Here is a 111667-nt window from a genome sequence, read left to right as displayed (position 1 = left end):
CGGACCATCAGGTACTGCACCGGCTCGTCCAGCGGCTGCCGGCCGCAGAGCTCGGCGAGCTCTGCCACCAGCTCGGCCGCCCGGCCGAGGCCGAGGTCGGCGAGGATCCGGTGCCGGCGCACCTCCTCCCGCTGGGCCTCCAGCCGGGTGGCCGGGCCGCCGCGGTCGGGCAGGTCGGCGAGCACGGGGCCGCGCCAGAGCGCCAACGCGGCCCGCAGCTGCTCGGCGGCGGGCCCGTGGTCACCCTCCTCCAGCGCCCGGCGACCCTCCCCGGCCAGCCGCTGGAACTCGCCGAGGTCGGTCCGCGGCTCGGTCAGCCAGTAGCCGGCCGGCCCGGAGCCGACCTGGTCGCGGCCGATGGTCCGGCGGAGCCGGCCGACCAGGGTCTGCAGCGCGGCCGACGCGTCCTGCGGCGGCTCGGTGTCCCAGACCTCGTCCACCAGCAGGTCGGCCGCCACCGGCCGTCCCTGCCGCAGGACCAGCGCCGCGAGCAGCGCCCGCAGCCGGGCTCCGCCGAGCGGGACCGGCGTGCCGTCGTCGTGGTGGGCCGTGGTGGTGCCGAGGATGCCGTAGTGCACCCGCCCATTCTGGTCGATGGGCGCGGCCGGCACGCACAATTGTCCGGGCTCCCGCCGGGCCGCGGAACCCTGCGCGGGGCGCCGGACGTTCACCCGGGACGGCTTGTCCGGCGACCGGCCGGCCCGGCATGATCGGTCCCTGCCCTCTCCCCCAGACCCCGGAGCACCCACTCATGACCTTCGCCGCAACGCAGCGCTCGCGCAGCGAGGACCGCCGGATCAGTCCGGTGTTCTGGGTGCTCCTCGCGATACTGGGCACGTCCGGCTGGGCGGTCTACTCGGGGTACGGCAACGCCCGGTTCGGGGTCTTCCTGTTCGTGGTGGCCGGCTGGATGGTCTCGCTCTGCCTCCACGAGTATGCACACGCCCGCACCGCGCTGCACGGCGGCGACCTCACCGTCGGCGCCAAGGGCTACCTGACGCTCAACCCGCTCAAGTACGCCAACATCCTGCTCAGCTTCGTGCTGCCGATCGTCTTCGTGATCCTCGGCGGCATCGGCCTGCCCGGCGGCTCGGTCTGGATCGAGCGGCACCGGATCCAGGGGCGGCTCAAGCACAGCCTGATCTCGGCGGCCGGCCCGCTGGTGAACGTGGTCTGCGCGGCGCTGCTGCTGGTCCCGGTCGGCGCGGGCTGGCTGGACGACCCGGCCACCCCGGTCGAGTGGCACGGCATGCAGCTGCCGTACTCGCCGCTCGCCTGCGCCTTCGCCTTCCTCGGCCTGCTCCAGCTGAGCGCGGCGCTGCTGAACCTGCTGCCGGTGCCCGGCCTGGACGGCTACGGCATCGTCGAGCCGTGGCTGTCGTACCGGACCCGGCGGGCGGTCGAGCCGTTCGCGCCGTACGGGATGCTGGCGGTGTTCGCGCTGCTCTGGCAGCCCGAGGTGAACCGCTTCTTCTTCGACGCCGTGTACGGGCTGATGCACCTGTTCGGCGTGAGCGACGACAACTTCGCGGCCCTCGGCCACGACCTGTTCCGCTTCTGGCAGGACTAGGCACGGCCCTCGGGCCGGTCGGGCCGCCTGTCGAGCCGGGCTCAGCCCTGCTCGGCGGCGGCCTTCGCCAGTTTGGCGCGGCGCAGGTTCATCCAGACCACGTTGCTGGCGATACCGGCGAGCGGGAGCCAGACCAGCCCCCAGTAGTTGTCCTTCACCACGGAGACCACCGCGGCGGCCAGCGCGAGGACGACGACGATCGCGGCGAAGAGGGACGTGCGGGGCATGGTGGCTGGCTCCTAGCGCGGGCTGACGGTCGGCCCCCATTGTCGCCGACCTCACCTCCGGAACGGCTCCAGGGGTGAGGTCGGCGGACGGCGCGTCGCCGGTCCGGCCCGTCCCGGTGCCCGGCGCGGGCCGGACCGGTCTCAGACGTCGGTGATCCGCAGGCCCGCGTGGGCCTTGTAGCGGCGGTTGACCGAGATCAGGTTGGCCACCAGCGACTCCACCTGGTGGGCGTTGCGCAGCCGGCCCGCGAAGATCCCGCGCATCCCCGGGATCCGCCCGGCCAGTGCCTGCACCACGTCGGTGGCGGCGCGCTCCTCGCCCAGCACCATCACGTCGGTGTCGATCCGCTCGATCGACTCGTCCTGGAGCAGCACCGCCGAGAGGTGGTGGAAGGCGGCGGTGACGCGGGAGTCCGGCAGCAGCGCGGCGGCCTGCTGGGCGGCGCTGCCCTCCTCCGGCACCAGCGCGTACGCGCCCTGCTTGTCGAAGCCGAGCGGGTTGACGCAGTCCACCACGATCTTGCCGGCCAGCTCCTCGCGCAGGGCGGTGAGGGTGGCGGCGTGCCCCTCCCAGGGCACCGCGACGATCACGATGTCGCTCTCGCGCGCGGTGGTGGCGTTGTCGGCGCCGCGCACGCCGAGGCCGAGTTCGGCCGCCGAGGCCTCGGCGCGCGCCGCGTCGCGGGAGCCGATGATCACCTGCTGGCCCGCCTTGGCCAGCCGGAGGGCCAGCCCCCGTCCCTGGTCGCCGGTGCCGCCGAGGACGCCCACCACCAGCTGCGAGACGTCGGGCAGCTCGTGGGCCGGGTTTGTCGCTGAATCGAGGGAAGTCATGGGCCGATCCTGCCAAACCGCGGGTCGGCCACGACATTCTGTGGCCCATGGACGCGGTGAGAGTTTCGGCACTCCGTGAGCGGCTCGCCGGCACCGGCTGGCTGGAGGCGGCCGGCGGCTTCGCCGGATCGCTGCGCCACGCGGTCGACCGGCGGGGCTCCGCCGGGCTGCTGCTGGTCGGCACCGAGGCGTACGAGCCCTGGCACCTGGCCGCCCACCTCGCGGACGAGGCCGCCTGGTCGGACGTCCCCCGGCTGGCACCCACCCTGCTGCGGCACCGGGTGCCGGCCCGGGCCCCGGCCCACCTGGCGCACGACCTGCACCGGCTCGCCGCGGCGGGGCGCGGGTCGACGGTGCTGGTGGTGGCTCCGGCGGCGGCCGGGGAGCAGTTGCTGGAGCGGGTGCAGGACGCCCGGCACGGCGGGGCCACCGTGCTCGCCCTGGACGGCGCCGCCGGGCCGACCGAGCTGGCGGCCCTGGCGCACGAGCGGCTCGCGGTCGGCACCGCCGAGGAGGAGCCTTTCGACCTCGCCCAGCACCTGGTCGGCGCGGCCGCCGGGCACTCCCCGGCGCGCCGCTCGGCGCTCGCCCGGCTGGCCGACCTGGCCGGCCGGCTCACGGCGGGGCCGACCGTCGGCCGCTGGTAGCCGGGCAGCCACTTGGAAAGTAAGTGACACTCACCGGCTTGGGTTATTACACTGTTCCTCGGTCCGGGTGTCCGGGCCGTCCAACGGGAGGGGTGGCGGTGCTGGAGATCACGTCGGAGAACGTCGTCCGGAGCTGGGTCGACGGATGGATCGCCTCGCGGGCCGCCGCGCCGGCCGTCGTCGAGCCGTGGGGCTACACCGTCGACGTCGGCCTCGCCGGCCACGTGACGCGGCACGTGTTCGACGCCGTCGGCGGCGCCGTGCGGGAGGAGGACGTCCGCAAGGTCGCCGGCGCCGTCCGCGCCGGGGGAACGTGGCTCAAGATCTTCGCGGACCCGGCCGTCACCTCGCCCTGGCTCGGCCCGCAGTGGTGGATCGACGACGAGCCCGGCTACCTGATGACCGCCGCGCTCGCCCCGGCGCCCGCCCACCGGCTCACAGCCCCGGACGGCTACCGGATGCGCACCTGGTCCCGCGGCGGCGTGGTCCGCACCCTGGTCACCGCGGCGGACGGCGCGCTGGCGGCCCGCGGCCAGATCGCCCCGACCGGCGCCACCGCCGTCGTCGACCAGATCGAGACCGCGCCGGAGCACCGGCGCCGGGGCCTCGGCAGCCTGGTCGTCCGGGCGCTGGCCACGGCGGCGCACGAGCAGGGCGCCCGGACCGGCGTGCTGGCCGGCACCCCGGACGGGCACGCGCTCTACACCGCGCTCGGCTGGCGGGTGCTCGCCCCGCTGACCAGCGCCAAGTACCAGGGCGAGCAGTCCGGCTGACGGGCGCTCGGGGGCGGGGCCCGGCTGACGGGCGCTCGGGGGCGGGGCCCGTCGGACCGTCAGCTCCCCTTGGCGTGGGGCCGTACCGCTACTCGGTGCCGTCGTCCGCCGCCGGCCGGTCGCTCCAGCGCGGGTCGTTCTTCCACTCGCGGTTGCGCTCGTCGGCGATCTCCAGCGCGTGCGCGGCCTCCTCGCGGCTGGCGTACGGCCCGAGCCGGTCCTTGGCCGGGCACTCGGGGCCCTCCTCCACCTTGGCGTGCTTGATGCAGTAGAACCATTCGCCCGGCTTGCCGGTGGGCTTGCGGTGGAACCCGAGGGGCATGGCGGTCTCCCGTCCGTGAGGTGCGTCGCACCGACCGGCCGAACCGATCGGTCGTACCGATCATTCCCCGGAGCGGGGCCGCTCGCACACCACCGGGCGGGGCGGGACCCGGCGGATAGACTCGCGGCCATGGCTCTCGTACCCGGCACCCAGTCCCCCACCCGCAAGGTCCCCGCGCACATCGCTCGCCCCGAGTACGTCGGACGACCCGCGCCGGCGCCGTACACCGGGCCCGAGGTGCAGACCGCCGAGACCGTCGAGAAGATGCGGATCGCGGGCGGGATCGCCGCCCGGGCGATGGAGGAGGCCGCCAAGCTGATCGCGCCGGGCGTCACCACCGACGCCCTGGACGCCGTCGCCCACGAGTACATGTGCGACCACGGCGCCTACCCGTCCGACCTCGGCTACCGCGGCTTCCCGAAGTCGATCTGCACCTCGATCAACGAGGTGATCTGTCACGGCATCCCGGACTCGACCGTCCTCCAGGACGGCGACATCGTCAACATCGACGCCACCGCGTACATCCACGGGGTGCACGGCGACCTCAACGCCACCTACCTCTGCGGCGACGTGGACGAGGAGTCCGCGCTGCTGGTCGAGCGGACCCGCGAGGCGCTGAACCGGGCGATCAAGGCGGTCAAGCCCGGCCGCCAGATCAACGTGATCGGCCGCGTGATCGAGTCCTACGCCAAGCGCTTCGACTACGGCGTGGTGCGGGACTTCACCGGGCACGGCATCAACACGTCGTTCCACTCCGGCCTGATCGTCCCGCACTACGACAGCGAGCGGGCGACCGAGGTGATCAAGCCCGGGATGACCTTCACCATCGAGCCGATGCTGACCCTGGGCACCTACGACTACGAGATCTGGGCCGACGGCTGGACGGTCGTCACCAAGGACCGCAAGCGCACCGCCCAGTTCGAGCACACCCTCGTCGTCACGGCGGACGGCGCGGAGATCCTCACCCTGCCGTAGCCGACCGGCGGGCGGCGGTGGCCCGAAGACGAAGAGGCCCGGGCGGGAGCGCCCGGGCCTTCTCGTTCCAGTCCGTGGGTCCGTGCGTCCCTGCGTGCAGGACCTGGCGGACGGTCAGCCGATCAGCCACTGCTCCTCGGCCACCGCGCCCACCTCGGTGCAGGCGTCGGTGAGCACGTCCAGTACCCGTAGCGGGTCCGGCAGCGGCTGGTCGGGCCCGCGCAGCCAGCGGACCGCGGAGCCGTCCGGCAGCGCGGCCGGCGGCAGCAGGGTGTACGAGCCGCGGCAGTGCCAGCGCAGCCCGGGGTGCTCGGACATCGTGTCCGGGGTGGAGTCCAGGGCGCTCGGCCACCACTCGTCCTCGTCCACCGGGGTGCCCCGGGTGGCGGTGAAGAAGAGGTAGCGGTCCTCGCCGACGGCCGCGACCGGGCCCTCGACGCCCAGCGCGGTCAGCCGCTCCAGCGCCAGCCGGCCCGCCTCCGCGGGCACGTCCAGCACATCGTGAACGCGGCCGGTCGCGGTGACGAAGTTGGCCTGCGGGTCCCGGGAGAGCCAGCGGGCGACCTGCTCGGCGTCGGTGGTCGCCTGGGTCTGCCAGGCGAAGGAGACCGGGTGCTGGGCCGGCGCCGGACAGGCGACCCGGTCGCAGGAACACCTGTGGCCGGCCGGATGTGCGGCCGGTGCCAGCGGGAAGCCTGCGCGTACGGCGCCCAGCAGCTGATCCAGTCGGGCTGCGGGGCTGTCCGCGTCGGCCGACCGGGCCCGCTGACGATCACGCCTCTGCCACCAGGTCGTCCACCTGCCGCCGGCTTCCATCGGGCCCCTTCCGCGCATTGCCGTGCCTGGTGTGACACAGCATTCGACGTACCACTCCGACGCAACGCGCGGCGCCCCCCGCTGCTTCCCGGGGCGGTGCTCGGCCCTGCTGTCCGCGCCCTGCCGGCCGGAGCCGGGGTTGCCGGACGGCCGACGCCCGGGTCACGGTACGGAGTCGCGGCAGCACGCAGGCGGCGGCTCGGCGGCCCGACGGGCACACCGACGTGCGCCTCGCCCGGCCCGTACGGGGCCCGCTGACCCGGGTGAACCCCGAGGGCGTACAGGAAGGATAAGGGTGCGCGGGGCCTTCGGATGACCGGGGGCGGTGCCTCTCCGGTCACACTCCCGGCACGCCCGCGTCACAAGGCCTCCCCCGGACCGCACAGGGCCTCCCCGGACCGCCTCGCACGACCGTTCGCCCGGGCGGGGTGAGACCCTGGTGGGGTGAAGAGCACGGACACCGAATTCGTCGGCGGCCCCCTCGACGGCCGGATCATCCCGATCCCCCTGGGGCCGATGTACGGCGTGCCCAAGACCTACAAGGTGCCGGTCCCCGCGCACGGGGACACTCCCGCGCGCACACTGGTGTACGTCCGGGCCAAGCAGCTGGACGGCGTCCGCTGGTTCTGGCGCTACGAGTACGACGAGGCGGCCACCGCCCGCGCCTCCGGGTGACGGCCGCCGCTCCCCCCGGGAGGACGGCCATGGCGAGGACCGCACGCCACCAGCAGTCCAGGAACCGGTCCGCGGCGGCGGCGCACCGCAACCGGCAGGCGGCCGCCGTCACCGGCGCTCTGCTCGTGGTGGTCACCCTCTACAGCGCGGTGATCGGCCCGAACGGCTGGCTCTGGTTCGGCTGGGCGGTGCTGCTGCTCGCGTGCGCGGCGCTGTTCGCCGTCCGCGACTGAGCCGTGCGCGACCGAGCAGCCGCACCGTCCGCCGCCCGGCCGCTCTCACCCCCGGCCGGGTCCGGCAGGTCCCCCCTGGACCGTCACTCATCCTCGGCGAGGATCAGGTACAGCTTCTTGCGGGCCTCGTTCAGCACCGCCAGGCCCTTGGCGCGCTGCGCCTCCGTGCCCGTCGTCATGACCTGCCGGATCGCGTGGTCGACGGCGCCGAGCGCCTGACCGACCTCCTGCACGGCCTCCCAGTCGACCTCCCGGCCGGCCTCCGCCCACGGCTCCGCGGGGCCCGCGTCGGCCTCGGCCCGGCCCGCCTCGGTGAGCGAGACCAGCCGCTTGCCGCCGACCTCCTCGGCCGTGATCAGGCCCTCCTCCTCCAGCAGCTGGAGGTTGGGGTAGATCGAGCCGGGGCTCGGCCGCCAGGCCCCGCCCGTCCGCTCGGCGATCTCGGCGATCATCTCGTACCCGTGCATCGGCCGCTCCTTGAGCAGCGCCAGCAGCGAGGCGCGCACGTCGCCGCGCCGGGCCCGCCCACCGCGCCGGCCGCGCGGACCGTGGCCGCGCCCGCCGTGCCCGCGGAAGCCGGGACCGAACGGCCCGCCCATCGGGCGCCCCGGCCCGAACGGCGGCGGCCCGAAGGGGCCGAACGCCCCCCGGCCCTCGAAGCCCTCGCCGGGCATGCCCACGAACTCCGGACCCGGGCCGCGGCGTCGGCCGCGCGGGCCCTCCTCACGAAATCGTCCTGAGCGCATGGCGCTCACCTCCGTTGTGTCTCCGGTCGTCGACCGGCACCCGCCGGCCGACCTGTCGTCGATCGAGACTTCTTCGCGCGCCGGACAGTCGCCCGGACAGTCGCCCGGACAGTCGAGTAACTGTCTCGATAACTCGACGATATATCGGTGACTGTCGCTCGTCAACGGTTTCCGACACAGCCGCCCGACAACCCGGCGCACGGGCGGCCGGCCGCTACGGTGGCGGGCATGGCCGGTGAACGAGATCTAGCGACGCTGTTGCGCGGGATGCGCCCGCTGCTCAACCCGGGGCGGTACGTCTACTGCTCGCTCCCGGCGAAGGTGCCCGCCGGGATGCGGCCGGTGGTGACGGTCGCCGAGCCCGAGGGCGTGACGGTGGTGGTGGCGCAGGAGGAGGCCGACTCGCTCGGCCTGCGCTACGAGTACGTGGCCGCCTGGATCACCCTGCAGATCCATTCCGCACTGGAGGCTGTCGGCCTGACCGCCGCCGTGGCGGGCCGGCTGGCCGAGGTCGGGATCAGCTGCAACGTGGTGGCCGGCTTCCACCACGACCACCTGTTCGTCGCCGCCGAGGACGCCGAGCCGGCCGTCCGGGCGCTGGAGGAACTCTCGGCCTCGTCCGGCTGAGCCGCTCCCGGCCGGGCCGATTCGGGCCGTGCCGGTTCGGGCCGTGCCGATTCCGGGCGGGCCGATTCCGGGCGGGCGGGGGCGACGTCAGCCCGCGGGCGCGCTCCGAGTGGCCGGTCCCGGGGGCCGATCCGACACTGGGAAGGGCTGAGCGCCCACCCGGTCGGTCAGCCCCACACCGGAAGGGAGACGGCCACCATGGCCATCTGCGTCACCTGCGGCAACGACTACTGGCTCGCCTTCGAGATCAAGACGATCACCGGCGACACCTACACCTTCGACAGCTTCGAGTGCGCGATGGAGAAGCTGGCGCCCCGCTGCGAGCAGTGCCAGGTCCGGATCGTGGGCCACGGCGTGGAGGTGGCCGGCCGGTTCTTCTGCTGCGCCAACTGCGCCCGCGTCAACGGCGGCCTCGGCGACCAGATCCGCGACGCGGTCGGCGCACACCCGTCCTGACGGGCAGTCGGGGGGGGGAAGGGGGCGGAAGAGTCGGCCTGTACGCCGGGTTCTGTCTCCCGGGCTGCTTGCGCGGCCCGGGGAGGCGGCCATCCATCTAGGGCTGCCGTTGCCGACAGCCTCGTGCGGTCTACCCGCGGACTCGGGCGAGCAGCCCTCGGACATCCGCGCACGGCGCCCGAGGGCACCGATCTTGACCTTGCTCCAGGTGGGGTTTACCGAGCCGGCCGGGTCACCCCGGTCGCTGGTGGTCTCTTACACCACCGTTTCACCCTTACCCGCTGCCGAAGCGGCGGGCGGTCTGTTTTCTGTGGCACTGTCCCGCGGGTCACCCCGGGTGGGCGTTACCCACCACCCTGCTCTGTGGAGCCCGGACGTTCCTCGGCGGGTCTGGGACCCGTCGCGACCGCCCGGCCGGCTCTTCCGCCGTAGTGGTCATGGTAGCCGCTCGGGCGGCGCCTCCCGCACGCCGGGCCGGACGGCGGGCGGCTCACCGCCGAGCCGGGCGGCCACCCGGGCCGCGGTGCCGGTCGCCCAGGCGGTCGTGGTGACCAGGCCCAGGACGAGGATGGCGGCGCCGAGGCCCGTCACGATCCACCAGCCCGCGTGGCTGGCCGGGGCGAAGCCGGTGAGCACCGGGCCGATCACGGCCGAGGTGACCACGGTGCCGATCACCGCGACGCCCAGCGACTGGCCGACCTGCCGGCTGGTCGAGGCGACCGCCGCCGCCACGCCCGCCTGGGCGCGCGGCATGCCGGAGACGGCGGCGTTGGTGATCGGCGCGTTGACCATGCCGAAGCCCAACCCGAAGAGCGCGTAGGCGACCAGCAGCAGGGCCGCCGGGGAGTCCGCCGCGAGCCTGGTGAGCAGCAGGCCGCTCGCCGCGAGCCCCAGGCCGGCCGCGACCAGCGGGCCGCGCGGGCCCCGGCTGCCGACGATCCGGCCGGAGACCGGGGCGCAGACCAGCATCATCCCGGCCATCGGCAGCGTCCACAGGCCCGCCTCGACCGGGCTGTAGCGGCGGACGTCCTGAAGGTAGATGGTGTTGAGGAAGAGGAAGCCGCCGAGCGCGGCGAAGGCGCAGACCGCGGTCACGGTGGCGCCGGTGAACGGCGCGCTGCGAAAGAACCGCGGATCGACCAGCGGCTCGGCGACCCGCCGCTCCCAGAGCGGGAAGGCGACCAGCGCGGCCAGGGCGGCGGCGGCCAGGCCGATGATCAGCGGGGACGTCCAGCCGTGCTCCGGGCCCTCGATGATCGCGGCGGTGCCGCAACCCAGCAGAACGATCATCAGCAGCTGACCGACCGGGTCGAGCCGGCGGGCCCGGGGCGCGCGCGACTCGGGCACGTAACGGGCGGTCAGCAGGCAGGCGGCCAGGCCGACCGGGACGTTGATCAGGAAGATCGACGGCCAGCCGGCCCCGTCCACCAGGAACCCGCCGAGCAGCGGGCCGAGGGCCATCGAGATGCCCACCACGCCGCCCCAGACACCGATCGCCTGGGCCCGCTCGCGCGGTTCGGTGAAGGTGTTGGTGATGATCGACATCGCCACCGGGTTGAGCATCGAGCCGCCGACGGCCTGCACCGCGCGGAACACCACCAGCCACTCCAGGCTCGGCGCCATGCTGCAGAGCAGCGAGCCGAGCACGAAGAGCAGCAGGCCGGTCTGGAACACCCGGCGCCGCCCGAAGCGGTCGGCCACCGAGCCGAACAGCATCAGCAGCGAGGCCAGCACCAGGGTGTAGGCGTCGATGACCCACTGCAGACCGGAGGCCTGGGCGCCCAGGTCCTTCTGGATCTCCGGGAGCGCGATGTTCACCACGGTGTTGTCGAGGCCGACGATGAACAGGCTCAGGCAGCAGATCGCCAGGATCAGCAGCCTCCGGCGCCGGCCGGGGGCCGGAGCCGCGGAGGCGGGGGCGGGGGCGGCGGCGGACGCCGCGGAGGCGGGGGCGGACACGTTCCGATCCTGCCATGCGGGCCCTTCCGGGCCGGTGCCGAACCGACCGTCCGGGTGGCGAGGCCACTGCGGAGCGCCACCGGGTGTCCGGAGCGGCGGGGCTCGGCCGGGGCGCGGGGTGTAAGGAGTCGTAGCGTGAGGAGCCTGGTATCGGTACGGCGAAGGGGGCTGGGCGGATGGGTGCGGTGAAGGCGGCGGGGGCCGTGGTGGCCGGAGTACTGGCGGGGACGGGGGTGCTGCACACGGTCTGGGCGGTGTCCCCGTGGCCGCTGCGGACGCCGGAGGAGCTGGCGGACGCGGTGGTAGGCACGGGCGACGGGATGCCGCCGGCGGCGGCGTGCCTCGCGGTGGCCGGGGCGCTGGGGGCGGCCGCGTACCTGGTGGGGGCGGAGGCCGGGGTGCTCCCGGCGGCGGGGCCGGCGCGGGTGCGGCGGGCCGGGGTGTGGACCGTCTCGGCGGTGATGCTGGCACGCGGTGCGGGCGGGCTGCTGGTGTCCGGCCTCGGGTTGGGCGGGTCGTCGGCGCGGTTCCGGCGGCTCGACGTCCGCTACTACTCGCCGCTCTGCCTCGCCCTCGGCGCCGGGGCCGGGGCGGTGGCGGTGGCGGGCGCGAGTTACCGGGAGCGGGACGCGCTTGCGTAGGGTGGCGGGGATCGCGTCCGACACAAAATGTTGAGGAGTCCGCTGTGCTGGTGCTGTTGCCGCCCTCGGAGGGCAAGGCCGCGTCCGGGGACGGCGTGCCGGTCGCGCTGGACGGGCTCTCGCTGCCCGGGCTGACGGCGGCGCGGGCGCAGGTGCTGGAGACGCTGGTCGCCCTCTGCCGGGGCGACGAGGACACCGCCGCCGAGGTGCTCGGCCTGAGCCCCGGCCTGCGCGGCGAGATCGCCCGCAACGCGGGCCTGCCGACGGCCGGCGCGTTCCCCGCCGGCGAGGTGTACACCGGGGTGCTGTTCGACAACCTCGGCCTGGCCACCCTGGACGAGGCCGCGTTCGACCGGGCCGGGCGTTCGCTGCTGGTCTTCTCCGGGCTCTGGGGCGCGGTGCGGATCGGCGACCGGATTCCGCCGTACCGCTGCTCGATGGGCGTGAAACTCCCCGGCCTGGGGGCGCTCGGGGCGTTCTGGCGGGGCGCGATGGCGTCCGTGCTGCCGGAGGCGGCGGACGGGCTGGTGCTGGACCTGCGCAGCTCGGCCTACGCGGCGGCGTGGAAGCCCGCCGGCGAGCTGGTGTCCCGGACGGCGACCGTCCGGGTGCTGCAGGAGCGCGACGGCCGGCGCACGGTGGTGAGCCACTTCAACAAGGCGACCAAGGGCCGGCTGGTGCGCGACCTGCTGGTGGCCGGCGCCGAGCCGAAGACGCCGGGCGAGCTGGTGGACGCACTGCTGGAGCTGGGCCACCGGGTGGAGGTCGTGGCCGAGGGCACGGCCCGCAAGCCGTGGCAGCTGGACGTGGTGGTCACCGAGGTGCACTGACCGGCCCGGACGGCAGCACGCGACGAACGGCAGCGCACGACGAACGGCCGCGCACGGTGGCAGGTGGCGGGCGGGCCCCGGCCCGGAGCCCGCCGCCGTGGTCAGCGCAGGTGCCCGGTGTCGTTGAGCAGCCGCACGGAGGCGTTGCCGTCCGCGTAGTACTGGACGGCGCAGAGCGAGGCGGCCGACAGCTCCATCCGGTACATCGAGTCCGGCGGGGCGCCGAGCGCCAGCCGGACCAGCGTCTTGATCGGGCTGACGTGCGAGACCACCAGCACGGTCTTGCCGGGGTAGCGGGCGAGGATCTTGTCGCGGGCGACCCCGGCCCGGTGGGTGAGGGTGGTGAAGCTCTCCGAGCTACCGGTCGGCTTGGCCTTCGGCGAGGCGAGCCAGGCGTTGAGGTCGTCCGGGTGGCGCTCCTGCACCTCGGCGAAGGTCAGCCCCTCCCAGGCGCCGAAGTCGACCTCGCGCAGCCCGTCCTCGTAGCGGACCTCCAGGCCGAGGCGCGCCGCGACGGTCTCCGCGGTCTCCCGGGTGCGGCGCATCGGGGAGCTGACCACGGCCTGGACGGAGCCGGCCGCGGCCAGCGCCGCGGCGGCGCGCTCGGCCTGCCAGCGGCCCTTCTCGGAGAGCGCGGGGTCGCTGCCGCCGCTGCCGGAGAACCGCTTCTCCGGGGTCAGCGGGGTCTCGCCGTGCCGGAGCAGGACGAAGGTGGTCGGCGTGCCGAGGTCCGCGGGGCCGGCCCAGCCGGCCTTCGGGACGGCCTTCTCCAGCGGGGGCTCCACGGGCTGCGCCGCCGAGCCGGCGCCCCGCGGCGCGGCCGTCGCCCCGGCGAGCGGACGGGGCTCCCACGCGCGGCCGGCCTTGCCCGCGTCCATCGCCTCGTTGGCGAGCCGGTCGGCGTCCTTGTTCCGCTCGCGCGGGATCCAGGTGTACTCGACCTGGCCGCGCGGCAGGACGGTGCGCGCCTCGGCGGCGAGCGGCTGCATGTCCGGGTGCTTGATCTTCCAGCGCCCGGACATCTGCTCCACCACCAGCTTGGAGTCCATCCGGACGTCCACCGAGGCGTCCGGGTCGATCTCCCGGGCCGCCTTCAGGCCGGCGATCAGGCCCTTGTACTCGGCCACGTTGTTGGTGGCGTGGCCGATGAACTCCGCGGCCTGGGCGATGATCTGGCCGGTGTCGCCGTCCCGGACCACCGCGCCGTAACCGGCCGGCCCCGGGTTGCCCCGGGAGCCGCCGTCGGCCTCGACGATGAGCCTGCGCCCGGCCACGGGATCAGACGCCCGAGTCGGCGGTGCGGACCAGGATCCGCGAGCAGTTCTCGCAGCGGACGACCTTGTCGGCCGGCTCGGCCTTGATGGCGTTCAGCTCGGTGATGGAGAACTCGGTGCGGCAGCCCTCGCAGCGGCGCTGGTAGAGGCGGGCCGCGCCGACGCCGCCCTGCTGCTCGCGCAGCTTGCTGTAGGTCTTCAGCAGGTCGGCCGGGATGACGGCGGCCACGGTCTCGCGGTCGCGCTTGACCTTCTCGGCCTCGGCGTCGATCTCGGCGAAGGCGGCGTCGCGGCGGCCCTCGGCCTCGGTCAGCACGACGGTGGAGTGCTCCAGGCGGGCGCTCAGCTCGGTGACCCGGGTCTGGGCGGTCTCCAGCCGCTCCATGATCTCCAGCACGACCTCCTCCAGGTCCCCCTGGCGCTTGGCCAGCGAGCCGATCTCGTGCTGGAGGTTCTCCAGGTCCTTCGGCGAGGTGATCGCACCGGAGTCCAGGCGCTGCTGGTTGCGGGCGGCCCGGGCGCGGACCTGCTCGACGTCCTGCTCGGCCTTGGTCAGCTCGCGGGCAGTGTCGCCCTGCTGGGCCTGGGCGGCGACGACCAGGTCCTTGAGGGCGGTGTGGTCGGCGGTGGCCTTGTCGATCTCGGCGTGCTCGGGCAGGCTACGACGCCGGTGGGCCAGCTGGTCGAGCTTCGAGTCGATGGCCTGGAGGTCGAGCAGGCGGATCTGGTCGGCGGGCGCGGCGTTCAAGCGGAGAGCTCCTGTGAATCGGGTCAGGCGGTGAAGGACATGGGGGCGTGCGCGGTCCACGGGTCGGTGACCCGGTGGGAGACCTTGGTCTCCACGGCCCAGCCGCGCTTCTCGGCGGCACCGTGCAATGCCCGCTCGGCCAGGGCGAGCCAGGGCCACTCGGTGGCCCAGTGCGCGGCGTCGAGCAGGGCGACCGGAGCCGCCTCGGCAGCCTCGGACGCCGGGTGGTGGCGCAGGTCGGCGGTCAGGTAGGCGTCGACGCCGGCCGCCCGGACCTCGGCGAAGAGGCTGTCACCGGAGCCGCCGCAGACCGCGACCCGGCTGATCAGCCGGTTCGGGTCGCCGGAGACGCGCACCCCGGCGGCGGTGGCCGGCAGGCCCTTGGCGACCTGCGCGGCGAAGACGGAGAGGGTGAGCGGGGGCTCCAGCAGGCCGACCCGCCCGCCACCGCGCCGGCCCAGCGGGTCCGTCGGGTCCGGCACCAGCGGACCGGTGACGCGAACGCCGACGGCCTCGGCCAGCGCATCCGAGACGCCCGGGTCGGCGTGGTCGGCGTTGGTGTGTGCGACGTGCAGGGCGATGCCGTTGCTGATCAGCGTGTGCACCACCCGGCCCTTGAAGGTGGTCGCGGCGACGCTGGTGGTGCCGCGCAGGTAGAGGGGGTGGTGGGTGACGACGAGATCGGCCCCCCACTCCACGGCCTCGTCGACGACCGCCTGCACGGGGTCGACGGCGAAGAGCACGCGGCGGACCTCGGCCCGGGGGTCGCCGCAGACCAGGCCGACGGCGTCCCAGGACTCCGCCCACTGGGGCGGGTAGACCTCTTCGAGTGCGGTGATGACGTCGGACAGATTCGGCACCTGTCGAGACTACCGTGCGCGCAGGGGCGCCCGGGCCGCCCGGGCGGCTGCGCGGCGGCCGGGGCGGCCCGGACGGGAGCCCTGACGGCGCGGGCGGGTGGGTGCGCGGGGCGGCGGGTGGTGCGGGTCGGCGGTGTGGGGGACGGGGCGCACAGGTGCGCGTCAATCCTGCGGTGAGCGGCGTTCGGGTGCCGCCGGGCCGCCCCCCGCGCGCCGGTCCGAGCCGGTGTGCGAGCCGTCCGGGCGCCCCAGCCGCCGGGGTGCGCGGGTGCCGGCGCGCACACCGATCGGTTCGCACGAATTCGAAATCGCGCGCAGATCACCCTTACGAGTGAAGTGACTCGCCACGCGTTGAGGCCGTGCCGAAACCGAAAGTAACTTCACTTCCGCGAACGGGAGTTGCCCCGACCGGGGGGTCGGAAGGGCGCTCCGCCGAAGGAGAGCACCGGCTCGGACCGGCTCCGCGGCGGACGCGGCCGGGGCGGCGCTTCCGTACTTCCGAGAAACCGATCAGGCCGTGGCCGTACGCCCGGGTGCCGGAGCAGCGTGTACCCGGGCGGCGGCGGCAGAGACGAAGGGATGTGAGAGCGGATGGGGGCAGGCACATCGCTTCGGACGGCCGGGGGAACAGGATCGGCGGACCACGCGCCGCGTGCGGTCGGCGCGTGGCCGGAGGTGGCGCGGTCGGCCCTGGCCGGCGCCAGGAGCCGGGGAGGCGGCGGGGACTGGGACGTCACCGTCGACGGCTTCTGGTGCACGGCCAGGCCGGCCGAGGGGGAACTGGCCGGGGAGGGCTGGAAGATCCACGTCAGCACGGCGTCCGCGGTGGGGGGCGCGGTGCTGGCCGCCGTCGTCGAGACGCTGGCCGACGACCCGTGCACGTTCAAGTTCGCGGCCGGACAGGAGCAGCTGCACGAACTCAACTCGCGCAACAGCGAACGGGGCTCGGCCGGGAAGTTCATCACCGTCTACCCGGCGGGCGAGGAGCAGTTCCGGCGGCTGGCCGCCGCCCTGCACCTGGCGACCGACGGCCTGCCCGGCCCGGTGATCCTCTCCGACCGCCCGTACCGGCCCGGCAGCCTGGTGCACTACCGGTACGGCGCATTCGCGGCGCGCACCGAGCTCGGCAACGACGGCGGGTACCGCTCGATGCTGCGCGGGCCGGCCGGTGAGCGGGTGGAGGACGTGCGCGGGGCTTCGTACCGGTGCCCGCCGTGGGCGCGCGATCCCCTGCGCGAGCCGGCGGGTCCGGCGGGTCCGGCGGGTCCGGCGAGGGTCTCGGACGACGGGGCCGCGCCGGGACCCGGTGGCGGTACGGCCGGCGGTACGGGTGCCGGTGGCGACAGCGGTACCGCCCGGCCGGGCGCCGGGGCCGCCGGCGGGCGGTCCGTGACCGGCCACCGCCCCGGAGCGGCCAGGCCCACCGCCGCCCGGCGCGGCGCCGGCGGAGTACTGCTCGCCGGGCGCTACGTGATCACCGGCGCGATCCGGCACAGCGCCAAGGGCGGCGTCTTTCTGGGCCGGGACACCGACGGCGGCGCGGAGGTCGTGGTCAAGCAGGCCCGCGCGCACATCGAGGTGGACCGCGCGGGCACCGACGCCCGCGCCGCCCTGCGGCACGAGGCCGCCCTGCTGGCCAGGCTGGAGGGGCAGGGGCTGGCGCCGCATCCGGTCGAACTGGTCGAGCAGGACGACTCCCTCTTCCTTGTGCAGGAACGAATCGCCGGTCAGCCGCTGGGCAGCTGGGTCGCCGCCCGGCTGCGCCGCGACGGCAGCCCCGACGTCGACTGGGCCGAGGCCGGGCCGATGGCACAGATGCTGCTCGACCTGCTGGAACGCGTCCACGAGCTGGGTCTGGTGCTGCGCGACCTCTCCCCCGGGAACGTCCTGGTGCAGCCGGACGGCTCGCTGCGGCTGGTCGACCTTGAGCTGGCCGCCGAGGCCGGCCGCCGGACCGGCTCGGCCGGCACCGCCGGGTACCGGGCCCCCGAGCAGGGGCCCGGCCGGCTGGCCCTGGTCGGTACGGCCACCGTCGGCACGGCAGCCGGATCGGGTGGGCGCGGCCGGGTCGGCCGGGTCGCGGACGGTCGGGTCGCGGACGGCCTGTACGTGGCCGAGCCGGCGGCCGACCTGTACGCGCTCGGCGGGCTGTTCTTCCTGCTCGCCACCGGCCACGACCCGCTGCTGCCCGAGGACCTGCCACACGCCCGCCCGGTCGCCGACCGGCTCGGCCGCTGGCTCGCCCTCGCCGCCCGCTCCGGCGACACCGCGCGGCGGCTGGCACCGGTGGTGCTGGGGCTGCGGGCGGAGGAGCCGGAGCTGCGGTGGAACCTGAACCGGGTGCGGGAGGCCCTGGCGGGGGCGGCTTGCGGCGACGCCCCCGTCGCGGCGGCCGGGGCCGCGGGCACGGATGCCGTGGCCGGGGCACTGACCGCTGCGGACGAGGCACCGGGGGCTGCGGACGAGGGGCAGCCGGTCGCGGATGCGGGGCGGGGTGCGGTCGGCGCGGAGGCGGCGAACCGCACCTGGGCGGATGCCGTGTCGGCCGGCCCCGCGCCCGTGGGCGTCGCGGCCGTCCTCGACCGCGTCCTGCACGACGGGCTCCGGCACCTCACCGTGACCGCCACCCCGCTGCGGCGCGACCGGCTCTGGCCCGCCGTCCCGGCCGGGCAGCAGTCCGACCCCTGCAATGTGCAGCACGGCGCCGCCGGCGTCCTGGCCGTACTCGCCCGGGCCGCGTCCACCGGCGGCCTGCCCGCCGACGTCCGGGAGGGGGCCCGGCGAACCGCCCGGACGGCCGTCGACTGGATCGAGCGCCGCTGCGCCGCCGAGCCGGTCGTCCTGCCCGGGCTGCACTTCGGACGCTCGGGCGCCGCCTGGGCGCTGCTCGACGCCGCCGGGGCACTGGGCGACCGCGCCCTCGCCGGGCGCGCCGCCGAACTGGCCCGCCGGATAGCCGTCGAGTGGCCCAACCCGGACGTCTGCCACGGCGCAGCGGGCGCCGGCTTCCTCCAACTGCGATTCGCCGCAGAGGACTTGGGCGAGGGGTCGGCGCAGGCCTTCCTGGACCGCGCGGTCCGCTGCGGGCAGGGTCTGCTGGCCGCCGGCCGGAGCACCGCCCACGGCACGGTCTGGCCGGTGCCGGAGGACTTCGACTCGGCGCTCGCCGGGATCGCCCACCTCGGGTTCGCCCACGGGGTCGCGGGGGTCGGCGCGTTCCTGCTGACCGCCGCCGAGTCCACCGGCGACCGGGCGCTGCTGGCCGGCGCCGCCGAGGCCGGGCGCACGCTCGCCGCCACGGTGCGGTGGGAGGACACGCCTGGCCGTGGGGACGGGCCCGACCGCGGAGGCGCGTACGACGAAGCCGGCGGCGGGTCCGCGGGGGCGTGGTGGCCGCAGGGTGCGGACGACCCGGAGCACATCCGGCCGGCCCACTGGTGCAGCGGGGCGTCGGGCGTGGGCACCTTCCTGCTGCGGCTCTGGCAGGTGACCGGCGATGCCACCGCGCACCGGCTCGCCGTCGCCGCCGGGCGGGCGGTGCTGGCCGGGCGCTGGCACTGCGGCACCGGCGCCTGCCACGGGCTGGCGGGCAACGGCGAGTACCTGCTGGACCTGGCCGAGGCCACCGGAGATGCGGAATTCCGCACGGGTGCCGCGGAGTTGGCACACCTGATCGCGGCCAGGTCGGCGCTGCGCGCCGGCCTGCTGGTCCTGCCCGACGAGACCGGCACCGGCTGCGCCGCCGCGTACGGCACCGGGACGGCGGGCCCGCTCGCCTTCCTGCTCCGGCTCCGGCACGGCGGCCCCCGGCTCTGGGTGGACCCGGTGCCGGCGCACCCCGCGCAGCGTCCCGCCGCCGGGGGGACGCCCGGACCGGACGATGCGCCGCACGGCGCCGCCGAGGCGCCGCGCCGGCCGGGCGAATCCCGGCCCCGGACCGGCGGGGTGAGGACGACATGAACGTGGTCATCCGCGCCGCGACGCAGGCCCTGCGCCGGATCGGCTTCACCTTCGCGGCCGACGGCAGCCACGCCGCCTGCCTGGCCTCCGCGGCCGACGGCGGCTGGTACGCGGAGAGTTGGCAGCTGCCCGCGAGCGGCCCCGCCGTCCCGACCGCGCTGGCGCTGCCCGGCACCCGGTCCGAGAACCTCCGCTCCCAACTGGTCGCGCTCTCCGACGGCTCGGTGCTGGTCTGCCGGAACGACGGCGAGCGGCACGAGCTGGTGAAGCTCACCGCGGCCCCGCCCGGCGCCGAACCGGCCACCCGGGAAACCCCGTTGGCCACTCTCCGGTGCCCCGGTCTGCGACTTCTGCCGCTCCCGGCCGACGCCGCGGCCGGCCCCGGTGCACCGGTCGCCGTCGCGCTGGGCAGCGACACCCGGCCGGCCACCACCGCCTGGCTGGTCCACGGCGACGGGCGCGAGCCCCGGCAGGTCGCCGAGATCCCGGGGCTGCACGGCGGCGGCATCTGGCTCGACCGCACCGGCGCACTGCTGGCGCTGGACCGGGTGGCCGACGGCATCGTCCGCAGCGTCGTCCTGGACCTGCGCAGCGGCGCGGTCACCCCGTTGCTGGAGATCGGCGAGCGCAGCAACGACCGGCTGGCGCTGTTCGACCCCGACAGCCGCTTCGCGATGGTGCGCAGCGACGCCCCCGGCAGCGACCGGCTCGGCTGGGGCGTACTGGGCGGCGGTGAGCCGCTGCGGTTCCCCGAACGCCTGCACGTGGCGGGCATGTTCCTGCGGCCGGTGGCGCTGCGGTCGGCCGCGGACGGGGTCCGCGTCGCGATCCAGATCGACCACGGCGCCGGCTCCTCGCTCGCGCTCTGGCGGCCCACCCTCGGACGCCTCGACCCGCTGCCGGTACCGCCCGGCCGGCTCGGCGCGGTCGCGCACTGGTCGGAGGCGGCGCTGCGGATGCCGTACTCCGCCCCGGACCATCCGGCAGCCCTGGCCGGCCTGGACGTGGACGCGCTGCTGGCGCACGGACCGGCCGCCCCCGAGTCCGGACCGGCCCCGCTGCCCCTGCAGTTGGCCCCGCTCGGCTCCGGCCTGCCCGGCCCCTGGCGGGACACCGTCCTGCCCTGGCAGCCCGGCGGCGCGCGCACCTCCCGTACCGCGCCGCCCGGTTGGCAGCTCGACGGCTCCACCCAGCCCGGGGACGGCGGCCGCTGGCACCCGGCGCAGAGCCTCGAACTTGCGGGACCGGCAGGCCCGTTGGAGGCCGTGGTGTACGGCGGCGAGAGCTGGCTGAGCAGCCCGCACCTGGTCCTCGCCCTGCACGGCGGCCCGGCGGACGCCTGGCGGCTGGAGTTCGACCCCGCCCTGCAGCGGATGGCGGCCGAGGGTCTCGCTGTCGTCGCGCCGAACCAACGGGGCTCCACCGGCTACGGGGTGGCGCACGCGATGGCCATCCGGGGCTCCTGGGGCGGGCCGGACCTCGACGACGTCCTGTACCTGCTGGAGGGCATCGCGGGCCAGCGCGCGGCGCTCGGCCTGGAGCCGCCCGCCCTGTTCGGCGTCAGCTACGGCGCGTTCCTCGCGCTGCTGGCGGCCGCGCACGCACCGACCGAGCACGTCGCCCGCTGCGCGGTGGTCGCACCGTTCCTGTCCGGCGCCCGGCTGCTGGCCGAAGCAGCCGCCCCGGTACGGGCGTTGACCACCCGACTGGGCGGCGGCGAGCCGATCGCCGACGCCCGCGGACCGCGCGACGTGCTGCAGCTCGCGCACCGGTTGAGCGCGCCGCTGCTGGTGGTGCACGGGGACCGGGACGAGGTCGTCCCGGTGAGCCAGTCCCGTTCGCTGCGGCACGAGTTGCTGCGGATCGGCCGCACCGAGGGCGCGGACTTCCGGTACGTGGAGGCGGCCGGCTCCGGGCACGAGGTGCTGGCGGAGGACGGTGCCGCCGTGCTCCACGAGCTGCTGGCGGCTTTCCTGCGCACCGGCCGGCCGGGGTAGCGGTCGGCCGGGCACCGGTCGGCCCGGGCACCGGTCGGCCGGGTGGCGACCGGACGGGGTGGCGACCGGACGCGTCCTGCTGCCGGACGGCGGCGCCGGCGCGCTCGCCCGGCACGGCGACCTCCAGGCGCTGTCCCCGCTCCACCGCGAACCGGCCGGCCACTGGCTGGGGCCGGTCTGCCGCGGCATCGGCATCGGCCATTATCACGCCGGACCGCTCCCCGGGCGCCCGTCGCGATCTCGATAGGATCTTGTCCACCCGTGCGGTTATGGTGGCCGGGGCACGGGCCGTGATCACCGGCTCCGGCGCGGCCCATGCGGCCGATCGCACCGGTCACGCGGTCACGCCGGCCGCACCGGCCATGCCGGACACGTCGTTCACGCGCACGCTCGCGCCCGTGGTGCCAGCCAGGCGCCGAAGCATCCGCACCCTCCCACGGAAGACGATCTTGATGTCCGACACCCTCACCGACACCACCGGACCCGCGGCCAACGGGACCGACGCCGACGAGATCACGGCCGAGGACACCGCGTCGCACGGCCGCCACCGCGGCCGTTCCGCCGTCGACGACAGGCCCGAGGCCGACCCGCACGGCCGGCACCGCGCCGCCGCCGCGCAGAACTGACCCCGGCGAAACGTCACGCCAAGGGCCCGCCGGCAACCCCGGCGGGCCCTTCCGTTCGCCGAGCGCCGAGGAGGCCCGGCCGCGACGGCCCGGCCACCGGCCGGGCGCCTCAGTCCAGCGTGACGACCGTCCGCAGCGCCTCGCCGCTGCGCATCTGCGCGACGGCCTCGTTGACGTCCGCCAGGCCGACCCGGTGGGTGACCATCCCGGCGAGGTCGATCCGCCCGGCCCGCCACAGGTCCACCACCAGCGCGACGGTGCGCGGCACCGGCGCCCCGCCGTACAGCGAGGGCAGCAGGCGCTTCTCGTTGAAGAACAGCTCGCCCATGCTGAACTGCGCGAGGTCGTCCCGCGCCCCGGCGCCGATCACCACCACCGCGCCACCGCGCCGCGCCGCGTCGTACCCGGCCCGGACGGTGGCCGCCCGGCCGACCGCCTCGAAGACGTAGTCGAACCCGCCGCCCGGCAGGCCCTTCGCGAAGCCCTTCAGCTCCTCGGGGGCGAGCGCGTCGGTGGCCCCGAAGGCCAGCGCCCGCTCGCGCCGCGAGGCGACCGGGTCCACCACCGCGATCCGGCCGGCCCCGCAGACCCGCGCGCCCTGCACGGTCGCGACGCCCACGCCGCCGGCGCCGATCACCGCGACCGAGGCGCCCGGCTCGACCCGCGCGGTGTGGACGGCGGCGCCGATGCCGGTGGTCACCCCGCAACCGATCAGGGCGGCCGGCTCGTAGGGCAGGTCGGCGGGGACCTTGATCACGGCGTCGCGTTCGACCACCACCTCCTCGGCGAACGCGCCCGTGCCGTAGAAGCCGGAGGCCTCGACCGGGCCGCCCGCGCCGTCCTCGTCGAAGCGGAAGCCCGGCGCGCCGAGCCGGCGCAGGCTGGTCACGCAGAGGTGCCCGCGGCCGCGCTCGCAGTGTGCGCAGCTGCCGCAGGGGGCCATCCAGCAGAGCGCCACCCGGTCGCCGACCGCGACGCCGGTCACGCCCTCGCCGACCTCGACGACGTCCCCGGCGCCCTCGTGCCCGGGCACGAACGGCGCGGGCTGCGGCAGGACGCCGCTCATCGCCGAGAGGTCCGAGTGGCAGAGGCTGGCCGCCCGCAGGCGGACCCGCACCTTTCCGGGGCCGAAGCCCACCGCCGTGACGTCGTCGCGGACGTCGAGCGTGTCCTGGCCGGTCTTGTGCAGGATGGCTGCGCGCATGGGGCTGCTCCCGTCCCCTCGGATCGGTGGGTCGGGGCCGATTCTGGCACGACGCGCCCGCGCGGAGTAGAACACGTTCCACCCGCAAGCGGGGCGCCCCACGCCTCGGCGGGACCCGGCACAGGTGGGCAGGTCGGCGGCGGTGCAGGTCAGCGGCGGCGCACCGCGGGCCGGGCCCGGGCCCGGGGGCGACGGTGGGCCGTACCGTCGAGTAGGGTCCGACGGCGAACAGCCGCACCGATCACCCCCGGCAAGGAGCCCCGCATGTCCGACCTCCTGGAGACCGCCCACCCCGGGGCCGACGTGCTGGCGGCGTTCGAGGGCGCGACCGGCTTCATGCCCGTCGACGAGGGCCTCGCGCTGTACGCCGCCGCCGTGACGGCCGCACGGCGCACCGGGCTGCCGGTGCTGGAGATCGGCACGTACTGCGGACGGTCGGCGATCCTGCTGGCCGGGGCGGCCCGGGAGACGGGGACGGTGGCGCTCACCGTCGACCACCACCGCGGCTCCGAGGAGCAGCAGCCCGGCTGGGAGTACCACGACCCGGAGCTCGTGGACCCGGAGGTGGGCCTGATGGACACGCTCCCCCGGTTCCGCCGCGCGCTGCACGCGGCCGGTCTGGAGGAGCACGTGGTCGCGCTGGTGGGCCGCTCGCCGCAGATCGCCGCGCTCTGGGGCGGCCGGCTCGGCCTGGTCTTCATCGACGGCGGCCACACCGACGAGCACGCCACCGGCGACTACGAGGGCTGGGTGCCGCACCTGGCGCCCGAGGGCCTGCTGGTGGTGCACGACGTCTTCCCCGACCCGGCGGACGGCGGCCAGGCGCCCTACCGGGTCTACCTGCGGGCGCTCGCCGAGGGCTTCGAGGAGATCTCGGTGACCGGTTCGCTGCGCGTGCTGCGCCGCACCGCCGGCTGACCGCACCGACGCCCGCCCGCGCCCTGCCCGCCCGGGCCCCCGCACTCCCGCCGTACCCCCCGGTAGATCCGCGGACCGCCCCCACAGGCGATCACGGATGCTCTAACGTCGTGCCGGGGCTGTCGGGCGGGGGTTCGAACGATACGGTGTCCGCGCGGCCGTTCGGCCGGAGCGGCGGGCGACCGGGCAGCCACCAGGACCGGCCGCACGGGCACGCGGCGACACGACACCAGGCAGAGCATCCGGCGGACGGTGGGGGCCAGCGCAATGACCGACCAGCAGAACACCGCTCCGGCGGTCTGGGACCCCACCGCGCGCGGCGGCGCCGGCGGCTGGGTCCGCGGTCCGCAGCAGCAGCCTGCCGCCGCGGCCGCGCCGAACCCCGCCGGACCCCCGGCGCCGCCCGCCGGAGCCCCCCAGCCGCCGCAGGCACAGCCGCCCCAGGCCCCGCAGCCGCTCCACTCACCGATGGCCCGGCCGCCCGCGCCGGGCGGCGTCGGCGACCAGGGCCCGCCGCTCGGCGCGCGCCCGTACCTGTCCGCGGCCCCCGGCCACGACGCCCCGACCGCAGCGGCCTTCCCGGCGTCCGCCCCGCCGCAGGCCGCCCCGCACGGCGGGGGCTTCCCCGACCACGCGGCCCCGCAGAGCCAGGGCCCGTACCCGGGCGCCCCGCAGCCACCGGCCGGCGCCCCCGGCTATCCGGCGGCCCCGCCCCAGGCGCCGCAGGGCGCCCCGTACCCGCCGCAGGGTCACCCCCAGCAGCCGCCGTACCCGCAGCCCTACGACACCGCGCCCTACGGCTCCCAGCCCTACGGACAGGCCTACGGGCAGCCGGACTACGCCACCGGCTACGAGGACCTGGACGACGAGGACCGCCCCGGCAACAAGCGCGCACCGCTGCTGCTCGCCTTCGCCGTGCTGTTCGTGCTGGCGCTCGGCGGCGGCATCCTCTGGGCGGTGAAGGACAAGGACTCCTCGTCCGACCAGGCCGCCCCGGCCCCGTCCGCCACCGCCGCCAACCCGGCCGGCTCCGGCAGCCCGCAGCCCGCCCCGGTGCCCACCGACGCGGCCGGCGCGCCGAGCCCGACCGCCGGCGACACCGCCTCCCCCGGCGCGTCCGCCAGCCCGACGGCCGGCGCGCCCGGCCCCAACGCCCAGAGCCAGGCGAAGGCGCTGGACGAGCTGCTGACCCAGGGCGAGAGCGCGAAGGCGCCGATCGGCAACGCGGTCGCCAAGGTGAACAGCTGCCCCGCCAAGGCGGACATCGACAGTTCCGCGCAGGTCTTCGACAGCGGGGCCAAGCAGCGCGACCAGCTGCTCACCAAGCTCGCCGCACTGTCCGTCACCGACCTGCCGGGCGGCGCGGAGGCGGTGGCCACGCTGAAGTCGGCCTGGCAGCTGTCGGCCGACATCGACCGCGCGTACGCGAGCTGGGCGCGCGCGGTGTCGGCCCAGGGCTGCTCCGGCACCGCCCCGAACACCGCCGACAAGAAGCGCGCCGACGAGCTCAACCCACAGGCCACGCAGGCGAAGAAGGACTTCGTGGCGAAGTGGAAGCCGATCGCCGACACCTATGGCCTGACCACGCGCACCCAGGACAGGATCTGAAACACCCGTGACCCGCACCACCCCCGGCACGCCCGACGACAACGACCGGCCCCGCCGCTCCCTCCTGCTGCGCACCACCACCGTGGTGGGCGTCGTGGTGCCGCTCTGCCTGGCCGGCTGGCTGGGCTGGCAGGCCGTCGGCGGCCACGACCGGGCGGACGGCACGGCACCTGCCGGCGCGGCCGGCACCCCCGGCGGGGCGGGCGGGCCGGGGACGGCCACGGACGGCGCCGGCGCCACCGGGGCCGGCACGGCGGCGCCCCCGCCGAGCTCTCCCGCGGCGGGCACCGCCACCGCGCCCGCAGAGGCCGCCCCCAGCAGCCCCGGCGCCCCGTCCGGCACCCCGTCCGCCGGAACGGGAACCCCGGCGACCGGCACCCCGGCGACCGGCGCTCCGGCGGCCCCCGGCACGTTCTCGGCCACGGCGCTCACCGGCCGGACCGTCCTGCTCGACCCCGGCCACAATCCCGGCAACTTCTCCCACACCACCGAGATCAACCGCCAGGTCGACATCGGCAACGCCCGCAAGGAGTGCGACACCACCGGCACCTCCACCAACGCCGGGTACACCGAGGCCGAGTTCACGCTGGACGTGGTCCGCCGGGCCCGGGCGATCCTCAGCGCCCGCGGCGCCACCGTGGTGCTGGTCCAGGACGGCGACCGGCCGTGGGGCCCGTGCATCGACGAGCGCGCCAGGGCCGGGAACGAGGCGCACGCCGACGCGGCGGTCTCCGTACACGGGGACGGCGGTCCGGCCGGCGGCACCGGCTTCCACGTGATCATGCCCGCCAAGGTGGTCGCGGGGAAGGCGGACACCTCGGCGATCGTCTCGCCCTCGCACCGGCTCGGCCTGCTGCTGCGCGACGGCTTCCGCTCGGCCACGGGCGAGCCGTACGCCGACTACACGGCCAGTCAGGGCCTCGACACCCGCTCCGACCTCGGCGGGTTGAACCTCTCGGCCGTCCCCAAGGTGTTCATCGAGTGCGGTAACATGCGCAACTCGGCCGACGCCAAGCGGATGACGGACCCTCAGTGGCGCCAGCAGGCGGCCCAGGGGATCGCCGACGCGCTGACGACGTTTCTGACCACGCGGTAGGCGGCGGGCAGGATCGGGAGCGCGTCCGGGCGGGAAGGAACCGTCCGACCCGGTGGTGGACGGCAGGGGGACGGACGCGCGCAGTTTGCAACGACTTCGCCCCATTCCCGAGCCCGCTGTGCACCCGCGAGGCGGTTGGCCCTAGGCTTCTGGTCCGTTCGGAGTTTCCGGGCCGGCCAAGCCGACCACGCAAAACCGCCGACCACGACACACCAACGAGGGGAACGTTAGTGAATCTGCGCGCTCTCACCAGGGGAGACGCCGCCGTCGCAGGTGCGGCCGTCCTGCTCTTCATCGCCTCCTTCCTGCCGTACTGGACCGTTGACTGCAGCGGCAGGTACTGCGGCGACACCTCGACGAACGCCTGGGACAGCGACCTGTTCCCCATCCTGCCGTCGGTCTTCCTGCTCGGCATCATCGCCGCCGCGCTGATCCTGGTGCAGCGTTTCCAGGGCGCCGCCGCCACCAACCGCCAGGTGCTCGGCCTGCGGCTGGACCAGTGGGGCATCGCCTTCGCCGTCACCGCGCTCTGGACCTCGATCTGGGCGCTGGGCGGCGGCCCGAAGGGCCTGGACCACGGCTTCGGCGCCTGGCTCGCCGTCATCGCGCTGATCGTGCTCGCCGGTGCGGCCGCGGCCGGCCCGCTGGTGCCCGCTCTGAAGGCGCCGCTGGTGACCGACAAGCCGGCCGCCCCGCAGGGCTTCGCCGGCGGCTACCCGGCCCCGCAGCCGGGCCAGCCCGGTCAGCCCGGCCAGTACGGTTACCCGGCCCAGGGTCAGGACCCGCTCCAGGCGCAGTCCCCGGCCTTCGGCGGCCAGCCCGGCGGCTACGGCTACCCGGCCCCGCAGGCGGGCCAGCCCGGCCAGCCGCAGGACGCGGCGGCCCAGGCCGTCCCGCAGCCGGCCCCGGCCGGCCAGGCCCAGCCCACCCCGGCGGCTCCGGCGGCTCCGGCGGCCGACTTCGCGCCGTTCTGGTTCGCCGTTCCGGCGCCGCGCCAGCTGGCCCCGAAGGACAACCCGGCCGGCGGCCCGGTCGGTGAGCTGATCCCGGGCACCTGGTACCTGGCGGTCGAGCAGCGCGGCGCCGCGCTGGTCGCCCAGCTCCAGGACGGCACCCAGGGCGTGCTGGTCGACACCACGGGCCTCCAGCGCGGCTGACGTCCGGACGACGGACAGCACCACGCCGAAGGGGCGGGACCGGATCTCTCCGGTCCCGCCCCTTCGGCGTTCATCGGGCGTCAGCCTGGGGCGCGCGCCCTGCGGAACGCAACGATCCCCGGGGCGCGCGGCCCCGTGGAACGCAACCGCTCACGGGGACGCGGCCCGCCGACCGCTCAGCAGCAGTCCTGGACCACCAGCCCGGTCGGCAGGTCGTCACCGCCGAAGACCGCCACCGTGGCCGGGTCGCCGCCGAGCGCGGCCACGGCCAGCAGCAGTGCCCCCGCCGTCCAGGTGGTGCGCTCCTCGGGCCAGATGGCGTCGTCCTCGAACACGTACCCGGTCCAGTACGAGCCGTCGGTGTGCCGCAGGTGCTTCTGGATCCAGCGCAGGATGTCCACCGCACGGTCGGACTCACCCACCGCCCAGAGCGCCAGGGCCAGTTCGGCGCTCTCGCCGCCGGTCACCCAGGGCCGGTCGCTGACGCAGCGGACGCCCAGGCCCGGGACGACGAAGCGGTCCCACTCCCGCTCGATCCGCTCCAGCGCGGCCGGGCCGCGCAGCGCGGTGCCGAGCACCGGGTAGTACCAGTCCATCGAGAAGCGGTCCTTGTCCAGGAACCGCTCGGGGTGGTGCGCGATCGCGTGCCGTAGCCGGCCGGCCGCCAGCTCCCAGTCGGGCTGCGGCTCCTCCAGGTAGTCGGCGATCGCCAGGCCGCAGCGCAGGGCGTGCAGGATGCTGGAGGAGCCGGTCAGCAGCGCCTCGTCGGTCGCCTCGCCGCTCTCGGCCACCCGCCAGGCGATCGGCCCGCCGGGCAGCCGCAGGCCGACGATGAAGTCCAGCGCGCGCCGGACGACGGGCCAGATCCACTCCAGGAAGGCGTCGTCGCCGGTGCTGAGGTGGTGGTGCCAGACGCCGACCGCGACGTACGCGCAGAAGTTGGTCTCCTTGGCGGCGTTGACCACCTCGCCGTCCGGGCCTCCGTGGCCGTAGCCGTAGGCCGCGTACCAGGAGCCGTCGGCGTTCTGGCGGTCCGCCAGCCAGCGGTAGGCGGCCTCGGCGGCGGCGTGCTCGCCGGCCGTGTCCAGGGCCATCGCGGCCTCGGTGTGGTCCCACGGGTCGAGGTGGTGCCCGGTGAACCACGGTATGGCGCCGTCGCGCTGCTGCTCCGCGAGGATGCTGCGGACGGTGCCGGCGGCCTGCTCGGCGTCGAGCACCCCGTCCAGCAGCAGCACCTCGGGAACGGCGGCGGTCACGCCACCCCGCCCGGAGCGCGGTTCGGCTTGGAGGCGTAGGCGACGAAGCTCTTGCCGATGACCGGGTTGAGCGCCTTCTCGGCGGCCTTGGTCAGGGTGCTGATCACCGGGGTGCCGACGATGTCCCAGACCAGCAGCTGGTGGTAGGCCTTGACCGGCAGCGCCTTGTCGTTGTCCACGCCCACCGCGCACTTGATCCACCAGTACGGCGAGTGCAGCGCGTGCGCGTGGTGGGTGCCGTAGGGCTCCAGGCCGGCGTCCTTGAGCTTGCCGAGCAGCTCGTCGCCCCGGTAGATCCGGATGTGGCCGCCCTCGACCTCGTGGTACTCGTCGGAGAGCGCCCAGCAGATCTTCTCCGGCAGCCAGCGCGGCACGGTGACGGCGAGCAGGCCGCCGGGCTTGAGCACCCGGAACATCTCGTTGAGCACGCCCTTGTCGTCCGGGATGTGCTCCATCACCTCGGAGATGATGATCTTGTCGAAGTACTCGTCCTCGAACGGGAGGGCCAGCGCGTTGCCCTCGATCGCGACCGCCGACGCGCCCTCGGGGGCCTCGCCGGCCTGCTCCATGGCCGCGAACCACTTCCTGACCTCGGCGATCTCCTCGGTGTTCTGGTCGAGGGCGACCACGTTGGCCCCGCGCCGGTAGCACTCGAACGCGTGCCGCCCCCCGCCGCAGCCCAGGTCGAGCACCCGGTCGCCAGGGGCGAGCGGGAAGCGCGAGAAATCAACGGTCAGCACTGCGGGCTCCCATTCCTTTGGTACCAAACGTTCCCGGCTCCGAGCAGACCCGGAGCCGGCCCCGGACCGACTGAGCCGACCTGGCCGACCTAGCCGACCTGGACCGGCCGTCGCGACCGGACGACGCGAACGGCGCCGCGGCCTGCGCCGGGGTCGGGGTCGGGCCCGACGCGGAGCGGACAGCACGGTCCGGCGCGCCGTCAGGCGACATAGCGCCAGCCCGGACCGGAGCGGGCCCGCCGCCCGGTCCCGGTGGCGATCGCCTCCCGGTAGGCCTCCGCGGTCAGTTCGGCGGCCCGCCGCCAGGTGAACCGCTCCAGCACCCGCTCGCGGCCGGCCTCGCCGAGGGTCCGGCGCAGCTCCGGGTCGTCCAGCAGCCGGCCCAGCGCGGCCGCCAGCGCGCCCGCGTCGCCCGGGGGCACCGCGAGGCAGGTCTCGCCGTCCGGCCCGGCCACCTCGGGGATCGCCCCGCCGGTGGTGGCGACCAGCGGCGTGCCGGTGGCCATCGCCTCGGCGGCCGGCAGCGAGAAGCCCTCGTACAGGGACGGCACGCAGGCCACCTCGGCCGAGCGGTACAGGTCGACCAGTTCCTCGTCGGTCAGCCCGGTGCGGAACTCGATGTGCTGCTCCAGCCCGAAGCGCCGCACCGCGTCCGAGACCGGCCCCTGCTCCTTCTGCGGCTTGCCCACCACGACCAGGTGCGCGTCCCGCTCGGTGCGGACCTTCGCCAGCGCCTCCACCAGGTGGACGAGCCCCTTGAGCGGGACGTCGGCGCTGGAGGTGGTGACGATCCGGCCGGGCACCCGGGCGATCCGCTCGGACGGCGACCAGAGCCGGGTGTCGGCGCCGATCGGCACCACCGAGACCGCGCCGGGCGCGGCGCCCAGGTGCTCGACGATCTCCCGCTTCGAGGAGCCGGAGACGGTGACGATGTGGTCCAGCCGGGCGGTGACCCGGCGCTGCATCCGGGTGAACGCGTACCAGCGGCGCAGCGAGAGCCGCCGCAGCCGGGTGGTGGCGGCGTCCAGCTCCAGCTGCCGGTCGACGGTGATCGGGTGGTGGATCGTGGTGACCAGCGGGAACCCGTGCCGGGCCAGCCCGAGCAGGCCGTAGCCGAGGGTCTGGTTGTCGTGCACCACGTCGTAGCGGCCCTTGTGCCGGGCCAGGAACTGGCGGGCACGGAGCGAGAACGTCAGCGGCTCGGGGAAGCCGCCGGTGCGCATGGTGGCGAACTCCAGCACGTCCACCGGGCCGCGGTACTCGGCGAGGGCGGGGGTGCGGAAGGGGTCGTCGGCCCGGTAGAGGTCCAGGCTCGGCAGCTCGACCAGGCGGACCGAGCCGGAGCCCTCCACCTCGTCCAGCACCGGGTACGGCTGAGCACCGATCACGTCCACGTGGTGCCCCAGCCGGGCCAGTTCACGGGAGAGGTGACGTACGTAGACGCCCTGGCCACCGCAGAACGGGTCGCCGCGGTACGACAACAGGGCGATCCGCAGCGGCTGCGCGGTCATCGTCGGCCCCCATCTCTGCTGCTAGGTGTGCTGCCGGTCGGCTGCCGGGTGAGCTGCCGGTCGCTAAAGTAGATCAGGTTTCAGTGTGGTGTGGAGTTCACCACTGACCATGTGAACAATGAGAGACCTCGAAGATACCGGCCCGTAGCATTCCGTCAGACGCCAGGGCTGGTGATTCACGCCACGCCGGACCACCCGGCCGGACCTGCCGGAGCGGCTCCGCCGGACCGGATCCGGATCGGTTCGCAACCACGTCGCAACCATGTTGGACACCTCGCCACTCTCGCGCCCCGGGAGCATCCTTGCCGCCGTCCGCCACGCCCGCGCCCACCGCCGCCTCCGCCGCCGACGCCGCGGATCCGACCGTTCCCCCGGCCGGGGCGGCGGCGGCCCCGCCGGCCGGGGCCTCCTCCGGTCCGTCGTCCGGGTCGTCCTCCACTGCTCCGTCCGGGTCGTTCGCCACCGACCCGCCGCTGACCGCACGCCAGGCCGAGCGGCGCCACCGGATCCTGCGCGCGGCCACCGTCCTGGCCGCCCGCGGCGGGTACGAGGCGGTGCAGATGCGCGAGGTCGCGGAGGGCGCGCAGGTCGCGCTCGGCACCCTGTACCGGTACTTCCCCTCCAAGGTGCACCTGCTGGTGGCGGTGATGCTGGAACAGCTCCAGGGCCTCCAGGAGCAGGTCAGGCGCCATCCGCCGGCCGAGCGGGAGCCGGCGCCACGGGTCGCCGAGACGCTCACCCGGGCGTTCCACGCGCTCCAGCGCGAGCCGCTGCTGGCCGAGGCGATGGTCCGGGCGCTCTCCTTCGCCGACCGCTCGGTGAGCGCCGAGGTGGACCTGGTGAGCTCGGCCACCGGGCAGTTGATCCTGGACGCGATCGGCCAGTCCGGCCCGCCCACCGAGAGCCAGCGTGCCGCCGTCCGGGTGATCGAGCACACCTGGCACTCGGCCCTGGTGTCGTGGCTGTCCGGCCGGGCCTCGATCGCGGAGGTCCGCGCCGACCTGCACACGGCGGCGCAGCTGCTCACCCTGCCCTGAGGGCGCGCGCCGGGGCCGAGCCGCGCTCCGCCGGGGCTTTCCCGTGCTGGTTCGGGGCCGTCCCGCGCTCCGTTCCTCCACCGCGTCTCCCCCGGGTCCCCGCCGGCTCTCCCCCGGGTCTGCGCCGGGTCTCCCCGCCCGTCCGCCGCCCGTCCCCCGTGCCTCGGGCCGCCCGGGCGGGGCCCGAACGCCCCCGCGGCCGCAGCCGCACCGGCGGCCCGGCCCGCGCAGGTCCGCAAGTGGAACGTGTTCTCGCCCACGCCGGTCCGACGGGCTCCGCGCGGCGGCTAGAGTCGACGGGCAGGACAACTCCATCCCGCTTCTCCTCCGGGGAAAGCCGGTGCGAATCCGGCACTGACCCGCAACCGTGAGCCCGGCGCCGGACGGCCGGGCGAGTCGGAGTGCCCGGGGCGAAGCGAGCGGCCAGTCCGGGCAGGAGCAGCGCCCGGCACCGTCGAGGACTACGGATCGGCCCACGGGCCACCACACCGCTCATCGAAAGGCTCAACCGACCATGCTCACCGCCGCCCGCCTGGGCGCCGCCGCCCTGACCGCTGCGCTGCTGACCGGCACCGCCGCCGCACCGGCCCTCGCCGACAGCCCCTCCCCGAGCGCCGCCCCCGCCACCCCCGAGGGCCTGTACGGCAAGGGCGACCCGACCTACGACGGCGTGTGGCGGCAGTCGCTCGCCCTCACCGCCCTGGCCGGCGCCAAGGTGACGCCCGCCGACTCGGCCGTCTCCTGGCTCACCGGCCAGCAGTGCGCGGACGGCGGCTGGCCGTCCTTCCGGGCCGACACCGCGGCCGCGTGCGACGCCACGACCGAGGACAGCAACGCGACCGCCGTCGCCGTCCAGGCCCTGATCGCGCTCGGCGGGCACCAGGACGCCGTCGACAAGGGCGTCCAGTGGCTCAAGGCCAACCAGAACGCGGACGGCAGCTGGTCCTACAACCCCGGCGGCCCCGGCGACGCCAACTCCACCGGCCTGGCCGTGAACGCCCTGTTCGCCGCCAAGGTCGACCCGGCCGGCGTCGCCAAGGCGGGCAAGAACGCCTTCGACGGGCTGGCGCTCTTCCAGCTCGGCTGTGCCGCCCCCGCCGACCAGCGCGGCGCCTTCTACCTGCCCCGGCCGGACGGCACGCCCGAGGCGAACGCGCTCGCCACCGGCCAGGCCTCGCTGGCCGCGGCCGGCGGGAAGCTGCCGGTCACCAACACCAACCGGACCGACGCCGCGCCCAAGGCGCTGGCGTGCGGCGACGGTTCGGCCGCGGCTCCGGGTTCGGCTTCTGCTCCGGCGGGGGCGACCGTCGCGCGCGCCGACTCCGCCGAGGCGGTCGGCGCCTACCTGACCGCGCAGCTCGCGGCGGGCGGCCAGCACCTCACCCTGACCACCCCGGGCGCCGCCCCGACCCCCGACTACACGGCCACCGCCTGGGCCGCGCTCGGCCTGATCCAGGGCGGCCACCCGCAGCAGGCCGCCGGCGCGGTGGACTGGCTCGCCAAGGAGGGCGGCACCTGGACCAAGGGCGGCACCAGCCCCGCCGCCACCGCCACCCTGCTGCTGGTCGCCCAGGCCGCCCAGCGCGACCCGGCCTCGTTCGGCGGCGACCTGGTCGCGCAGCTGACCGCCCTCGGCCCGGCGCCCAAGGCGACCTCGGCCGCCTCCACCGCCGCGCCGTCGTCGGCCCCGGCGAAGGAGGAGAAGAAGGACGGCGGCATCGGGCAGTGGTGGCTGATCGGCATCGGCCTGCTGATCGGCATCGGCGGCGGCCTGGTGCTCAGCCTCCAGCGCAAGCGCGGCCCGAAGCTGTGACCAGCCCCGCCACCCCCGGGCCGGACGCCACGGCCGGCCCGGGCGTCGCGTCCGGCCCGGGTGCAGCCTCCCACCCGGGCGTGGCGGGTGAGCCGTCGACGCCGGACGGGCAGCGGACCTGCCGGCGGGTGGCACCCGCAGTCGTCCGGTTCGCCGCCGGAGTGATCACCGGGCTGCTGATCCTGCTGATGCTCGCCGCGGCCCCGGCCCAGGCGGCAGTGGCCCAGGCAGCCGGGGCCGGGTACCGGTACTGGTCGTTCTGGAAGTGGTCCGACGGCGCCTGGGCGTACCAGCAGCAGGGGCCCGCCGTGTACGTCCCGAAGGACGGTGGCGTGGACGGGTGGCGCTTCGCGGTCAGCCCCGACGGCGGCCGGGACGCCGCCCGGCCCGGCGGCTCCGGGGACTTCGCCACGATCTGCGGCAGCACGCCGGAACAGTCCGGGCGCAAGCGGGTCGCCGTGGTCCTGGACTTCGGCACCGCCGCGGACGCCGCCGGCGGGACCCCGCCCGAGCCCCGGACGGTGTGCGCCGTCGTCCCCGCCAACGCCACCTCGGCCGAGGTGCTGGCCGCCGTCGCCCCGCCCCTGCGGTACGACACCAACGGCCTGCTCTGCGCCATCGCCGGCTACCCGAAGTCCGGCTGCGGCGACCGGCTCGGCGCGGCCGACCAGCCGTCCGCCCAGGCCACCGACGGCAGCGGCAGCGCCACCGGGAGCAGCATCGGGAGCGGTGGCGACGCCGGCCCCGACCTCGGCCTGATCGCCGGTGCCGTTCTGGTGGCCGCCCTGGCCGCAGGTGCGGTCTGGCAGGCCCGCCGCCGGCGCTGAGCGGCGCCCACCTCCCGACCGCCGGAGTGACCTCCCGGAGCAGGAAGTCGGCCCGCCCGACTTCCTGCTCCGGAACCGGCACCATCCGGCCCACCCCTGGCCCAGTCCCGCACCCACCCCGACCCTGGACCGCTCCCCCGTGACCGAACCCCGCGTCTCCGGCCCGCCCCGCGCCACCCGGCGCCCGCCCGCCGGCCCCCGCCAGCTGCACCCCGGGGCCTGGTGGCTGTGGGCGCTCGGCCTGGGCGCGGCCGCCACCCGGACCACCAACCCGCTGCTGCTGCTCCTGCTCGCCGCCGTCGCCGGCTACGTCGTGGCGGCCCGGCGCGGCGATGCGCCGTGGTCGCGCTCCTACGGCGCCTTCCTCCGGCTCGGCCTGGTGGTGCTCGGCATCCGCCTGGTCTTCGCCGTGCTGCTCGGCTCGCCGGTCCCCGGCACGCACGTCCTCCTCACCCTCCCCGAGGTGCCGCTGCCCGACTGGGCGCAGGGCGTGCGCATCGGCGGCCGGGTCACCGTCGAGGGCCTGCTCGCCGCGCTCTACGACGGGCTGCGGCTGGCCACCCTGCTGGTCTGCGTCGGCGCCGCCAACGCCCTCGCCAGCCCCGCCCGGCTGCTGCGCACGCTCCCCGGCGCGCTCTACGAGGCGGGCGTGGCCGTCGTGGTGGCGATGACCTTCGCGCCCAACCTGGTCGCCGACGTCCGGCGGCTGCGCGCCGCCCGCCGCCTGCGCGGGCGCACCGACCGCGGCATCGCCGCCGTGCTGAGCGTCGGAGTCCCCGTTCTGGAGGGCGCGTTGGAGCGTTCGGTGGCGCTCGCCGCCGCCATGGACACCCGCGGGTTCGGCCGCACCGCCGATGTCCCGCGACCGCTGGCCCGGACCACCGCCGCGCTCACTCTGGCCGGCCTGCTCGGGATCTGTCTCGCGGCGTACGGGCTGCTCACGGCCGGCGGTGCCGGCTGGGCCGTGCCGGTCCTGCTGCTCGGCCTGGCCGCCGCCTTCGCCGGCCTGCTGCTCGGCAGCCGGCGTTCGATCCGGACCCGCTACCGCCCCGATCCGTGGGCGCTGCCCGAGTGGCTGACCGCCGGATCCGGCGCCGCGGTGGCCGGGGCGACGATCTGGCTCGCCGGCGTCGACCCGGCCGCCTTCGCCCCCACCGTCGTGCCGCCGACCGCTCCCGCCCTGCCCCTGGCCGCCGTCCTCGCCGTCCTGATCGGCCTGGTCCCGGCGTTCGCCGCCCCGCATCCGCCCCGGAGGGTTTCGTGATCACCTTCGAGCAGGTCTCCGTGCAGTACGCCGACGCCGCCGCCCCGGCGCTCAGCGGCGTCGACCTGACCGTCCCCGAGGGGGAACTCTGCCTGCTGGTGGGCCCGTCCGGCTCCGGCAAGTCCACCCTGCTGGGCACGGTGAGCGGCCTCGTCCCGCACTTCACCGGCGGCGTGCTGCACGGCCGGGTGACCGTCGGCGGCCGCGACACCCGGGAGCACCGGCCACGCGACCTCGCCGACCTGGTCGGCACGGTGGGCCAGGACCCGCTCGCGCACTTCGTCACCGACACCGTCGAGGACGAACTCGCCTACGGCATGGAGTCGTTGGGCCTCGCGCCGGACGTGATGCGGCGGCGGGTCGAGGAGACGCTGGACCTGCTCGGCCTCGCCGAGCTGCGCGACCGCGCGCTCACCTCGCTCTCCGGCGGCCAGCAGCAGCGCGTCGCCATCGGTTCGGTGCTCACCGCCCATCCGCGGGTGCTGGTCCTCGACGAGCCCACCTCCGCGCTCGACCCGGGTGCGGCCGAGGAGGTGCTGGCCGTGCTGCAGCGGCTGGTCCACGACCTCGGCACCACCGTGCTGATGGCCGAGCACCGGCTGGAGCGGGTGGTCCAGTACGCCGACCAGGTCCTGCTGCTGACCCCCGGCGAGCCGCCCGTCCTCGGCGAGCCCGCCGAGGTGATGGCCCACTCCCCCGTCCACCCGCCGGTCGTCGGCCTCGGCCGGCTGGCCGGCTGGCGTCCGCTGCCGCTCTCGGTCCGCGACGCCCGCCGCAAGGCCGCCGCGCTGCGCACGCGCCTCGACGGCCTGCGGCCGGACGCCGCGCCGTCGATCGACGCTGCACCCGTGTCGGAGGCCGACCGCCTCGTCGTCCGGCGCGGCCCGGTGCCGGCCCTGCGCGGCGTGGACCTCGCCCTCCACGCGGGCGAGATCACGGCGCTCATGGGCCGCAACGGCGCCGGCAAGTCCACCCTGCTCGGCACGCTCGTCGGCCTGCACGCCCCCGCGTCCGGCAGCGTCCGGGTCGGCGGCCGCACGCCGCACCGCACCCGGCCCGCCGAGCTGATCCGCCAGGTCGGCCTCGTCCCGCAGGACCCGCGCGACCTGCTGTACGGGGAGAGCGTCGTCGCCGAGTGCACCGCCGCCGACACCGACGCGGGCGCCGCCCCGGGCACCTGCCGCGCCCTGGTCGAGCGGCTGCTGCCAGGCGTCCCCGACGCCGCCCACCCGCGCGACCTCTCCGAGGGCCAGCGGCTCACCCTCGCGCTGGCCGTCGTGCTGACCGCGCGCCCGCCGCTGGTGCTGCTGGACGAACCGACCCGCGGCCTGGACTACGCCGCCAAGGCCCGGCTGGTCGAGATCCTGCGCACGCTCGCCGCCGAGGGCCACACCGTCCTGCTCGCCACCCACGACGTCGAGCTGGCCGCCGAACTCTCCCACCGCACGGTCATCATGGCGGACGGCGAGATCGTCGCGGACGGCCCGACCCCGGAGGTCGTGGTCTCCTCCCCGGCCTTTGCGCCGCAGGTCGCCAAGGTGCTCGCACCGGGTCCGTGGCTCACCGTCCACCAGGTCGAACGAGCCCTGGCGGAGGTCGAGCCGTCGTGACCGCCGCCGACCCGAAGGCCGTCCCCGCCGCGGACGACCTCACCGCCACCCGCCGCCGGCTCGCCCGCCCCGTCCCGCTCGGCCGCCGCTCGATCGCCGTCCTGGCGCTCACCTCGCTGGTCGGCGTGGCCGGCTTCGGCTGGCCGCTGCTCGCCGCCACCGACTCCGCGCTGGTCGGCCACTCGACCGACGCCCCGTGGCTGTTCGCCCTCCTGCTGCCGCTCCTGCTCGCCGTCGTCGTCGCCCAGATCTCCGAGGGGCGCTCGGCGGGCGGCGGCGCGCCCGGCCTGGACGCCAAGTCGGTGGCCCTGCTCGGCGTCCTCGCCGCCGCAGGCGCCGCACTGCGGCCGCTCGGCGCCGGGACGGCCGGGCTGGAGCCGATGTTCTTCCTGATGGTGCTGGCCGGGCGGGTGCTCGGGCCGGGCTTCGGCTTCGTGCTCGGCTCGCTGTCGATGTTCGCCTCGGCCCTGCTGACCGGCGGGGTCGGGCCGTGGCTGCCGTTCCAGATGCTCGCCATGGGCTGGGTCTGCCTCGGCGCGGGCCTGCTCCCGGGCGCCGCCACCCTGCGCGGCCGTGGCGAGCTCGTCATGCTCGCCGGGTACGGGGCCGCGGCCTCGGTCCTCTACGGCACGATCATGAACCTCCAGGGCTGGCCCTACATCGCGGGCCTCGCCGGTTCGATCTCGTTCGTCCCGGGCGACCCGGTCAGCGCCAACCTGGTCCGGTTCGCGGCCTACTGCCTGGCCACCTCGCTCGGCTGGGACCTCCCGCGGGCGGCGCTCACCGTCGTCCTCTGCCTCACCCTCGGCACGTCCGTCCTGCGCGCCCTGCGCCGGGCCACCCGCCGCGCCGCCTTCGACGCCCCGGCCACGTTCAACCCGCCGGTGCGCGCCGATTCTCAGCCCGGGGCGCACCCCCACGATTCGCCCTGACGACCGCAGGGACGTGCACGGTCATCTGACCGCCGCGTTCAAGAGGCTCGCCAGTGAACGGTTCACCTGCCGAGTCGTGCTCACCGGACCGTGGCCGGGAAGGACTCGGCCTGCCGCCCCGGCAGTCCGGACGGTGCGGCAGTCGGGGGCCTTCTCCTGCTTCTTCAGTTCGTCTTCGAGTTCCCTGATCAGCGCACTCGTCTTCCGGTGCAGCTTGGAGAACCGCGCGATCAGGTAGCGCTGCCGGAGGTCGAGCGGGCCCGCACTCTCCCTCATCTCCCGGAGGATCGACTGGAACTCGGCGTCGAAGAACAGGGAGAATTCGCGGAGCCCTTCCTGGAACTTGCCCCGATGGAATTCACACGTCCGGGCATCACCGGAGTGCCGGCCCTCCATGTGGTCCTGCAACGCGAGCAGTCTCTTGACGGACTCCACCAGGAACTCGGCAAGGTGCGCCTTGGCCTGCCGCTCTGCGGTGAGGTTCTCCAGGAGTTCCTGCGCCGAGGCCGGCGAATAGCCCGGACCGCTGTGCGTGGCGGCGTCGAGGACACGCCCGATGCGAGTGTTCCGCGGCGTGGACCAGCTGTCCGCGGTGTCGAGTTCGTAGCCGGGTCCTCGCCTTGCCAGGGCATCGGAGAGCTTCGCAGCCATTTCACGCACCACCTTCAGATACCGTCGATGTGGACAGGCCCTCGGGGGAATCCGCCACGGGCTTTCGCCCACGCGACGTCCTGGTGGCCTGGCGGGGAGTCCTGGCGGGAGTGTCGCCGTCCTGCTGGCCGGCAGCCGCCACCTGCGGACCCATGCGCTGCCATTGTTCGAGGATCGCCGGGGCACCCGCCCCGGCCATCAGCGCGCCCAACGTTCCGAGTGGACCCGACGCAGCCAGACCCCACGCAACGAATGCGCCCAGGATGATACGAATCAGCTCGCCGGTGAGGTAGATGCCGAATGTCGGACCGTTCTTGACCAGCCAAGGCCACTGTCGCCTGGTCTGGAGGTGGCGATAGAGGGAGACGAGGAAGATCAGCCCACCGCCCACAGCTCCACACAGGAAGCTCTGCCAGTGCGGCATTGCGCTCCTCCACTCGGCCCACGCCGACTCAAGGGGCCGGAGGCCCCGGGACACTACCTGACTGCCAGTCAGGCCTACCCAGTGTAGTGAGGCCGGATGCCCTGCGCTGGCCGAATGAGTGATCACCGCCTCGGCCGACTCGCCCGGCAGGCAGGACACACCCTTCCTGCCATGGCCACCGGCCGTCCGCAGAGGCGCGTTCCCGCCGCCCGTCGGCCCAGCTCCAGGCCTGGTCCGCCGCCCTGGGCCACGCCCTCGACGCTCTGACCCCGCCGCGCTCTGACCTCGCAGCCCGCCGCGTAGCCCCCACGACCACCACTCCGGCGGGCGCACAGCACACCGCAGTAGCAGGGGCCGCCCTCCGGGTCAGGCCCCTGCCCGCTCAGTCCGCGCGCAGGATCCGCGAGACGTAGATCCGCGGCGGCTCCTCCGCCTCGTTCACCGCGTACTCCACCAGCCCCAGATCCCGGCGCAGCGGCGCCGAGTGCATCCCGGGACGGCCCGGCACCGGCATGCTCAGGTGGGGGAAGGCGTTCTCGCGCAGGTCGACCAGGAACGCCACGACGGCGGAGAACACGTCGGCCGGCGTGCCCGGGTCGCCCAGGAAGTCCTCGACGACAGGGAGAGGGTGATCGGGTCGTGCTCGTCGTCGGGGAAGTCGCCGTATTCGCTCACAGGGCTCCGAGACGGCGCAGGACCGCGGAGGCGGAGGTACCGGGGGCCGTGCCGTCCTGGACGGCGGCGTGGATCCGGTCGCCCTCCGGGTCGCGGTAGAGCTGGGCCCGCAGCCACCACCGCTTCAGCACACCGCCGATCGTCTCGATGTCGGCCTCGCCCATCTCCCGGTAGAACTCCATCCGCTGCGCCGGCGGCAGCGCGTTGGCGACGGCGTCCTGGGTGCGCGGGATGGACTGCTGGCCATCGTGGTGGCCGTGCAGGGGCGCTGCGCTCACCGTGTCCTCCGGGCGTCTCGTGCGGGCGGGACCGGTACCAGTGTCCCCCGTCGAAGGTTCCTGGCGGTACCCGGATCCTTCCAGCGCCCGCCGGTCGGCCTCCCTGGGGTCGGCGCGCGGCATCCGGTGCCCGTGTCGGTCGCGCCCGCTTCTTCCATCACCTACCAGCTCTGATAGCTGATCATCCCGTACACGCGGGAGATCCGAGCAGCGCACCATATGGTTCAGAGCCGCGTCGCCGGGCGTGCGGGCGGAAGGCGATGGCACGACCTCCGACCTGGCGGGGCAGATCCTGACGACTGACCCCAACGCCGCGTGTGGGTGCCCGCCAGATCCGGGCACCCACACGTGCGGTCAGGAGCTGCCGTGTCCGGGGCCCGGCCCACGGATGGCCTCGGGGAGGCCGACGGCGATCACGGCATTTGAGCCTTCTCGCCAGAGCTGCAGCGAGTCACCGGCCTTCTTCACGGGTGCCGATTCGCCGATCCCTTCTATCTTGACCGTCATTGCCTTTTCGGAGCATCCGACAGTCGCGAACTGGAAGGGATCCATCCGGGCGGATGCCGTGGTGTATTTCCCGTCGAGAATTGTCCCGGGAAATTCCTGATGGGCATCGGAGGAACCGTGACCGGTCGGCCTCGGGGACCCGACGGATGTCGGAGCTGTTGCAGTCGGCGCGGTCAGCGAGTCCGGCAGCAGCGCCACGTTGCAGGCCCCGCCTCTCACCCACAGGACCACGTCAGTACCCGAGATCTCGGCGACCCCGAGAATCTTCGCGGCCCCCTCGGTGGGCATGAGGTCGATGCTGCGCTGGATCGGCACACTGGCCGACGTTGCGGCGAGTCCGTTCAATGCCCACGGCTCGTCTCTTCCCTGGGGCTTGGTGCCGCCGCTCGTGCATGCGGTCGCGAGGCCGGCCGTGAGGAGAAGTGCCGTGCCCGCAAGCCGGCTCGATCGCCGCATGTGCTGAACTCTCCTAGTTCGCCCAGTGGTTGTAGCAGTACCCTACCGGGTGGTAGGCATCGCCGCCGCCGACGTACCGGTCGCCGACCGAGGTGTCGTAGACGTCGAAGGTGAAGTGGTCGAACAGCGGGTACGCCTCCAGGGTGCCGAACTTGCCGTCCGGGACCGCCCACTGGCCGCTCTCGGTGTTGGTGGCAGTGTCCGTGACGCTGAAGCCGACGGTGGCGGAGACCTTTCCTGCATCGACCGACACGCTCGACGACCACTGGCTGGAGATCGCCCTGCTCTGGGTGAGCGTCAGGTTCATCGGGCCCCAGCCGGTGACCATGTCCACGCGGTTCGTACCGCACGTCTGCCCCTGGTACGTCCCGTTGCGGGCCTGCAGCCACCAGTTGCCCGTGGTCGCCTCCTGCACCCCCTGCGACGCGGCAACCTGCCCCGCGCTGGGCGCGGGAAGCGTCACGGCCGGCGCCTTGCGGTCGATTGTCCAGTGCTCCGGCACCGCGCCGGCCGAAAGCTGCACCGCCGCCTCCGAGGCCGACACCGGCCCCACAGAGGCCGCCGGAGCCGCCATGGCCTGCGGAGCCGCCAACGCGAGCAGAGTTCCCATACCGACAACTGCTCCCGCCATTCGAGAAACACTCTTCCGCATTTCTTCCCCTCCTATGATCCGGCAAGTTATTCGCGTTCGGACTGTCCGAACACGCTTGATATTTGCATCGGGGATGAACCAGAGGCAAGGAAGTTCCGAACATTTGAGGTCGACTTGAGCGCGACATCACGCCAAGTCCGGAAACCGCGCCACAATTCGGGCAGTCCTGGAATTTGACAGTCCGAATTTCGAGTTCCATTTAGTGTGACGAGAAGAGAGTTCTGTTGTGTGAGGGGCATCTGTTCCCTCGAACGCATCGGGCGACAGGAAGACGTGGATACCCCGCGCCCGGTCGCTGAAGACCTGGCCGTCGGGAAGGTCCATGGCGGTCAGCTCCGAGCGACGCGTCTCAACGGCGCAGGACAGCGCGGCCCGCCCTCGAACCTCAGCGTTGGCGTCGTCGGGTCGGGGCCCTCACGCGGCACAGCGGGAAGGCGTGGGCTCCAACGGGCGGGCGGTGCGCAGCGGGATCGCTCCGGCCGGTGTGGGCGCGGGCGGCACGGCGGCCCTCGCGTTGCTTCCCGCCGTGCTCCATATCCTGCGGCGGCATCGCAGGCGTCACCGACAGCTACGCCGCGGCGCTCTGGATCGCCGATTACCTGATGATCGCAGCCGAACACGGCGCCTCCGGCGTGAACATCCACGGCGGGCTCTCGGGCCAGTACGTCAGCGGCAGCCTCGGCAACGCCTACAGCCCGCTCACCGCCGACGGGTCGCACCACCTCACCGCGACGCCGGTCTACTACGGCATGCTGATGGCCCACCAGATGGGTGTCGGCAAGATGCTCGAAGCCAAGATCGCAGGCGGCGGGGACCTCGCCGCCCACGCGGTCCGCAACGGGGACGGAACCACCCGGGTGATGCTGGAGAATCTCGGCGGCTCCCCGACCACGGTCGGCGTCCACCTGGGCTCCACCGGCACGGTGTCGTCCCTCACGATGGCCGCGCCCGCGCTGTCCGCCAAGACCGGCGTGACGATCCAGGGGGCCTCGGTCGGAAGCGACGGCACCTTCACGCCGGGGGCGCCGGATCACGTCGGCTGCACGGACGGCCTCTGCCGGGTCACCCTCAAGCCGTACAGCGCGGTGATCCTCTCGACCCGCGCCGACCCGGCCCCGGCTCCCGTCCCGACCCGGGCACCGAGCCAGACGCCGACCGCAAGCGCGAGCCCCACGCCGACCCCCGCCCCGACCCGCAAGCCTGCTCCCACGCCAAGCGGAGCCCCGACCAGTACCCCCACCGGGACCTCGACCGCGAGCCCGAGCCCCACGCCGAGCCCGGCCGCGGTCGCACCCCGGCCCACCGCCACCACCGCGACCCCCGCCCCGGCGGCGCCACACGGCGACGGCCCCGGGTCGCTGGCCTCCACCGGATCGGACGGCACCACCCTGCTGACCGCGGCCGCGGGCGCGGTACTCGTCGCGGCCGGCTGCCTCATGTTCGCCGGCAACCGACGCCGGGGCGCCCACCGCCGCACGTGACGCGCGCGGCGGCAATCGGATGATCACTCGTTCCTGAGGCCGCCGGTGATCTTCGCGGACACCCTGACCGCGGAGATCACCGGCGGACCCGCCTTCACACCACGTCAGGCCTTGGGGCCGGCCGACTGGACGACCTCGAAGGACCACAGGGTGGAGCCGGACGCAGCGGGGCGCTTGGGCGCCTCGCCTTCACCGCCACGCTGGTGAGCAGCCTGCATGGGGCCCTCCATCCAGGCCTTGAAGTCCTCCTCGCTGCGCCAGCGGGTGTAGACCAGGTACTGGTCCGTCCCCTCGACCGGGCGCAGCAGCTCGAACCACTCGAAGCCGTCCGAGTTCTCGACGGCCCCGGCCCGCGACGCGAACCGCTTCTCCAGCTCCGCCCGCTGCTCGGCCGGAACGGTCAGCACGTTGATCTTCACGACGGACACGACGCACCTCCTCATCGACCGGGGCTCGGCGAGCCCCGGTTCTGTTCGTGCGAGCAGTCTCCTACACCTGACGCCGACGTCCGTGAGACGTCTCCAATCACCGCCTTGCGACGTCTCAAAGTGCTGGTCACAGCGATGGGATGAACTCTGGTACGTCCCAGGGGATTGAACGCGGCGATCGGCCTCGATCGGGCACCTAGGCTGGGCCACCGCCCGGCGTCGAACCGGGCCCAGCCGTGCCGCGACGCATCGGGCCGCGCCGGCCGAACCCAGCCCCCAGAACCGAGGAGCGATCCGCCATGCCCTTGAGCCGGAGCGGAAGGACTGCCCGCGGCCGAACGTCCGGCCGCGCGCCGGGCGCCGTCGGCCCGGGCACCGGGATGCTCGCGACGCTCGCCGCACTCGCCGCCGTCACCGCGCTGAGCGGGTGCGCCGGCGGCCCGCCCGCGGCGGCGCCGATCGTCGTACCGCCGACCACGCCGGTGGCGACGCCGTCGGCCGGCACCGGTGTGGACGAGCTCCATCTTCCCATTGAAGAGTACATGCTGACGCCGGTTCAGTCCGTGCAGTTCGAATGGGTCCGCAAGGCCGCCACCGGCGCCTGCATGAAGCGGTACGGGCTGGACTACCCGGTGCCGGCCAAGCCCGGGGCGGACAGCACGGCCGCCCGCACCTACACCCCGATGAACCGCCGCTACGGCATCACCGAGCCGGACACCGCCGCCCGCTGGGGCTACCACATGCCCCAGACGGCCGCCGGGCCCTCCGCGGGCGAGCCACCGGTGTCGCTGGCCGCGCTGCCCGCCGCCACGCGGACCGTCCTGCTCGGCGTCGACCAGGCGCACGGCACCCGGGCGACCTCGTACCAGGGCAAGCCGCTGCCCGAGGGCGGCTGCTTCGCGGAGCTCGACCGGATCATGCCCGGCGCGGCCGGCGGCCCGCAGGGGCCCGGCAACGGCCCGCAGGGCACGGTGACCGAGATCAAGTCCGGGAGCTTCACCGAGTCGAAGTCCGCCCCGGAGGTGACCGCCGCGATCGCCGCCTGGACCGGCTGCATGAAGGAGCACGGCTTCGACCTGCCGGATCCGCTGCAGGCGCCCACCGCCGTGCCGTCGATGAAGGACCCGGCGCCGAGCGGGGCGGAGATCGCCCAGGCCGTGGCGGACGTCGACTGCAAGCGCCGCACCAACCTGACCGGCATCTGGTTCGCCACCGAGTCGACGCTGCAGAACGTCGCGATCGGCCGGCGCGCGAAGGACCTGGCGCCCGTCAAGGCGGCGCTCGACTCCGAGGTCCGCTCACTCGGGCGGCTGCTCGACCACGACTGGTCCTCCCCCGCGCCGCCCGCCCTCTGACCACCTTTCCCGGTCCGCGGACCGATTCCGCGGACCGTCCGACACACCACACCCAGTGAAGGAGCCATCGACCGATGAAGCTCAAGTCCGCAGGCCGCCGTCTGGCCACCGGCGCGGCCGCCCTCGCCGTCGCCGGCACCACCATGCTCACCGGCGCGGGCCAGGCCAACGCCGCCGTCACCACGATCAACGGATGGAGCACCTGGTCCTCGCCGGTCCGCTGCCAGGACAGCAACGGCGCCACCGTCACCTTCTGCATCTACTACTCGCCGAGCGCCGAAGGCGCGATGGCGATGGAGTACAGCCTCCAGGACGGCCAGATCGACGAGACCTTCTGGAAGAAGGACCAGTACGGCTCGGCCGGCTACGGCCAGAAGGTGCGCAACAACGCCGCCTCCGTCGAGAACGCCAGCAGCTCCACCATCGGCGTCTGGGTCTACCCGTGGTTCTACGGTGACGCCAACTACGTCCCGGCCGGCCGCGGCGGCAACCTGACCTCGAACCTGCGCAACAACGAGGCCTCCTGGGGCATGCTCGACTACCTGGACCGGGGCGGCCAGGTCCGCCTCGACTGACGCGGCCGGAGCGGGCGCGCCGACCGCCGCTCACGGCCGCCCGCACCACCCGCGCATGACGACGCCCGCACCACGGCACCCCGCCGTGGTGCGGGCGTCGTCGTGGCCGGGGGCGTCGTCGTGGCCGGGGGCGCCGCGCAGGACGCGGCAATCGACCTGAGAGGAGAATGATTTGACGATATGTCACCTCGCCACGGCCGCCGCCCGCGAGGTTTAAAGCTTCCGCAATGAGAAGCAACCCCCGTCCGCAGTAGCCTGTGCCGGGGGGACTGGACTCATGGACGACGTACTCGGCGAACTGCTCGGCTCGCTCCGTCTGGAGGGGGCGTTCCACACCCACTGGCGCGTCCGGGCGCCCTGGGGGATCCGTGGCCCGGCCGAGAGCTGTGCGGTGCTGCACTACATCGTCGAGGGCTCGTGCTGGGCGACCCTCGCCGACGAGGTCGAACTGCCCGGCGCCGCACTCCATCTGCGCAGCTCGGTGCTGCGCGAGGGCGATCTGGCGATCTTCCCGTGGGGGGCGCCGCACGCACTGAGCGACCAGCCCGGACGGGAGTTCGTGCCACTGCCGACCGTCCTGGCCGAGCGCGCCATGGCAGCCACGGCGGCCTCGACCTCCCCGGCGCCACCCGGGGCGTCCGAGGGGTTCGGGGTGGTGCGGCTGCCCGGGCCCGGGCCGGAGACCCGGATGCTCTGCGGCGGCCTCTCCTACAACTCCGTCGGCGAGTCCGCGCTGTACCGGGCGCTGCCGCCGATGATCGTGCTGGACCGCAGCCTCGTCCGGCGGCAGCCGCTGCTGCACCACACGCTGGACGCGCTGTCCGCGGAGCCCGACGGGGACCCCGGCGAGCGCCGGTTGATCAGCGTGCGCGGATTCGAGACCGCCCTGGTGCTGGCCCTCGGGCTGGCGCTGCGCGGCGAGGCGGCGAAGCGCCTGGCCGACGACTATCCGGCGATGCGGGCGCTGAACCACCCCGGCATCAGCCGCGCGCTGCTCGCCGTGTACGGCCGGTTCGGGGAGCCGTGGACGGTCGAACGGCTGGCCCGCGAGGCGCGGATGTCCCGGACGGCGTTCACCGCGGCCTTCCGCGAGCTGGTCGGCGAGAGCCCCGGCCGGCATCTGACCGCGCGCCGGATGCGGGAGGCGGCCCGGCTGCTCACGGAGACCGACCGGGCCCTGTCCGTCATTCCCGAGGCGGTCGGCTACCGCAGCAGCGTCGGCTTCCACCTCGCCTTCCGCAAGTGGTTCGGGATGCCGCCGGGCGAGTACCGGGACACTCGCCCCGCTCACCGCGGCCCCGGCCTCCACGGCCCGGCGGTCCGCGCGGTGTCCTGAGCCGAAGACCGCACACTGTCCCGGCTCCCGCCCGGGCCCCGGCCTTGTGCAGGTCCGGTGCAGGACTCATGCCCAGCCGGCGGAGGGCCCTCGGGGAGGGACGGCCGCGGGCCCCGAGCAGCCGAGTGCTCGGGGCCCGCAGCCCTTCACGACACCGCCACGCGCCTCAGCGCGCCGCCCAGACCTGCCAGTCGCGGGCGGCGATCCAGTCGGCCACCGGGGTCAGCCGGATGCCCAGCGCCGACTCCACCGCCGCCGGGTCGGACTCCAGCAGCCCGGCCCCCTCCTCGGTGGCGACCCAGCGGTAGGTGCCGGCGATCCCGGCCGCGGTCTCCGGGCCGAAGGCCTGGGCCAGCCCGGCCTCGAACTGCTCGGGCGGCAGCGGGATGTAGCGGACCTCACGGCCCAGGCCCGCGGTGAACCGCTCGGCCAGCTCGGGGCCGGTCAGCAGCTCGGCGCCGCCCAGGTCGACCGTCTCCCCCGCGAGGTCGGCGGTGGTCAGGGCGGCCACCGTGGCCTTGGCGAGGTCCTCGTGGGAGAGCCAGGCGATCCGCACCGACGGCGGCACCGGGAAGGCCAGCACGCCGCCGTTGACCAGCGCGGGCCCGGAGATGGGGCTGTAGAGGTTGTCCAGGTAGATCGGCGGACGCAGCGCGGTCGTCGGCACGCCCGACTCCAGCAGGATCTGCTCGGCCTCCCGCCGGGTCTCGAAGCCGGTGAACCCGGTGCGCTGCGCGGGGACGCGGGTGTTGCCGTTCACGACGAGCCGCTCGACGCCCTCCTCGCGGGCCGCACGGGCGACGTTCCGCGCGAAGCGCACCACCGTGTCGCGGTCGTAGACCTGGGGGATCACGACGGACGCGTGGGTGACGCCCGCGAAGGCCTTCCGCACGGAGTCCGCGTCCCCGAGGTCGCCGGTGACGACGTCCACACCGGGGACGGCCTTGTCCGCGGTCGGGGCGCTCCGGGCGAAGCCGCGCACCGGCCGGCCCTGTTCGGCGAGCAGCCGGGCCACGGCACCGCCCTGGAACCCCGTCGCACCGATGACGAGAACAGTCATTCCTCGTTCCTTCCCTTCACAGTTTCACGGCAGAGTGAGCCGACCGCCCGCGGGATCGCGTCGGGTCGACACCGGTTCAGTTCGGTTCAGTTCGGTTCACATCGGCTCCGGTCCTCGGGCCGATCAGGCGAGCACGTCGGCGATCGCCGCCAGGAAGGCGTCGTTCTCCTCCGCGGTCCCGACGCCGGCACCCCCACCGGAGCCTCCGCTCACGCCGACACCCCCGCCCGGCCCGGCGCCGCCGAACGCGGTGCCGGCACCGTGACCGCCGCCGGGGCCGCCGGCGCCGCCTCGTCGACGTAGTAGGTCGGCTCGTCGAGCGGCAGGAACGGCGTGAACGGGGGCACCTCCTCCCGGGTGAGCCGCAGCTCCAGCAGCCCCGGCAGGCCGGTCCCGTCGGCGGCCGCGGCGCTCCGGGCCGCGTACTCGGCCAGGGCCCGGTCCAGCTCCTCCCGGCTGTCGGCGCTCGCCACCCAGAGGCGGTCCGGGCCGCCGAGGCCGCGCGCCACCGTGGCGATGTCCACCGGCGCGTAGCGCACCGACTCGATCCGGGAGTCGAAGTAGGTCTGCTGCCTGGTCACGCACATCCCGTGCATGGCGTTGTTGAAGACCACGTACAGGACGGGCAGCCGCAGGTCGACCGCGGTGTGCACCTCCAGGCCGTTCATCAGGAACGCGCCGTCGCCGAGGATCACCACGGTGCGGGCGCCGGCGGCGGAGCCCAGCTGGGCGCCGACGGCCGCACCGAGGCTGTAGCCCATGCCGCCCGCGCCGAGCGCGATGGTCGAGCTGGCCCCGTCGGGGACGTCGCTGAGGTGGATCGCGGCGGACGCGCAGTTGCCCGCGTCCAGCACCAGGTGCCCCTCGGCCGGGAGCCAGGCGGTCAGCGCGGCGATCGCCTCGCTCTGCAGCAGGCCGCCGCCGGCCGGCGCCGGGTCGAGCCCGGGGGCCAGCCGCGGCCGGAACCTCGTCCGCCGGTAGCCCGCCAACTCCTCGGCCTGGAACGGCTCTTTGCGCAGCAGCTCAAGGAGCCGCCGGGCCGCCGCACCGGCGTCCGCCCGCACCACCAGCCCGGGTGAGGCCGCGCGGGACGCCTCCCCGGGGTCGATGTTGACCACCGCGAGGCGCTCTCCGCGCAGATCGCCGAGCGGGCCCCGGGTCATCGCGTTCAGGCCCGCGCCGATCGCCACGACGAGGTCGGAGTCCCGCACCGCGGCGTGCGCGGAGGGGTGGCCCACCACACCGGCCACACCGAGGAACAGCGGGTCGGAGTTGGAGAACTCGGCGCGCGCCGACATCGTGGTGGCGACCGGGATGCGCGCCTCCCGGACGAACTCCGCCACCGCGTCACGGTCCGCGCTGCGGCGCACGCCGTGGCCCAGCAGCACGACCGGCCGCTGTGCCTCCCGCAGCGCGTCGAACAGGGCCCGCACCTCGTCCTCGTCCGCCTCGGGCCGCTCGACCAACTCCTCGGGCGCGGACGGCCAGTCGGCCGGGCGCTCGGGCACCGGCAGCTCGAAGACGTCCCGGGGCACCAGCAGGGCCACCGGGCCGGGGCGCCCGGACAGGGCGGTGCGGGCCGCCTCCGCCAGCTCGTCCCAGAGCCGCTCCGGGTCGGTCAGCGTCACGGTGCGCTTGGTGACGGCCGACAGCAGCAGCGCGGAGTCCACCGTCCGCCCGATGCCGGAGCCGTCCTGGAACGCGCCCTTGCCCGCCAGCGCCTGCGGTGGCTGTCCGACCAGCGCGAGCACCGGGACGGACTCCGCGTAGGACTCGGCCAGTCCGACCGCCAGGTTGACCAGCGCGCCGCCGGAGGTCGAGCAGCAGACCCCGAGCGTGCGGTGCACCCGGGCGTGCCCGTCGGCCATGAACGCGGCGCCGTCCTCGCGGCGGGCCAGGACCGAGGCCAGCCGGCCGCGGCCGAGGCGGTGGATCGCGTCGTGCAGATGCTCGATGTTGGCGCCGCTGACGCCGAAGACGTACCGCACGCCCCAGTCGCGCAGCGACGTGACCAGCGCGTCGGCGACCGTCGCCGCGGTCGACCCGGCCGGGTCCGGCGCCGTGGCGGCCCCGGTCGTCGTCCCGGCTGTCGTCGGCCCCGCCGCCGTCGTCGGCCCCGTTGTCGTCGGCCCCGTTGTCGTCGTTGCCCCTGCCATCTCTCCCCCTGCCTTCTCTCCCCGTTGGTCCCCCGTCGGGCCGGTCCGGCCGGCCTCCCCGTCGTTTCCCGTGCATGCCGGAACAGCCGGCCGTCCCCGTGTCCCCACCGGTCCGGCCGGCCGTCCCGCCCCGCTCCGCGCCGCCCCGGGGGTCACACCCCCGGCCGGGCGGCGCCCTCCGTCACCGGCCCGCGTGCCAGCGGACGGTCATGGCGCTCACCAGGTCCCCGCCGTTGGCGAAGGTCCCGAAGGCGAGGATGTCGCCGTCCTTGACCAGGCCGCGGTCCAGTGCGTCCGCGACCGTCACCGGGATGGAGCCGGCGAAGAGGTTGCCGTACTTCGCCAGCGTGTCGTGCGTCCGCGCCTCCTCGATCCCGCACCGCTTGCGCCACTCGGCGAGGAAGTCCTCGTTGGGCTGGTGCGTGATCAGGTAGTCGACGTCGTCGCTGGTCAGCCCGGCCTCGGCGAGGCTGGCGGCGACCGCCTCCGGCACCAGGGACATGGAGTTCTCCCGGATGGCCGCCAGCCGCTCCTTGGTGAAGTTCACCGTGATCGGCCCGCAGCCGCGCTCCCAGTAGTTGCGGAACACGCCGTCGACCAGCTCCGGTTCGAAGCGCAGCAGCCCGTAGTTCTCGCCGTGCGAGCGCTCGTAGGCGGAGAGGATGCTCGGACGGCCGGGCGCCACCAGGGTGGCGGTGGCGCCGTCGCCGAGCACCCGGGAGCGCTTGGAGCTCTGGAACTCCGGCAGCCGGGAGACGAAGTTGGTCACCGTCAGGACGATGACGTTCCGGTGGATGCCGGACTCCACGAACGCCTTGGCGGTGCGCAGCCCGGACAGCCAGGAGCAGCAGCTGGTGTCGAGCTGGAGCACGGTGGCGCGGGTGGCCCCGATCGCCGACTGCACCGCCGAGCCGATCCCGGGCCAGAAGGTGTCGTTGAAGATGCAGTTGTAGATGATGAGGTCGACCTCGTCGGCGGCCAGCCCCGTGCGGTCGAGGAGCTTGGCGCAGGCCGCCGCCCCCAGCTCCGCCGAGGTCTGGTCGGGCGAGGCGAACCTGCGCTCCGCGACGCCGCGGAAGAACTCGTGGTCGCCGAGGTCGTCGTCGGCCCCCGGGCCGCCGGCGTTGGAGACCACGCGCTCGGGCAGGAAGTTCACCACGTCGATCAGCTGTGCCTGAGGGCCGGTGGTGCCGCCCTTCGGTTCCGTCGTCATGGTGTCAGCCGCCGGCCCGGCCGTTGCCGAAGCGGTGCTCCAGGATCCGCTTGAGGTTGGCCGTCTCGATGCGGTGGATGGCGTCGAAGTTCGGCCAGATGTCGCCGACCCAGTAGCGGTCGGTGCGGGCCCGGCCCTCGGCGATGTAGTCCGGGACGTCGGTGACGGACCGGTCGTAGTACGGGTGCTTGCAGTTGGTCCAGAGCACCACGGTGCCGGGGCGGCCGAGCGTCTTGTTCGCGTCGATGAACGTGAAGTAGTAGCGCATCCAGAGCTCCTTGCCCTGGTCCCAGGCACAGGGGTAGAACACCAGCCCGTGCTCGGGGCCCTTCATCACGTCGGCGCGGATGAAGATCTCGGTGTTCGGCTGGATGGCCTCGGTGCCCCGGTAGAGGCCGCCGCCGACATGGCGCAGGTCCCGGACGCTGAACGTCCACTCCTCCATCGAGTGGACGTTGGCCGCGTAGTCGAACACGACGTCGTAGGGGACGTCGATGTACTCACCGAGCGAGCAGTACTGGCCGAAGACCTCCTCGTGCGAGTAGGTCTCCTTCGTGCCCTCCACCATGAGGCGGTAGCACTCCTCCTGGCTGACCGTCTCGCTGCGGACCAGGCCGGGTATCTTCACCAGGTCCGTGCTGTCCAGCAGGTAGTTCTTCAGATCGCCCGAGTCGTCCGCCCGGCGAGGGGTGATGTCCGCGGTCACTTTCCGACCTCCTTGAGGAATCCGTCGATGTCTTCCCAGTGCTCCGTGGTGGAGATCAGGCCGTTCCTGACGGTCTGGGTCTCCTCGCCGCGGAAGCAGACGTACTTGTACGTCGCCGGGACGCCGGCGAACTCCGCCGAGTGCGTACCGCAGTGCTGCAGCGACACGTGGATCCGGTTGCCGCTGCGGGTGATGCCGGTGACGGCCTCCACGAGGTCCGGGAAGACCGCCCGGATCTCGCGGACGAGCTGCTGGGCCCCGGCCACGCCGGTGCCCAGGCCCGGGTGGGTCGGGACGTCGACCCAGTCCGGGCCGACCGCCCGCGCCATCAGGCCGGTGTTCCCCGTGCTCAGGGCCCCGTAGAAGTGGGCCACGGCGCTCAGGCCGTCGCCCGCCCGGGCCTCGGTCCCGGCCTCGGCGGCGGGCACCGCCGCCTCGACCACCGGCACCGCGTCAGCGGCGGCGGCAGGCTTCGCCTCCGCCACCGAACCGCCCGTGAGCACCGCCGCCGCGGCAACCGCCGCGACCGGTCCGCGCACGGTCCACGATGATGTGCAGGTCATAGCGAACCTCCCCCAAAGGTTCGACGAACAACTGGTCACCAATCCTTGTGGACCCCCGTGGTGCCGTCGATGAGAATCCGGCCGGGATGGCTTAGCAATCGTCCTGAGCCCGCGTCGTGAACCGGTCGGCGTCGCCGACGCTTTGTCATGCACTCTCTCCCCCGATGGGCGCCGGGCCATGCTTATGACTTGCGCCACACCGATCGGCTCCTGCCCCAGCCACCCCGGGCGGCGCCAGGACACCGATGGCCTCAACAGCCCCGGCGGACCCGGGCGTCACACCCCGGCCTGCGGTGCGGCCACGCCCCGCCCCCGCCTCCCCCGCGGCGTCAGAACGACCGGCCCTCGCCCCGGTACGGGGGCTCCGGGCCGACCGGGTCGGGCCTGTCCCGGCGGTCGGCGCAGAGCGTCGCGGAGAGCTTGGTCAGCAGCGCGGCGAGGTCGTCGAACTGCTTCTCGTCCCAGTCGCCGAGGAGCTCCGCGAGCTGCTCCCGGCGGGCCGCGACCAGCCGGAGCGCGACCGCCTCGCCCGGCTCGGTCAGGCGCAGCGGCAGTCCGCCGGTGCGGGCGGCGAGGCCGCGCCCCTCCACCTCGCGGACGGCCTCGTCGATCACCGCGAACGGGACGATCCGGCGCTCGGCCAGCTCCGCCGGCTCGGCCGAGCCGTGGTGGTGCATCTGCAGCAGCAGCCAGCTGGAGGCCGGCTTGAGGTCGAGCCCGGCCGTGGCGGTGATCCGGCGGAAGAGGTCCCGCCGGGCCTCACGGCTGTTCAGCACCGACAGCGCGCGGGCGATCTCGTCCAGCGAGGAGCGTTCCACCGGGTTGACGCCGATCGACTCGCTCAGGTCCGGGGCGGTCACCGTCTCGCGGAGCTTCTGTTCGCGCAGGAAGAGCGAGAGCACGAAGGCGAGGGCGGCGATCGGCACCGCGTAGAGGAAGACGCGGGTGATCGACTCGGCGTAGGCGTGCAGGATCGCGGTCTGCGTGGCCTCCGGGAGAGCGTCGATCACGCGTGGGTCGGCGGTGATCGCCCCGGGGTCGAAGCCGGGTGGCAGCGGCACGCCGGCCAGGGCGTCCCGGAGCCGGTCGGTCAGGCCGCTCGCGAAGACCGCCCCGAAGACGGAGACGCCGAAGGACGCCCCGATCGAGCGGAAGAAGGTGGCGCCGGCGGTGGCCACGCCCAGGTCCTGGTAGCCGACGGAGTTCTGCACGATCAGCACCAGCACCTGCATCACCAGCCCCAGGCCGAGGCCGAAGACCAGGAAGTAGCAGCTCATCTCGAAGGTGCTGGTGTTCTCGTCGAGCCGGGAGAGCAGGACCAGGCCGACGGTGGTGACGGCCGTTCCGGCGATCGGGAAGGCCCGGTAGTGGCCGGTCCGGGCGACGACCTGGCCGGAGCCGATCGAGGTGGCCAGCATCCCGAGCACCATCGGCAGCATGTGGATGCCGGACAGGGTCGGCGAGACGCCCATGACCACCTGGAGGAAGGTCGGCAGGTAGGTCAGGGCGCCGAACATGGCGAACCCGACCACGAAGGAGATGACGGCGACCAGGCTGAACGTCCGCGAACGGAACAGCCGCAGCGGCAGCACCGGTTCGGCCGCGGTCCGCTCGACGAGCACGAACGCGACCAGCAGCAGCGCGCCCAGCACGCCCAGGCCGATGATCCGCCAGGAGCTCCAGGCCCAGGTCGTCCCGCCGAGCGAGGTCATCAGCACCAGGCAGGTGGCCACCGCGGCGATCAGCACGGTGCCGAGGTAGTCGATCCGGTGGCGGCGCTTCACCTCGACGCCGTGCAGCACGGCGGCGATCACCACCAGGGCGACCACGCCGATCGGCAGGTTGATGTAGAAGACCCAGCGCCAGCTGAGGTTGTCCACGAACACGCCGCCGAGCAGCGGCCCGAGCACGCTGGTGACGCCGAAGACCGCGCCGAACAGGCCCTGGTACTTGCCGCGGTCCCGGGGCGGGACGAGGTCGCCGACGATGGCCTGGGTGAGCACGATCAGCCCGCCGCCGCCGAGGCCCTGGAGCGCACGGAAGGCGATCAGCTCGCCCATGTTCTGGGCGATGCCGCAGAGCGCCGAGCCCACCAGGAAGATGACGATCGCGGCCTGGAAGAAGCGCTTCCGGCCGTACATGTCGCCGAGCTTCCCCCAGAGCGGGGTGGCCGCGGTCGAGGCGAGCAGGTAGGCGGTGACCACCCAGGAGAGGTGTTCCAGGCCGCCGAGGTCGCTGACGATGGTGGGCAGCGCGGTGGAGACGATGGTCTGGTCGAGCGCGGCCAGCAGCATCGCCAGCAGCAGGGCGCCGATGGGCACCCAGAGGTTGTGGACGGTGACCTGCGGCGGACCCGGCTCGCCCGCCGGGCTCCGGTCGGACTCGGCGATCGGATCCGTCATGGGGTCTCCGTAGGGGGCGCGGGCCCCGGTCGGGCCGGGGTCGGTGCGAACGATCACTCCCGACTCACCATGCTGTCAGAAATGCCCTGGTTTGCGCCGTTCAGTTGAGCCGAACGTCATTCCGGCCGCCGTCCGGGGGACGCCCCCGGAGCACCGACCGTTCATCAGGCAACAAACACCACCAACCGGCACAACACCCCCGGACCGGGCCGGACGCCCCTGTCCACCCCTGGAGACGTCCTGCATAATCAGGCGCGTTCGCCCCCGGGAACCACGCGTCCGAGCAGACACGGGGCCAGATCCGAGACCGAGGAGGGCCGGCCGATGCCGGACCAGCACTGCCCGACGTGCGGCGCCGCACGCTCCGCCGGGTGCAGGTGCCTCCCGGACCCGGCGCTCACCGAGACGGCCGTGCTGCCGCACCTGGAGGGCCCGCCGCTGGTGCGCCCGTACGTGCCGCTGGCCGCCGGTCAGGTGGCAGGCGCCCCGGCGCCCGGCGCCACGGCGGATCCGTTCGCCACCACCCTGCTGCCGCCGACCGCCCCGCCGGCCGGTCCGGACGCGGACGCCTACGCGACCACCGTGCTGCCCCCGGTGATGTCGGTGCCTCAGCAGGCCCCGCCCGCCCAGCCGCCGCCGTACGGTCAGCAGGCGCCGTACGGTCAGCAGCCGTACGACCCGCAGCACGGCTACGACGAGCAGCACGCGCAGTACCCGCACGACCCGCAGCACCCCTACGGCGGCGCGGAGGAGCCGGCGGCGGAGGGCCGCGAGGAGATCGGCCTGTTCGCCTTCGCCGGCACGGCCACCGACGCCCACGACGGCTCGGCCCGCACCGGCGGCCGGGCCGCCCGGCGCGCCCAGGAGCAGGCCGCGGGCAGCCCGCTGACCCGGCGCCGGGGTTTGGTGGTCGCGGCCGGCGCCGGCCTGCTGGCGCTCACCGTCGGCCTCGCCTACGCGGTGACGCCCTCCGGCGAGCCCGAGCGGCAGGCACAGCCCCTGCCGTCCCGCACCCTGGCCCCGGCGCCGGTCGACCCGACCACGCCCGCGCCGCCCCCGAGCCCGAGCGCCCCGCCGTCCAGCACCGAGGCGCCCAGCCCGACCCCGAGCAGAACGGCGAAGCCGAGCCGGACCACGGCCCCGACCCCGACAGCCGCCCCCACCACGGTCGCGGCCCCCCCGGCAGCGGCCCCGACCACCCCGCCGGCTCCCACCCCGACGCCGACCCCCACGCCGACCGCCACCACCCCGACGCCGACCCCGACGCCCACCGCCCGGGTCCTGGAGCGCGGGATGAGCGGACCGGACGTCAAGGACATGCAGCTGCGGCTCTCCGCCGCCTCCTGCGGATTCGTCGACAAATCGATCGCGACCGGCACCTTCGACTGGTGGACCCAGAGCGTGCTGGCCGACTTCCAGCGCAGCTACAAGATCAAGGGTGAGGTCAGCGCCGGCGCCCCGGTCTACGGCCCCAAGACCCGGGCCGCCCTGGAGAGCGACCCGGGCGACTGCTGAGCGGCCGTCAGCCGGTGACGGCGCGGAAGATGCTGACCCCGGCCATCAGGACCATCACGCCGGCGGCCACCCGGATGATCACCTTCATCGGGACGTGCTTCAGCAGCTTCTGACCGCCGAGGATCGCGATCCCGGCGACGGCGCAGAGCGCCAGCCAGGCGCCGAGGCCGACGGCGAGCGGGTCGGCGTACTTGGCGGCCAGGTTGGCGGTCATGATCTGGGTGAGGTCGCCGAACTCGGCCACCGCGACGACCACGAAGCTGGCCCCGGCCACCTTCCAGAAGCCGGCCGAGGACGGCTCCTTGGCCGCGTGCCCGTCCTCGTCCCCGCCGCCGTGGAAGAGCAGCATGGCCGCGCCGGCCAGGAAGAGCACGCCGGTGACGCCCTCCACCCAGCGCTGCGGCAGCAGCGAGAGCAGGTGGCCGGCGACCAGGGCGATACCGACCTGGAGGGCGAAGGCGGCGGCGATGCCGGCGAAGACGTGGCCGGCGCGGTACTTGGCGCCGAGCATCAGGCTGGCCAGGGCGGTCTTGTCCGGCAGTTCGGCCAGGAAGACGATGCCGAACGTGATGACGGCGACGGTCAGGCTCATGGGGAGATCGGTGTCCCTCGGTCGGGCTGCCAGGCCTCGGCAGCTCCGTCAGGGGTCGCTCCGGCCCGACAGCACTGGTCAGAAATCACAGCACTGCGGCCGAAGGTCTCGCCGGCACCGCCCCGAAAGACGCTGCCCCGGGCGCCGGGCCCCGCGCGGGGGCCAGTATGTCGACGGTCCGGTGGAGGGCTACTCCCCTTCAACGCCGTCCAGCCTACCCGATGGCACCCGGCCTCCCGCCGGTCGCCGGCCCGGCGGCCACCCGGCCCCGGGCCACCAGCTCCAGCACCACCACGATCGCCGCCGACTCCACCGCGAGCAGCGCGACCAGCACGAACAGCTGCACCGCGCCCGCCTGCACCGGGGTGGCTCCGCCGAGCAGCATGCCGACGAACGCGCCGGGCAGCGTGACCAGACCCACCGTCCGGGTCTGGTCGAGGGCCGGGACGAGCGAGGTCGCGGCCGCGGTGCGGCAGATCTCCAGCCGGGCGTCGCGTTCCTCGAAGCCGAGCGCCAGCGCCGCCTCCACCTCGCCGTGGCGCTGCCGCAGCTCGTCCAGCGCGCGCCGGCCGGCCAGCGACGTCGCGGTGAGCGCGCCGCCGATCAGGATGCCGGCGACCGGGATCACCGACAGGCCCTTCGGGGGCAGCAGCCCGACGGCCAGCAGCAGCCCGAGGACCGGGACCACCCCGGCCGCGATCGGCGCGGCGGCCCAGACCCAGGCCGGTCCCGGGGTCATCCGCCGCCCGGCAGTCCGGACCGCGACCGCGAACATCAGCAGGACGAACAGCGCCGACCACCAGAGCGAGCCGACCACCCAGGTGATCACCAGCGCGACGGCGGCCAGCTGCACCACCGCCCGCAGCCCGGCCCGCAGCACCGCGTGCCCGTGGCCGAGCAGCCCCCAGCCGGCCACCGCCACGGCGGCGGCGAGCAGGACGGCGGTGACCACCCCGAGCCCGGGGGTGACCGGCAGCAGTTGGTCGGCCGCCGACCGGGTCACGGTGGTCAGATCCAGCTGGTGAACCACATCCGGTCCTGCCAGGACGACATCGGGATCACCTCCGCCGTGTAGAGCGGGTAGAAGAACGCGAAGCAGCCCACGATCGCGAACACGATCAGCCCGGCCCCGGCCGCGCCGATCCGGCGCCGCCGCGGCGAGGAGCCCTCCGGGCCGAGCATGGCCCCGAGCATCTGGGCGACGGCGAGGCAGAGGAACGGCACCAGGACGACCATGTAGAAGGAGAAGACGGTCCGCTCCTGGTAGCGGAACCAGGGCAGGTAGACGCCGGCGACGGCGCAGAGCACCGCGCCCGAGCGCCAGTCCCGGCGGAAGAACCAGCGCCAGAGCAGGTAGGCCAGGGCGAAGCAGGCCGTCCACCAGAGCAGCGGGGTGCCGAGGCCGAGGATCTGCGCGGCGCAGCCGCCGGAGGCGGTGCACCCCTGCTGCCCGGTCGGCACCTGCTCCCAGTACATGGAGACCGGGCGGCCCTGGACCAGCCAGCTGAACGGGTTGGACTGGTAGGTGTGCGGGGTGCTCAGCCCGGTGTTGAAGTCGTACATCTGCGAGTGGTAGTGCCAGAGGCTGCGCAGCGGCGCGGGCACCCAGGTCATCGGCACCTGCGGCAGCGGGACGCCGAGGAAGCTCGCCGGGGAGAGCCCGGCTCGGTCGTCGGCCCACTGCCGGTCGTAGCCGCCGCCGGTGGCCAGCCAGCCGGCCCAGGCCCCGACGTAGACCACCAGGGCCGAGCCGGCCACCGCGAGCAGGGCGGGCGGCGCGTCCCGGCGCAGCATCGAGCGCCAGGGCCGGCGGGCGCCGGCCCAGCGGCGGCCGGACTGGTCCCACAGGACGGTGAGCAGGCCGAAGGCGACCAGCACCATGGCGCCGTTCCACTTGACCGCGGCGGCGGCGCCGATGAAGACGCCGGCGGCGATCCGCCAGGGCCGCCACCCGAGCCGGACGGTGTCGCCGCCGTGGCCGTCGCGGACGGCGGCGAGCCGGGCGCGGGTGCGGTCGCGGTCGATCAGCAGGCTGCCGAACGCGGCGAGCACGAAGAACATCTGGACGCCGTCGAGCAGGCCGATCCGGCTCATCACCAGCTGGAGGCCGTCGACCGCCATCAGCAGGGCGGCGGTGCAGCCGAGCAGGGTGGAGCCGAAGAGCCGGCGGCCGATCCGGGCGAGCATCAGCACGGTGACGGTGCCGAGCAGGGCGGTCATGAACCGCCAGCCGAAGGGGTGCAGGCCAAAGGCCCACTCGCCGAGCGAGATCACCCACTTGCCGAGCGGCGGGTGGGCGATGAACTCGGGCGCGGAGGTGAGCGGGATCTGCTGCGGGACGGCGAGGATGTCGGCGTTGGCGCTGTCCGGCCAGGTGCCCTCGTAGCCCTGCCGGAGCAGCGACCAGGCGTCCTTGGGGTAGTACGTCTCGTCGAAGACGAAGGCGTTGGGGTAGCCGAGGTTCCAGAAGCGGAGCAGTCCGGCGAAGATCGCGACCCCGATCGGCCCGAGCCAGCCGGACCGGTCGGCCGCCCGGCGCAGCAGCCCCCGCGGAGCCGGTACGGGGGCTGCGGGGGCCGGGGGTGCGGGTGGGTGCGTGAGCGCCGCTTGCGTCATTGCCTCGCCGATTCGCCTGTCTCGCCTGTGCCGGCCGGGGCCGGGCGGTCAACAGCAACCGACACTATGTGCCGGTCGGCGGGAAACCAAGCGCGACGGGCGCCGACCAGGTGACCTGGTCGGCGCCCGTCGCACGGCCGTGCGGGGACTCGCACGGCGGCCGTCACGCGGCGGTCTGCAGCTCCCGGATCGGGAGGGTGCGGACCGGGGCCGGGACCGGCGCGTTGTCCTGGGCCGCGGTGAGGTACGGCCGCAGCCGCAGCGCCAGGGCGACGACCAGCAGGGTGGAGCCGGCCATCGCCGCCAGGTAGAGCGGCCAGGTGCCGGAGCCGACCAGCAGCACGCCGACGGCCGGGCCGACCGCGATCGCGATCTGCTTCACCAGGGCGTACCCGGCGTTGTAGGTGCCGAGCAGGCGGGCCGGGGCGAGGTCGGCGACGATCGGGCCCATGGTGGGGGCGAGCAGCGACTCGCCGACCCCGAACAGGGCGTAGATCGAGACGATCGCGACCGTGGCGGCCATGGTCTCGGTCCGGATCAGGCCGGCGACCAGGGCCATCGCCCAGGCGCCGAGCCAGACCACGCCGGCCGCGGCCATCGCGGTGGTGCGGCGGCGGCGCGCGGTGATCCGCACCATGAACATCTGCAGCACCACGATGGTCAGCGCGTTGGCACCGATGGCGATGCCCAGGGTGGAGGGCGCGGTGCCGACGGTGTCGGTGGCGAAGGCCGCGACGCCGGACTCGAACTGGCCGTAGCAGGTGAAGAAGATCAGGCCGGCGAGCACGCAGAGCCGCAGCATCGCCTTGTCGGCGACCAGGGCGCGCAGGCCCTGCGGGCCGTCCGCCTGCTCCTGGACCAGGACGGGGGCGGCGTTCGGGATCCGAGCGGTGCCGGTGACCAGGGCCAGGCCCAGGAAGGTCGCGGCCTCGATGGTGAACAGCCGGGTCAGGCTGGCCGGGTCGGCGACGTCGACGATCTGGCCGCCGACCAGCGCGCCGATGCCCATCCCCAGGTTGACCAGGGTGAACTGCAGCGCGAAGGCGTGCGAGCGGGTCGCCGCGGTCGAGCAGCGGACGATCATCGTGGCCAGCGCCGGCTGGCAGGTGGTGACACCCGCACCGAACAGGAAGGACGAGACCAGCAGGGCCGGGGTGCCGGCGGCGTGGCCGAAGGCGAACGCACCGGTGGCGGCCAGCGCGGCGCCGGCCAGCAGCACCGGGCGCGGGCCGTACCGGTCGATGCCGCGGCCGGTGAGCGGGAGCACGGCGAGCGCGGCCAGCGCGAAGACGGTGAACACCATCCCCGCGGCCAGCGAGCCCAGGCCGCGCACCTGGTCCACGTACACGAACATGTACGGCATCGTGAACCCGCTGCCGAACGCGCTCAGTGCGTTCCCGATCTGGACGCGGCGCAGCGGGCCCGCCCCGCGCGTCTGCTGCCTCTGCTGCTTCACCGTGCCGGCCACCGTGCACACCCCTTCACTGTTTCACTGGACACTCTTAAGACCAGAAGATTTAAGAGCTAAAGTCTTGCGAGATATAGTCTTAGCACCAGAAGAGTGAGGAGTCAAAGGCTTAAGGGGTGCACCCCGCGTGCGACACTGGTGCGCATGACTGCAGAGAAGCCCGCGCCGGCCACCGCCCGAGAGCTGGGCATCGCCGAGCAGGTGGCCGTCTACCAGCGGGAATTCCCCACCGTGGACCCGCAGGTGGAGACCATCGTGCAGACGCTCTCCCGGGTCGCCCGGCGGATGGGCGTCGCCTACGACCGGCAGCTGACTGTGCTCGGAATCACCTCCGCCGAGTGGGAGGTGCTCAAGGCCCTGGTGGTCGCCGGCAGCCCGTACCGGCTGGGTCCGGGCGAGCTGGCCAAGCGGCTCGGGCTCACCCCGGCGGCGATGACGCACCGGATCGACCGGATGGTCGCCGAGGATCTGGTGACCCGGGAGCGCGACGAGACCAACCGGGTCCGGGTGATCATCGAGCTGACCGAGAACGGCCGCGACAAGTGGCTGGAGTCGATGCGGATGGCCGCGGTCTTCGAGGAGGAGCTGCTCCAGGACCTCGCCGGCGAGGAGCGCGCCGTCCTCTCCCATCAGCTGGCCCGGATGCTGCGGCGGATCGAGGAGTCCCAGCCGGACGCCCTCGGGCGCACCGCGGACCTGGACTGACCGGGTGCCGTCCGGCCGCGACGAGGGCGGCGGCGGGACGGCGGAGCCCGGGAACGACGACGGTCCGGCCCGCCGGGGAGCAGCTCCCCGGCGGGCCGGACTCGTACGGTGCGAGGGTCCGTCAGGCCCTCATCGGATCGGTGCCGCGTCAGCAGGGGCCGTTGTCGGTCCAGACGCCCCACTGGCCGGTGGTGGTGGGGTCCTCGCCCTTGGTCCACCACTTGTTCGTGTAGTAGTGGCCCTTCCAGGAGACCTTGGTGCCGGCGGTCGCGTAGGTGGCGGCCGCGTCCCAGGCCGGGGCCCCGGCGCAGCCGGCCGGGGTGGTCGGCGGCGTGGTCGGCGGGGTCGTCGGAGGCGTGGTGGGCGGCGTCGTGGGCGGGGTGGTCGGCGGGGTCGTCGGAGGCGTGGTGGGCGGCGTGGTCGGGGCGGCCGGGCAGCCCGCGGCGGAGCCGTTGGTGGCCTCGACCATCTTGTCGAACAGCGCGGTCTTCGTGCCCAGGTCGTACAGCGAGAAGGCGAAGGAGCCGCCGAGGCCGTTGCAGTGGGCGTAGTCCACCTTGGCCTGGATCGAGCGGGCGTCCTCACCGCTCCAGAACGTGGTGCCGTCGTAGAAGTACGTGGTCTTCGCGGTGTCGTCCCAGAACGTCTTCGCCGGGTTGTCGACGAAGCCGGCCAGCTCCTTGTACATCTGGATGCCGGGCACGCTGCCGGACATCGAGGCGCCGGCGGCCGGGCCGGTGGCGGACTGGAAGAGGCCGTTGCGGCCGTTGTTCGGAACGCCGGTCCACCCGCGGTAGTAGAACGGGATGCCCACGTTGATCTTCTTGGCGGGGAAGCCGCCCGGGATGCCGTAGTCGGCGTCGCCGGCGGTGTAGGCCTTGATCGCGGCGTCGACCGAGTACTTGCCGTGGCCCGGCGCGGCCGGGGTCATCGGGTCGTCCGGACCGGAGTAGATCGGGGCCTGGTGGTTGGTCGGGCCCTTCGCGTCCCACGCACCGTGCATGTCGTAGGTCATGATGTCCAGGAACGTCAGGTACTGGCCGATCTTGTCGGTCTCGACGTTCCGGATCTTGTCCTGGCCGGCGCCGACCGCCGCCGCGGTGGCGTAGGTCTTGCCGTCGGCCTTGCCCTGGGCGTCGAGCTGCTCGCGCAGCTCCTTCAGCAGCAGGGTGAAGTTCTGCTTGTCGTTCGGGCTGGAGAGGTTGCCGGTGTGGCCGCCGCCGCCCGGGTACTCCCAGTCGATGTCGATGCCGTCGAAGACGCCGGCCGCCGAGCCCGGGCCGCCGTAGCCGGCGTCGCTCGGCAGGTTGCCCTTGATGAACATGTCGATGCAGGACGAGACCAGGTGCTTGCGCGAGGCGTCCGTGGCGGCCGCCGCCGAGAAGTACTTGGAGTAGGTCCAACCGCCCAGCGAGATCAGGATCTTGAGGTTGGGGTTCTTCGCCTTCAGCTTCTTGAGCTGGTTGAAGTTGCCGGCGATCGGCTGGCCCCAGACGTCGCCGACGCCGTCCACCGCGATGTCCGGGCCGAAGCTCTTCTGGTAGTCCGCGAAGGCGTCGCCCGCGCCGTCGCCGGCGTTCGGGTTGTTGTCGTCCTGGTTGGCGGCCTTGGTGGCCTCGAAACAGCCCAGGTCGGTCGGGTGGATGTTGGCGAACGAGTAGATCAGGTAGTCCAGCTTCCCGGCCACGCCGGTGTCCTGGATCGTCTTGGGGTAGTACGCGTTCGCATAGATCGACCACTGGTCGAAGTAGGCCACCTTGATGCCGCCGCTGGTGGCGGGCGCGCCGGTGGAGTTGGTGACGGCCGCGTTGGCCGCGGCGCCGCCGCCGAGGGCGAGGCCCGCGCCCAGCAGCAGGGAGGCGGTGGTCCCGGCCGCGAGGGCGGCCAGGCTCTTCGGGCGCCGGCGGCGGCCGGGCTCCGGGGCCGGGCTGCCGGCCCTTTCGATGCGCGAACGGAGCATGGGTGCGTGACTCCTGGTCTGTGGGGGATTCCGTCGGCGCTGGGGGACACGTACGGGGTGGGGCCGCACGACCAGGACATGACAGAACGGGGGAGGGAATCGAGCGGGAACATGCCTTGACGGACACCGGGATATGCCGAACCGGCGCCAGCGGCGGACCGCTGACGCCGGTTCAGGGGCTCCCTGCACCTGGGCACTAAAATGGACTAGACCAACTACCCCGTCAAGGGGGGCCGGTGAGCCTTGAGCCGCCCTTAAGGTTGGCCCCCTCCCCCGGCACCCCCGCCGACCTGCGGCCCGGTACGGCGCCGGGTCCGGTACCGCGCCGGCTCAGAACCGCTCCGACCGGAACCGCGCCCCTGGTTCAGTACCGGACGGCGTTGGCCACCTGCGCCTTGACCGTGCCGGTGAGGTCGCGGTTGCTGGTCGCGGTGGCCTGGGCGCTCTGCCCGGCGGCCACGTCCGGAACGGTCACCGCCGTCGCGTCCAGCACGTTGCCGGAGCCGTCGGTGAAGTTGACCTGGATCACGTACCGGTTGGACTGCTGCCCGCTGTTCTTCACGGTGAGCGGCACCGAGGCCTTGCCGTCCGAGCCGATCGTCACCGCGCCGGTGGTGACGTCACTCTTGGCGTCCAGCCCGCCCTTGATGCTCGCGATCGCCGACGAGGCCGCCGCCTCGGCCGACGCAGCGGCGGACGCGGCTGCCGTGGAGAGCCCGCTCGCCACCGAGGAGGCCGCCGAGGCTGCGGCGGAGGCGGCCGCGGACGCCGCGGCGGAGAGACCGGACTCCACCGCGCCGGCGACCGAGGAGACGGCGCTGCTCGCCTTGCCGTCCGAGGAACAGCCCGCCAGCGCCGCGCCGCCGAGCACGGCGGCGGCCAGCACGCCGGCCACGGCGCGCCGCGGGCGGCGGACCACCGGGGCGGTCACGTCGGCGACGGTGGTGCGGGTGGGGCGGGTCGCCCCGGTCAACGACTGGCGGTCCGGCTGGCGGTCCATCGGGTCCTCGATTCTGCCCGGCGCCGGGGGTGCCCGGCACGCCTCCCGGCCCACCCTCGGGCGCCCCGGCCGGCGCCGCCAGCAGGGCGGCGCATCCGGGTGAGGCGGCCCGCGGGGCGGCGCATCGGGCCGGCCGCGGACGTGCGGGAGGCCCCGGAGCGAGCCGGGGCCTCCCGTCGCCGGGGCGGGGTCAGGACAGCCCGGAGCCCTCCTGCGACTCCGACTCCACGACGGCCCGTTCCTCCTGCAGCCGCACCACGTGCCGGCGGCGGGCCACCACGCCGCAGGCGCCGGCCGCGCTGGCGACGAAGGCCAGCACACCCACCCAGGGGCGGTCGAAGGCGTGCCCGCTCCAGTGGTCCAGCGAGTACCGTCCCGGACCGGCCAGGCCCAGCGCCAGGCCGGTCGCCCCCAGGAAGGCCGGGTACTCGTAGCCCCCGGAGGTCATGAAGAAGCCCGCCGGGGCGTGCACCGCGACGGCGCCGGCCATGGTGCCGGCCACCACCGCGCCGGCCGCCGGCGTGGCCAGCCCGGCCACCAGCAGCGCGCCGCCGCCCGCCTCGCCGAGGCCCGCCGCGAGGGCGCTCCGGCGCCCCGGATGGAAGCCCATGTGCTCCATCGCCTCGGCGGTCGCATCGAGGCCGCCGCCCCCGAACCAGCCGAACAGCTTCTGCGTGCCGTGCGCGATCAGCACCCCGCCGACGGCGCTGCGCAGGGCCAGCAGGCCCAGGTCCTTACGGTTCAGACACATGTCGAATCCTCGTTCCAGCGGAGGGTGATCCGGCTTCCATAGCAGCCGAAAGGGCGCGCCGACTCGACTCGGGACCGCCATCCGGGCGAACATCGAGTCGTCGAGGAATACCGCCGCGCCCAGGAAGCGAGCCGATGAGCGTCACCCGGCCCGAACCGCCCGTCTACGTCCTGGACGGCAGCGGGGTCACCGACCGCGCCGCCTTCTACGCCGCCCTCGGCGCCGCGCTGAACGGCCCCGGCGGCTACTACGGCTCCAACCTCGACGCCCTGGCCGACTGCCTGCACGGCGGCTTCGGCCCCACGCCCCCGTTCACCCTGGTCTGGGAGGACGCCGGGACGGCGCGGCGGCACCTGACCGGCACCGTCGTCATCGGCGAGCGGCGGCTCGACTACTTCGACGCGATCCTGGCCACCTTGCGCTCCGAGGGCGTGGCAGTCCAGCTCCGATGATCATCCCGGCCATTCTTGGCACATGTTCGTCTTCAACCTGAGCAGCGCCTTCATCGCCTTCTTCGCCGTGGTGGGACCGCCGAAGGTCCTGCTCTCCTTCGCCCGGCTGGCGGGCACCCGCACCACCCGGGAGCTGCGCCGGCTGGCGGCCTGGTCCACCGTGATCTCGGCGGTGATCGGGCTGGTGCTCAGCTACACCGCCGACGCCGTCACCTCGCTGTTCCACATCAGCGACCAGTCGCTCCAGCTGGCCGGCGGCGTGATCTTCTTCATCTACGCCGTCGCGCTGGTCCTGGGCATCCACCTCGGCGCCGGCGGCGACGAGGAGGACGAGCACCTGCGCAACCCGATGGTGGACGGCATCCGCGAACTGCTGCTGCCCTACATCGCCAGCCCGCTGGCGATCAGCGCGGTGCTGGTGGCCTCGCTCGCCAAGGACGACTGGGGCTGGCGGACCACCGTCGTGGGCGCCTACGTCTCGGTCGTGGTGATCAACTACTTCTGCGTGGCGGCGCTCGCACCGCTGATGCAGCGCACCCACCGCACCTCGCTGGAGGTGCTCTCCCGGCTCCTCGGCCTGCTGCTCGCGGCGGTCGGCGTCGAGCTCTTCATGAACGGCCTGGCCGGACTCGGCGTCTCCATCGCCGAGGGCCACTGAACGCGGGCCACTGAGCGGGCGCCGCACCCGGCGGGGTCTACGGCGCGACCACCGGGCGCCAGGGCACCGGGCTGGAGAGGATCATGGAACTGGCCGGCTGCCCGTGGGCGCCGAGCCGGTCGATCAGCGCCTCGAAGTCCGCCATCGCGGGCACCGCGACCAGCAGGATGCAGCAGGCCCCGCCGGTCACCCGGTGCAGCTGAAGCACCTCCGGCCAGGTCGCCACCTCGGGATCGCGCAGCACGCAGCGCGGCCCGTAGCACTGGAGCTGGACCAGAGCGGTGATCGGTAGCCCGGCCCGGGCGGGGTCGACGTGCGCGTGGTAGCCGGCGATCACCCCGTCGGCCTCCAGACGGCGCACCCGCTCGGCGACGGCGGGTGCGGAGAGGCTCACCCGGCGGGAGAGTTCGTTGTACGAGAGCCGGGCGTCGGCCTGCAGCTCGGCCAGCAGGCGGCGGTCGACGGCATCCATGGCGACTCCCGGAAGGTCTGGTCCGGCCGGCACCCCGGCCGGCCGTTTCGGTGCAGGTCCGCGGGCTGCGGAGGCCGTCGGAGCGGCCGTCCGGCGGCGATTTCACGATCGTAAAGCCGATCGGCCCGAAGACCTCGCGAACGACAGGTACAGGCGCGGTTGCCGTGCCCGGAACCCATTCAAGAGCAGGCCGTGACCGCCGCACAATGGGGCCCCCGCAAGGGACGGGGTCATCAGGAGGGATCGGGATGGGGCACGACTCGGTGGAGACACCCAACCTGTCGTTCGTTCGGGGCGGCGAGCCGGGTCACGGCACGCCGTACGCGCGCTACGCCCGGCTCACGGAGCTGCACAGCCTGCAGAACCCGCGCAGCAAGGTGCCGGCCGAGCTGTCGTTCATCGTCACCACCCAGGTGATGGAGCTGCTCTTCGGCCTGCTGCGGCACGAGTGGACACTGGCCCAGCAGGCGCTGCGCGAGGACGACCTGCCGGCGGCGCTGGCCGCACTGCGCCGGGGCACCCACGCCCAGGACGTCCTGGTGGAGTCCTGGGACCTGCTGGCGACCATGACGCCGCAGGAGTTCAATGCCTTCCGGTCGGTCTTCGGCGAGGCCTCGGGCTTCCAGTCCTCGGCCTTCCTGCACCTGGAGTTCCTGCTCGGCAACAAGAACGCCGCGCTGCTGCGGATGTACGACGAGGTGCCGGAGACGCGCGCCGAGCTGACCGAGGCGCTGCGCTCCGCCAGCCTGTACGACGACGCGCTGGCCCTGCTGGCCCGGCGCGGGCTCGCCGTGCCGCACGAGCCCTCCGAGCAGCGCCACCGGACCGACCCGGCGGTGGAGGCGGCCTGGCGCCGGGTCTACGCCGACCCGGACCTCGCCTCCCTCCAGCCGCTCGCCGAGGCGCTGCTGGACGTCGCCGAGCGGGTGACCCGCTGGCGCCAGCGCCACCTGGCGGCGGTCCGGCGGGCGATGGGCGCCAAGCCCGGTTCGGGCGGCTCCAGCGGCCTGAGCTGGCTGCGCAAGGCTGCCGAGCAGGACGTCTTCCCCGAGCTGTGGTCCGTCCGGGACGAGATGTGAGCGAGCTGTGAGCGAGAGAGTGGGCAAGAAGGTGGGCATGATCACGCGCGAGGAGTGCGCGGCGCTGGACGCCGTCGACCCGCTGGCGGCGTTCCGCAAGGAGTTCGCCCTGCCGGACGGTGTCGTCTACCTGGACGGGAACTCGCTCGGCGCGCTGCCGGCCCGCACCCCCGGCCGGGTGCGGCAGGTGGTCGAGGAGGAGTGGGGCCGCGAGCTGATCCGCAGCTGGAACGAGGCCGGCTGGTTCGAGCAGCCGTACCGGCTGGGCCGGCGGATCGCACCGCTGATCGGGGCCGAGCCGGAGGAGGTGGTGGTCTGCGACACCACCTCGGTCAACCTGTTCAAGGTGCTGACCGCCGCACTGCGGCTGCGCCCCGGCCGCCGGACGGTGCTCGGCGACGGCGCGGCCTTCCCCACCGACCTGTACATCGCCGAGGGCGTGACCGCGCTGTTCGAGGGCGCACGCAGCGTCCTGGTCACGCCGGAGGAGCTGGACCGGCACCTGGACGGGGACGTCGCCGTGGTCGTCCTCTCGCACGTGGACTACCGCACCGGCGAGCTGCTGGACATGCCCGGCATCACCGCCCGGGTGCAGGCCGCGGGCGCGCTGATGATCTGGGACGTCTGCCACTCGGTGGGCGCGCTCCCGGTCGGACTCGGCGCGGCCGGCGCGGACTTCGCCGTCGGCTGCACGTACAAGTACCTGAACGGCGGCCCCGGCTCGCCGGCCTTCCTCTACGTGGCCGGCCGGCACCTGGACGCCGGGCCGCAGCAGCCGCTGAGCGGCTGGTTCGGGCACGCCCGCCCGTTCGCCTTCGAGCCCGGCTACGACGCGAAGGACGGCATCGGCCGCTTCCTCACCAGCTCGCCCTCGCTGCTCGGCCAGGCCGCCCTGGAGTCCTCGCTGGACATCTGGGAGCGGGCCGACCTCACCGCGGTGCGGGCCAAGAGCCTGGCCCTGACCGACCTGTTCATCACCCTGGTGGAGGGCCTGGACGGGATCGAGGTGGCCACCCCGCGCGAGCACGCCCGGCGCGGCAGCCAGGTGGCCCTGCGGCACGCCGACGGCTACCCGGTGGTGCAGGCGCTGATCGAGCGCGGGGTGATCGGGGACTTCCGCGCCCCGGACCTCATGCGGTTCGGCTTCACCCCGCTCTACCTCTCCCGCACCGACGTCTGGGACGCCGCACAGCAGCTGGCCGAGGTGCTGGAGAGCGGCGAGTGGCGCGAGGAGCGCTTCTCCCGCCGCGGCGAGGTGACCTGAGGCACGGGCGTCTGCGAAGGCCCGGGAGGCCACCGGCCCGACGGCGGAGTGTCCGCCGTCGGGCCGGTGGCCTCCCGGCCGTTTCGCGGCTGTCTCGTGCTCGTCCTGCGGCCGCATCGTGCTCGCCTCACGGCCGCCTCCCGGTGATCTCCCCCACACCTCCCGTCCACGGCGGTTCACCGCAACGAGCCTGGGCAGCATCATCCATGACATGTCGTCAGACCATAGGAGGGATGCATGGACCTGGAACTCGGACCGCTGAAGCCCGAGCCGGTCGAACTGATCGTCGGCCTGGCCTGCTTCTTCCTGATGATCTGGCTGCTCGGGCGGAAGGTCCTGCCGCGGATCGAGCGGGTGCAGGCCGAGCGACGGGACGCCACCGAGGGGCGGCTGGAGCGCGCGGAGGAGCTCAACGCCGAGGCCGACCGGACGTACGAGGCCTACCGCAAGGTGCTGGCGGACGCCCGGCACGAGGCCGCGCTGATCCGGCAGGAGGCCGCCGAGCAGGGCGCGGCGCTCATCGCGGCCGCCCGCGAGGAGGGCCTCCGGGAGCGCGACCGGCTGGTCTCCGAGGCGCACGCGCAGATATCCGTGGACCAGGCGCTCGCCGCCGTCACGCTCCGGCACGACGTGGGCGAGCTGGCCGTCGAGCTGGCGGGGCGGGTGGTCGGCGAGTCGGTGTCGGCCGTGGCCGCCGAGCGCGCGACGGTGGCGCGCTTCTTCGACGAGCACTGAGGTACGCGCCGGACGGCCCCTCGCCCATCCTGGGCGGGGGGCCGTCCGGTGTTGCGCGCTACCGGCCCTCAGCTGTGGCGGCCGCGGCGGCGGGCGGCCAGGACGCCGAGTCCGCCGAGGGCCAGCAGGCCGGCGCCGGCCAGGCCGAGGACGACCGGGGCGTTGCCCCCACCGGTCGACGGCAGTTCAGCGCCGCCGGTCGGCGAACCGCTGGTCGGCCGGTGGCTGGTGGGGCGGTGGCTGGTCGGGTGCGTGGTCGCGCCGGTCGGCGAGGCGCTCGACGAGCCGGACCCCGTCCGGGTCGGGCTCGGGGAGGTCGGCCTGGGGGACGTCGGCTTCGGCGACGTGGTGGTCGGCTTCGGGGAGGTGGTGGTCGAGGTCGGGCTCGGACTCGACGAGGTCGGGGAGGGGGCCGGCGAGGTCGGCGACGGGCTCGGCGTCGCGGTGCAGTCCGGCAGGTCCCCGTCGAAGGGGAAGCTGTGGATCTCGTAGCCGCCGCTGCCGGTCTGGACGAGGTTGCCCGCCAGGTAGACCCGGCCGTTCACGCCGGGCATCGCGATGGTGGTGGTCGAGGCCGGGTTGCCGGCCATCACGGAGCCCTGGAACTGCGCACCGCCCAGCAGCCGCGCCGTGGTGGCGGTGGGGAAGTTCCACAGCAGCCCGGGGCGCAGCTCGGTGATCCGGTCCCCCGGCAGGCCGGTGCCGGTGTAGGTGTTGATGATCGCGTCGTCCGGGAGGACGTTGACCACCACGGTGGCGCCGTCCGGGATGCCGGTGAAGACCAGGCCGATCTGCCGGGTCGCCGAGCCGAGGTTCCGGTCGACGTTGAAGACCTGCCGCTTGCTGCGCCCGTCGCCGGCGAAGGTCGCCTCGCTGTTCGTCACGGTGACGGTGCCGGTGGCGGTCGCACGGCCGGCGCAGGTGGAGATCTCCTCGATCCGGGTCCGCAGCCCCCGGAAGGGTGCGGCGGCGTACGCGTCCTTGATCGCCTGCCCGGTGGGGTCGATGTTGACCGTGCCGGTGAGGTCGCCCGCGTGGCGAAGGTTGCCGAAGACCCGGTGCGCGGCGTCGCTGCCGCCGATGAGGATCCGGTTGCCGGACTTCACGTCCACGTCGCCGCCGACGGTGACGAAGTCGCTCCCCTCGGGCGGCACCACGCGCGAACCGACGCCCACCACACCCATGTTGAAGGCGCCACCGCCCTGGCTCCTGTCCACGGTGAGGTCGCCGAGGGTGACGATCCTGCCCTCCGCCTCGGCGGCCCGGCCGGTGACCGTGTAGTCGCCGCCGGTGAAGACGTTGATCGTGGCGTCCCGCCCGGCGAAGTCGCCGTTGTGCGGGGGCGTCGGCCAGGTGGCCGGGCAGTCGGGCCCGGTGCAGGCGCCCAGCGGCGGCGCCAGCGGAGCGGCCGAACCGGCCGTCAGCACGGCGGCCATCGGCAGTGCGGCGACCGCGGTCGCCACGCCGATCCGGACGGCGCGGCGTCGCCGGACCGCGACCGGCCCCCTGGTGGCGGTTGTCCTGTGTCCCGGCGTACCGGTGCTGCCCTGACCCATCGAAACGTCCTCCGCACCGCGAAGGGGGCAGGCCGTACCGACCTGCCCCGCAGTTCACTTGATACCTGATCAATTCCGGCGGACTCATGACACAAGTCACGAAATCGGACGAAACATACCCTACGGACCATCAGCACCGATCCGGCAATCATCCGGACGGGCCAACGCGCCCGGCGCCTCCGCATCCGGTTAGGTTGGGGACATGACTTCCGAGGACCAGGACCCGCACGCCCCGATCGCCGCCGTGTCGGCCAGCGCGGACGTGCTGCGGCACCCCGAGGCCGGCGAGCACCTGCTCACCGCGGTCGAGCGCGAGCGCGCCGCGCGGTTCCGGCAGGAGTCCGGCCGGGTGGACTTCACGGCCGCGCACATCCTGGTCCGGCTCTGCGCCGCCCGCCTGCTCGGCGTGCCGGCCGACACGATCACGCTGGCCCAGTACTGCCCGGACTGCGGCAAGGCCGACCACGGCCGCCCCTACCTCCCGGACCACCCGGACGTCCACGTGAGCCTCTCGCACACCCACGGCGTGGTCGCGGCCGCCGCCGGCCACCACCCGGTCGGCGTCGACGTCGAGCTGACGGCGCGCAGCGGCTCGCTCCTCCAGGTCGCCGGCCGGGTGCTCGCCCCGGCGGAGCTGCAACAGGTGGAGGCGCACCCGGAGCCGGGCCGGGCGTTCCTGCGGCAGTGGGTGCGCAAGGAGTCGCTGATCAAGCTCGGGCGGACCAGCCTGGACGGGCTCGCCGAGGTCGACCTCTCCGCGCTGCCGCTGGACGTCCCGCCGGGCCGGCCGCTGCGCAGCCGCTACCAGGACCTCCACCTGGTCGACTGGACCGACCCCGTCCGGGGCGCGGTGATCTGCGCGGCGAGCACCGCGGCCCCGCGCATCGTGGTGCTGGCGTCCGAGGCCGGCTGAGGCCGCGGGGCCACCGGGCTCCCGGCCGCCCCCGGGCCGGCTCCGGGCCGCCGACCCGCGCGGACGACCTCCGGATAAGCGGTGTTAGCGTGCGTGCTCGGGGTCGGAACCGCACGCCCCGGCTGCCCGTGCCACCTCACCGGCGCGCAGCCCCCGTTGGATCAAGGGGTGTCCCCGCCATGGCCAAGTTCCTGCTGAGCCTGCACGTCCTCGCCTCGGTGCTGTTCATCGGCCCCGTCGCGGTGGCCGTCAGCATGTTCCCGCGGAAGGCCCGGGCCGCACTGGCCGGCGGGCCGGACCGGGCGGCCGACGCGGGAATCCTGCGCACGCTGCACCGGATCACCCAGGTCTACGCACTGCTGGGGATAGCCGTCCCGGTGATGGGCATCGGCGTCGCCCAGGTGATGGACGTGCTCGGACAGTCCTGGCTGATCGTCTCGATGGTGCTCACCGCGCTCGCGGGCCTCTCGCTGCTGCTCTTCGTCCTGCCCGCGCAGCAGGCCGCGGCGGACGCGCTCGACCTCGACGCCGACGCGGCGGAGCACGGCAAGGCCGTCCAGGGCCTCAAGCTGCTGCCGATGACGGCCGGGGTGTTCAACCTGCTCTGGGCCGTGGTCGTAGTTCTGATGATCATCCGACCCGGATCCACTACCGGAGTCTGATCCACGGCGGCTAGCGTGCCCGGTATGACGAGGACGACGGGCTCGGCGGGGACACCGGACAGGGCCGGGGCGGCCACCGCTCCGGCGGGCGGCGACACCGCCGCCGGTGTGGGGGCGCTGCTGCGCGGCTGGCGCGAACGGCGACAGCTCAGCCAGCTCCAACTCGCGCTCCGGGCCGACTCGTCGGCCCGGCACATCAGCTTCGTCGAGACCGGGCGCTCCCGGCCGAGCCAGGAGATGGTGCTGCGCCTCGCCGAGCACCTGGACGTCCCGGTGCGCGAACGCAACACGCTGCTGCTCGCCGCCGGCTACGCCCCGAAGTACGGGGAGACGCCGCTGGACGACCCGGCGATGGAGTCGCTGCGCAGCGGAGTGGAACGCCTGCTGCTCGCGCACGACCCGTACCCCGCGATCGTGGTGGACGGCACCTACCGGGTGCTCGCCACCAATCGGAGCATCGCCGTCCTGCTCGCCGGGGTGGCCCCGCACCTGCTGGAGCAGCCGCTCAACGCGATGCGGATCACCCTCCACCCGGAGGGCCTCGCCCCGCGGATCGTCAACCTGCGCCAGTGGCGGCGCCACCTGCTGGAGCAGATGGAGCGCCAGATCGCGCTGGTCCGCTCCGAGCCGCTGCGGGCGCTCTACGACGAGGTCAGCGCCTACCCGCTGCCCGCGAACCCGGCGATGGAGGACGTCAGCGAGGACGCCACCGAGCTGTTCCCCTTCGCGCTGCCGATGCGGGTCGCGCACGAGGGGCGGGTGCTGTCCTTCCTGTCCACCATCGCCACCTTCAACACGCCGCTGGACGTGACGGTCTCCGAGCTGGCGATGGAGACGTTCCTCCCGGCCGACCCGGAGACGGTCGCCTTCCTTCAGGGGACGGTGGCCGCCGCCGGCTGAGCCCCGACGAACGGGGCCGGGCCCTTCAGCGCCCGGCCTCCCGGACCTTGCGCAGCGCCGCGAACTGCAGGACGGCGAAGCCCAGCACGGTCGCGGCCTGCAGCGGGATCCAGACCAGGCCCGCGGTGGTCGGCTCCAGCCAGAGCTCCATCGCCACCAGGCTGAGCACCGGCCAGACGAGGTTGGCGTCGATCACCGCCCGGACGGCGAGCACCGGCGGCTGCCGCCGGGAGGCCAGAACGCCGACGGCGAGGCCGTAGACCAGCAGGAAGGCGCCGATGTCGACCAACGTGGCAGTGGCCGCACCGAGCAGGTCGCCGAGCGGGCCGGCGAGGGCGAGGTAGGCGAGGCCGTTGCCGCCGGTGACCACGGCGTCCAGGGCGAGCAGACGGCGCAGGGTGGTCAGCCGGGCGGCGGGGGCGGCGGTACGGGCGGCGGCGACGGTGTTCGCGGACATGGCGGATCAGCCTCCGGGAGGTCGACGGGGTGGGTGGGGAGGCGGTCCCGGGCGCTCGTTCGCTCTCCCGGACCGGATGACTCCACCCTGCCCGGCGCCGTGCGGGGCGTCGATTACCCCCGAGGTAATCGTCGGTCGCCGAGCCGGTGTCATCGGTGCCCCGCGTGCCCCGCGTGCCCCGTAGGCCCCACGTGCCCTGCGAACCCCGTGTGCCCGGACGGCGCCGGCTCAGCGCGCGGCGGCCCGACCGCCCCGGGGGCTCGCCGCGTTCGCCGCACCGGCGGCGTTCAACAGGATGCCCGCCCGCTTGACGGCCCGTCCGACGATCGCCGTCTCGGCCCGGGTGATGCCGAGCGGGCCGAGCGTCCCGGTGACGAAGCGGTAGAGGCCGCCGTGGTCCGCGCAGAACACGGTGGCCATCAGGTTGGCCGGGCCGCTGGTCGCGAACACCCCGTGCACCTGGGGGTGGCCGGCCAGCGCCGTGCCGACCTCGGCGAGCCGGCCCGGGGGCACGTCGAGCCAGAGGTTGGCGTCCACGGCCATGCCCAGCAGGCGCGGGTCGATCGTGGTGTGGGTGCGCAGCAGCCCGCCCTCGGCCAGCCGGTGCAGCCGGCGGCGGACGGTCGACTCCGGCGCGCCGACCGCCGCAGCGAGCGCGGCGTGGGACTGTCGGGCGTCGGTGCCGAGCCGCGCCAGCAGGGCGCGGTCGAGCGCGTCGAGCGGCGTCTCCCCCGCCGCCGGCCGCGGCACGGACGGCGGCGCCAGGGCGGCCGTCTCGGCCTCGTCCAGGTGGCCGGCCCGCCACTGGCCGGCGTCGGCGTAGGCGTGCAGCACGGCGTGGGTGGTGGTCTCGGTGACCGCCGCCGTGGCGGGCAGCTGCCCGTACAGCAGCCGGTCCCGGGAGCCGGCGTCGCTGAGCACCACCGCGCCGACCTCCTGGCCGCCGAGCATCACGTCCACGAACGGGACGTCCGAGCGGTCGGCCAGGGCCCGGGCGATCATGTCGACCTTGCCGCGGAGCACCCGGACCCGCAGCAGCAGCGCACCGACCGCCGCGTCCTCGACGTCGGGCATCCGGACCACCCGCAGCAGCCCGGACTGCTGGAGCCGGGTGAGGCGGCGGGTGACCGTGCGGGCGGAGACGCCGAGCACCTCGGCGATCCGGCCGGTCTCGGCGCGGCCGTCGACCTGGAGCGCGCAGACCAGCCGGCGGTCCAGCGTGTCCAGCACGGTGTCCGGATCGGCTGCTGAGAGGTCCATGATGTCCGATCTCCGTCGTCCGGCCCGGTTCGAGCGTCCTGTTCGGCAGCCCTGACGGTACTCCTTGTCCTGGCCGGCGGGGAGGTCCCGCTCGGCCCGGGGAACCGAGGAAGGGAGTCGGCGATGAACGACGAGGTCCGGGAGCTCAGGGAGCTGCTGCCGGGTGTCGAGGCGGCGGTCCGGGCGGTGGGCGCCCGGCTGGCGGCGGTGCGCCCGGCCGAGCCGATCCCCGGGCGGACGGCGGCGGAGGCGATGGCGCACTTCGCCGAACTGGACGGCCCGGCCGCCGCCGAGCTGCAGGCCCGGCTGTCCGAACTCCGGCCGGGGGCGGGCCGGGTGACGGACGAACTGGAGGGCGCGGTGCCGGCGGAGGGCGAGTGGTGGCTCTGCGACGCCACCGACGGCGCCGTGCAGTACCTGCTCGGGCAGCAGCAGTGGGCGGTCACCGCCACCCTGGTCCGGGACGGGGCCGCGGTGCTGGCCGTGGTGCACGCGCCGCAGCTCGGCGGGCGGACCTACCGCGCGGTGCGGGGCGGCGGGGCGGAGCTGGACGGGCGGCCCGTCACGCCGCCGGAGCGGGAGCTCGCGGTGGCCGTCGCCGGGACCAGCCAGCCGCCGCTGGTCGCCGCGGACGGGCCGGCGCTGCGCCGCGCCGGTGCCTCACTGACGGCGGTGCTGGCCGAGGTGCTGGCGGTGCGCAACCTCGGGCCGACCGCGCTGCAGGTGGCCCAGGTGGGATCCGGGCACCTGACGCTGTTCTGGGAGTACGGGGCGGACGCGGTCAACCTGCTGCCGGGCGCGCTGATCGCCGCCGAGGCGGGGGCGGCGGTGACGGACGCCGCCGGGGCGGCCTGGTCGGCCGCCTCCGACAGCTTCCTCGCCGCCCCGCCCGGGCTGCACGGGGAGGTGCTCCGGGTGCTCGCCACCGTGGCGTGAGCCCCGGTGGGGCCGGGGCCGGGGCGGCCGGGGACGGGGCGGCCGGGGACGGGGCGGCCGGGGACGGGCCCGGCTGCCCCGTCACCCGACCGCGCCGCCGGAGACGCCGGGCCCGCCCGTCAGCCGGCCGGATGCCCGGGCAGCCCGAACAGCCGGGCCGCGTTGTCGTGGCAGACCGCCCGCAGCCACTCCTCCCCCAGCCCCAGCCGCTCCAGCGCCTCCAGCTGGTGCCGGTACCGGTACGGGATGTTGGGGAAGTCGCTGCCGAGCAGGATCCGCTCCCGGAGCCCGGCCAGCCGCGGCAGTTCGGCGGGCGGGAACGGCGTGTCACGCTCGGCGAAGTCGGTGAAGGCGATGGTGGTGTCGAGCCGGACCTCCGGGTACCGCTCGGCGAGGTCGAGGAAGTCGGTGTACTCCGGCATCCCCAGATGGGCCACCACCAGCCGCAGCCGCGGGTGCCGGGCGAGCACCTCGCCGATCGGCCCCGCGCCGGTGAACTTGCCCGGGGCGGGACCCGAGCCGCAGTGTGTGACCACCGGTGTGCCGGTCTCGGCCAGCAGGCCCCAGACCTCGTCGAGCAGCCGGTCCGCCGGGTCGTACCCGCCGACCTGGAGGTGCGCCTTGAACACCCGGGCGCCGTCCGCGAGCGCCCGCGCCACGTACCCGGGCGCGCCGGGCTCCGGGAAGAAGGTGGCGGTGTGCAGGCAGTCCGGGGTGCGGGCGGCGAAGCCGGCGGCCCAGCCGTTGAGCCAGTCGGCCATGCCGGGCTTGTGCGGGTAGAGCATGGAGGTGAACGCCCGGACGCCGAAGTCCCTCAGCCGGGCGACCCGTTCGTCCTCGGCCTCGCGGTAGGTGATCGGCCACGGCCGGTCCACCAGCGGGCCGGCGGCGTCGAAGTACGCCCACACCTTGTCCAGGACGTTCTGCGGCATGAAGTGGGTGTGCACGTCGATCAGGCCGGGGAGGCCGAGGCCCTGCCAGAAGGCCCGGACCTCGGCCGCCTCCGCGGCGTCTCCCTGCCCGGCGGCGTCGGCCTGACCGGCCGCCCGCTGCCCGGTGGCGTCCTGGTGCGCGCCGCTCATGCGGGCACCGGGCGGGCACGGTCGATGATCGCCCCGGCGTCCACGCCCGCGGGCAGCGTGCCGAAGGCGGCGCCGTGGTCGCCGCCGAGGCGGGAGGCGCAGAAGGCGTCGGCCACCGCCGGGTCGCCGTGGCGCACCAGCAGCGACCCCTGGAAGACCAGCGCCATCGACTCGACCAGCCGGCGGGTGCGGAACTCCAGCTCGCCCGGGTCGGCGAGCTGCTTGCGCAGGTCGGCCACGGCCGCGTCGAGCCGGCGGTCCGCGCCGGCCGCCGCGTCCACTTCGCCGAGGAAGGCCTCGACGGTCTCCGGGCGCCTGGCCATGGCGCGCAGCGCGTCCAGGGCGGCGACGTTGCCGGAGCCCTCCCAGATCGAGACCAGCGGCGCCTCCCGGTAGAGCCGGGGCATGCCGGACTCCTCGACGTACCCGTTGCCGCCGAGGCACTCCAGCGCCTCGGCGGCGTGCGCCGGACCGCGCTTGCAGACCCAGTACTTGCTCACCGCCAGCCCGAGCCGCCGGACCAGCGTCTCGGTCTCGTCCCCGGCCAGCGCGCCGTCGGTGGCCTGGGCGAGGCGCATCGCGACCGTGGTGGCCGCCTCCGACTCGACGACCAGGTCGGCGAGCACGTTGCGCATCAGCGGCTGGTCGACCAGCGCCCGGCCGAACGCCTGGCGGTGGAGCGCGTGGTGCACCGCGCGGGTGGCCCCCAGACGCATGCCGGAGGCGGCGCCGACGGTGCAGTCGAGCCGGGTCATGTTGACCATCTCGATGATGGTCGGCACGCCGCGCCCCTCCTCGCCGACCAGCCAGCCGACCGCGCCGTCGTACTCGATCTCGGCGGAGGCGTTGGACTTGTTGCCCAGCTTGTCCTTGAGCCGCTGGAGGTGGAAGCGGTTGCGACCGCCGTCGGGCAGGATCCGCGGCACCATGAAGCAGCTGAGCCCGCCCGGCGCCTGGGCGAGCGTCAGGAAGAGGTCGGACATCGGCGCCGAGGTGAACCACTTGTGGCCGGTGAGCCGGTAGGTGCCGTCCGCGTGCGGGACGGCGGTGGTGGTGTTGGTCCGGACGTCCGAGCCGCCTTGCTTCTCGGTCATCGACATCCCGGCGATGAGCCCGCGCTTGCCGTGCGGCTCGCGCAGCCCGAAGTCGTACTCCCGGGAGGCCAGCAGCGGCTCCAGCTCGGCCGCGAGCGAGGGGGTCGCGCGCAGGGCCGGGACGGCGGCGTAGGTCATCGAGATCGGGCAGGTGTGGCCGGCCTCGACCTGGCCCCAGACGAGGAACTTCGCCGCGCGGGCGGAGTGCGCGCCCGGCCGATCGTCCTGCCACGGGGCGGCGTGCAGGCCGTGGCCGACGGCGGTGCGCATCAGCTCGTGCCAGTACGGGTGGAACTCGACCTCGTCGATCCGGTGCCCGAAGCGGTCGTGGGTGCGCAGGACGGGCGGGTTCTCGTTGGCCAGCCGGCCCCACTCGGCGGCCTGCTCGGAGCCGGCCAGGCGGCCGAGCTCGTGCAGCTCGTCCTCGGCCCAGCCGGCGCCGGCCCGGTGCAGGGCGGCGATCAGGGCCGGGTCGGCGGCGGTGTCGTGTCCGTACGGCAGGGGCACCTGGTTGGTGACCTCATGCGTCGTTGTCATCGCGTCCTCCCAGGGCACGCAGGGTGAAGGAGACCAGGGCGGGGACGACGTCGGGCAGGGCGTCCCCGGGGGCGGGTGCGGCGGTCGGCACCGGTGCCGGTACCGGTACCGGCGCTTGGGCGTGTTCCGGCGCTTGGCCGTGTGCTTGGGCTGGGCCGGGTGCTTGGCCGTGTGCTCGGGCTCGTGGTGCGGGGGCGGCCGCGAGCGGCCCGGCCAGCGCCTCGCCGACCGCGCCGACGATCGCGGCGGCGGTCAGCTCCGGGTCCTGCCGGGGCAGCCGGCCGGCCGCCAGCGCGACCGCGATCTCGGCGGCGATCACGTCGCGGAACGCCCGCCGGAAGACCAGCCGCTCGGCGTCCACGACGGCATCGGCCGGCTCGACCAGCAGCGCGTGGGCGAGCCGCGGTGCACGCAGGGCACGGGCTGCGAAGGTCTCCACCACCGCGGCGATCCGCTGCTCCGGGGTCTCGCGGCGGGCGACGGCCTCGTGGACGGCGTCGATCTCCCGGTTCACCACCCGGCGGAACAGCTCGACCGACAGCTCGGCCTTGTTGGCGAAGTGCTGGTAGAGACTGCCGGTGGCGATCCCGGCGCGGTCCGCCACCGCCGCCATCGAGCAGCCGCCGTACCCGCGCTCGGCGAGGAGCCCGACCGCGGCCTGGAGCACCGCTTCGCGCTGGGCGTCGAGCCGGGCTTGGACGGCGGGCGTGCGTCGGTAGGCCATGGAAGCATTGAAGCACTGATTCAGTGCTTCGGGGAGAGGACGCGCGCACTCGTTCCCGCGCGTCCGCACTGACGCCTGCGCCTGCGCCTGCGTCCGCGTCCGCGTCCGATCCGCGCCCGCTCCCGCACAGGGCATGCGAAGGGGCCACCCCCCGGCACGGTGCCGGCGGGTGGCCCCGAAGGGACAGGCCTCAGGGGCGGTCCCGCTCGACCTTCAGGCCCTCCTCGTCCAGCGGGCCGAACGGCGGGATCCGGTGGCTCTGGGCGAGCGACCGCGCGCCCGCGGCGTCGGCCAGGCCGGCCCACTCCAGCACCTTGGCGGTGGCCTCCGTCGACTCCGCCGCCGGCAGCTTGCCGATGTTGGAGCCGTGGTTGCCGCCGGGCACGGTGTAGACGTAGCTGTCCTCACTGCCCCAGCCCAGCCGGAACGGCTCGGCGCCCCACGGGTCGTTCTGCCCGTAGATGAAGATGATCCGCTCGGACGAGTGCCGCACCCACCGGTCGATGTCGCGCATCGCGGACGGGTCGAAGCGCATCGGGATGTTCTTCGGCACGTACGTCCGCGGCGAGTACAACTCCTTGAAGTCGTAGTGCTGCACGCCCTTGAGGTGCGGCACGGCGAAGGTGGGCGAGCCCAGCTCGGTGCCCGCCTGGTAGTAGTACGGCGTGTACGTTTCGAGCGACTGGTCGCTGTTGCCGGTGATGCCGACCTGCGCGTCGAACCACGCGTACAGCTGGTCGTCGGTGGCGGTGGCCGCGGCCGGCACGTTGGCGCAGTCCGCCTCGGTGCTGTACTGCCAGAACGCCCAGACCGTGTCGAGCACCCCGGCCTCGTACGCCCGGTCGGCACTGCCCGTGGTGGTGAACGTCGAACCCGCGGCGGCGTTGTCGGCCACGTAACGGGCCTCCAGGCGGTCGCGGCGGACCAGCAGCTCACGCTGGGCGGCCGAGAGCGCGGCGCGGCACTCCGGGGTGCCGACGTTCTGGAAGAACTCGGTGTAGGCGGAGTCCTCGCGGTTGTCGACGTCGTTCGGCGCGACGTAGGCGATGGTGCCGTTCACGTCGTCGGGGAAGAAGCGGCGGTGGTAGGTGGAGGACATGCCGCCCTTGCTGGCCCCGGTGGAGAGCCACTCGCGCTGGTAGATCCGCTTGAGCGCGGTGATGATCCGGTGCGAGTCGGTGGCGGCCTGCCGGATGCCGGCCTTGGTCCAGTCGGCGGGCTCCGGGCGGGACGGCGTGAAGTAGCGGTACTCGATCGAGACCTGGTTGCCGTCGGTCAGCCGGGCCGGCTCGGTGCGGGACGGAGTGGTGCGCAGCGTGTAGCCGTTGGTGTAGAAGACGGTCGGGCGGTCGTAGCCGCGGTGCAGCACGCTCAGCCGCTGCTGGAAGGTGCCCAGCCAGGGGCGGAAGTGGTCGATCGGCTGGGTGTAGGTGAGCAGGAAGTAGCGGTGCTCGGCGTCGGTGGGCTTCTCCTCGGTGACGGTCATGCCGGGGATCGCCGCGAGCCGGTCCTTGATGTCGGCCGAGGGGTCGTCGGCGACGGAGCCGGCCGCGCCGGCGGCCGCCCCCGGGTCGGGCTGCGCCAGGGCGGGCGTCGCCGCGCCGAGGCCGAGCAGCGGTATGAGCAGGACGGCGACCAGCAGCCTTCTGAGCTTGGTTGACATCAACTCTCCATCGGATCAACGGAACTGTCGGAAACTCTCCGGCAGCCGGCGGGCGGCTGCCGGTCGGGTCGGCCGTCCGGTAGACGGCCGAGTGGGCCACCCGCGGGATCGCGGATGGCCCACCGGCGAAAGGTGTGCTGGTCAGGGGCGCGGCAGGGTGCAGCCGGGCAGGGTGAGGTCGAGGCGGTTGCCGGAGGCGAAGCAGGCCGGGATGCCGTAGGTCTCCTGGGCGTAATTGATGCCCTGGCGGACGGTCACCACACCGTTCGGGTCGACCTCGCAGGGGTTGTTGTCGGTGCAGCGCTGGCCGTCCTCGTTGCCCGTGTTGTTCACGGCGACGACCTGGCCGGTGTTGACGTCGACCACGGGCGAGCCGGAGGTGCCGCCGATGGTGTTGCAGCTGGAGGTGTAGCGGACCGAGTCCTTCCAGGTCCAGCTGCCCTCCTTCAGCCGGTAGGCGAAGCCGTCGATCGAGCAGGAGTAGATCTTCTTCCAGTACCCGGAGACGACCTTGATCGGGGTGCCCTGCGCCGGGTGGCTCGCCGAGATGGTGAGCGGGGCGATGCCGTAGCGCGACTGGATCGAGGCGTAGGTGGTGTTCAGCTGGTAGATCGACACGTCGGTGTCGGTCATCGTCCCGTAGACCACCTTGGTGGCGCGCAGCGTGGCGGCCTTCCCGCCGGTGGAGTTGAGCAGCGTGAAGGACCGGCTGGAGGACTGGTTGACGAGCACTTCACCGGGTCCGGGGAACCCGGTCTCCAGGCAGTGGCCGTTGGAGAGGACGAGTGCCGGGTCGCCGGCGGCGGAGCCGGGGAGCCGGACCAGCGAGCCGGAGCAGTTGCTGAGCGCCACCGTCCCGGCGAAGTTCACGGCGGCGGCCTGCGCCTGCCCCTGCGCCAGGGACTGGCCCTGGTCCTGCGTTTCGGTCCCGGCCGCGGCGAGGGCGGTCGGCGAGGGGGCGGCCGCCGCCGCGCCGGGGGCGCCGGCCAGGGCGGTGGCCCCGGCGAACAGGAGCGTGGCGAGCATGCCTATGAGCGGCTTCTTCATGAGAGACCTCTCGTTGTGGGGGTGCACCAAAGCTGGCGCGGACATGACGTGATGTCAAGAGTCCGACCACAACGGAGAGGTCAGGTCCGGCCGGTCCGGCCGGCGGGGTTCAACTGCCGTGCCAGTGGCGGCGTCCGAGGCTGATCAGCCGCAGCTGGAAGCCGGCCGCGGCCGCGATCCGCCGCACGGCGGCCGGGTCGCCGGCCGAGTCGGAGGCAGGGCCGGCATTGGGGGCCTCCAACGCCTCCAGAAAGGCGGCAGCCGTGGAGACCATCCGGTCGACGTAGAGCTCGGCCAGCATCCGCAGGTCCTCCGGGCTCCACCCCTCGGACGCGGGCTGGAGCGCCAGCGCCGCGCCGACCTCCGCGGCGAAGCGCCCCAGCTCCGCGTCGATCGCCTCGCGCACCTGGCGGACGCCGCCGTGCCGCTCCCGCGCGAGGAAGCGCACGTGCGGGCGGTGGTCGCGGACGTGCTGCTCGATCACCTCCACCGCCCGGTCGATCACCTCCTCGGCCCCGTCCCCGCCGGCGAGCACCGAGCGGATCATGACGTGGAGGCTGGCGAGCGACTCCTCGACCAGGGCCACGCCGAGCGCGGCAAGGTCGGGGAAGTGCCGGTAGAACGCGGCCGGCGAGAGCCCGGCAGCACGGGTGACCTCGCGCACGCCGAGGCTCGCCAGGTTCTGATCCGCCAACAGGTGCAGTCCGGCATCCAGCAAGGCGCGCCGACTCTGCTGCTTCTGGGCCTGTCTGGCCCCCATGGTGTGACTCACGCCATTCAGTAAACAAGTGTTTGCCGAACTTGGCCAGCCGGGCGTAGAGTGGCAGAGGATTCAGCGAACAGTTGTAAACCGAACGTCGTGCCGATCCTGCCGCGCACGGCCTCTGGAGGGGACCGCCATGATCCTGCTCACCGCCCTCATCGCCCTGGGCGCCCTGGTCGGCGCCGCCGCCCACACCTCGCTCCCGGTCTTCCTCACCGCCTCCGCCGCCATCACCGCCTGGCTGCTGGCGTTCGGCGCCCGCGAGGGCCTCGCCCGGCTGCGGCAGCGCTGAAGCACCACCACGTCCGCTTCCGTCCGCGCTCTTCCACCTCCGGAAGGACCACCGCCACCATGAGCACCGTCACGCCCGACCCCGCCACCGTCGCCGCCGCGCGCCCCCGGACGGCCGCCGCCGCGCCCCGTCACAGCACCGCTGAGGCCGACAACCTGGCCGTCGCCTCGTTCCTGCTCGGCCTGCCGGGCCTGCTGCTCTTCAACCTCGTCCTCGGCCCGCTCGCGATCACCCTCGCCACGCTCGCCCTGGTCCGCGGCACCAGCCGCCGCGGCCGCGCCGTCCTGGGCCTCGTGCTCGGCGTCGCCGCGCTGGTCATCCTCGTCGTCACCAACGCCACCGCCCACGGGATGCTCTGGCAGATCGGCGACTGAGCCCCGCTCAGGACCGCCCGCCGCAGCCACCGGCATGATCCGGCCAACCCGGGACACCGTCCGCATCCACCACGTACTGTGGCGCCATGGGCCGGGTGACCACATGGGGGCTGAAGTGACCACCGAGAACCGGAGCGGCGCGGGCGCCGCACGGGCGGGAGGGGCCGGCCGGGCCGGCCGTCTGCTCGCCGTGAGCGACCTGCACATCTCCTACCAGGAGAACCGCGACCTGGTGGAGAAGCTGCAGCCCGAGTCCCCCGACGACTGGCTGATCGTCGCCGGCGACGTCGCCGAGCTCACCACCTCGATCGAGTGGGCCATGGGGCTGCTGGCCGAGCGCTTCGCCCGGGTGATCTGGGCCCCCGGCAACCACGAGCTCTGGACCCACCCCGACGACCCGGTGCAGTTGCGCGGCGTGGCCCGCTACGAGCACCTGGTGGAACTCTGCCGCGGACTCGGCGTCGTGACCCCCGAGGACCCGTACCCCGTCTGGGAGGGCGCCGGCGGCCCGGTCGCCGTCGCGCCGCTGTTCCTGCTGTACGACTACTCCTTCCGGGCCCCGGGGACGACCACCAAGGAGGAGTCCCTGGCCGCCGCCTACAGCAGCGGTGTGGTCTGCACGGACGAGCGGATGCTCCACCCCGACCCGTTCCCGGACCGCGACTCCTGGTGCCGCGAACGCGTCCGCCTCACCGAGGAGCGGCTCGCGGCCCACGACCCGGAGCTGCCGCTCGTCCTGGTCAACCACTACCCGCTGGTCCGCCAGCCCACCGAGGTCCTCTGGTACCCGGAGTTCGCCCAGTGGTGCGGCACCGAGCTGACCGCCGACTGGCACCGCCGCTTCAACACCGCCGCGATGATCTACGGCCACCTGCACATCCCCCGGGTGACCACCTACGACGGCATCCGCTTCGAGGAGGTCTCGCTGGGCTACCCCCGGGAGTGGCACCGCCGCGGGCTGCCCGACCCGCTGCTGCGGGAGGTCTTCCCGCAGCAGGGCTGAGGCCTCAGGCGAGGACGACGACGAGGCGGGTGCGGTACCTCGGCACCGCACCCGCCCTCGCCCTCGCTCTTCTCGCGATCCCGTCGGCCGGCGGCTACACGGCGGCGGGCACCGCCGCCGCCGGCCCGGACGCCGAGGGCTCCGGCCGGGCCGCCGAGGGCTCCGGCCGGGCCACCGCCACCACGAGGTCGCCGTCGCTCACCTCGGCGAGCAGCGTGTCCCCCTCCTGCACCGTGCCGTCCAGCAGCAGGTTGGAGATCCGGTTGTCCAGCTCCGACTGAATCGTCCGGCGCAACGGCCGTGCCCCGAACTCCGGTTGGTAGCCCCGGTTCACCAGCCACTCCTTGGCACCCTCGGTGACCTCCAGCCGGACGTCCTGCGCCTTCAGCCTGCGCCGGCTGCGCTCCAGCAGCAGGTCCACCACCTGGAGCAGGTCCTTCCGGGTGAGCGCCTGGAAGACGATCACCTCGTCGATCCGGTTCAGGAACTCCGGGCGGAACTGCGTCCGGAGGTCGCGCATCAGGTCGTCGCGGATCTCGTCCACGTCACCGGCGTGGTCGAGGATCCGCGGCGAACCGATGTTGCTGGTCATGATCACCACGGTGTTGCGGAAGTCGACCGTGCGCCCCTGGGAGTCCGTCAGCCGGCCGTCGTCCAGCACCTGGAGCAGCAGGTTGAAGACGTCCGGGTGCGCCTTCTCCACCTCGTCGAAGAGCAGCACGCTGTACGGCTTGCGGCGGACGGCCTCGGTGAGCTGCCCGGCCTCCTCGTAGCCGACGTACCCGGGCGGGGAGCCGACCAGCCGGGACACGGTGTGCTTCTCCTGGAACTCGCTCATGTCGAAGCGGATCATCCGGTCCGGGTCGCCGAACAGCAGCGCGGCCAGCGCCTTGGCCAGCTCGGTCTTGCCGACCCCGGTCGGGCCGAGAAAGAGGAAGGAGCCGGTCGGACGCTCCGGGTCGCCCATCCCGGCCCGGCCGCGCCGCACCGCCTGGGCGACCGCGGTGACCGCCTGGTCCTGCCCGATCACCTTCTCGTGGAGGTGCTGCTCCAGCCGGAGCAGGCGCTCCCGCTCGGTCGCGTTCAGCTCGGCGACCGGGATGCCGGTCCGGCGCGAGAGCACCTGCGCGATGTCGTCGGCGGTGACGTCGACGACCTCCTCGCGGGACTCCCCGATCACCGCCAGCTCGTCCTCGGTCTGCCGCAGCTCGGTCTTCAGGTTGGCCGCCCGTACGAACTCCTCGTCCGCGACGGCCTCCTCCAACTCGCGGCGCAACTTGGTGATCCGGTCCTGCACCGGCATCGCCTCGGTGGAGGCGCTCAGGCTGCGCAGCCGCACCCGCGCCCCGGCCTGGTCCAGCAGGTCGATCGCCTTGTCCGGCAGGAAGCGGTCGCTGACGTAGCGGTCGGACAGGGTCGCGGCGGCCGCCAGCGCCTCGTCGGTGAACCGCACCTGGTGGTGCGCCTCGTACGCGTCCCGCAGGCCCCGCAGGATCTCGATCGTCTCCGCGACGCTCGGCTCCGGCACCAGCACCGGCTGGAAGCGGCGCTCCAGCGCGGCGTCCTTCTCCACGTGCTTGCGGTACTCGTCCAGCGTGGTGGCGCCGACCACGCTCAACTCCCCGCGGGCCAAGGCCGGTTTGAGGATGTTGCCGGCATCTGTCGAGCCCTCGCCGCCCCCGCCCGCGCCGACCACGGTGTGCAGCTCGTCCAGGAAGAGGATCACGCTCTTCTCCGCCGCCGTGACCTCGTCGATCACCGACTTCAGGCGCTCCTCGAACTCCCCCCGGTACTTGGAGCCCGCCACCAGCGCGGTCAGGTCGAGCGAGACCACCCGCTTCTCCTTGAGGCTCTGCGGCACGTCGCCCGAGACGATCCGCTGCGCCAGCCCCTCGACGATCGCGGTCTTGCCGACACCCGGCTCACCGATCAGCACCGGGTTGTTCTTGGTGCGGCGGGAGAGGATCTCGACGGTCTGCTCGATCTCCTCGGCCCGGCCCACCACCAGGTCCAGCCGCCCGGCCCGGGCCTCGTCGGTGAGATCGCGGCCGTACTCGTCCAGCGTGGGAGTCGAGCTGGGGTGCGCGCCGGTGCTGCTGCGCTCGCCGCCCACGCCCCGCCCGTCCAGCACCGTGCGCAGCGCCTCCTGCGAGGGCGCCGCCTCGCGCAGCGCCGTGCCCGCGCCCGACCGCTCCTCCTCCAGCAACGCGCCGAGGATGTGCTCCGGCCCGATGTACGACGCCCCCACCGCCTGGGAGCGGGCGTGGGCGGCGAGCAGTGCGCGCTTGGCCGACGGGGTGAGCGAGGGCTGCCCGCTCGGCGTGACCGGCCCGTCCCCCACCGGCAGGGCCTTGCTCAGGTCGTCGGCCAGCTGCTTCGGGTCGACCCCCGCGCGCTCCAGCATCCGGCGCGAGGGCTCCACCCGGGTGGCCGCCCAGACGAGGTGCCCGGTGTCGAGGTTGCTGCTGCCGTCCTCGACGGCCCGCTGCGCGGCCAGGGAGAGCAGCTCCTGCGCGGACTCGCTCAGCAACCGCCCGATCGGCACCCGCTGGACGGCGGGCGGGGAGGCCATCGGGCTCATTCCGAAGAAGCGGCTGAGCAGATCGGAGAACGGATCGTTCGATCCGAACGGGGGCATCGTCACGGTGGACCACCTCTCCCAAGGGTTTGGGCCCACACAAACACAGCCCCCCGCGGCCCGCCTGTCGGGACGACAAGGCCCGGAGCGCTGCGCTATCCCGTGACGTGATCGAGCAGCACGCCGCCGCTGTACGTCACCACCATCGCCAGCGCGCCGCCCACGACGTTCCGCAGCACCGCCCGGGCCGGCCCCGCGCCGCCCAGCCGGGCGCTCGTCCAGCCCGACACCGTCAACGCGACCAGCACCGCCGCCACGGTCACCGCCAACCGCCAGTCCTGCGGCGGCAGCAGCACCGCGAGCAGCGGCACCAGCGCGCCCAGCGTGAACGCGGCGGCGCTGGCGAGCGCCGCCTCCCAGGGGTTGGTCAGCGCCTTCGGGTCGATGCCCAGCTCGGTGTGCGCGTGCGCCGCCAGCGCGTCCCGCTCGGTCAGCGCCACGGCCACCTGCCGCGCCAGCCCGTCGTTCAGCCCGCTCCCCCGGAAGAAGTCGGTCAGCTCGTCCAGCTCCCCCTCCGGGTCCTCCGCCAGCTCCCGCCGCTCCTTCGCCAGCGCCGCCCGCTCGGTGTCCCGCTGGGTGCTGACCGAGACGTACTCCCCCGCCGCCATCGACATCGCCCCCGCCAACAGCCCCGCCACCCCCGCCGCCACCAGCGCCGTCCGCGACCCGGACGCCCCGGCGACACCCGTCACGATCCCCGCCGTGGACACCACCCCGTCATTGGCCCCCAGCACGGCCGCCCGCAACCAGTTCAGCCGCGCCGACAACTCCGCCCGACTCTCCCCCGCCCCGGCCGCCCCGACCTGGTCCTCCATCAGCGACCACATCCACTCGTCTCTCCACCCCCACCACCCCCCGATCCTCCCCCGCCCCACCCCCACCCGCCTCCCAACAGCCCCCCGGAAACGACCGAGGGCCAGTTCGTGAGGATCACTCCTCCGAACTGGCCCTTCTCATCTGTGGGCGCGGACGGTTTCGAACCGCCGACATCTGCTTTGTAAGAGCAGCGCTCTACCACTGAGCTACGCGCCCCCGGCGTGGCCCGGGAGGGGGCGACGACGACTGCCTAGGGTACCTGGTCCGGGCGGTGGTCCGGTGCACGTGGTCGGTGAGTGGGACGGGTGGGGTGCCGGTGGGGTGGGGTGATCGGGAAGAATGGGCGGGAGGATCAGCGGTCGGAGCAGGGAGCGCGCAGTGAGGGTGGCCGGCGGGAGCAGGCGGGGGCGGCGGCCGGGGAGTGCGGTGGCCGAGGCGCTGGTGCTGCCGCTGGTGGTCGCGGGCGCGCTGGCGGCGGCCGGGGCGGCGTCGTTCGGCAGTGCCGGCGGTGGGCGCGGCGGCTGGTGGGGGCGGCGCAGCGGTGAGGGGATGCGGGCCGAGGCCAAGGCGGCCCGGGACGCGGCGCAGCAGGCGTTCTACGAGCTGGACTCGACCCAGCGCGAGGTGCGGCTGGCGGTGGAGACGGTGCGTGCGGCCGCGGACGGGGCGACGGCCCAGCGGGCGGCAACGGACTTCGAGGCGATCTCCGGCCGGGTCGACCAGGTGACGGTGAACTACCTCGCGGCGTTGGACGCGCACGATCTGGACGCGGCGGAGCTGGAGTCCGGGGCTGCGGCGCGGGCGCGGCACCAGTTGGAGGACGTGAAGGGGCAGCTCGGTTCCGCGCAGGCGGAGCTGAACGGGTTCCTGGAGCGGCTGCAGCCGGTGCTGCAGCACGCGGAGTCGCAGCTGATGCGGGTGACGCCGGCGGTGGAGCAGGCGAAGCGGTCGTTGCTGGCTGCGACCACCGCGCTGGAGGCGGTGCGCGGGGCGGGGCTGAAGGCGGACGACCTGGCGGCCCGGCTGGCCGAGCTGGCGCCGGAGCTGGGCCGGCTGAACGAGGGAGCGGCCCGGCACGGTGTGGCGGTGACGCTGCAGCGGGCCGAGCGGGTGACGGAGCGGGCGGACGCGATCACCGCCGACGCGGAGCACCTGCCGGAGCGGGCCCGGGAGATCGACCGGCGGGTGGCCAGCCTGCGGACCCGGATCCAGGCGCTGGAGACGAAGGCCGCCACGGTCGAGCCGGCGCTGAGCGAGCTGCGGCGGCGGTTCTCCACGGCGTGCTGGCAGGACCTCCAGCGGGTGCCGGACCAGGTCGCGGAGACCGGGCGGGCGGCGGAGCAGAAGCTCACGGAGGCGGCGCGGGCGCGCGACGAGCAGCGCTGGGCGGACGCGACGGGCGCGATCGGCACGGTGCGCGCCCTGCTCGACACCGCGGACGGCTCGGTGGTCGCGGTGAACGAGCGGCTGCGGCAGCTGAACGAGGTGCAGCACGACCCGAACCGGGAGGTCGAGCGGACCAGGTTCGCCCTGCGCGACGCGCAGCGGCTGGCGATGGCGGGACGGCAGGCGCCGGACCCGCGGCACGCCGCTCCGCTGGATGCGGCGGTCGGCCGGCTGGACCGGGCGGTCGCGGAGCTGGAGGCGGCCGGCCGGCACCCCGACTACTGGCACTTCCTCACCGAGCTGGCGGGGGTGCGGGAGACCGCAGCGCAGGTGGTGGGGATGATCCGCGGGGACATCGGCGGCCACCGGTAGGAGGTGGCGGAGAAGAGCGGCGGAGGAGAAGGAGAGGGCCTCCCGCCAAGAAGGGTTACCCGTGAGTAACTTCGTGGGCTAGAGTCGCGCCATGGCTCGTAAGCGCAACGTCTCCGCCCGCACGTTCCGGCGCGGCATCAACCTCTGGCCGCCCTTCCTCTTCGCCGGGATCAAGGTCCTGGGCGTCTCGGACGACTACCGCCGGGCGAAGGTCCGGCTCCGGCTCGGGCGGCTGAACCGCAACTGGGTGGGCACGCACTTCGGCGGCTCGATCTTCGCGATGACCGACCCGTTCTGGATGCTGCTGGTGATGCAGAACCTCGGGCGCGACTACGTCGTCTGGGACGCCGCCGCCGAGATCAGCTTCGTCTCGCCCGGACGCGGCGACATCTTCGCCGAGTTCGTGCTCACCGACGACCGCCTGGCCGAGATCCGCGAGCTCACGCAGGAGGGCAAGAAGGCGCTGGTCTGGTTCGACACCGAGGTGCTGGCGGCGGACGGTTCGGTGGTGGCCCGGGTCCGCAAGCAGTTGTACGTCCGCGAGAAGCGCCGCACGGCCTGAGGCTGGGTACCCTGCCGGTATGCCACGTTACGACTTCCGCTGCCGCTCCTGCGGGGCCACCTTCGAACTCCGCCGCACGATGGCCCAGGCCAACGACCCGGCGGTCTGCCCGCAGGGGCACGAGGACACCGTGAAGCTGCTGTCGACCGTCGCCGTCACCGGCGCCGCGTCCGGCGGCGCCCCGCAGCAGGCCCCGTCCGGGGGCGGGGGCGGCGGCTGCTGCGGGGGCGGCTGCTGCGGCTGAGCGGCCGGTCGCCCGGGGGGCGTCCCGGCCGAGGCCGACCGACGCCCCCGCTCACGGAACAGCCCCCGCCCGCGGACGCCCCTGCTCACAGAACAGCCCCCTCCCACGGAACAGCCGCCGCGCGCTACCCCGCCGCGACGGCGTCCACCACGTCCACAGCGCCCCGGACCCGGGCCAGGAACTGACGGACGATCTCCTCCCCCGCCGCCACGCCGACCTGGTCGAGCGCGGTGACGCCCGGCGCCGTCCAGCCGCTGTCGGCCAGCTCGCCGTGCCCCGGACGCCAGGCGGCGTCGGCCGCGAGCAGCAGGTCCGCGTCGAGCAGCGAGTCGCCGGCCGCCAGCACGGTGGCCGCGCCGACCCGGCGCTCGACCTCGGCCAGCGCCGCGCTCTTGCTGAGCGGCGCCGGCACGGCGTACACCTTGCGGCCCTGGAGCGAGACGTTCCAGCCGCGCTCGGCGCACCAGCCGGTCAGCTCCTCCAGCCAGCCGGCCGGCAACTCGGCGCGCTCCACGACCAGGTAGGCGAAGAGGTCGTCGGCGACCCGCCGCTTGTGCGTCCACTCCGGGTCGGCGCAGAGCGCCAGGTGCTCGACCACCTCGGCCAGCGGCACCGAGGTCGCGGCCAGCCGACCGGCCACCTCCGCCTGCCAGTCCTCGTCCGGCACGCCGTCGACCAGCAGGCGCCCGCCGTTGCTGCAGATCGCGTACGCGGGGATCCAACCGGGCGTCGGGCCGGGCAGGTTGACGCGCTCGTACTGCGTCCTGGTCCGGGTGGTGGCCGGCACGAGGAGGGCCTCGCGGGCGAGCTCGACCAGCATGGCGGCGGCCTGCTCGGTCATGAACGACAGCGCCTTGCCGTCGTGCACCTCGACCGAGAGCAGGCGCGGCGCGAGCCGGTCGGGCACCTCGAGCGCGAGGGCGCGGTTGGAGTAGATCAGCGTGCGGTCGAGGTCGCTCGCGACCAGGAAGCTACCGGTGCTGCTCATCGGGTTCAGGACTCCTTCAGGAGGACGGCCGTGCCGGAGGCGCCGGTCGCTCCGCGGCTGTAGCGGGGGTGGATCAGGCCGACGCACGAGTACGGGAGGTCGTCCACCTCCTCGACGGGGACACCGCGCTGGGCGGCGAGCAGGCGGACGTGGTCCAGGTCGGCGCCGGCGCCGCGCCGGGCCAGCACCCGCCACGGAACGCGGCGCAGCATGACGCGGGTGGTCTCACCGACACCGGGCTTGACCAGGTTGATGTTGTCGATGCCGTACTCCGCGCTGATCCGCTCGACGGCCGCCCAGCCTGCCCAGTCGGGGGCGCGGTCGGCGGTGGCCAGCTGCCCGGCCGCCGCCAGGGCCTCCTCGCGGACGGCGGCGAAGTGGTCGGCGACGGTGTCCAGGAAGGCCCCGGAGACGTCGGCGCCGGCCAGGTCGGCGTAGTGCTTGGCGCCGTGGAAGTCGTCCGGCCCGATCAGGTCGGCGCGCAGCACGGTGCGCGAAACGAGGCCGGAGACGGTGGAGTTGAGGCAGGCGGAGGGGATCAGGAAGTCGTCGCGGGTGCCGTAGGTGCGGACGCAGCGGCCGGGGTCGGCGAGGACGGCGAGCTCGGGGTTGAAGGCGCTGCCGGCGACGGCGTCGGCAAGCTCGCGGGTGATCGCGCCCTTGCCGGTCCAACCGTCGACGAAGACCACGTCGGGGGCATGGTGGTGGGCGGCCAGGTAGCGCAGCGCGACGGGGTCGATGCCGCGGCCGCGGATGATCGAGACCGCGTAGTGCGGGGTGTCCACGCCGTGCGAGAAGGCGAGCCAGCGGCGGATCAGGATGCCCACCGGCGTTCCGGCCCGGGCCAGCGAGGCGAGGACCAGGCCGCGGCCGCGCTCGCGCACCAGCGTCTCGGCGACGGTGCCGACGGCGACGGCGATCCGGCGGGCCGAGACCCGCAGCGCCTGGTGGAACAGCTCCTGGTACTCCGGGCTGGGCTGGTACTCGACCGGCAGCGACTCCGCGTAGTGGGCGCCGCCGCTCTGGACGGCCTCCTCGCGCTCCTCGGTCGGGGCTTCGAGGGCGACGTCGGAGAGGTCCTTGAGCAGCCAGGCCACCTCGTCGGCGCGGTAGGAGGAGAAGTCGGGGCCGTACTGGGGGCGCGGCAGACGCACCGGGCGGTGCGAGGGCAGCACGGCGAGGACCACCCGGTCGGTGACCTGTCGCAGCTGGGTCAGCAGGGCCCGTTCCCCCTCGTGCAGGGCCGGGGTGTCGGCGACGTCGTCGACCACCAGGACGACGGTGTCGAAGCGGCGGCCCGGGTCGGTACCGGGTGCGACGTTGTAGACGAAGCGCTCGCGCGGGGAGTCGTCGCTCGGGTCGTCGTGGGCGGGGAAGGCCAGCCGGGTGCGGATGGCGTAGCCCGGGTCGTCCACGGCGAGGACGGGCGAGCGAGTGGTGGTCGAGTAGTGGACCCGCTGCTCGCCGTGCGGGAGCCGCTCGGCGAGGGCGCCGGCCAGGCGCAGCGGGGCGTACATCAGCTCCTCGAAGCCGAGGACGAGCACGCGGTCGGCGGCCCGGCTCTCCACGGCGGCGACCTCACCGGCTCCGCCGGCCCCCACAGTGCCCGAAACGCCCACAGCGGCCGCAACGCCCGCAACGCCCGCCGGCTCCACCGCCACGGGCCCCACCGCCGCCGCCAGCTGGTCGGCCAACTGCGGCAGCACGGAGTCCAGTTGCTCGCGGTGGGCGGCGGTGAAGCCGTGCCGGCCACCGTCCGGCAGGCCCTCCGGCCAGTCCAGTTCGACCCGGACCAGCGGAGCCGGCGCGGTGGCGGGCGGCTCGGGCGCCGGGCCGACCTCGGCGATCAGACGCTCGGCGCGGTCCAGGATGTCGGCCGGGAGCTCGACGCGGCCTCCGGCGGCGGCCACCAGGTCGAGCCGGGTGCCGAGTTCGGCCGCGGTGGCGGCCAGCCGGGCGCGGTCCGCCTCGCCGCGCAGGTCGACCAGGGCCACCACGACGTAGTGCTCGCGCGGGTGGAGGCGGTGCAGCTCGCGGATGGTGTTGAGCACGGTGTTGCCGGTGGAGAACTCGTCGTCCACCAGGACCAGCGGGCCCTCGCCGGCCAGCAGTTCGGGATCCGCGGGCAGCAGCAGGTGGGAGGTGGCGTGCGAGTGCTCCTCCTCGAAGCCGCCGACCGGGGCCACGCCGGCCACCGGGCGACGGGTGGAGTGCAGGTAGGGGGCGTCCAGCCCGTCCGCGACGCTGTGGCCGAGCCCGGTCGCGGTCTCCGCATAGCCGAGCACGACGGCGCGTGCGGCCGCCGCCTCGCCGAGCAGTTCGCGCACCCGGCGGCCGAGGTCGAGGCCGGCGCCGTGCACCACGGACGGGCGCTGCGGGACGTGCTTGCCGAGCACGGTGGAGACCAGCAGGTGCGCGCGCTTGCGGTTCTCGCGCAGGGCCAGCCCGACCAGTTCGGGGAGGCGGTCCGAGCCGGTCAGGGCGACTCCGGCACGGTCGGCCACCCAGCGGCCGGTCCACTCTTGCTGTGCTGTCACTACTGGTCCTGCCTTCGATGGTGCGAGTCGTGCGGGGTCTTGCGGGCCGTACGGGGGTCCTGCGGCGGTCCTGCGGTGGTCGTGCGGGGTCTTGCAGGAAAGTACGGGGTCGAACCGGGGTGGTGCGGGGTCGTGCAGGTGGTGCGGGGTCACGCCCGGGGCGCGAGCGGTGCCGGCGGAAGCCCCAGCCACCCGGCAGCCGGTACCCCGCACCCGGCACCCGGCACCCGGGGAGCCTCAGCCGCAGAGGCAGGCCGAGAGCAGTTCGGCGAAGCTGACGTCCTCCCTGGCCACCCCGAACACCTCGGCGCGCAGCAGCACCCGCTCCGCCCACGCCCGGTGCGGCTTGGCCTCGTTCATCTTGTTGGTGTACGCCGAGCGCAGCACGCCACCGCCGCCGCGCTCCTGGTCGAGGATGTCCCGGGCGTCGCAGTACTCCTCGTGCGTGACCACCGAGAGGGCGTGCACGGCTGGGACGTGGCTGGGGTGGATGCAGGTCTTGCCGAGCAGGCCGTTGGCCCGGTCCAGCTCGAACTCGCGGATCAGGCCGTCCAGGTCGTGCTCGATGATCCGCTGCCGGACCGCCTCCCCGGAGGGCTCGGCCTCGGCGAACGGGGTGCGGCGCAGCTGCGGCTTGAACATCCGCTCCTGGACCGGGAAGTACTCCCAGACCGGCCCGGTGACGGTGAACCCGGTACCGTCGGCCCGGCCGAGCACGTTCACCACGTCCCCGATCACCGCCGCGACCAGGGCGACGTCGTACGCCGTCAGGTCGGGCGAGCGGCGCAGGCCGTACGCCGAGCAGAGGTCGGTCACGCCGAGCCGGACGGCGAGGACGCGCTCGCGGTACTTGTCGAGCAGCCCGGCGATGCCGAACAGCTGCTCGCGGCGGGTCTCCAGGTGCGCCAGCTCGGGGGACTCCAGGACCGGCATCGCGAACAGCCGGCGCCCGGTGGCCGCCTCGGCGGCGGACAGCGCCTCCAGGTACTCCGCGCCGCTCTCGTCGGTGAACTTGGGGAACACGAATCCGGTCAGCAGACCGATCGCCGGGCCGAGCCGCTCGGCGAGGTCGGTGATCTGGGCGGCGGCACGCACTCTGATGAAGAGGAGGGGCAGATCCTGTGCGTAATCGGTGGAGGTTTCGACCCCCACGGCGCTCGCGATCGATCGCGCGCCCCCACCCTCCGCAACCGTTCCCTCGAACGTTCCCGCGACCGACGCCCCCGCGACCGACGTCGCCCCGCTCGACGTTCCCCCGGCCGGCGCCCCCGCCCCCGCCGCCTCCTCGAACAGTGCGCCGAGCTGCGCGACCAGGTTGGCCTCGGCGCCGGTGACCTCGTGGTCGGCGATCGAGTCCTCCAGGCAGAGCACCATCGAGACGACGCCGCGGGCCGCCTGCTTGCGGATGTCCGCCTTCAGGCTCGGCCGGGTGGCCGGGCTGTAGAGCGTGGCGCCGAGCGCGGTCGCGAGGACGGCCGCGTCGCTCTCCGGGGAGAAGTCGCGGGGCGGTTCGAGGAAGAGCCGGCCGCGTACGTCGTCGGCGAGGTGGCCGAAATGGCGCAAGGTGCTCTCCTCAGGGGTTGCGACCGCCTCTGCGGCGGGGTTCTGGGTGTGCGAAGGGCTCGTCGGACGGGCGGAGGGGGCTCGACGGAGGCTCGGGGTGCCGGCGGTACCGGGACCGGGCACGGGGCTGGCAGCATGGCGGGCGGGCGCCGGATCGGGCACGGGTCCGGTGCGGCATCGGGCGGGCGTCGGGCGGGGTGTCGTGGTGCTGGACTCGGAACGGGACCGTCGGATTCCGCCCCGCACGGGCGGGTCCTCCGGAGGTTCAACCGACTCGCCGGGCGCGGAGGTTCCCGGGCACGCGCTGCTGCTACCCCCCTGCCGAACCCTTGCCGAAGCCTTGCCGGCCCCTCCCGGGGGCCTCTGGCCGCCCATCGTACGGACGACTTCCGGTCGAATGCGGTTCCGAAACATCGAATTCTCGGAAGATTACCCTCCGCTTCACAAAGCGCAAGTGTTGGCAAAGTCCCCCCGATTCGCCACCTTCGGTCACGTTGTCCGAAGGGGTGGCGAACAGGCAGGATGGTCGGCTATGACGCACGTGATGGCCAAGGGCGCCAACATCGCACTGCCGGTCGCGGCGGTCCGCGCCGTGCTGCGCTGGAGCGCCACGCCCGGTGCGCCGGACGTGGACGCTTCCGCGCTGCTGCTCGGCGCCGACGGCAGGGTCCGTTCGGATGCCGACTTCGTCTTCTACAACCAGCCGCGGCACCCCTCCGGCCTGGTCCGCCACCTGCCCAAGCAGCAGACCGCCGGCGGCGCCGAGATCGCCGACACCGTCGAGGCCGAGCTCGGCAAGCTGCCGCTCGACGTCGACCGGGTGGTGCTGGCGGGCTCCTCCGAGGGCGGTTCGTTCCGCTCGGTGACCGGCCTGCGGGTCCTGCTCTACGACGCCGCCGGCGGCGAGGGCGCACCCGCGCTCGCCGAGTTCGCCATGCCGGAGGCCGACGAGGTGACCGCGCTGGTCGCGGGCGAGCTCTACCGCCGCTCCGGGGTCTGGAAGTTCCGGGCCGTCGGCCAGGGGTACGCCTCGGGCCTGATCGGTCTGGCCACCGACTTCGGCATCACCGTCGAGGACGAGGCGAGCGCCGGGACGGGCGCCGGCTCCGCCGCTCCGGCCGCCCCGGCGGTGGACCCGCGAACCGCGCTGCCGGACCCCCGCCCCACCCCTCGCCCGGAGCCCGGCACCTACACCCTGGCCCCGGCCGTCCCGCTGCCCGCCGCGCCCCAGCCGCCCGCGCCGCCCACCACCGCACCGACCGCGGGCGTCCCCGCCAACACTCCCCCGCCGCCGCCCACGCTGCCGCCCGCCCCGCCGGCGCCCCCGAACACCCGGCCGGGGTACGGCTACCCGCAGCCGCAGCACGCCCAGCAGCAGGGCGGTTACGGCTACCCGCACCAGCAGCCGCAGCAGCCTCCACAGCAGGGCGGCTACGGCTACCCCCAGCCGGCGGCGCCGAACCAGCCCTACCCCCAGCCGCAGCACGCCCAGCAGCAGCACCCCCAGCAGCAGGGCGGTTACGGCTACCCGCACCAGCAGCCGCAGCAGCCTCCGCAGCAGGGCGGCTACGGCTACCCCCAGCCGACCACCACCGCGCCGCAGCCGCAGCACCAGCCCCCGCAGCACCAGGGGCAGGGACAGGGGCAGGGGCAGCATCCGGCCGGCACCGAGGAGTTCGCGCTGCCGCCGCAGGGCCCGCAGTTCCAGCCCCGCTGAGCCGCCCGACCGCCGGAGGACCCACCGGCCCCACCGCACCGGGGCCGCCGGAAGACCCCGCCGACCGCCGGAGAACCCACCGGCGGCCGGCCGGTCAGCTGCTCTTGTACCCCCGCTGCCACTGCATCCCGAAGCCGTACAGCCGGTCGATGTCTGCCTGGAACCCGTTCACGTACCGCACCTCGCGGCGCACCGTGAGCGTGTTGTCCCCGGTGTTCTCGATCAGCACCACGGCGCAGGAGCGCGCGGCGTGGGCCCGTTCCTCCAGCTTGATCTCGATCCGCGGACCGGTCTGCGGCACGATCGTCACCACCGCGTTGGCCTGCTCGAACGCCGGCGTGCCGTCGTAGATGTAGACGAAGATCAGCAGCCGTTTGAACTGGTCCTTCTTCTCCAGGTTGACGTACATCGTCTCGCCGGACGGCGCCCCGTACTGGTCGTCCCCGCTCAGCTTGACGTAGGGCGCACGCTGCAGGTCGCCGAAGTAGCCGCCGAGCGGCTGGACGACACCGCGGCTGCCGTCGGCCAGTTCGTACATGCAGGCCAGGTCGAGGTCCACGTTCACCTGGGCGTGCTGCGCGTCCGGCTCCATCGGGCTGAGGATCCGCGGGTTGAAGAACCGCCGCAGCGCGTCCCGGCCGGACGCGCGCGGGGCCTCTATCCGGTTGGTCCAGTGCAGATTGACGTAGAGGTAGCCGGTGGTGGCCGCGGCCCCGGTGATCGCGTGCTGCGGGGTGGACTTGGTGAGCGTGACCTTGTACTGCCCGCCCGGGTCGAGCGTGTTCCGCTCCCCGCGCAGGTACTCCCAAATCGAGGCCATCCCAGTCCTCCCCCAGGGGCCGCCAGGCGGTCTGACGGTCCGCCGTTCCATGATCGGGCATCACCGCGCCCGCCGGGTACCGAACTCCCTACCCACCCCGGCACCCGGGACACCGCCGAGCGAGACCGGGCGAGACCGGGCGAGACCGGGCGACGCCGAGGAGCCGCCGCAGGGCCGTGGCAGGGATGCGCAAGGGCCGCGGCAGGGTACCGCCACCCCCGTCGGCGAGTCGATTGGCGGGCCGAAGCTCCCCTCCCGTAACATGCCGCCCCCTCGGACGCGATATCGTCTTGCCGCACAGGTGTCCCGCCCGCCCCCGTCCAGGGGTGCGGAGGGCGCACCGGCAGCAGCGACGCACCGTCAGGCCCCGTTCCGGGGAGGGGTCCTGTCCTTTCGTGTCGCACTGTGACCTGTCCCCTGCGGAAACCCGAGGCCCGACCCGCAATGAACCTGACCTCCATACAGCTGGTCTGGACCGTCATCGGCGGCGCAGCCCTGCTGTTCACCGCCATCCTGGTGGCGACGCTGCGCTTCAAGAACAACAGCAAGACCGAGGAGCCCGGCGACTCCTGGGAGCGCAGCGAGGAGCGCCGCCGGCGCAAGGAGATGATCTACGGGATCTCCTCCTACGTCCTGCTGTTCTGCTGCGCCGGCGTCGCGGCCGCGCTGTCGTTCCACGGCCTGGTGGGCTTCGGCAAGGAGAACCTCGGCCTTTCCAACGGCTGGGAGTACCTCGTCCCGTTCGGCCTGGACGGCGCGGCGATGTTCTGCTCGGTGCTCGCCGTGCGCGAGGCCAGCCACGGTGACGCGGCGCTCGGCTCGCGCCTGCTGGTCTGGGTGTTCGCGATCGCCTCGGCCTGGTTCAACTGGGTGCACGCCCCGCGCGGCGTGTCGCACGACGGCGCCCCGCAGTTCTTCTCCGGCATGTCGATCTCGGCCGCGATCCTGTTCGACCGCGCGCTGAAGCAGACCCGAAAGGCCGCCCTGCGCGAGCAGGGCCTGGTGCCGCGCCCGCTGCCGCAGATCCGGATCGTGCGCTGGATGCGCGCCCCCCGCGAGACCTACGCCGCCTGGTCGCTGATGCTGCTGGAGAACGTCCGCAGCCTGGACGAGGCCGTCGAGGAGGTGCGCGAGGAGCGCCAGGCGAAGCTGGACGCCAAGATGCGCGCCCGGACCGCCGACCGCCGCGAGCGCGCCGAGCTCAAGGCCATCGCCCGCCAGGGCGGCATGCTCGCCCGGGCCCGCGGCGGCCGCCAGGTGCCTGCTCTCACCGCCGCCGGAGACGGCCCGAGCGCTACGGAGCCTGCCCTAGCCGCCGGAGCGGACGCCACCACCTCCCAGAACGCCGCCTCCTCGCTGGATCCGGCCCCGCGCAGTGCCCTGGAGGCCGGCCGCCGTCCGCGGGCCGCCGTCGGCACCTCGTTCGGCTCCTCCGCCCTCGGCTCGTCATCGCTCGGCTCGTCGTCGTACGGCTCGTCCTCGCTCGGGACCTCCGAGGAGCCCTCCTACCGCAGCAGCTCCTCGTCCTCGTCCTACCGCAGCTCGACCGTCGACCTGACGGCCGACGACGACACCCTGTCGATGCCCAAGCTGGACTCGCTGGAGCGCAAGCTGCGCGCCATCGAGCAGCAGCTCGGCTGACCGCACCCCCGGCCACCCCGCCGCCGGAACACCCCGGAACGCCGAACGGCCCGCCCCCTCTCGCAGGGGGGCGGGCCGTTCGTGTCTGCGCCGGGGCGCCTACTTGTTGGAGCTCACCAGCTCCTGCTCCTCGCCGTCGCCGCCCTCGGCGGCCGCGCGGCGGTTGCGCAGGATGGACGAGCCGAGCGCAAGACCGATGAACGCGACGCCGATCAGGCCGGTGACGATCTCCGGGATGTGGTACTCGATGCCGACCATCAGGATCACCGCGAGCGCACCGATCGCGTAGTGCGCACCGTGCTCCAGGTACACGTAGTCGTCCAGGGTGCCCTTGCGGACCAGGAAGACGGTCAGCGAGCGGATGTACATCGCGCCGATGCCGAGACCCAGGGTGATCTGGAAGATGTCGCTGGAGATGGCGAACGCGCCGACCACGCCGTCGAAGGAGAACGACGCGTCCAGGACCTCCAGGTACATGAAGAGGAAGAACGCGGCCTTGCCGCCCACCTGGACGATGGACTTCCCGGCCTTCTCTTCCTCCTCCTCCTTCTCGGCCTCCTCCTCCAGGCCTGCCTCGAAGATCGAGGCGAGTCCGTTCACGGAGAGGTAGGTGACCAGGCCGAGCACACCGGCCAGCAGCACGGTCTCGGCGTGCTCACCGGCGAAGAAGTTCGACGCCAGGAGCAGGGTGACCAGCGCGACGACCGTCGAGAACGCCTCCAGCTTGCCGACCTTCTCCAGCGGCCGCTCGATCCAGGCCAGCCAGTTGTAGTCCTTCTCCTCGAAGATGAAGTCGAGGAAGATCATCAGCAGGAAGACGCCGCCGAAGGCCGCGATCGCCGGGTTGGCCGCCTCCAGGTACTGGGCGTACGTCATGCCCTCGTACGTCTTGTCCGAGTGCAGCGCCAGGTCGATGACGGTGGCCGGGTTGAGGTGCGCGGTGAGGCCGACGACCAGCAGCGGGAAGATCAGCCGCATGCCGAAGACGGCGATCAGCACACCGACGGTGAGGAAGATCTTCTGCCAGTACGGGTTCATCCGCTTCAACACCGTGGCGTTGACCACCGCGTTGTCGAACGACAGGGAGATCTCCAGGATGGAGAGGATCAGCACAATGCCGAATCCCTCGGCTCCCCAGAGCAGGCCGGCTGCGATCAGCCCGATGACGGTGATCGCGAATGACCAGCCGAATGTGCGGAGGAACACGGGACTTGGTTACCTTTCGAGTTCATGGCGCGGAACACGACGACTGCGTGTCGCGGGCCTTTACTGTACGTTTACGCCGAAATCCAGGGCAATGCCGCGCAGGCCCGAGGCGTAACCCTGGCCCACCGCACGGAACTTCCACTCGCCCGCGTATCGGTACAGCTCGCCGAAGATCATCGCGGTCTCGCTGGAGGCGTCCTCGGTCAGGTCGTAACGCGCGATCTCCTGACCGTCCAGGGAGTTGACCACCCGGATGTAGGCGTTGCGCACCTGGCCGAAGTTCTGCAGCCGCGACTCGGCGTCGTAGATCGACACCGGGAACACGACCTTGTCCACCTGCGGCGGGACGAGGTCAAGGTTGACCAGCACGACCTCGTCGTCGCCCTCGCCGTCGCCGGTGAGGTTGTCGCCCTGGTGCTCGACCGACCCCTCGGGGCTCTTCAGGTTGTTGTAGAAGACGAAGTACTCGTCGCCGAGCACCCGCCCTCCCGAGCAGAGCAGCGCGCTGGCGTCGAGGTCGAACGGCGCACCGGTGGTCGAGCGGGCGTCCCAGCCGAGGCCGATCTGCACCTGCGTCAGGTTCGGCGCGGCCTTGGTCAGCGAGACGTTTCCACCCTTGGCGAGCGTGACACTCATGGCTGTCCTTCCTCCCATTCCTCCCGGGGCGCATCTCAAGGTCTATTCCCCCGCGGCCCCGTCCGGCCTCGTCCGGCCGGCTGAACTTCCTGAACTCCTATCCTTCCAGTGCGCCGGGACAGCACGAAGCCGGGGCGGCCACGGACGCGTCACGTCCGCGGCCGCCCCGGCCCGCTGGTACTGCCTCAGGCCCGCCGGGCCCCGTCCGCGACTCAGACGTTGACGCCGAAGTCCTGGGCGATGCCGCGCAGGCCGGAGGCGTAGCCCTGGCCGATGGCACGGAACTTCCACTCGGCGCCGTTGCGGTACAGCTCGCCGAAGACCATCGCGGTCTCGGTCGAGGCGTCCTCGGAGAGGTCGTACCGGGCCAGCTCCTTGTTGTCGGCCTGGTTGACCACGCGGATGAACGCGTTGCGGACCTGGCCGAAGTTCTGGGACCGGTTCTCGGCGTCGTAGATGGACACCGGAAAGACGATCTTGGACACGTCGGCCGGCACGGTGGCCAGGCTGACCTTGATCTGCTCGTCGTCACCCTCGCCCTCACCGGTGAGGTTGTCGCCGGTGTGCTCGACCGAGCCGTCGGGGCTCTTCAGGTTGTTGAAGAAGACGAAGTTGCCGTCCGTGCCGACCTTGCCCTGGTCGTTGCAGAGCAGGGCGCTGGCGTCCAGGTCGAAGTCCGTGCCGGTGGTGGTACGGACGTCCCAGCCAAGGCCGACGACCACGGCGGTCAGGCCGGGGGCCTCCTTGGTGAGCGAGACATTGCCGCCCTTGCTCAGGCTGACACCCACTTGTCCTCCAAGAATCGGGAGGCACCCCTGGTGCCCCCGTGGTGCGGTTCAAGGCGTCGGAGGCGGTTGCCCCCGGGCCTCTGACCAGCCAACGGACCGATCGTAGTGCCGGGTTCCCGTCCTGGGCAGGGAACGGGCCCGGCGTGGCTGTTCGAATCTCGCCGAGCCGGGCCCGCGGGGTCCCGCACGATCGTGCACGAAGGTGTGCGCGGGGTCGTACGCAGGGGTCGCGCGCGGGGCGCCGAGCGCCCCCGGGTGCGTCAGAGCGCGCCGACGACCTTCAGGTACTCCTGCTCGTCGCGGGCGTCCGGCAGGTCGTTCACGACGCTCCAGCGGACCACGCCGGCCTTGTCGATCACGAAGGTGCCGCGCACGGCGCAGCCCTTCTCCTCGTTGAAGACGCCGTAGGCGCGGGAGACCTCGCCGTGCGGCCAGAAGTCGGAGAGCAGCGGGAAGTCCAGGCCCTCCTGCTCGGCGAAGATGCGCTGGGTGAAGGGCGAGTCGTTGGAGACGCCGAGCACCTGCACCTCGTCGTTCTGCAGACGCGGCAGCTCCTTCTGGATCGCGCAGACCTCGCCGGTGCAGACACCGGTGAACGAGAACGGGTAGAAGACCAGGACGACGTTCTTCTCGCCCCGGAAGTCGGAGAGCTTGACCAGCTCGCCGTGCTGGTTCTTCAGCTCGAAGTCCGGAGCCTCGGTACCGATCTCGATGGCCATGGTGGGACCTTTCTGACGCGACAGGGCCGCGCGGCGGGCGCGACGAGCGCCATCCTCGCATTCGTCGGTGCCGATTCGGCCGGACGGGTGAGGCCGCCGGTGTCCGGAACGGCCGTTTTCGCCCTGGGCGAACGCCGCCCCCGGCAGGGGCTCCAGCCCGGGCGCCGAAACGGCCGGGCCCCGCTGGAGGAAGCTCCAGCGGGGCCCGGTCCGAACGGCGTCAGGGGGCGTTCAGCGCTTGCCGCCCTTGGTGGCCGCCTTGGTCGCCAGGCGGGTCGCGGCCCAGTCCTTGGCGACGGCGATCGAGCTGGTCTGCGAGAGGCCGGCGGTACGGGCCGCATCGGCGATGTCGGAGGCCTCGATGTGGCCGTCACGGCCGGTCTTGGGCGTCAGCAGCCAGATCAGGCCGCCCTCGGCCAGGTATTCCAGGGCGTCGACGAGGGCGTCGGTCAGATCCCCGTCGTCGTCGCGGTGCCACAGCAGGACGGCGTCGGCGACGTCGTCGTAGTCCTCGTCGACGAGATCCGTCCCGGTGAGCTCCTCGATGCCCTCGCGGAGTTCCTGGTCAGTGTCGTCGTCGTAACCCAGCTCCTGGATGATCTGGTCCTTCTCGAAACCGAGACGGTGCGCCGGGTTGGACTTGTCCGCGGGATCCGCGGTCGCGCTCACGGGAATAACCTCCAGTATTCGGCTCGGCATCCATGCCGAGGCTGTGGCCGTAGTCCACACGGGCGCGGCGGTTCGCGCAAGTACCCGACCCCCGATCCCCTCCAAAGGTTGACGTGTCGCACCGGGACACGCCGTGGGAGGTGTCGCGAATCACACCGATTTGCCCTTCTCTGCGTAGGACAAGGATGCTTCGGGTGGTCCAGGTCCGCAGGCCGTACGCGTGCCCGAGATGCGAACGGCATTCGGGGTCCGCGCGTGCGCGGGCGTAGAGTCTCCTGTTGGCCCTCACCCCGACCGCCCGCCATCGGGCGGACGGGCAACCAGGTCGGACCACCTCTTTTCGTAACACCCGGCGGTGCACGGAGCCGGCAACAGCGCCCGCTCCGCACACCGCCAGACCGTACCGCCCACCAGGCGGAACGGTTACCGATCGGTAGAGATGACGGATCTCCGAGCGCGGTAGCACGATGGAGGCGGCGCGACACACCTAAGTTTCGACCGACAGTGAAGGAACAGCGTGGCTTCCGGATCCGATCGCAACCCGATCATCATTGGCGGCCTTCCGAGTCAGGTCCCGGACTTCGATCCCGAGGAGACCGCGGAATGGCTGGAGTCGCTTGACGCGGCCATCGACGAGCGGGGGCGCGAGCGCGCCCGCTACCTGATGCTCCGCCTGATCGAGCGCGCCCGCGAGAAGCGTGTCGCCGTGCCCGAGATGCGCAGCACGGACTACGTCAACACCATCGCCACCAAGGACGAGCCCTTCTTCCCCGGCAACGAGGAGATCGAGCGCAAGGTCCTCAACGCGACCCGCTGGAACGCGGCCGTCATGGTCTCGCGCGCCCAGCGCCCGGGCATCGGCGTGGGTGGCCACATCGCCACCTTCGCCTCCTCGGCGTCGCTCTACGACGTCGGCTTCAACTACTTCTTCCGCGGCAAGGACGCCGAGGGCGAGTCGGGCGACCAGATCTTCTTCCAGGGTCACGCCTCCCCCGGCATCTACGCCCGCGCGTTCCTCCTGGACCGGCTGACCGAGCAGCAGCTCGACGCATTCCGCCAGGAGAAGTCGAAGTTCCCGTACGGCCTCTCCAGCTACCCGCACCCGCGGCTGATGCCGGACTTCTGGGAGTTCCCGACCGTCTCGATGGGCCTCGGCCCGCTCGGCGCGATCTACCAGGCCCGGATGAACCGCTACCTGGAGCACCGGGGCATCAAGGACACCTCCGACTCGCAGGTCTACGCCTTCCTCGGCGACGGCGAGATGGACGAGCCCGAGTCGCTCGGCCAGCTGTCGCTCGCCGCGCGCGAGGGCCTGGACAACCTGACCTTCGTGGTCAACTGCAACCTGCAGCGCCTCGACGGCCCGGTCCGCGGCAACGGCAAGATCATCCAGGAGCTGGAGTCCCAGTTCCGGGGTGCCGGCTGGAACGTGATCAAGCTGATCTGGGACCGCAGCTGGGACCCGCTGCTCGCGCAGGACCGCGACGGCGTCCTGGTGAACAAGCTGAACACCACGGTGGACGGCCAGTTCCAGACCTACGCGACCGAGACCGGCTCGTACATCCGCGAGCACTTCTTCGGCGGCGACCTGCGGCTGCGCAAGATGGTCGAGAGCATGACCGACCAGCAGATCCAGCACCTGGGTCGCGGCGGCCACGACCACGCCAAGATCTACGCGGCGTTCAAGGCGGCCCGCGAGCACAAGGGCCAGCCGACGGTCATCCTCGCGCAGACGGTCAAGGGCTGGACCCTCGGCCCGAACTTCGAGGGCCGCAACGCGACCCACCAGATGAAGAAGCTGACGGTCGAGGACCTCAAGCGCTTCCGCGACCGCCTGCACCTGCCGATCACGGACAAGCAGCTCGAAGAGGGCTACCCGCCCTACTACCACCCGGGCCGCAACTCCGAAGAGATCCAGTACATGCACGACCGCCGCCAGGAGCTGGGCGGCTACGTGCCGACCCGCAAGGTGCGGCCGCGCAAGCTGGAGCTGCCGGGCGACGACGCGTACAAGGCGGTCAAGAAGGGCTCCGGCAACCAGACCATCGCCACCACCATGGCGTTCGTCCGGCTGCTCAAGGACCTCATGCGCGACAAGGGCATCGGCAACCGCTTCGTGCCGATCGCCCCGGACGAGTACCGCACCTTCGGCATGGACTCGCTGTTCCCGTCGGCGAAGATCTACAACCCGCTCGGCCAGACCTACGAGTCGGTCGACCGCGAGCTGCTGCTGGCGTACAAGGAGTCCCCGACCGGCCAGATGCTGCACGACGGCATCTCCGAGGCGGGCTGCACCGCCTCGCTGATCGCCGCGGGCTCGTCCTACGCCACCCACGGCGAGCCGCTGATCCCGGTGTACGTCTTCTACTCGATGTTCGGGTTCCAGCGCACCGGCGACCAGTTCTGGCAGATGGCCGACCAGCTGGCCCGCGGCTTCGTGCTCGGCGCCACCGCCGGCCGGACCACGCTGACCGGTGAGGGCCTGCAGCACGCCGACGGCCACTCGCACCTGCTGGCCTCGACCAACCCCGGCGTCGTCGCGTACGACCCGGCGTACGGCTTCGAGATCGCGCACATCGTCCAGGACGGTCTGCGGCGGATGTACGGCTCCAGCGAGCAGCACCCGCACGGCGAGGACGTGTTCTACTACCTCACCGTCTACAACGAGCCGATCAAGATGCCGGCCGAGCCGGAGAACGTGGACGTCGAGGGCATCCTCAAGGGTCTGCACCGGTACGCGCCCGGCACCGCCGGCCAGATCCCGGCCCAGATCCTCGCCTCCGGCGTGGCGGTGCCGTGGGCCCTGGAGGCCCAGCGCATCCTCGCCGAGGAGTGGAACGTCAAGGCCGACGTCTGGTCCGCGACCTCCTGGAACGAGCTGCGCCGCGACGCGGTGGAGGCCGAGGAGTTCAACCTGCTGCACCCCGAGGAGCAGGAGCGCGTCCCGTACGTGACCCAGAAGCTCCAGGGCGCCGAGGGCCCGTTCGTCGCCGTCTCCGACTGGATGCGCGCGGTGCCGGACCAGATCTCGCGCTGGGTGCCGGGCCAGTACCAGTCGCTGGGCGCCGACGGCTTCGGCTTCGCCGACACCCGCGGTGCGGCCCGTCGCTACTTCCACATCGACGCGCAGTCGGTCGTCCTGGCGGTGCTCACCGAGCTCGCCAAGCAGGGCAAGATCGACCGCAGCGCCCTGAAGGACGCGATCGACCGCTACCAGCTGCTGGACGTGGCGGCCGCCGACCCGGGCGCCGCCGGCGGCGACGCCTGATCGGCCGGTAGGCACTGAGGGGCCGGACCTCCCCCACGGAGGTCCGGCCCTTCGCCGTTCCCGGACCCGCCCCAGAGGCGGACCCGCCCCGCCGCCGGGGCCCGCCCCGGGGACGACGATGGCCCCGGACCCTGCCGGGTCCGGGGCCGCGCTCGTGGCGCCCGGGGAGTCCGGGGACGGCCCCGGGTCAGATGTGGACGGCCGGGCCCGCGTCGGTGGTGCCGCGGCGGGTGAGCAGGCCGAGCAGGGCCGCGCCGAAGGCCACCACGGCGGCGACCGCGAAGGCGAGCGACATGCCGCTGACGAAGGAGTCGTGGACGGCGGAGGCCATCGCGTCGACCGCCTGCTGCGGGGTGCCGGCCGGGGCCGGCGGGGCGATGCCGAGCTGGGCGGCCTGGTTGAGGCCCTCGGCGTGGGCGCCCTCGACCGGCGGCAGACCCGCCTTGGCCCAGTTGCCCGGCAGCACGTCGGTGACCTTGGCGGCCATCAGCGCGCCGAGCACGGCGGTGCCCAGGCTGCCGCCGACCTGCATCGCGGCCTGCTGCACGCCGCCGGCCACGCCGGACAGCTCCAGCGGGGCGTTGCCGACGATGACCTCGGTGGCGCCGACGATGACCGGGCTGATGCCCAGGCCCATCAGGACGAACCAGAGCGACATCACGCCGGTGCCGGAGCCGGTGTCCAGGGTGGACATGCCGAACATCGCCACGGTGGTGAGCAGCATGCCGGTCACGATCGGGATGCGCGGGCCGAGCTTGCCGATGGCCAGACCGGCCAGCGGCGAGCCGACGATCATCATGCCGGTCATCGGGAGCAGGTGGACGCCGGCCGAGACCGGCGACATCCCGTGCACGTTCTGCAGGTAGAAGGTCACGAAGAAGATCGCGCCGAAGAACGAGAAGGCCATCAGCACCATCAGCAGGGTGCCGGCCGACAGCGGCACCGAGCGGAACAGGCTGAGCGGGATCAGCGGCTCGCGGGCCACCCGCTGCCAGAGCGCGAAGGCCGTCATCAGGACGGCCGCGCCGCCGAGGAAGAGCAGCGTGGAGACGTCGCCCCAGCCCCACTCCGGCGCCTTGATGATGCCGAAGACCAGCGCGAACATCGCCGCCGAGAGCAGCGCGATGCCGGGGAGGTCGAAGGACTTGGCCGCGTTCTCGGCCCGGACGTCCTTGAGGACCCAGATGCCGAGGGCGAGGGCGGCCAGGCCGACCGGGATGTTGATGAAGAACACCGACTCCCAGTTGACGTGCTCGACCAGCAGGCCGCCGACGATCGGCCCGGCCGCGGTGGAGGCGCCGATCACGCCGCCCCAGATGCCGATGGCCATGTTGAGCTTCTCCACCGGGAACGCCCCGCGCAGCAGGCCGAGCGCGGCCGGCTGGAGCAGCGCGCCGAACAGGCCCTGGAGGACCCGGAAGGCGATCACCATCTCGATGTTGCCGGCGAAGCCGATCGCGGCCGAGGTGGCGGCGAAGCCGACCGCGCCGACCAGGAAGGTCGACTTGTGGCCGAACCGGTCGCCGATCTTGCCCGCGGTGATCAGGAAGACCGCGAGGGCCAGCAGGTAGCCGCTGGTCACCCACTGGATCTCGGAGGGCGCGGCGTGCAGCTTCTCCTGGATCACCGGGTTGGCGATCGCGACGATCGTGCCGTCCAGGGCGACCATCATCACGCCGACGGCGACGGTCAGCAGGGTCAGCCAGGGGTGGCCCTGAAGGCTTCTCCCGGGCGGGGTCCTGCGCTGCGGCGGGACGTCCGCCCCGGCGTTCTTGACGACGGACTGGCTCATCTGGGGCTCTCCGGGGCGATGCGGCGGACAGGCATGGGCGTGGCGCCCCGGCCCACCCGTCCCCACGAGTTACCCGGCCCGCGGGCGCCACCCCGGGAAGATTATGTCAGCCTCTGCCATTCGGCAACTACTGACTTCTGGCCCGAACTGACATTTGTCAGGACGCTACAGTGGTGCTCCTGCACCCCACCCGCACCACCGCCCGGAAGGCCCCCGCCATGGCCGCTCAGCTCCCGCCCGCCGACACTGCAGCCGCCACCGGCGGCACCGGCCCCGGCCTGCGCGAGCGAAAGAAGCAGCGGACCAGGGCGGCGCTGATCGAGGCCGCCCACCGGCTCTTCCTCAGCCAGGGGTTCGCGCAGACGACGGTCGACGAGATCGCCTCCGCCGTCGACATCTCGCAGCGCACCTTCTTCCGCTACTTCGCCAACAAGGACGAGGTCGCACTCGCCGTCCTGGCCATCGCGGAGGACTACTTCATCGACCGGCTGCGCCGGCGCCCCGCCGAGGAGAACCCGCTGCAGGCCATGCGTGCGGCGATCGTCGAGTCCTGGCGCGATCTCGGCGCCGAGCACCGGACCGGCCCCGGCTCGGTCACCAGCGCGCTGGAGCTGCTGCAGATCATCGAGGACACCCCCACCCTGCTCGCCGCCCACCTGCGCCGGGCCGCCGAGCAGGAGCGGGTGGTGGCCGGGCTGATCGCGGCCCGCGAGGGGCTCGACCCGGCCGAGGACCTGCGCCCGACCGTGATCGCGGCCGTCTTCGGCAGCGTGCTGCGCGCCGCCCACCTGTCCTGGAACGCCGACCAGGAGGAGTCCGGCCCGGAGGGCATGATCGCCCTGATCGGCCGTTACTTCGACCAGCTGGGGCCCGCCCTGGCCGGCGACTGGCGCCGCCCGGCCTGACCGGCGCACCACCTCCCGTACGACCCGGCGCGCCTGCGGGGCGCAGGTCCGCACCGGGCGTGGCCTGAACAGCCGCCCACCGGGCGGGGGATGACGGGGCGTGGGGGGGGGGGGGGGGGGGGGGGGGGGGCCGCGCCGGGCCCCCCCCCCCCCCCCCGCGCCCCCCCCCCCCCCCCCCCCCCC

105 protein-coding genes, 1 tRNA gene, 1 other RNA gene and 1 riboswitch (1 of these 108 cut by a window edge) are annotated in these 111667 nt (G+C 73.9%); of the genes, 48 read left to right on the top strand and 59 right to left on the bottom strand.

The annotated features are described in order from the left end of the window. Window positions 1-578 carry the beginning of an ATP-binding protein gene (locus ACIPSC_RS00535; protein ID WP_400821938.1) on the bottom strand. Its footprint begins 2821 nt before the window's first position, so only the first 578 of its 3399 coding nucleotides appear in the window; the start codon lies at window positions 576-578; its stop codon lies off the left edge, out of view. A gap of 173 nt (window positions 579-751) precedes the next feature. Here ACIPSC_RS00535 and ACIPSC_RS00530 point away from each other — a divergent pair, with 173 nt between their 5' ends. Continuing rightward, entirely contained in the window at window positions 752-1570 is an 819-nt protein-coding gene (locus ACIPSC_RS00530; protein WP_400821936.1) for a site-2 protease family protein, read from the top strand. Window positions 1571-1611: 41 nt separating this feature from the next. Here ACIPSC_RS00530 and ACIPSC_RS00525 read toward each other — a convergent pair whose 3' ends face one another. Together ACIPSC_RS00525 and npdG are read right to left on the bottom strand one after the other, a co-directional pair. Then, window positions 1612-1797, bottom strand: coding sequence for a hypothetical protein (locus tag ACIPSC_RS00525; RefSeq protein ID WP_400821934.1), 186 nt, complete (start codon window positions 1795-1797; stop codon window positions 1612-1614). Between the two features lie 141 nt (window positions 1798-1938). Further along, window positions 1939-2631, bottom strand: a complete 693-nt coding sequence (gene npdG / locus ACIPSC_RS00520) for an NADPH-dependent F420 reductase (protein ID WP_400821932.1) — start codon at window positions 2629-2631, stop codon at window positions 1939-1941. A gap of 47 nt (window positions 2632-2678) precedes the next feature. Here npdG and ACIPSC_RS00515 point away from each other — a divergent pair, with 47 nt between their 5' ends. After that, on the top strand, window positions 2679-3278 hold the full coding sequence (locus ACIPSC_RS00515; protein WP_400821930.1) for a hypothetical protein: 600 nt from the start codon (window positions 2679-2681) through the stop codon (window positions 3276-3278). Between the two features lie 98 nt (window positions 3279-3376). Then, a complete protein-coding gene (locus tag ACIPSC_RS00510; RefSeq protein WP_400821928.1) occupies window positions 3377-4051 on the top strand; it encodes a GNAT family N-acetyltransferase in 675 nt (224 codons plus the stop codon). 88 nt (window positions 4052-4139) lie between these two features. Here the strand turns inward: ACIPSC_RS00510 and ACIPSC_RS00505 are convergent, their stop codons facing one another. After that, window positions 4140-4373 (bottom strand): hypothetical protein, encoded by a 234-nt coding sequence (locus ACIPSC_RS00505; protein ID WP_313763458.1) that lies wholly within the window; start codon window positions 4371-4373, stop codon window positions 4140-4142. Between the two features lie 129 nt (window positions 4374-4502). Between ACIPSC_RS00505 and map the strand changes: the two genes are divergently transcribed. After that, window positions 4503-5348 carry a type I methionyl aminopeptidase gene (map, locus tag ACIPSC_RS00500; protein ID WP_400821925.1) on the top strand — a complete coding sequence of 282 codons (846 nt, stop codon included), beginning with the start codon at window positions 4503-4505 and terminating at the stop codon, window positions 5346-5348. 114 nt (window positions 5349-5462) lie between these two features. Here the strand turns inward: map and ACIPSC_RS00495 are convergent, their stop codons facing one another. Continuing rightward, window positions 5463-6164 carry a bifunctional DNA primase/polymerase gene (locus tag ACIPSC_RS00495; RefSeq protein ID WP_400821923.1) on the bottom strand — a complete coding sequence of 234 codons (702 nt, stop codon included), beginning with the start codon at window positions 6162-6164 and terminating at the stop codon, window positions 5463-5465. A 444-nt stretch (window positions 6165-6608) separates the two neighbouring features. On the opposite strand from ACIPSC_RS00495, the gene ACIPSC_RS00490 reads away from it, so the two are divergent. Both ACIPSC_RS00490 and ACIPSC_RS00485 read left to right on the top strand, forming a co-directional pair. After that, window positions 6609-6839, top strand: a complete 231-nt coding sequence (locus ACIPSC_RS00490; protein WP_400821921.1) for a hypothetical protein — start codon at window positions 6609-6611, stop codon at window positions 6837-6839. Window positions 6840-6868: 29 nt separating this feature from the next. Next, the gene (locus tag ACIPSC_RS00485) at window positions 6869-7072 is read left to right on the top strand and encodes a hypothetical protein (protein WP_400821920.1); all 204 of its coding nucleotides are present in this window, start codon (window positions 6869-6871) and stop codon (window positions 7070-7072) included. An 83-nt stretch (window positions 7073-7155) separates the two neighbouring features. Here ACIPSC_RS00485 and ACIPSC_RS00480 read toward each other — a convergent pair whose 3' ends face one another. Beyond that, the gene (locus tag ACIPSC_RS00480) at window positions 7156-7818 is read right to left on the bottom strand and encodes a PadR family transcriptional regulator (protein ID WP_400821919.1); all 663 of its coding nucleotides are present in this window, start codon (window positions 7816-7818) and stop codon (window positions 7156-7158) included. Between the two features lie 228 nt (window positions 7819-8046). Here ACIPSC_RS00480 and ACIPSC_RS00475 point away from each other — a divergent pair, with 228 nt between their 5' ends. Then, a complete protein-coding gene (locus tag ACIPSC_RS00475) occupies window positions 8047-8445 on the top strand; it encodes an ACT domain-containing protein (RefSeq protein WP_400821918.1) in 399 nt (132 codons plus the stop codon). Between the two features lie 198 nt (window positions 8446-8643). After that, window positions 8644-8901 carry a Prokaryotic metallothionein gene (locus ACIPSC_RS00470; RefSeq protein ID WP_313763465.1) on the top strand — a complete coding sequence of 86 codons (258 nt, stop codon included), beginning with the start codon at window positions 8644-8646 and terminating at the stop codon, window positions 8899-8901. 25 nt (window positions 8902-8926) lie between these two features. Here the strand turns inward: ACIPSC_RS00470 and rnpB are convergent. Together rnpB and ACIPSC_RS00460 are read right to left on the bottom strand one after the other, a co-directional pair. Then, window positions 8927-9323, bottom strand: an RNA gene (gene rnpB / locus ACIPSC_RS00465) — RNase P RNA component class A. Between the two features lie 13 nt (window positions 9324-9336). Beyond that, window positions 9337-10860, bottom strand: coding sequence for a DHA2 family efflux MFS transporter permease subunit (locus ACIPSC_RS00460; RefSeq protein ID WP_400821916.1), 1524 nt, complete (start codon window positions 10858-10860; stop codon window positions 9337-9339). 176 nt (window positions 10861-11036) lie between these two features. On the opposite strand from ACIPSC_RS00460, the gene ACIPSC_RS00455 reads away from it, so the two are divergent. Together ACIPSC_RS00455 and yaaA are read left to right on the top strand one after the other, a co-directional pair. After that, entirely contained in the window at window positions 11037-11501 is a 465-nt protein-coding gene (locus tag ACIPSC_RS00455; RefSeq protein ID WP_400821915.1) for a DUF3995 domain-containing protein, read from the top strand. Between the two features lie 44 nt (window positions 11502-11545). Beyond that, window positions 11546-12331: a peroxide stress protein YaaA gene (yaaA, locus tag ACIPSC_RS00450; protein WP_400821914.1), complete on the top strand. Its 786-nt coding sequence runs from the start codon at window positions 11546-11548 to the stop codon at window positions 12329-12331. A gap of 101 nt (window positions 12332-12432) precedes the next feature. Here the strand turns inward: yaaA and ACIPSC_RS00445 are convergent, their stop codons facing one another. The 3 genes from ACIPSC_RS00445 to ACIPSC_RS00435 are packed head-to-tail and all read right to left on the bottom strand — an operon-like array spanning window position 12433 to window position 15213. Next, window positions 12433-13605, bottom strand: coding sequence for a bifunctional RNase H/acid phosphatase (locus ACIPSC_RS00445; protein WP_400821913.1), 1173 nt, complete (start codon window positions 13603-13605; stop codon window positions 12433-12435). A 4-nt stretch (window positions 13606-13609) separates the two neighbouring features. Beyond that, window positions 13610-14353 carry a zinc ribbon domain-containing protein gene (locus ACIPSC_RS00440; protein WP_400821912.1) on the bottom strand — a complete coding sequence of 248 codons (744 nt, stop codon included), beginning with the start codon at window positions 14351-14353 and terminating at the stop codon, window positions 13610-13612. A gap of 23 nt (window positions 14354-14376) precedes the next feature. Next, the gene (locus tag ACIPSC_RS00435; RefSeq protein WP_400821911.1) at window positions 14377-15213 is read right to left on the bottom strand and encodes a Nif3-like dinuclear metal center hexameric protein; all 837 of its coding nucleotides are present in this window, start codon (window positions 15211-15213) and stop codon (window positions 14377-14379) included. A 675-nt stretch (window positions 15214-15888) separates the two neighbouring features. Between ACIPSC_RS00435 and lanL the strand changes: the two genes are divergently transcribed. Together lanL and ACIPSC_RS00425 are read left to right on the top strand one after the other, a co-directional pair. Beyond that, window positions 15889-19173, top strand: coding sequence for a class IV lanthionine synthetase LanL (gene lanL, locus ACIPSC_RS00430; RefSeq protein ID WP_400821909.1), 3285 nt, complete (start codon window positions 15889-15891; stop codon window positions 19171-19173). Continuing rightward, on the top strand, window positions 19170-21170 hold the full coding sequence (locus ACIPSC_RS00425; protein WP_400821908.1) for an alpha/beta hydrolase family protein: 2001 nt from the start codon (window positions 19170-19172) through the stop codon (window positions 21168-21170). The genes lanL and ACIPSC_RS00425 overlap by 4 nt, the downstream gene beginning before the upstream one ends. A 334-nt stretch (window positions 21171-21504) precedes the next feature. On the opposite strand, the gene ACIPSC_RS00420 is transcribed toward ACIPSC_RS00425, so the two are convergent. Beyond that, window positions 21505-21633 carry a hypothetical protein gene (locus ACIPSC_RS00420; protein WP_400821907.1) on the bottom strand — a complete coding sequence of 43 codons (129 nt, stop codon included), beginning with the start codon at window positions 21631-21633 and terminating at the stop codon, window positions 21505-21507. On the opposite strand from ACIPSC_RS00420, the gene ACIPSC_RS00415 reads away from it, so the two are divergent. Next, complete coding sequence (locus ACIPSC_RS00415; RefSeq protein WP_400821906.1) at window positions 21623-21796, top strand: hypothetical protein; 174 nt, start codon at window positions 21623-21625, stop codon at window positions 21794-21796. The genes ACIPSC_RS00420 and ACIPSC_RS00415 overlap by 11 nt on opposite strands. Before the next feature lie 109 nt (window positions 21797-21905). Here ACIPSC_RS00415 and ACIPSC_RS00410 read toward each other — a convergent pair whose 3' ends face one another. Further along, window positions 21906-23000 (bottom strand): alcohol dehydrogenase catalytic domain-containing protein, encoded by a 1095-nt coding sequence (locus tag ACIPSC_RS00410; protein WP_400821905.1) that lies wholly within the window; start codon window positions 22998-23000, stop codon window positions 21906-21908. Window positions 23001-23264: 264 nt separating this feature from the next. On the opposite strand from ACIPSC_RS00410, the gene ACIPSC_RS00405 reads away from it, so the two are divergent. The 4 genes from ACIPSC_RS00405 (at window position 23265) to ACIPSC_RS00390 (ending at window position 27779) form a co-directional block, all read left to right on the top strand. Further along, entirely contained in the window at window positions 23265-23918 is a 654-nt protein-coding gene (locus tag ACIPSC_RS00405) for a class I SAM-dependent methyltransferase (RefSeq protein WP_400821903.1), read from the top strand. A 267-nt stretch (window positions 23919-24185) separates the two neighbouring features. Next, complete coding sequence (locus ACIPSC_RS00400) at window positions 24186-25526, top strand: hypothetical protein (RefSeq protein ID WP_400821902.1); 1341 nt, start codon at window positions 24186-24188, stop codon at window positions 25524-25526. Window positions 25527-25533: 7 nt separating this feature from the next. Further along, complete coding sequence (locus ACIPSC_RS00395) at window positions 25534-26622, top strand: N-acetylmuramoyl-L-alanine amidase (protein ID WP_400821901.1); 1089 nt, start codon at window positions 25534-25536, stop codon at window positions 26620-26622. Window positions 26623-26852: 230 nt separating this feature from the next. After that, on the top strand, window positions 26853-27779 hold the full coding sequence (locus ACIPSC_RS00390; protein ID WP_400821899.1) for a hypothetical protein: 927 nt from the start codon (window positions 26853-26855) through the stop codon (window positions 27777-27779). A gap of 176 nt (window positions 27780-27955) precedes the next feature. On the opposite strand, the gene ACIPSC_RS00385 is transcribed toward ACIPSC_RS00390, so the two are convergent. From ACIPSC_RS00385 to ACIPSC_RS00375, 3 genes are all read right to left on the bottom strand, one after another. Further along, complete coding sequence (locus ACIPSC_RS00385; protein ID WP_400821897.1) at window positions 27956-29035, bottom strand: prenyltransferase; 1080 nt, start codon at window positions 29033-29035, stop codon at window positions 27956-27958. Further along, entirely contained in the window at window positions 29032-29775 is a 744-nt protein-coding gene (locus tag ACIPSC_RS00380) for a class I SAM-dependent methyltransferase (protein WP_313763482.1), read from the bottom strand. Before ACIPSC_RS00380 ends, ACIPSC_RS00385 begins: the two co-directional genes overlap by 4 nt. Before the next feature lie 200 nt (window positions 29776-29975). Further along, complete coding sequence (locus ACIPSC_RS00375; protein WP_400821896.1) at window positions 29976-31286, bottom strand: glycosyltransferase family 4 protein; 1311 nt, start codon at window positions 31284-31286, stop codon at window positions 29976-29978. Window positions 31287-31759: 473 nt separating this feature from the next. Between ACIPSC_RS00375 and ACIPSC_RS00370 the strand changes: the two genes are divergently transcribed. The 6 genes from ACIPSC_RS00370 (at window position 31760) to ACIPSC_RS00345 (ending at window position 38769) form a co-directional block, all read left to right on the top strand. Then, window positions 31760-32323: a TetR family transcriptional regulator gene (locus ACIPSC_RS00370; RefSeq protein WP_400822467.1), complete on the top strand. Its 564-nt coding sequence runs from the start codon at window positions 31760-31762 to the stop codon at window positions 32321-32323. A 336-nt stretch (window positions 32324-32659) separates the two neighbouring features. After that, a riboswitch (cobalamin riboswitch) is annotated at window positions 32660-32724 on the top strand. Window positions 32725-32837: 113 nt separating this feature from the next. Beyond that, entirely contained in the window at window positions 32838-34136 is a 1299-nt protein-coding gene (locus tag ACIPSC_RS00365) for a prenyltransferase/squalene oxidase repeat-containing protein (RefSeq protein WP_400821894.1), read from the top strand. A 128-nt stretch (window positions 34137-34264) separates the two neighbouring features. Then, window positions 34265-34963, top strand: coding sequence for an SCO2322 family protein (locus ACIPSC_RS00360; RefSeq protein ID WP_400821893.1), 699 nt, complete (start codon window positions 34265-34267; stop codon window positions 34961-34963). A gap of 139 nt (window positions 34964-35102) precedes the next feature. After that, window positions 35103-36227, top strand: a complete 1125-nt coding sequence (locus ACIPSC_RS00355) for a CbiQ family ECF transporter T component (RefSeq protein WP_400821891.1) — start codon at window positions 35103-35105, stop codon at window positions 36225-36227. Further along, the gene (locus ACIPSC_RS00350; protein WP_400821889.1) at window positions 36224-37837 is read left to right on the top strand and encodes an ABC transporter ATP-binding protein; all 1614 of its coding nucleotides are present in this window, start codon (window positions 36224-36226) and stop codon (window positions 37835-37837) included. Before ACIPSC_RS00355 ends, ACIPSC_RS00350 begins: the two co-directional genes overlap by 4 nt. Further along, window positions 37834-38769: an ECF transporter S component gene (locus ACIPSC_RS00345; protein ID WP_400821888.1), complete on the top strand. Its 936-nt coding sequence runs from the start codon at window positions 37834-37836 to the stop codon at window positions 38767-38769. Before ACIPSC_RS00350 ends, ACIPSC_RS00345 begins: the two co-directional genes overlap by 4 nt. Before the next feature lie 21 nt (window positions 38770-38790). On the opposite strand, the gene ACIPSC_RS00340 is transcribed toward ACIPSC_RS00345, so the two are convergent. The 6 genes from ACIPSC_RS00340 to ACIPSC_RS00315 all read right to left on the bottom strand — a co-directional run bounded on the left by ACIPSC_RS00340 (window position 38791) and on the right by ACIPSC_RS00315 (window position 42283). Next, window positions 38791-39420: a hypothetical protein gene (locus tag ACIPSC_RS00340; protein ID WP_400821886.1), complete on the bottom strand. Its 630-nt coding sequence runs from the start codon at window positions 39418-39420 to the stop codon at window positions 38791-38793. 1 nt (window position 39421) lies between these two features. After that, on the bottom strand, window positions 39422-39844 hold the full coding sequence (locus ACIPSC_RS00335) for a hypothetical protein (protein ID WP_400821884.1): 423 nt from the start codon (window positions 39842-39844) through the stop codon (window positions 39422-39424). 382 nt (window positions 39845-40226) lie between these two features. After that, window positions 40227-40421 carry a hypothetical protein gene (locus ACIPSC_RS00330; RefSeq protein WP_400821883.1) on the bottom strand — a complete coding sequence of 65 codons (195 nt, stop codon included), beginning with the start codon at window positions 40419-40421 and terminating at the stop codon, window positions 40227-40229. A 94-nt stretch (window positions 40422-40515) separates the two neighbouring features. After that, a complete protein-coding gene (locus tag ACIPSC_RS00325; RefSeq protein ID WP_400821881.1) occupies window positions 40516-40797 on the bottom strand; it encodes a hypothetical protein in 282 nt (93 codons plus the stop codon). Window positions 40798-41151: 354 nt separating this feature from the next. After that, window positions 41152-41760, bottom strand: a complete 609-nt coding sequence (locus tag ACIPSC_RS00320; RefSeq protein WP_400821879.1) for a hypothetical protein — start codon at window positions 41758-41760, stop codon at window positions 41152-41154. A gap of 13 nt (window positions 41761-41773) precedes the next feature. Continuing rightward, window positions 41774-42283: a hypothetical protein gene (locus ACIPSC_RS00315; RefSeq protein WP_400821877.1), complete on the bottom strand. Its 510-nt coding sequence runs from the start codon at window positions 42281-42283 to the stop codon at window positions 41774-41776. 731 nt (window positions 42284-43014) lie between these two features. Between ACIPSC_RS00315 and ACIPSC_RS00310 the strand changes: the two genes are divergently transcribed. Continuing rightward, window positions 43015-43893: a hypothetical protein gene (locus ACIPSC_RS00310; RefSeq protein WP_400821876.1), complete on the top strand. Its 879-nt coding sequence runs from the start codon at window positions 43015-43017 to the stop codon at window positions 43891-43893. A gap of 104 nt (window positions 43894-43997) precedes the next feature. On the opposite strand, the gene ACIPSC_RS00305 is transcribed toward ACIPSC_RS00310, so the two are convergent. After that, a complete protein-coding gene (locus ACIPSC_RS00305; RefSeq protein ID WP_400821875.1) occupies window positions 43998-44321 on the bottom strand; it encodes an antibiotic biosynthesis monooxygenase family protein in 324 nt (107 codons plus the stop codon). A 299-nt stretch (window positions 44322-44620) separates the two neighbouring features. Here ACIPSC_RS00305 and ACIPSC_RS00300 point away from each other — a divergent pair, with 299 nt between their 5' ends. The 3 genes from ACIPSC_RS00300 (at window position 44621) to ACIPSC_RS00290 (ending at window position 47587) form a co-directional block, all read left to right on the top strand. Then, window positions 44621-45676, top strand: a complete 1056-nt coding sequence (locus ACIPSC_RS00300) for a hypothetical protein (protein ID WP_400821874.1) — start codon at window positions 44621-44623, stop codon at window positions 45674-45676. A gap of 74 nt (window positions 45677-45750) precedes the next feature. Continuing rightward, window positions 45751-46251 carry a hypothetical protein gene (locus ACIPSC_RS00295; protein WP_400821873.1) on the top strand — a complete coding sequence of 167 codons (501 nt, stop codon included), beginning with the start codon at window positions 45751-45753 and terminating at the stop codon, window positions 46249-46251. Between the two features lie 277 nt (window positions 46252-46528). Then, window positions 46529-47587, top strand: a complete 1059-nt coding sequence (locus ACIPSC_RS00290) for an AraC family transcriptional regulator (protein ID WP_400821872.1) — start codon at window positions 46529-46531, stop codon at window positions 47585-47587. 166 nt (window positions 47588-47753) lie between these two features. Here ACIPSC_RS00290 and ACIPSC_RS00285 read toward each other — a convergent pair whose 3' ends face one another. The 6 genes from ACIPSC_RS00285 to ACIPSC_RS00260 all read right to left on the bottom strand — a co-directional run bounded on the left by ACIPSC_RS00285 (window position 47754) and on the right by ACIPSC_RS00260 (window position 55687). Next, window positions 47754-48647: an SDR family oxidoreductase gene (locus ACIPSC_RS00285; protein WP_400821871.1), complete on the bottom strand. Its 894-nt coding sequence runs from the start codon at window positions 48645-48647 to the stop codon at window positions 47754-47756. Window positions 48648-48856: 209 nt separating this feature from the next. After that, entirely contained in the window at window positions 48857-50803 is a 1947-nt protein-coding gene (locus ACIPSC_RS00280; RefSeq protein WP_400821870.1) for a thiamine pyrophosphate-binding protein, read from the bottom strand. Between the two features lie 181 nt (window positions 50804-50984). Further along, complete coding sequence (locus tag ACIPSC_RS00275) at window positions 50985-52016, bottom strand: 3-oxoacyl-ACP synthase III family protein (protein ID WP_400821869.1); 1032 nt, start codon at window positions 52014-52016, stop codon at window positions 50985-50987. 4 nt (window positions 52017-52020) lie between these two features. Beyond that, window positions 52021-52722 (bottom strand): hypothetical protein, encoded by a 702-nt coding sequence (locus ACIPSC_RS00270; protein ID WP_400821868.1) that lies wholly within the window; start codon window positions 52720-52722, stop codon window positions 52021-52023. Continuing rightward, the gene (locus ACIPSC_RS00265; RefSeq protein WP_400821867.1) at window positions 52719-53285 is read right to left on the bottom strand and encodes an ester cyclase; all 567 of its coding nucleotides are present in this window, start codon (window positions 53283-53285) and stop codon (window positions 52719-52721) included. Before ACIPSC_RS00265 ends, ACIPSC_RS00270 begins: the two co-directional genes overlap by 4 nt. A gap of 329 nt (window positions 53286-53614) precedes the next feature. After that, entirely contained in the window at window positions 53615-55687 is a 2073-nt protein-coding gene (locus ACIPSC_RS00260) for an MFS transporter (RefSeq protein WP_400821866.1), read from the bottom strand. 324 nt (window positions 55688-56011) lie between these two features. Here ACIPSC_RS00260 and ACIPSC_RS00255 point away from each other — a divergent pair, with 324 nt between their 5' ends. After that, window positions 56012-57202 (top strand): peptidoglycan-binding domain-containing protein, encoded by a 1191-nt coding sequence (locus tag ACIPSC_RS00255; protein WP_400821865.1) that lies wholly within the window; start codon window positions 56012-56014, stop codon window positions 57200-57202. A gap of 7 nt (window positions 57203-57209) precedes the next feature. Here the strand turns inward: ACIPSC_RS00255 and ACIPSC_RS00250 are convergent, their stop codons facing one another. The 4 genes from ACIPSC_RS00250 to ACIPSC_RS00235 all read right to left on the bottom strand — a co-directional run bounded on the left by ACIPSC_RS00250 (window position 57210) and on the right by ACIPSC_RS00235 (window position 61866). After that, a complete protein-coding gene (locus ACIPSC_RS00250) occupies window positions 57210-57794 on the bottom strand; it encodes a TMEM165/GDT1 family protein (RefSeq protein WP_400821864.1) in 585 nt (194 codons plus the stop codon). Between the two features lie 214 nt (window positions 57795-58008). Further along, complete coding sequence (locus ACIPSC_RS00245; RefSeq protein ID WP_400821863.1) at window positions 58009-58824, bottom strand: ABC transporter permease; 816 nt, start codon at window positions 58822-58824, stop codon at window positions 58009-58011. Then, window positions 58803-60410 (bottom strand): dolichyl-phosphate-mannose--protein mannosyltransferase, encoded by a 1608-nt coding sequence (locus tag ACIPSC_RS00240; RefSeq protein ID WP_400821861.1) that lies wholly within the window; start codon window positions 60408-60410, stop codon window positions 58803-58805. Before ACIPSC_RS00240 ends, ACIPSC_RS00245 begins: the two co-directional genes overlap by 22 nt. A 163-nt stretch (window positions 60411-60573) precedes the next feature. Further along, a complete protein-coding gene (locus tag ACIPSC_RS00235; RefSeq protein WP_400821860.1) occupies window positions 60574-61866 on the bottom strand; it encodes an MFS transporter in 1293 nt (430 codons plus the stop codon). 156 nt (window positions 61867-62022) lie between these two features. On the opposite strand from ACIPSC_RS00235, the gene ACIPSC_RS00230 reads away from it, so the two are divergent. Continuing rightward, window positions 62023-62583 (top strand): MarR family transcriptional regulator, encoded by a 561-nt coding sequence (locus ACIPSC_RS00230; RefSeq protein ID WP_313763523.1) that lies wholly within the window; start codon window positions 62023-62025, stop codon window positions 62581-62583. A 148-nt stretch (window positions 62584-62731) separates the two neighbouring features. Here ACIPSC_RS00230 and ACIPSC_RS00225 read toward each other — a convergent pair whose 3' ends face one another. From ACIPSC_RS00225 to ACIPSC_RS00215, 3 genes are all read right to left on the bottom strand, one after another. Further along, window positions 62732-64543, bottom strand: a complete 1812-nt coding sequence (locus ACIPSC_RS00225; protein WP_400821858.1) for a glycosyl hydrolase family 18 protein — start codon at window positions 64541-64543, stop codon at window positions 62732-62734. A 364-nt stretch (window positions 64544-64907) separates the two neighbouring features. After that, complete coding sequence (locus ACIPSC_RS00220) at window positions 64908-65543, bottom strand: FxLYD domain-containing protein (protein WP_400821857.1); 636 nt, start codon at window positions 65541-65543, stop codon at window positions 64908-64910. 190 nt (window positions 65544-65733) lie between these two features. Then, window positions 65734-66294, bottom strand: coding sequence for a DoxX family protein (locus ACIPSC_RS00215; RefSeq protein WP_400821856.1), 561 nt, complete (start codon window positions 66292-66294; stop codon window positions 65734-65736). Window positions 66295-66428: 134 nt separating this feature from the next. On the opposite strand from ACIPSC_RS00215, the gene ACIPSC_RS00210 reads away from it, so the two are divergent. After that, window positions 66429-66746 (top strand): barstar family protein, encoded by a 318-nt coding sequence (locus ACIPSC_RS00210; RefSeq protein ID WP_400821855.1) that lies wholly within the window; start codon window positions 66429-66431, stop codon window positions 66744-66746. Window positions 66747-66768: 22 nt separating this feature from the next. Next, complete coding sequence (locus ACIPSC_RS00205; protein ID WP_400821854.1) at window positions 66769-67404, top strand: MarC family protein; 636 nt, start codon at window positions 66769-66771, stop codon at window positions 67402-67404. A 37-nt stretch (window positions 67405-67441) separates the two neighbouring features. Here ACIPSC_RS00205 and ACIPSC_RS00200 read toward each other — a convergent pair whose 3' ends face one another. Continuing rightward, complete coding sequence (locus ACIPSC_RS00200; RefSeq protein WP_238740699.1) at window positions 67442-67876, bottom strand: Lrp/AsnC family transcriptional regulator; 435 nt, start codon at window positions 67874-67876, stop codon at window positions 67442-67444. Between the two features lie 248 nt (window positions 67877-68124). Here ACIPSC_RS00200 and ACIPSC_RS00195 point away from each other — a divergent pair, with 248 nt between their 5' ends. From ACIPSC_RS00195 to atpF, 3 genes are all read left to right on the top strand, one after another. Further along, the gene (locus ACIPSC_RS00195) at window positions 68125-68955 is read left to right on the top strand and encodes a tryptophan 2,3-dioxygenase (RefSeq protein WP_400821853.1); all 831 of its coding nucleotides are present in this window, start codon (window positions 68125-68127) and stop codon (window positions 68953-68955) included. A 37-nt stretch (window positions 68956-68992) separates the two neighbouring features. After that, window positions 68993-70219 (top strand): kynureninase, encoded by a 1227-nt coding sequence (gene kynU / locus ACIPSC_RS00190; RefSeq protein WP_400822466.1) that lies wholly within the window; start codon window positions 68993-68995, stop codon window positions 70217-70219. Between the two features lie 237 nt (window positions 70220-70456). Then, on the top strand, window positions 70457-70954 hold the full coding sequence (gene atpF, locus ACIPSC_RS00185) for a F0F1 ATP synthase subunit B (RefSeq protein WP_400821852.1): 498 nt from the start codon (window positions 70457-70459) through the stop codon (window positions 70952-70954). Between the two features lie 68 nt (window positions 70955-71022). Here atpF and ACIPSC_RS00180 read toward each other — a convergent pair whose 3' ends face one another. Then, window positions 71023-72510: a choice-of-anchor A family protein gene (locus ACIPSC_RS00180; RefSeq protein ID WP_400821851.1), complete on the bottom strand. Its 1488-nt coding sequence runs from the start codon at window positions 72508-72510 to the stop codon at window positions 71023-71025. A 202-nt stretch (window positions 72511-72712) separates the two neighbouring features. Between ACIPSC_RS00180 and ACIPSC_RS00175 the strand changes: the two genes are divergently transcribed. The 3 genes from ACIPSC_RS00175 (at window position 72713) to ACIPSC_RS00165 (ending at window position 74985) form a co-directional block, all read left to right on the top strand. Further along, window positions 72713-73423, top strand: a complete 711-nt coding sequence (locus ACIPSC_RS00175; RefSeq protein ID WP_400821849.1) for a 4'-phosphopantetheinyl transferase family protein — start codon at window positions 72713-72715, stop codon at window positions 73421-73423. Window positions 73424-73602: 179 nt separating this feature from the next. After that, complete coding sequence (locus ACIPSC_RS00170; protein WP_400821848.1) at window positions 73603-74085, top strand: DUF2269 family protein; 483 nt, start codon at window positions 73603-73605, stop codon at window positions 74083-74085. Between the two features lie 24 nt (window positions 74086-74109). Continuing rightward, window positions 74110-74985, top strand: a complete 876-nt coding sequence (locus ACIPSC_RS00165; RefSeq protein WP_400821847.1) for a helix-turn-helix domain-containing protein — start codon at window positions 74110-74112, stop codon at window positions 74983-74985. Window positions 74986-75010: 25 nt separating this feature from the next. On the opposite strand, the gene ACIPSC_RS00160 is transcribed toward ACIPSC_RS00165, so the two are convergent. Both ACIPSC_RS00160 and ACIPSC_RS00155 read right to left on the bottom strand, forming a co-directional pair. Beyond that, window positions 75011-75442, bottom strand: a complete 432-nt coding sequence (locus ACIPSC_RS00160) for a hypothetical protein (protein WP_400821845.1) — start codon at window positions 75440-75442, stop codon at window positions 75011-75013. A gap of 228 nt (window positions 75443-75670) precedes the next feature. Continuing rightward, a complete protein-coding gene (locus ACIPSC_RS00155; protein WP_400821844.1) occupies window positions 75671-76702 on the bottom strand; it encodes an Lrp/AsnC family transcriptional regulator in 1032 nt (343 codons plus the stop codon). Window positions 76703-76825: 123 nt separating this feature from the next. Between ACIPSC_RS00155 and ACIPSC_RS00150 the strand changes: the two genes are divergently transcribed. Then, the gene (locus tag ACIPSC_RS00150) at window positions 76826-77638 is read left to right on the top strand and encodes an inositol monophosphatase family protein (RefSeq protein ID WP_400821843.1); all 813 of its coding nucleotides are present in this window, start codon (window positions 76826-76828) and stop codon (window positions 77636-77638) included. Window positions 77639-77757: 119 nt separating this feature from the next. Here ACIPSC_RS00150 and ACIPSC_RS00145 read toward each other — a convergent pair whose 3' ends face one another. From ACIPSC_RS00145 to ACIPSC_RS00120, 6 genes are all read right to left on the bottom strand, one after another. Continuing rightward, on the bottom strand, window positions 77758-78720 hold the full coding sequence (locus ACIPSC_RS00145; protein WP_400821842.1) for an amidohydrolase family protein: 963 nt from the start codon (window positions 78718-78720) through the stop codon (window positions 77758-77760). Next, a complete protein-coding gene (locus tag ACIPSC_RS00140) occupies window positions 78717-80351 on the bottom strand; it encodes an acyl-CoA dehydrogenase family protein (protein WP_400821841.1) in 1635 nt (544 codons plus the stop codon). Before ACIPSC_RS00140 ends, ACIPSC_RS00145 begins: the two co-directional genes overlap by 4 nt. Further along, window positions 80335-81075 carry a TetR/AcrR family transcriptional regulator gene (locus ACIPSC_RS00135; protein WP_400821839.1) on the bottom strand — a complete coding sequence of 247 codons (741 nt, stop codon included), beginning with the start codon at window positions 81073-81075 and terminating at the stop codon, window positions 80335-80337. The genes ACIPSC_RS00140 and ACIPSC_RS00135 overlap by 17 nt, the downstream gene beginning before the upstream one ends. Window positions 81076-81265: 190 nt before the next feature. Further along, entirely contained in the window at window positions 81266-82738 is a 1473-nt protein-coding gene (locus ACIPSC_RS00130) for a S28 family serine protease (RefSeq protein WP_400821838.1), read from the bottom strand. Window positions 82739-82879: 141 nt separating this feature from the next. Beyond that, window positions 82880-83785: a serine protease gene (locus ACIPSC_RS00125; RefSeq protein WP_400821837.1), complete on the bottom strand. Its 906-nt coding sequence runs from the start codon at window positions 83783-83785 to the stop codon at window positions 82880-82882. A gap of 109 nt (window positions 83786-83894) precedes the next feature. Continuing rightward, window positions 83895-84557, bottom strand: a complete 663-nt coding sequence (locus ACIPSC_RS00120; protein ID WP_400821836.1) for a TetR family transcriptional regulator — start codon at window positions 84555-84557, stop codon at window positions 83895-83897. Between the two features lie 127 nt (window positions 84558-84684). Between ACIPSC_RS00120 and ACIPSC_RS00115 the strand changes: the two genes are divergently transcribed. From ACIPSC_RS00115 to ACIPSC_RS00105, 3 genes are all read left to right on the top strand, one after another. Further along, window positions 84685-84840: a hypothetical protein gene (locus ACIPSC_RS00115; protein WP_238740725.1), complete on the top strand. Its 156-nt coding sequence runs from the start codon at window positions 84685-84687 to the stop codon at window positions 84838-84840. A gap of 59 nt (window positions 84841-84899) precedes the next feature. Then, window positions 84900-85214, top strand: a complete 315-nt coding sequence (locus ACIPSC_RS00110; RefSeq protein ID WP_400821835.1) for a hypothetical protein — start codon at window positions 84900-84902, stop codon at window positions 85212-85214. Window positions 85215-85317: 103 nt separating this feature from the next. Continuing rightward, on the top strand, window positions 85318-86217 hold the full coding sequence (locus ACIPSC_RS00105; protein ID WP_400821834.1) for a metallophosphoesterase family protein: 900 nt from the start codon (window positions 85318-85320) through the stop codon (window positions 86215-86217). A gap of 94 nt (window positions 86218-86311) precedes the next feature. Here the strand turns inward: ACIPSC_RS00105 and ACIPSC_RS00100 are convergent, their stop codons facing one another. From ACIPSC_RS00100 to ACIPSC_RS00090, 3 genes are all read right to left on the bottom strand, one after another. After that, a complete protein-coding gene (locus ACIPSC_RS00100; RefSeq protein WP_400822465.1) occupies window positions 86312-88855 on the bottom strand; it encodes an ATP-dependent Clp protease ATP-binding subunit in 2544 nt (847 codons plus the stop codon). A gap of 95 nt (window positions 88856-88950) precedes the next feature. Beyond that, entirely contained in the window at window positions 88951-89682 is a 732-nt protein-coding gene (locus ACIPSC_RS00095; protein ID WP_400821832.1) for a VIT family protein, read from the bottom strand. A gap of 133 nt (window positions 89683-89815) precedes the next feature. Continuing rightward, window positions 89816-89887: transfer RNA gene (locus ACIPSC_RS00090), tRNA-Val, on the bottom strand. Between the two features lie 123 nt (window positions 89888-90010). Here ACIPSC_RS00090 and ACIPSC_RS00085 point away from each other — a divergent pair. The 3 genes from ACIPSC_RS00085 (at window position 90011) to ACIPSC_RS00075 (ending at window position 92235) form a co-directional block, all read left to right on the top strand. Next, window positions 90011-91429, top strand: a complete 1419-nt coding sequence (locus ACIPSC_RS00085) for a hypothetical protein (RefSeq protein ID WP_400821831.1) — start codon at window positions 90011-90013, stop codon at window positions 91427-91429. Between the two features lie 91 nt (window positions 91430-91520). Further along, a complete protein-coding gene (locus tag ACIPSC_RS00080) occupies window positions 91521-91991 on the top strand; it encodes a DUF4442 domain-containing protein (RefSeq protein WP_400821830.1) in 471 nt (156 codons plus the stop codon). 19 nt (window positions 91992-92010) lie between these two features. After that, a complete protein-coding gene (locus ACIPSC_RS00075; protein ID WP_395296334.1) occupies window positions 92011-92235 on the top strand; it encodes a zinc ribbon domain-containing protein in 225 nt (74 codons plus the stop codon). A 124-nt stretch (window positions 92236-92359) separates the two neighbouring features. On the opposite strand, the gene ACIPSC_RS00070 is transcribed toward ACIPSC_RS00075, so the two are convergent. The 3 genes from ACIPSC_RS00070 to ACIPSC_RS00060 form a co-directional block, all read right to left on the bottom strand. After that, window positions 92360-93223 carry an HAD family hydrolase gene (locus ACIPSC_RS00070; protein WP_400821829.1) on the bottom strand — a complete coding sequence of 288 codons (864 nt, stop codon included), beginning with the start codon at window positions 93221-93223 and terminating at the stop codon, window positions 92360-92362. 5 nt (window positions 93224-93228) lie between these two features. Further along, window positions 93229-95760 carry a phosphoribosyltransferase gene (locus ACIPSC_RS00065; protein WP_400821828.1) on the bottom strand — a complete coding sequence of 844 codons (2532 nt, stop codon included), beginning with the start codon at window positions 95758-95760 and terminating at the stop codon, window positions 93229-93231. 237 nt (window positions 95761-95997) lie between these two features. Beyond that, a complete protein-coding gene (locus ACIPSC_RS00060) occupies window positions 95998-97323 on the bottom strand; it encodes an HpcH/HpaI aldolase/citrate lyase family protein (protein ID WP_400821827.1) in 1326 nt (441 codons plus the stop codon). Between the two features lie 532 nt (window positions 97324-97855). Here ACIPSC_RS00060 and ACIPSC_RS00055 point away from each other — a divergent pair. Next, entirely contained in the window at window positions 97856-99040 is a 1185-nt protein-coding gene (locus ACIPSC_RS00055) for a TerD family protein (protein ID WP_400821825.1), read from the top strand. A gap of 94 nt (window positions 99041-99134) precedes the next feature. Here ACIPSC_RS00055 and ACIPSC_RS00050 read toward each other — a convergent pair whose 3' ends face one another. Next, the gene (locus tag ACIPSC_RS00050) at window positions 99135-99860 is read right to left on the bottom strand and encodes a Tellurium resistance (protein WP_400821824.1); all 726 of its coding nucleotides are present in this window, start codon (window positions 99858-99860) and stop codon (window positions 99135-99137) included. Window positions 99861-100304: 444 nt separating this feature from the next. Here ACIPSC_RS00050 and ACIPSC_RS00045 point away from each other — a divergent pair, with 444 nt between their 5' ends. Further along, complete coding sequence (locus tag ACIPSC_RS00045) at window positions 100305-101501, top strand: DUF2637 domain-containing protein (RefSeq protein ID WP_400821822.1); 1197 nt, start codon at window positions 100305-100307, stop codon at window positions 101499-101501. Between the two features lie 99 nt (window positions 101502-101600). Here ACIPSC_RS00045 and ACIPSC_RS00040 read toward each other — a convergent pair whose 3' ends face one another. From ACIPSC_RS00040 to ACIPSC_RS00020, 5 genes are all read right to left on the bottom strand, one after another. Further along, complete coding sequence (locus ACIPSC_RS00040) at window positions 101601-102707, bottom strand: DUF475 domain-containing protein (RefSeq protein WP_400821821.1); 1107 nt, start codon at window positions 102705-102707, stop codon at window positions 101601-101603. Window positions 102708-102767: 60 nt separating this feature from the next. Next, window positions 102768-103343 carry a TerD family protein gene (locus ACIPSC_RS00035; RefSeq protein ID WP_400821820.1) on the bottom strand — a complete coding sequence of 192 codons (576 nt, stop codon included), beginning with the start codon at window positions 103341-103343 and terminating at the stop codon, window positions 102768-102770. A 212-nt stretch (window positions 103344-103555) separates the two neighbouring features. Then, window positions 103556-104131 (bottom strand): TerD family protein, encoded by a 576-nt coding sequence (locus ACIPSC_RS00030; RefSeq protein WP_400821819.1) that lies wholly within the window; start codon window positions 104129-104131, stop codon window positions 103556-103558. Window positions 104132-104391: 260 nt separating this feature from the next. After that, window positions 104392-104850, bottom strand: a complete 459-nt coding sequence (locus ACIPSC_RS00025; RefSeq protein WP_400821818.1) for a peroxiredoxin — start codon at window positions 104848-104850, stop codon at window positions 104392-104394. 231 nt (window positions 104851-105081) lie between these two features. Beyond that, window positions 105082-105519, bottom strand: a complete 438-nt coding sequence (locus ACIPSC_RS00020) for a DUF3052 domain-containing protein (protein ID WP_400821817.1) — start codon at window positions 105517-105519, stop codon at window positions 105082-105084. Window positions 105520-106036: 517 nt separating this feature from the next. Here ACIPSC_RS00020 and aceE point away from each other — a divergent pair. Continuing rightward, complete coding sequence (aceE, locus tag ACIPSC_RS00015; RefSeq protein WP_400821816.1) at window positions 106037-108787, top strand: pyruvate dehydrogenase (acetyl-transferring), homodimeric type; 2751 nt, start codon at window positions 106037-106039, stop codon at window positions 108785-108787. 187 nt (window positions 108788-108974) lie between these two features. Here aceE and ACIPSC_RS00010 read toward each other — a convergent pair whose 3' ends face one another. After that, the gene (locus ACIPSC_RS00010; protein ID WP_400821815.1) at window positions 108975-110579 is read right to left on the bottom strand and encodes an MFS transporter; all 1605 of its coding nucleotides are present in this window, start codon (window positions 110577-110579) and stop codon (window positions 108975-108977) included. Between the two features lie 173 nt (window positions 110580-110752). Between ACIPSC_RS00010 and ACIPSC_RS00005 the strand changes: the two genes are divergently transcribed. After that, window positions 110753-111484: a TetR family transcriptional regulator gene (locus ACIPSC_RS00005; protein WP_400821814.1), complete on the top strand. Its 732-nt coding sequence runs from the start codon at window positions 110753-110755 to the stop codon at window positions 111482-111484. Window positions 111485-111667: the final 183 nt, after the last annotated feature.

The organism is Kitasatospora sp. NPDC090091 (genome assembly GCF_044747365.1).
Taxonomy (GTDB): domain Bacteria; phylum Actinomycetota; class Actinomycetes; order Streptomycetales; family Streptomycetaceae; genus Kitasatospora.
Note: the sequence above shows the minus strand (reverse complement) of the source record. Positions and strands in the feature narration are given on the sequence as shown.

What these genes read in the sequence shown, in the direction of transcription:
- ACIPSC_RS00530 (WP_400821936.1), top strand. Translation starts at nt 752, where the DNA reads ATGACCTTCGCCGCAACGCAGCGCTCGCGCAGCGAGGACCGCCGGATC.
- ACIPSC_RS00525 (WP_400821934.1), bottom strand. Translation starts at nt 1,797, where the DNA reads ATGCCCCGCACGTCCCTCTTCGCCGCGATCGTCGTCGTCCTCGCGCTG.
- npdG (WP_400821932.1), bottom strand. Translation starts at nt 2,631, where the DNA reads ATGACTTCCCTCGATTCAGCGACAAACCCGGCCCACGAGCTGCCCGAC.
- ACIPSC_RS00515 (WP_400821930.1), top strand. Translation starts at nt 2,679, where the DNA reads ATGGACGCGGTGAGAGTTTCGGCACTCCGTGAGCGGCTCGCCGGCACC.
- ACIPSC_RS00505 (WP_313763458.1), bottom strand. Translation starts at nt 4,373, where the DNA reads ATGCCCCTCGGGTTCCACCGCAAGCCCACCGGCAAGCCGGGCGAATGG.
- map (WP_400821925.1), top strand. Translation starts at nt 4,503, where the DNA reads ATGGCTCTCGTACCCGGCACCCAGTCCCCCACCCGCAAGGTCCCCGCG.
- ACIPSC_RS00495 (WP_400821923.1), bottom strand. Translation starts at nt 6,164, where the DNA reads ATGGAAGCCGGCGGCAGGTGGACGACCTGGTGGCAGAGGCGTGATCGT.
- ACIPSC_RS00485 (WP_400821920.1), top strand. Translation starts at nt 6,869, where the DNA reads ATGGCGAGGACCGCACGCCACCAGCAGTCCAGGAACCGGTCCGCGGCG.
- ACIPSC_RS00480 (WP_400821919.1), bottom strand. Translation starts at nt 7,818, where the DNA reads ATGCGCTCAGGACGATTTCGTGAGGAGGGCCCGCGCGGCCGACGCCGC.
- ACIPSC_RS00475 (WP_400821918.1), top strand. Translation starts at nt 8,047, where the DNA reads ATGGCCGGTGAACGAGATCTAGCGACGCTGTTGCGCGGGATGCGCCCG.
- ACIPSC_RS00470 (WP_313763465.1), top strand. Translation starts at nt 8,644, where the DNA reads ATGGCCATCTGCGTCACCTGCGGCAACGACTACTGGCTCGCCTTCGAG.
- ACIPSC_RS00455 (WP_400821915.1), top strand. Translation starts at nt 11,037, where the DNA reads ATGGGTGCGGTGAAGGCGGCGGGGGCCGTGGTGGCCGGAGTACTGGCG.
- ACIPSC_RS00425 (WP_400821908.1), top strand. Translation starts at nt 19,170, where the DNA reads ATGAACGTGGTCATCCGCGCCGCGACGCAGGCCCTGCGCCGGATCGGC.
- ACIPSC_RS00415 (WP_400821906.1), top strand. Translation starts at nt 21,623, where the DNA reads ATGTCCGACACCCTCACCGACACCACCGGACCCGCGGCCAACGGGACC.
- ACIPSC_RS00410 (WP_400821905.1), bottom strand. Translation starts at nt 23,000, where the DNA reads ATGCGCGCAGCCATCCTGCACAAGACCGGCCAGGACACGCTCGACGTC.
- ACIPSC_RS00405 (WP_400821903.1), top strand. Translation starts at nt 23,265, where the DNA reads ATGTCCGACCTCCTGGAGACCGCCCACCCCGGGGCCGACGTGCTGGCG.
- ACIPSC_RS00400 (WP_400821902.1), top strand. Translation starts at nt 24,186, where the DNA reads ATGACCGACCAGCAGAACACCGCTCCGGCGGTCTGGGACCCCACCGCG.
- ACIPSC_RS00375 (WP_400821896.1), bottom strand. Translation starts at nt 31,286, where the DNA reads ATGACCGCGCAGCCGCTGCGGATCGCCCTGTTGTCGTACCGCGGCGAC.
- ACIPSC_RS00365 (WP_400821894.1), top strand. Translation starts at nt 32,838, where the DNA reads ATGCTCACCGCCGCCCGCCTGGGCGCCGCCGCCCTGACCGCTGCGCTG.
- ACIPSC_RS00340 (WP_400821886.1), bottom strand. Translation starts at nt 39,420, where the DNA reads ATGGCTGCGAAGCTCTCCGATGCCCTGGCAAGGCGAGGACCCGGCTAC.
- ACIPSC_RS00335 (WP_400821884.1), bottom strand. Translation starts at nt 39,844, where the DNA reads ATGCCGCACTGGCAGAGCTTCCTGTGTGGAGCTGTGGGCGGTGGGCTG.
- ACIPSC_RS00320 (WP_400821879.1), bottom strand. Translation starts at nt 41,760, where the DNA reads ATGCGGCGATCGAGCCGGCTTGCGGGCACGGCACTTCTCCTCACGGCC.
- ACIPSC_RS00310 (WP_400821876.1), top strand. Translation starts at nt 43,015, where the DNA reads ATGATCGCAGCCGAACACGGCGCCTCCGGCGTGAACATCCACGGCGGG.
- ACIPSC_RS00300 (WP_400821874.1), top strand. Translation starts at nt 44,621, where the DNA reads ATGCCCTTGAGCCGGAGCGGAAGGACTGCCCGCGGCCGAACGTCCGGC.
- ACIPSC_RS00295 (WP_400821873.1), top strand. Translation starts at nt 45,751, where the DNA reads ATGAAGCTCAAGTCCGCAGGCCGCCGTCTGGCCACCGGCGCGGCCGCC.
- ACIPSC_RS00290 (WP_400821872.1), top strand. Translation starts at nt 46,529, where the DNA reads ATGGACGACGTACTCGGCGAACTGCTCGGCTCGCTCCGTCTGGAGGGG.
- ACIPSC_RS00285 (WP_400821871.1), bottom strand. Translation starts at nt 48,647, where the DNA reads ATGACTGTTCTCGTCATCGGTGCGACGGGGTTCCAGGGCGGTGCCGTG.
- ACIPSC_RS00280 (WP_400821870.1), bottom strand. Translation starts at nt 50,803, where the DNA reads ATGGCAGGGGCAACGACGACAACGGGGCCGACGACAACGGGGCCGACG.
- ACIPSC_RS00275 (WP_400821869.1), bottom strand. Translation starts at nt 52,016, where the DNA reads ATGACGACGGAACCGAAGGGCGGCACCACCGGCCCTCAGGCACAGCTG.
- ACIPSC_RS00265 (WP_400821867.1), bottom strand. Translation starts at nt 53,285, where the DNA reads ATGACCTGCACATCATCGTGGACCGTGCGCGGACCGGTCGCGGCGGTT.
- ACIPSC_RS00260 (WP_400821866.1), bottom strand. Translation starts at nt 55,687, where the DNA reads ATGACGGATCCGATCGCCGAGTCCGACCGGAGCCCGGCGGGCGAGCCG.
- ACIPSC_RS00255 (WP_400821865.1), top strand. Translation starts at nt 56,012, where the DNA reads ATGCCGGACCAGCACTGCCCGACGTGCGGCGCCGCACGCTCCGCCGGG.
- ACIPSC_RS00250 (WP_400821864.1), bottom strand. Translation starts at nt 57,794, where the DNA reads ATGAGCCTGACCGTCGCCGTCATCACGTTCGGCATCGTCTTCCTGGCC.
- ACIPSC_RS00240 (WP_400821861.1), bottom strand. Translation starts at nt 60,410, where the DNA reads ATGACGCAAGCGGCGCTCACGCACCCACCCGCACCCCCGGCCCCCGCA.
- ACIPSC_RS00230 (WP_313763523.1), top strand. Translation starts at nt 62,023, where the DNA reads ATGACTGCAGAGAAGCCCGCGCCGGCCACCGCCCGAGAGCTGGGCATC.
- ACIPSC_RS00225 (WP_400821858.1), bottom strand. Translation starts at nt 64,543, where the DNA reads ATGCTCCGTTCGCGCATCGAAAGGGCCGGCAGCCCGGCCCCGGAGCCC.
- ACIPSC_RS00220 (WP_400821857.1), bottom strand. Translation starts at nt 65,543, where the DNA reads ATGGACCGCCAGCCGGACCGCCAGTCGTTGACCGGGGCGACCCGCCCC.
- ACIPSC_RS00215 (WP_400821856.1), bottom strand. Translation starts at nt 66,294, where the DNA reads ATGTGTCTGAACCGTAAGGACCTGGGCCTGCTGGCCCTGCGCAGCGCC.
- ACIPSC_RS00210 (WP_400821855.1), top strand. Translation starts at nt 66,429, where the DNA reads ATGAGCGTCACCCGGCCCGAACCGCCCGTCTACGTCCTGGACGGCAGC.
- ACIPSC_RS00205 (WP_400821854.1), top strand. Translation starts at nt 66,769, where the DNA reads ATGTTCGTCTTCAACCTGAGCAGCGCCTTCATCGCCTTCTTCGCCGTG.
- ACIPSC_RS00200 (WP_238740699.1), bottom strand. Translation starts at nt 67,876, where the DNA reads ATGGATGCCGTCGACCGCCGCCTGCTGGCCGAGCTGCAGGCCGACGCC.
- ACIPSC_RS00195 (WP_400821853.1), top strand. Translation starts at nt 68,125, where the DNA reads ATGGGGCACGACTCGGTGGAGACACCCAACCTGTCGTTCGTTCGGGGC.
- kynU (WP_400822466.1), top strand. Translation starts at nt 68,993, where the DNA reads ATGATCACGCGCGAGGAGTGCGCGGCGCTGGACGCCGTCGACCCGCTG.
- atpF (WP_400821852.1), top strand. Translation starts at nt 70,457, where the DNA reads ATGGACCTGGAACTCGGACCGCTGAAGCCCGAGCCGGTCGAACTGATC.
- ACIPSC_RS00180 (WP_400821851.1), bottom strand. Translation starts at nt 72,510, where the DNA reads ATGGGTCAGGGCAGCACCGGTACGCCGGGACACAGGACAACCGCCACC.
- ACIPSC_RS00175 (WP_400821849.1), top strand. Translation starts at nt 72,713, where the DNA reads ATGACTTCCGAGGACCAGGACCCGCACGCCCCGATCGCCGCCGTGTCG.
- ACIPSC_RS00170 (WP_400821848.1), top strand. Translation starts at nt 73,603, where the DNA reads ATGGCCAAGTTCCTGCTGAGCCTGCACGTCCTCGCCTCGGTGCTGTTC.
- ACIPSC_RS00165 (WP_400821847.1), top strand. Translation starts at nt 74,110, where the DNA reads ATGACGAGGACGACGGGCTCGGCGGGGACACCGGACAGGGCCGGGGCG.
- ACIPSC_RS00160 (WP_400821845.1), bottom strand. Translation starts at nt 75,442, where the DNA reads ATGTCCGCGAACACCGTCGCCGCCGCCCGTACCGCCGCCCCCGCCGCC.
- ACIPSC_RS00155 (WP_400821844.1), bottom strand. Translation starts at nt 76,702, where the DNA reads ATGGACCTCTCAGCAGCCGATCCGGACACCGTGCTGGACACGCTGGAC.
- ACIPSC_RS00150 (WP_400821843.1), top strand. Translation starts at nt 76,826, where the DNA reads ATGAACGACGAGGTCCGGGAGCTCAGGGAGCTGCTGCCGGGTGTCGAG.
- ACIPSC_RS00145 (WP_400821842.1), bottom strand. Translation starts at nt 78,720, where the DNA reads ATGAGCGGCGCGCACCAGGACGCCACCGGGCAGCGGGCGGCCGGTCAG.
- ACIPSC_RS00140 (WP_400821841.1), bottom strand. Translation starts at nt 80,351, where the DNA reads ATGACAACGACGCATGAGGTCACCAACCAGGTGCCCCTGCCGTACGGA.
- ACIPSC_RS00135 (WP_400821839.1), bottom strand. Translation starts at nt 81,075, where the DNA reads ATGGCCTACCGACGCACGCCCGCCGTCCAAGCCCGGCTCGACGCCCAG.
- ACIPSC_RS00130 (WP_400821838.1), bottom strand. Translation starts at nt 82,738, where the DNA reads ATGTCAACCAAGCTCAGAAGGCTGCTGGTCGCCGTCCTGCTCATACCG.
- ACIPSC_RS00125 (WP_400821837.1), bottom strand. Translation starts at nt 83,785, where the DNA reads ATGAAGAAGCCGCTCATAGGCATGCTCGCCACGCTCCTGTTCGCCGGG.
- ACIPSC_RS00115 (WP_238740725.1), top strand. Translation starts at nt 84,685, where the DNA reads ATGATCCTGCTCACCGCCCTCATCGCCCTGGGCGCCCTGGTCGGCGCC.
- ACIPSC_RS00110 (WP_400821835.1), top strand. Translation starts at nt 84,900, where the DNA reads ATGAGCACCGTCACGCCCGACCCCGCCACCGTCGCCGCCGCGCGCCCC.
- ACIPSC_RS00105 (WP_400821834.1), top strand. Translation starts at nt 85,318, where the DNA reads ATGGGGGCTGAAGTGACCACCGAGAACCGGAGCGGCGCGGGCGCCGCA.
- ACIPSC_RS00100 (WP_400822465.1), bottom strand. Translation starts at nt 88,855, where the DNA reads ATGCCCCCGTTCGGATCGAACGATCCGTTCTCCGATCTGCTCAGCCGC.
- ACIPSC_RS00095 (WP_400821832.1), bottom strand. Translation starts at nt 89,682, where the DNA reads ATGTGGTCGCTGATGGAGGACCAGGTCGGGGCGGCCGGGGCGGGGGAG.
- ACIPSC_RS00085 (WP_400821831.1), top strand. Translation starts at nt 90,011, where the DNA reads ATGGGCGGGAGGATCAGCGGTCGGAGCAGGGAGCGCGCAGTGAGGGTG.
- ACIPSC_RS00080 (WP_400821830.1), top strand. Translation starts at nt 91,521, where the DNA reads ATGGCTCGTAAGCGCAACGTCTCCGCCCGCACGTTCCGGCGCGGCATC.
- ACIPSC_RS00075 (WP_395296334.1), top strand. Translation starts at nt 92,011, where the DNA reads ATGCCACGTTACGACTTCCGCTGCCGCTCCTGCGGGGCCACCTTCGAA.
- ACIPSC_RS00070 (WP_400821829.1), bottom strand. Translation starts at nt 93,223, where the DNA reads ATGAGCAGCACCGGTAGCTTCCTGGTCGCGAGCGACCTCGACCGCACG.
- ACIPSC_RS00055 (WP_400821825.1), top strand. Translation starts at nt 97,856, where the DNA reads ATGACGCACGTGATGGCCAAGGGCGCCAACATCGCACTGCCGGTCGCG.
- ACIPSC_RS00050 (WP_400821824.1), bottom strand. Translation starts at nt 99,860, where the DNA reads ATGGCCTCGATTTGGGAGTACCTGCGCGGGGAGCGGAACACGCTCGAC.
- ACIPSC_RS00045 (WP_400821822.1), top strand. Translation starts at nt 100,305, where the DNA reads ATGAACCTGACCTCCATACAGCTGGTCTGGACCGTCATCGGCGGCGCA.
- ACIPSC_RS00035 (WP_400821820.1), bottom strand. Translation starts at nt 103,343, where the DNA reads ATGAGTGTCACGCTCGCCAAGGGTGGAAACGTCTCGCTGACCAAGGCC.
- ACIPSC_RS00025 (WP_400821818.1), bottom strand. Translation starts at nt 104,850, where the DNA reads ATGGCCATCGAGATCGGTACCGAGGCTCCGGACTTCGAGCTGAAGAAC.
- ACIPSC_RS00010 (WP_400821815.1), bottom strand. Translation starts at nt 110,579, where the DNA reads ATGAGCCAGTCCGTCGTCAAGAACGCCGGGGCGGACGTCCCGCCGCAG.